Raw genomic sequence first — 115,343 nt, forward strand, 5'->3', positions numbered from 1 at the left:
CAAATTAACGGCACCACAGGCTATGAAGAAGCCGGTGCTCAAGGCTTATTAGCGGGGCTTAACGCCGCTAAAAAAGCAACCGGCGAAGAACTTTGGTACCCGCGCCGCGACGAAGCCTACATTGGCGTTTTGGTCGACGATCTCATTACCATGGGCACCAAAGAACCGTACCGTATGTTCACCAGCCGCGCCGAATACCGACTGCTATTGCGTGAAGATAACGCCGATGCGCGACTCACGGCCAAAGGTCGTGAACTTGGCTTGGTCGACGATGCTCGCTGGCAAGCGTTCAGTGAAAAACAGGAAAGTATCGCACAAGAGCAACAGCGCTTAAGCACGACCTACATTCAGCCAAATTCAGCGCAAGCAAAGAGCCTAGAAGCGAAATTGCCACAAGTGCTCAGCCGTGAATTCAGCCTTAAAGATTTACTAAAGCGGCCAGAATTAAATTACAGCGACATCGTCGCAGCATTGCCAACCGAACATGACATTGCAGAAGATGTGCAAGAGCAGGTCGAGATCTCGGTTAAATACGACGGCTATATTCAGCGCCAGCAACAAGAGATTGAAAGCTTGCGGCGACATGAAAACATGGCTTTGCCAGCAACGCTCGATATAGACGCCATTGGCGGATTATCGAATGAGGTAAAACAAAAGCTGAAAGAAGTGCAGCCAGAAACCTTAGCGCAAGCGTCTCGAATTTCTGGCGTCACACCGGCGGCCGTTTCGATGTTGATGATCCACATTAAAAAGCACAATGCGGCCAAGGTGTCTGCTTAATGAACGAGTTTGAAAAGCGCTTACGCTGGGGCGTTGACCAGCTCGGTTTAACATTAAATGATGACGTCATTGAACGATTACTGAGCTATCACGGCTTATTAGTCAAATGGAACAAGGCCTACAACCTAACCTCTGTACGCGATGCGATGCAGATGGTCGATCGCCACCTGATCGACAGCCTCAGTATTTTGCCGTTCTTAAGTCACGAACGGCTAATCGATGTTGGTACCGGCCCCGGCCTTCCGGGCATGGTCGCTGCGCTGGTTCGAGAAGAGCAAAGCATTGCGCTACTCGATAGCAACGGTAAAAAGTGTCGTTTTCTAAATCAAGTTAAGATGTCGCTAAAGGTCGACAACTGCCAAGTGGTGCACCACCGACTAGAAAGCTGGCAGCCAGATGAGCAATATCAGCAGATCACATCTAGAGCCTTTGCAACACTTTCTGATATGGTAGCATTCTCTCGCCATCTGTTAGCCAAAGACGGGCGCTTTATCGCCATGAAAGGGCTTTATCCCCATGATGAAATAGCGCAACTGCCCTCAGACATTGAGGTTGTTAAGGTGTCTCCTCTAGCGGTACCAGGAACAGATGGCGAACGGCATTTAGTAGAGTTGGGTATTAAGTCTTAATGAGGGAAGTCCGCTTGAGCCAGATTTTTGCAATTACCAATCAAAAAGGTGGGGTCGGTAAAACCACCACAGCGATCAACCTACCATCATCACTTGTGGCGATGAAGCGCAAGGTGTTGGTTGTCGATCTTGACCCACAGGGCAACGCCACCATGGGCAGCGGCGTCGATAAGAACGACCTAATGTTATCGGCCTACGATGTACTCACCGGTAAATGCAATTGCCAAGAGGCGATTGTTAAAACTGAACAGGCCGGTTTCGACTTATTGCCAGCTAACGGCGACTTAACCGCAGCCGAAGTTGAGCTGCTAAATATGCCTTCCAAAGAGCACCGGCTACAAAAGGCGCTCAGCGAAGTCAGCAGCCAATACGACTATATTTTTATCGACTGCCCGCCATCATTAAACATGTTGACGGTAAACGCCTTAACGGCAGCTCAGTCGACCTTTATTCCTATGCAGTGTGAATACTATGCACTCGAAGGTCTTGCAGCATTGCTAGAAACCATTGCGCAAATTCAGCAAGTGGTGAACCCACAACTGCAAATTGGCGGTATTCTGCGCACCATGTATGACCCGCGTAACACGCTGACCAATGACGTTTCAGATCAGTTAAAAGCGCACTTTGGTGACAAACTTTACGCGGCTGTCATTCCACGGAATGTCCGCCTAGCTGAAGCACCAAGTTACGGCGTGCCTGTACTGCATTACGACAAGACCTCGCGTGGCACTGTTGCCTACTTAGCATTAGCGGGCGAATTTATTCGCCGAAACGAAGGCGATAAGGCTGACGTATCCATTGCTAAAGAACACCAAAACACCGCTTCAACGGCTGGTTAATTTTTCAACATAGGTTAAAAACTGTATGTCGCCCAAGAAAAAAGGCTTAGGACGTAACTTCGGCTCACTGATCACCACTCAAGCCGAAGTTCAGCAACTGTCTGAACAACCTGTCGAGCAAATCAAAGACAGTACATTGCGTGAGCTGCCGGTTGAATGGCTACAACGCGGTGTGTTTCAACCTAGACGCGACATGTCCGAAGACGCTTTACGCGAACTGGCCGACTCCATTAAAGCACAGGGCGTCATGCAGCCCGTTGTGGTACGCCCACTAGGGCCGCAATCTTTTGAATTGATTGCCGGTGAACGGCGCTGGCGCGCAACACAACTAGCTGGCTTAGATACCATTCCAGCGGTGATCCGCGACGTACCCGATGAAGACGCCATCGCTATGGCGTTGATCGAAAACATTCAGCGTGAAAACCTTAACCCAGTGGAAGAAGCCATTGCGTTACAGCGCTTACAACAAGAATTTGAACTGACGCAAGCCGAAGTCGCCGATGCGGTTGGTAAATCACGCACCTCTGTCACTAACCTGTTACGCCTTATTGGTTTAGAAGCTGAAGTCAAAACGATGCTTGAGCATGGTGACCTAGAGATGGGACACGCAAAAGCCTTACTTGGGTTAAAAGGCCAACAGCAAATCGATGCCGCTCGACAGGTCGTTGCGAAAGCGATGAACGTTCGTCAAGCCGAAGCGCTGGTACGTTCAATCACAACACCCGCAAAAATCGATGTCGAAAAAAACGACAACAATAGTGACGTCAACGTACAAAAGCTTGAACAGATGCTTTCTGAACGATTCGGTGCCGTCGTACAAATTAAGCACGGTGCAAACGGAAAGGGCTCACTGACCATCAAATACACCAGTCTTGATGAGCTCGATGGCATTCTAACGCACGTCAAATAATATTGTTTCCTGACTCACATCATTCAAATGTCTAAGCTATGCTGCTAGGGCCATTATTGCTACCAGCCAAGTAACGCCATATACTGTGGCCCTGTAATTTGATGCAGCTCTAATGTGGCTCACATTCTTGGCATCTATAAAAAAAATAAACGCTAAATGTGACAAGAGACAATATAAATACACATTTAGCTTGGTTAAAAAGCCATAGGACACTAGCATTGGCGCGCATTAACAGTCGTTGCGTTAAGAACCTTGCTAGGGCCTGGCAAATCGCTCGGAGACAACCTTGTCTTATTTTAAGCCCTACTCTGCAAAACTATTGAAACGACCTGTCGCCTATGGCGTTTTGGTGGTTCAATTACTCGCAACCCTAACTACGACTTTGGTCGCATTAATGGTGGAAGTCATCATTGGCTTAGCAGTGTTGTCTGGAGGGTTAATTAGTGTTTCAGCCCAAGCGTTTTTTAACTATAGTGCCCTTCGGCACTTTGGTGACCCAAATGCCCTTAAAGTATTCGCAGCCACCGTTAAAGCGATGGTCGGACGGTGGTCTATTATTATTGGCTTTAGCCTTACCGCAGTCATAATTTATGAAGAATTACACGCAGGAGCGCTCTACGGAAGCCTATTCTTAGTTCACCTACTCGGTGCTCTTGCGTTACCGTTATTGGTTAAAAACCCAGCAAAAAAAATTGGATTATTAAAGGGGTAGAAGTTTTATGGCAAGTAGTGAAGGCGGATATCACAGCTCAGCTGAATACATCCAGCATCATTTAACGAATCTAACATACGGCCAAATTAAAGAAGGCTCGACCTTATGTGACGGTTCGGTAGCGCACCATACTCATTGGGGTTTTGCCCACTGTGCTGATGAAGCCGCAGCGATGGGTTTTAACGCCATCCATGTTGACAGCATGCTATGGTCGATCGGCTTAGGCGCGTTATTTTTGTTGGTGTTTTGGCGTATTGGTCGAAAAGCCACCACCGGTGTACCTTCGGGCATGCAAAACCTAGTCGAAACACTTGTTGAGTTTGTCGACACCAACGTTAAAGAAACCTTCCACGGTCGCAACCCTTTAATCGCGCCGCTGGCACTGACCGTTTTCTGCTGGGTCTTACTGTCCAACATCATGGATATTCTACCCATCGATCTAATCCCTTATTTGTTGCAATTGGCCGGCGTGCATTTCCAAAAAATCGTACCGTCAACCGATCCAAACATTACTCTGGGCACTGCAGTATTTGTCTTCATCCTAATGCTTTATTACTCCATTAAAGTAAAAGGCATTGGTGGCTTCATTAAAGAGTTAAGCTTTACACCCTTTAACCATTGGTTATTTATTCCATTCAACCTGTTCATGGAAGTCGTTGGGCTACTGGCTAAACCATTTTCATTGGGCCTTCGTTTATTCGGCAACCTTTACGCGGCAGAGATTATCTTTATCTTAATTGCGTTGATGTTTGGCGGTGGCGTTGTGTTTGCGTTGATGGGTGGTGTGCTGCAATTAAGTTGGGCCATATTCCATATTCTGGTTATCCCACTGCAAGCATTTATCTTTATGATTTTGACCATCGTTTATCTCAGTCAAGCTCATGAAGATCACTAGTTCAGCTAGTCATTGTTTATAACGTTGCTTATTGCAAGCAACTTGAAAGAATCGTTCAGGTAACTGAACAACAGGGTATAAACCCAATTTTTAATTAAAACTTAGTCAATCTTAAACTTAGGAGTTACACATGGAATATATCTTTCTCGCCGCTGGCTTAATGATGGGTCTTGGTGCAATTGGTGCAGCTATTGGTGTTGGCATTCTCGGTAGCAAACTACTTGAATCGACCGCACGTCAGCCTGAGTTAGGCCCCATGCTACAAACCAAATTCTTTATTGTTGCTGGTTTGATTGATGCTGTGCCAATTATCGGTGTTGGTATCGCAATGTACCTAATCTTTGTTGTTGGTGCTGGTGCATAAATCACCCATTAGGTGACAAAAATCCACTAACCAACTAACGAGGTGAAGGCGTGAATTTTAACGCAACATTTATCGGACAAATTATTGTCTTCGCTATCTTCGTTTGGCTATGCGCAAAATTTGTATGGCCACCAATTATTGCCGCGATGAACGAGCGGCAAACGAAGATTGCAGAAGGTCTCGACGCTTCTGATCGCGCCGCCAAAAATCTAGAAGTCGCTCAAAATGAAGCTGCCTCTAAATTACGCGAAGCCAAAGCAGAAGCCGCTGAGATCATCGAGCAAGCTAATCGTCGTGCATCCGCAATCGTCGATCAAGCAAAAGCCGACGCAGAAGCAGAAGCTCAACGCATTGTTGATGCTGCCGCATCTGATGTGGACAAAGAGCGCAACCTTGCACGCGAAGAACTACGCAGCAAGGTCGCCACTTTAACACTCGCCGGTGCCGAGAAAATTCTGCAAGCAGAAGTCGATGCCACTAAGCACAACGAGCTGTTGGATAAACTCGCAGCGGAACTTTAAGGAGGCGACACATGGCAGAATTAACAACGCTAGCTCGCCCCTATGCTAAGGCAGCGTTTTCTGCAGCTATCGACGAAGGTGCTATTACGCCTTGGTCAACGGCGCTAAAAACGCTTAAAGCAATTACGCAAGCCGAAGCGGTCGCGCAACTTATTGCCAACCCTTCGGTAAACGCACTGGATAAAGCAAAAGCTATTACTGAGTTTGCTGGAGATCAATGCATCGATGGCGCTGCTAATTTATTAGTAGTGTTAGCTGAAAACGATCGATTGTCATTACTTCCAGAAATTAGCGCTCAGTTTGAATTGCTCCGATCAGAGCATGAAAAAACAGCTGATGTACTTGTAACCAGCGCATTCGAACTCAGCGACGCTCAGCAACAAACGCTGAAACAGAAATTGACCACTAAGTTACAGCGCGATATTTCCATTTCAGTAAAAGTAGATGAGGCACTCATTGGTGGTGTCATCATTAAAACTGGCGATCTAGTGATCGATGGCTCCGTTCGCGGAAAGTTGTCGAAGCTCGCTGAAGCAATAAATTCCTAATGAGGGAAAACGCATGCAGCACCTGAATCCTTCAGAAATCAGTGACATTATTAAAGAGCGTATCGCTAAATTAGATACCTCTTCTAAAGCACAAAATGAAGGCACTATCGTTGGTGTATCCGACGGTATTGTACGTATTCATGGTCTTGCCGACGTCATGTACGGTGAGATGATTGAATTCGAAGGCAGCGTCTTTGGTATGGCGCTTAACCTTGAGCAAGACTCTGTAGGCGCCGTAGTTCTAGGCGAATACCGTGACTTAGCTGAAGGCCAATCTTGTAAATGTACTGGCCGAATTCTTGAAGTACCGATCGGTCCAGAACTACTAGGCCGAGTTGTCGATGCTTTGGGTAATCCGATCGACGGTAAAGGCGACATCAACGCTAAGCTAACAGACCCAATCGAAAAGGTTGCGCCGGGCGTAATTGCTCGTCAGTCGGTCGACCAGCCAGTTCAAACGGGTTATAAAGCCGTTGACTCGATGGTTCCAATTGGTCGTGGCCAGCGTGAGCTGATCATTGGCGACCGCCAAACCGGTAAAACGGCACTGGCTGTTGATGCCATTTTGGCGCAGAAAGCTGCAGGCATTAAATGTGTCTATGTAGCTGTTGGCCAAAAACGTTCAACCATTGCTAACGTCGTACGTAAGCTAGAAGAACACGGCGCTATGGAATACACCACCGTGGTTGTCGCTTCGGCTTCTGAGCCGGCCTCAATGCAATTCATTGCACCTTATGCAGGCTGCTCAATGGGTGAATACTTCCGTGATCGCGGCGAAGATGCGTTAATCATTTATGATGACTTATCTAAGCAAGCCGTAGCTTACCGTCAGATTTCACTGTTGCTTCGTCGCCCACCAGGCCGTGAAGCCTACCCTGGCGATGTATTCTATTTGCACTCCCGTTTGCTTGAACGTTCTTCGCGCGTCAATGCCGAGTACGTTGAAGAATTCACTAAGGGTGAAGTTAAAGGTAAAACCGGTTCATTGACCGCATTACCAATTATTGAAACCCAAGGTGGTGACGTTTCTGCATTCGTACCAACCAACGTGATTTCTATTACCGACGGTCAGATCTTCTTAGAATCAGACCTGTTCAACTCAGGTATTCGTCCTGCAATGAACGCCGGTATTTCGGTTTCTCGTGTTGGTGGTTCGGCACAAACGAAAATCATGAAAAAGCTATCTGGCGGTATTCGTACAGCCTTGGCTCAGTATCGTGAATTAGCAGCCTTCTCTCAGTTTGCATCAGACCTTGATGACGCAACCAAAGCACAGCTTGATCATGGTGCGCGTGTAACTGAGTTAATGAAACAGAATCAATATTCACCTCTCGGCGTTGCCGAAATGGCGGTATCGGTTTTTGCTGCAAACGAAGGTTATTTAGACCAACTTGAAGTGTCTCAGGTACTGCCTTTCGAAGCAGCTGCCCACAGCTACATGAAGTCTGAACATGGCGACCTAATGACTCGTATTAACGAGACAGGCGTATGGGATGATGAAATCGCTGGCACCTTCAAGAGCGCACTGGATGCATTTAGTGCGACTCAAAGCTGGTAATAAATACACCGGCCGCGTAAGCGGCCAGTAACTGAGGCTAGTGCTATGGCAGTCGGAAAAGAGATTCGTACTCAAATAGGTAGCATTAACAACACGCGAAAAATTACTTCGGCAATGCAACTCGTTGCTGCCAGTAAAATGCGTAAAGCTCAGGAACGGATGCAACTAAGCAAACCGTACGCTCAAAAAATTCGAGCGGTTATCGGCCACTTAGCCAATGCAAACACTGAGATTAAGCATCCTTATCTTGAGGAGCGTGAAGTTAAAAAAGTCGGCTATATCGTTGTATCGACAGACCGAGGTTTGTGCGGCGGTTTAAATGCCAACCTATTTAAGACTATCGCGAAAGATGCTGCAGAGCTTGAGAAAAAAGGTATTACCACTCAGGTCTGCGCAATTGGAACCAAAGGCACCGGTTTTTTCAAAGGCCGTGGCTTTGACGTTGTTGCATCGATTGATCACCTAGGCGAAAACCCATCGGTGGCAGAGTTAGTAGGCGGTGTAAAAGTCATGATCGATAACTTCGAATCTGGAGAAATCGATCGGCTATTCATTGTTTACAATGACTTCATCAACACGATGATACAAAAGCCTGTAATGGAACAGTTGTTGCCGCTAAAAAGCTCCGATGACGAAGCGACTCAAAGAACCTATGCATGGGACTATTTATATGAGCCCGATGCAGAATCCATATTAAATGGTTTGTTGACCCGTTATATCGAATCACAGGTCTATCAGGGCGTCGTCGAAAACGGAGCTTGCGAGCAAGCCTCACGCATGATTGCGATGAAGGCTGCAACAGATAACGCAGGTGAAATGATCGAAAACTTAAAGCTTGAGTATAACAAGGCGCGTCAAGCGGCGATTACTCAGGAAATTTCGGAAATTGTTGGCGGCGCTGCGGCGGTGCAATAACGGTTTGAAGAGGATACAAACATGAGTAGCGGACGTATTACGCAAATCATTGGTGCCGTTGTCGACGTGGAATTCCCACGTGACAGCGTACCAAAAGTATACGATGCCTTAATTATTGAAGAGGCAAACGTCACATTAGAAGTTCAACAACAGTTGGGCGACGGTGTGGTACGAACCATTGCGATGGGCCAGACAGAAGGTCTTAAGCGTGGTTTAAGTGTGAACAATACTGGCGAAGGTATTTCTGTACCTGTAGGTACCGGCACCTTAGGCCGAATCATGGACGTACTGGGTAACCCGGTTGACGAGCGAGGAGATATCCTTGCAGATGAAAAATCAGTCATTCACCGTGAAGCGCCTTCATACGCAGAGCAATCGCAATCACAAGACATCTTAGAAACAGGTATCAAGGTAATCGACCTTGTTTGCCCGTTCGCTAAAGGTGGTAAAGTTGGTCTGTTTGGTGGTGCCGGTGTTGGTAAAACCGTAAACATGCTTGAGTTGATTAACAACATTGCAACCGAGCACTCAGGTCTATCTGTATTTGCCGGTGTGGGTGAGCGTACTCGTGAAGGTAACGACTTCTATCACGAGATGTCTGATGCGGGCGTTATTAAACTTGACGACTTACCGCAATCTAAAGTTGCGATGGTTTACGGTCAGATGAACGAGCCACCAGGTAACCGTTTACGCGTTGCGTTGACAGGTTTGACCATGGCTGAAAAATTCCGTGATGAAGGCCGTGACGTTCTATTCTTTGTCGATAACATCTACCGTTACACATTGGCCGGTACTGAAGTTTCTGCATTGCTAGGCCGTATGCCGTCTGCTGTAGGTTATCAGCCAACGTTGGCTGAAGAGATGGGCGTACTGCAAGAACGTATTACCTCAACGAAAGAGGGTTCTATTACCTCTGTACAGGCGGTTTACGTACCTGCGGATGACTTAACTGACCCATCGCCAGCAACAACCTTCGCTCACTTGGATGCAACCGTTGTATTGTCTCGTGACATCGCTGCATTAGGTATTTACCCTGCGGTAGATCCACTAGATTCAACCTCTCGCCAGCTAGACCCATTGGTCATTGGTAATGAGCACTATGATGTTGCTCGTGGCGTACAGGGTGTCCTACAAGGCTATAAAGAGCTTAAAGACATTATTGCAATTCTGGGTATGGATGAGCTATCTGATGAAGATAAACTCACTGTAAACCGCGCTCGTAAGATTGAGAAGTTCTTGTCTCAACCTTTCCACGTTGCAGAAGTCTTTACCGGCTCACCGGGTAAATACGTTTCTTTGAAAGACACGATCCGTAGCTTTAAAGGAATTCTCGATGGTGAGTACGATCATATCGCCGAGCAAGACTTCTATATGAAAGGCTCCATTGAAGAAGTTGTCGAAGCTCATAACGCACGTAGCTAACGCAACGAGGAGATAGAACTATGGCAATGACAGTCAGATGCGATATTGTCAGCGCAGAAGAGAAAGTCTTCTCAGGACTGGTTGAGCTTATGGTTTGTACTGGTGAAATGGGTGAGCTAGGCATTCGGCCTGGCCACGCGCCTCTGCTCACTCGTCTGAGCCCAGGCCCGTTACACCTGGTTAAGCAGCACGGCAAAAAAGAGTTCATCTATGTTGAAGGTGGTTATTTAGAAGTTCAACCAAACCTAATTACTGTTTTGGCTGACACCGCTCTTCGCGCTAATGACCTTGATGAAGCCGCTGCGAGCCAAGCCAAAGAAATTGCAGAGAAGCAAGTTGCACAGAGCCTAGCCGATAAAGAATACGCAGAAGTTGCGATTCAATTATCCAAAGCACTGGGTAAGCTCAGAACTATTCGCCAAGCAAAGAACAACGGCTAATACTGAGACTATTCAACCTGTTGATCCAGATGCAGTATCAAAACAGAAGCGACCTTGGGTCGCTTTTTTTTGGCCTGCTTATTTCGATTTTTTTGTTTAAATGCCTCTGACTGCGCGATAGCGCAAACAACTGATTTTTTTTGATTAGAAATGATCGAATTTAATCACTCGACTGATTGATTTGTGGGAAATTTATCTTCTCAGGTTATTTTTGTTTACTATAGCGCTACTAACATCCACTCAGTTAACCAATGATCCAACCTTTAGCGAGTCTCGACGTTAACAGCAGTAGCCCACGGAGTAATAATGGAAATTACGAAAACGCTTGGTGAATTCATCATCGAAAAACAGGCTGAATACCCAGACGCCACTGGCGAATTGACCGCTATTTTTGCGGCCATTCGACTTGCCTCTAAAGTCGTTCACCGAGATATCAACAAAGCAGGCCTAGCAGATATTAATGGCGCCGTTGGTACCGAAAACATTCAGGGCGAGCAACAACAAAAGCTCGACGTCTATGCTAATGAAAAATTTAAATCCTCATTATCTGCGCGTGGTGTTGTTTGTGGCCTAGCTTCAGAAGAAGAAGACAGTTACGTTCGCTTCGATGACCGCCTTAACGTCAATGGCAAATACATTGTACTGATTGACCCGGTCGACGGCTCCAGCAATATCGATGTCAACGTTTCTGTCGGCACTGTATTTTCAGTTTATAAGCGTGTGTCACCGGTTGGCTCTCCAGTCACCGATGAAGACTTTTTACAAAAAGGTCGCCATCAGGTTGCTGCCGGTTATGTTATCTACGGTTCATCAACCATGCTGGTTTACAGTACAGGTAATGGCGTGCACGGCTTCACTTACGATCCGAGCTTAGGCATTTTTTGCTTATCGCATCCAAATATGCGCTTCCCTGATGATGGCAATATTTACTCGGTTAATGAAGGCAACTACATTCATTTCCCAACGGGCGTGAAAAAATACATCAAGTATTGCCAAGAAGAATGCCCAGACACCAATCGCCCTTATACCAGTCGTTACATTGGCTCTTTGGTTTCAGATATTCATCGAAATATTTTAAAGGGTGGTATTTTTCTTTACCCGTCGTCTTCGCATTACCCAGAAGGTAAGCTGCGTTTATTGTACGAAGGTAATCCGATGGCGTTTCTGGCTGAACAGGCTGGCGGCCGAGCAATCTCTGATGCTGGCCAAGCCATTTTAGATTTGGAGCCTAAAGAACTGCACCAGCGCACGCCTTTCTTCGCTGGCTCTAAAAATATGATCGACAAGTTAGAAGATTTCTTAGCGGCACACCGAGAAGAAAACAGCTAAATCAGATACTCGATCCAAAAAAAGAGCGCTACAGCGCTCTTTTTTTTACCCTTTTTTAATACCAGCCCAGCTATTGTTAGATTAAGACCAGTCGTTATCGTCTTCTTCGAGCTTCTTCTGATCCTGACGATAAATCTCTTCTAAGTCACGTCGCGCTCGATGCGATAACTGAATTAATGAATCCTCATCGCCAGCAAAGTCCGACTGAGCGGCTAACATCTTTTCATCATAATGCTTAAATTTTTGTACTGCCTTCCACGCATTATGCTTAGTCATGCCTAAAAAGTTTAATGCAGTACCGCCTAACTCCAACGCACTGCTGAAGGTTTCCCGACTAATGCCATTAGCTCCGGCTTTGTATAAATCTATGGCATGCTGGCGGTTACGTGCTCGAGCCAGAATTATCGTTTTTGGCCAATTCTTGTGAATCTGTTCGGTTAAATAGGTAACAGTTCGCGGATCATCTAGCGTCAGAATCACCGCCTTGGCGTTGGCAATACCAGCAGACTCTAATAAATCCAAACGGGTCACATCGCCAAAAAACACCTTAAAGCCAAACTTACGCACTAGCTCGATTTGGTTTGGGTCTGCATCAATCAATGTTGTTTTATGGCCTAAGCCGTGCAGCATTCGACCAATCACTTGACCATAACGGCCATAGCCACAAATTAAAATGTTGCCATCTTCCGAGTCGATAGGATCGCTGTCGTTACTAACAGCCATACTACGGCGAGCAATAATCCATTCAACCAAATTACATAACAGTGGTGTGCAGACCATCGAGATCACCACCGAAAGCACCAATAAGGACTGCGCTTCTTCACTGATAATTTGCGAGGCATAGGCTAGATTAAAAATAACAAATGCAAATTCGCCACCTTGCGCCAACACAGCAGTAAATCGCATTCGATCAATCTGATTGAGCGATAACTTCCAAGCCAAGCTATACAACACCGCTGCTTTCACACCTATTAACGTCACCGCCAAAGCGATGATCGGTAAGTACTGTAACGCCAATAGCTGGAAATCAATCGACATACCCACGGCGATAAAAAACAACCCCATGAGCAAACCCTTAAAAGGCTCAATGTCGATCTCAAGTTCATGGCGATATTCAGAATCTGCCAATAGGACGCCGGCTAAAAAAGTCCCTAACGCCATCGATAAACCCACATAGTTCATCAGCTGTGCAATACCAATCACTAGGGCTAATGAAAAGGCGGTAAACATTTCACGCATATGTAACGATGCGATTCGCTTTAACACAGGCGTTAACACGTAGTGACCGCCAAAAATAATCAATGCAATAGCCGCAACCGCTTTTACAACCTGTAACCAGGCTTCACTGCCTGAAGCGCTATAGCCAGTTGTCACCAGCAACGGCAACAGAGCAATCATCGGAATGACTGCTATATCTTGAAACAGCAGCACCGCAAAACCATTCTGACCGGCAGAAGTGTGCATAAGGTTACGTTCTTCAAGCGTTTGCAACGCAATCGCAGTGGAAGATAGCGCCAAGCCGCCAGCAGCAACTAGACAAAGTCGCCAATCTAAATTTAACGCCATACCAATGGCTGCCAATAGCAGCGCGGTTAATAAAACTTGAGAGCCACCCAAGCCAAAGATCTGCCGACGCATGCCCCACAACCGGCTCGGATTAAGCTCCAAACCAATTAGGAATAACAGCAACACCACGCCAAATTCAGAGAAGTGTAAGATCGAGTCACTGTCTTCAATAAAGCCTAAAACAAAGGGACCAATGGCAATTCCGCCAATCAAATAACCCAGTACTGAGCCTAATCCTGCCCGTTTTGCGATGGGTACAAAAACAATCGCTGCGCCCAAAAAAACTAAGGCATCGGCTAAATAATTATGATCCGTTGTCATCACATATCCCTACTTATCTGTTGTAGCTAAGGGCTCACCAATGAGTTGCGCTATCGTGTTAACGACTTTTTTGTTAAATGCTTCTAGCTCTTCTGCGCTGGCCTGTTTGGCATTAAAGTTCACCAGCGGCGGCTGCCATTCACAGCGACAAAGCTTGCAGGTCGATTGCAGTGGCCGAAAATATTCTTCGATATCATAGGGGTTCGCCGAACCACCAAGATAAGTATTGATGTTGCCACCGGTAGAAATAATATGCTGCCATCGCTTACCTGCGAGTGCATTGGCCGATTTGCCGTAGGCATAACCAAATTCTAAAACAATTTCGAACCATTGCTTAAGTAAGGCTGGGATGCTGTACCAATAAAAGGGGTGTTGAAAAAACACCGCATCGGCCCAGTCCAAACACTCACGCTCAACAGGGCCATTAATGCTGAAGTTTGGGTAGGTATCGTATAGGTCAACGATTTTTAAATTCGGGTGATTCGGTAAAGCATCAAGAATCGACTTATTCGCAAAGGAACGATTTAAGTCGGGATGAACGATGTAATAAAGTACATTCATAACAGTAACCTATAACTTGTAACGATCAATATCCAAACAGCAAGCGGCTCCGGCTGAAATGAAGTCGATAGCAAAACCAGATTCCATCAATCAGCGATTAGCTCTTGCCACCTCCCTAGTTAAGCACTGAACCCTTTGGAATAAAATACTATTTGCAATGACGCTGAAGTATTTTCTGGTATAGCTATGCTGTATTTTCTGGAACGGCTAAGGAAGTCGGCCATTTAGTGCTAGAATAGCGGCACAAACCATAGGCTGACCTTGGGGTCTCGCCACAAACTATTTAACTCGCTAATCGCCGAAAATGACCCATAACATAAGCCCCAGTATCGTTGTTGAAAACGAGCTATTTTGGCTGATCAACAAACCCATTAATTGGACCGTTCAGCGCGATGACGACGCGCCTTCAGTATTGCAGTGGTTGCATCAGAAAACCGCCATAAAACCCTTGCCGGTACATCGTCTAGATAAACCAACCTCGGGCCTATTGCTGGTTGCCAAAACCGATGCGGCAAACCGAGAGCTGAGCCAAGCGTTTGCAGACAGGCGCGTTAGTAAAACCTATTTGGCAGTTTCAGATAAAAAACCGAAAAAAAAGCAGGGTTGGATAAAAGGCGATATGGCACCCAGTCGTCGAGGCCAGTGGAAGCTGCTGCGCTCGTTAGACAACCCCGCCATGACGCAATTTTACAGCTACTCACTTGACGCACCCTATCGTGGTTTTGTGTTAACGCCGAAAACCGGAAAAACCCATCAGCTGCGAGTAGCGCTAAAATCGCTCGGCGCGCCAATCTTGGGCGATGATCGCTATGCCGGCACACAGGCCTCGCGGCTTTTTTTGCATGCTTGGCAATTAGAATTTGAATGCTTTGGCCAACACTTTCATTTCCAACAAGACCCGATTAACAACGCACAGGATCAATGGCCCTTTGCGCTGCCAAATATGGTATAACCTTCGGCAGATACAACGATTACGCCTTTTATAGAAGGCACTTTTATTAGAGGCACTTTTCATGCTTTGGCTTTCAACTCATTTTATTCCCTTAGCAATCGGCCTATTGGTTGCGATCCCGCCCAGCGCAGCCTTGAGCTTTTTCTTTATTCGCCGCTATGAGCAAAATGCGCAGGCATTGGCGCAGCAGCTCGAACTGAACCAACAACGGCTAAGTTACGAAACAGAAAAGTCATCCGGCTACCTTTCGGAACTGAATCAGTTAAAGCAAGATCAACAGCAGTTAGCCAACCAGTTGTCACAAGAAAAATCCGACAAGGCTGCGTTAACAGCCCAGCTGCAACAATTACCAGTCGTGACGCAGCAATTAAAAGATAAAGAACAGGGTTACTTAGAGTTACAAGAGCGCTATCAGCAGCAAGAAACTCGTATGGCAGAGCTAGAAACCCAAATGAAAGCTCAAACCGAGTACCATGCCGAACAGGTGAAATTACTCAACGAAAATAAAGAGCAGCTAAAACAAGAGTTCTCTCATTTGGCCAACGAGATTTTTGAACAATCGAATAAAAAGTTTCAGCAGCAGTCGTCACAATCGATGTCTGCTTTACTTGATCCGTTCCAAAAAAATATTGATCAATTCCGCCAACGCGTCGACGCCATTCACAGTAAAGAAATGGAAGGTCGAGGCCAGTTAGTCGCTCAGCTAAACATGCTTAAAGACATGAACAACCAGCTGAATCAGCAAGCCACCGACTTAACCAAAGCGCTCAAGGGCGACAAAAAATTACAGGGCAATTGGGGCGAGCTACAAATTGAACGCATCCTTGAATCCTCTGGTCTGCAAAAGGGTCGCGAATACGAACGCGAAGCTAACTTTAAAGACGATGACGGAAAGAATCTGCGTCCCGACTTTATTATTCGCTTGCCGGAAGGTAAGCATATTGTCATCGACAGCAAAGTCAGCCTTGTTGCCTATCAAGAATCATTAGCTACCGACGATGACGTACTGCGACAAAAGTTTTTACTCGATCACGTTGCCGCAACACGCAACCACATTCGCTCACTCAGCGACAAAAATTACCCTAACTTGAATGGCATGAATGCGCCTGACTTTGTATTGATGTTCATGCCGATAGAAAGCGCCTTTATTGCCGCATTCGAAACCGATCAACAGCTGTTTAACGAAGCCTTTGAGCGCCACATTGTTGTAGTCACGCCAACCACTCTATTAGCAACACTGAAAACAGTGGCCAACCTTTGGGTTTTAGAACGACAAAATGAAAACGCCAAAGAACTGTTTAAATTGGCGGGTAAAATCTACGATAAGCTGGCTGTTTTTGGCCAACGAATGGATAAGCTCGGCAGCCAGTTAAAAACTGCCGACAACACCTGGCAAGATGCGATGGGCAGCTTACGCGATGGCCGCGGCTCAATGGCCAGTTATGTGCAACGGCTGCAAACCTTAGGTGCAGCCACCAGCAAACAATTACCGGCCTCTATGAGCGCAGAAAGCCTCGATCTTGACGACCCAGAAACCGAAGACAACATCGAAGACAGCAACAAAGAGTAGGCGGCCTATATTCCCATAGCGCTGAGGCTGTCTAATAACTGGCGAGTAATGGCTGCGCTCTTAGGGTGTTCCAGTTCAATCTCTTCAACCAGTAATTCCAGCAGCTCGCGCAAGCTTGGCTCTTTTGGGTCTGGCTGATCAAGAGTATGAACATGGAACGCCAATTGATCGAGTAACGCCTGTTGTTGTGGACTGGTTTCAGCTTCCGGCAAATGGTCTCGTAAGTGCTGAAATAGACTTTTTATTTTTTCTTTTGGCATCTGCGCCACCCCTTTTTTAATATCGATTTTTTTATTTTGATTCAGGTTTTTACATTGTTTCATTATAGTCCTAGTTGTTTTGGCGACGACGACTATTTTCAACGCTTTACCTAATTCAATGTTTTACCTAACTTAGTGTGTGACCCGATACTTTATGCAATATACCGATCAACAACAGGCGATCATCCAACACCCGGGTGGTCATGCTCGAATTATTGCGGTCGCAGGCTCAGGCAAAACCCAAACATTAACGGGCTACTTACAACGGCGGCTCATTGAGGGTGCCGACGCCCGACGAATTCTAGTACTGATGTACAACAAATCTGCCCAGCTCGATTTTGAACGACGACTCAAAACACAGCTGGCTGGCAATATCGCCATTCCAGAAATTCGCACCTTTCATTCACTCGGCTTCCGTCTCTGCCAAAGCCTTGTTCAACGCGGCCAAATGAACCCGTTCAACAAAGATATTTTGCAAGACAGCGACGTCGAACCGATTGTTTGGCGACTGCTCCGGCAACTGGCCGACAGCGACATTGCCGACGATATATTAACCCGCAAAAAGAAATGGCTAGAGCCAGCAATGGCTTACTTTGAACTTGTTAAAAGCACACTCGACAGCCCTGAGCATGTGTTTGAAACCACCGGCTTGCCAGCCAGTTGCAAACTTTTCATTCAAGCCTTTTATGAATTTGAAGACTGGCGCAGCCAACAGCAAAAAATGACCTTTGCCGATCTGCTTTACGAACCTGCACTGCGCTTTAAAAACGAGCCTGCCATTGCGGCACAATTTGCTGGCCACATGCAGCAATACATTGTCGATGAATACCAAGATATTAATCCGGTGCAATCCTTTTTACTGCAAACACTGCATGGCGGTGTTGGCGACATTATGGCGGTTGGCGATCCGGATCAAACCATTTACGAATTTCGCGGTTCACAACCGACGCTGCTCACCGAACAATTCAGTCAGCAGTATCCAGCAGTGACCGATTATCACCTAAGCCATACTTTCCGTTTCGGCGACTCACTGAGTTTGTTGGCCAATCAAGTCATTGCTGGTAACTATCAGAATAGCCAACAACGCGCGCCCTGTATTTCGCATGCAACGGCCTCAAATACCGAGGTACAACGCCTTGCCTGTGAAGACAGTGCAAAAGCTGCACTCGAAGCCATTCAGCGCTGGCAACAACGACCGCTCAAGCAGATTGCAGTCATCAATCGGCTCTGGGCTAACAGCGCTCGTTTAGAATTGCTATTGCTGTCTCATAACATTGCTTACCGTATGGACAATCAGCAGACCGTACTTGAGCGCTATGAGCTGCGGCCCTTTAGAGTTCTGCTGCAACTGGCAGCAGGACAAGCCGAACATTGGAATAACAAGCAACGCAAACAGGCTTGGCAAGCACTGCTATCACAACCCTATTTAAAGATTAAAAAAACCATCGTCGACGAGCTGATCAACCAGCTTGCGCATCATCACCAGCATTGGGGCCAGGCATTGCGCAATGCCACGCCGAACCGATTGTCGAAATATCAATCCGAGCAATTGTTTGAACGGGCTCGCTGGATCGAAAAGGCCGAACGCGGCCAAGGTGAGGCGAGTGCCGTTTTGTACGGCTGGCTTCAGGCGACTGACTATCTGAATGCCATTCGTGACAATGCCTTTTCTAGTGCTCAGGTTGATGATCAGGTCGCCACGGTAAGGGCCTTTGTCGACTTTGTGCGCCAATCGCGCTGGGCCTTGGCTCAAGGTGCCGACGCGTTGAGAGAACTCAGCGAACGTAAAACCGATGCCCACACCGATGCGGTATTGATCACGTCGATTCATAAATCAAAAGGTCGCCAATGGCCTTGCGTCATCATTCCTGAATTGAATAATCAGTTTTACCCTTATCAGCCAGAAGGCGAATTGATGATCAGCACCAGCCTAGCCAGTGAACGGCGCTTGCTCTATGTCGCGCTGACTCGGGCACAACAGCAGCTGTTGTTGCTAACTGCCAGCCAACAAAGTTCGGCCCAACCATCACTACTGATGCCAGACGCCTACGTTGATGGCTTAGCCGACTTTGCTCAGCAGTGCTTAAAGCCAACCAGCAAGATTGAACTGCCCGGCCAAATGCAGCGAGCCTGCGTAGAGCAATACGCCAAAAGCAAAGGGCTAACAGAGCTGCATTGGCGCAATGATGAGCAAACATCGCAACCCGGTACTGGGGAGTTTAAGCTAAATCAGGTGGTCAGCCACCCAACTCTCGGTGTCGGCCAAATTATTGCCGAAAGCGACACCCGACTCAGCATTCAGTTTTTACAGCAGGGAGAACGGGAATTCGACAAGGCCATTGTCTTGCCACTGCTGCAGCGCATCAACCCAAGCTAAACCTCACTTAGTCGCAAGCCTATTAGGCTTAACAGAAGCCTGCTAAACATTGCGCTTGCTCAATTTAAATGAGAACGTTGCGAAAATGGCTACAGTCTGTTTTTTAGCCTGTGTTATTATCCGCGCCGCCAAGTCACATCCGTAGAGCTCCCAAATGACCCAAACTTCATTAGAAAAAAACAAAATTCGAATTCTTCTTTTAGAAGGTGTTCACCAAAGCGCGCTGGATACATTGCAAAAAGCCGGTTACACCAATATCGATTACGTCAAAGGCTCACTACCTGAGTCCGAATTACTCGAAAGAATTGCTGAGGCCCACTTCGTTGGTATTCGTTCACGTACCCAGCTAACCGAGAAAGTCTTCGCGGCTGCCGAAAAACTGGTTGCCGTTGGCTGTTTCTGCATTGGTACCAATCAGGTCGACTTACAGGCGGCTGCCGTGCGCGGCATCCCAGTCTTTAACGCGCCTTATTCCAACACTCGCTCGGTTGCCGAATTGGTCATCGCCGAAGCCATCTTGCTATTACGCGGTATTCCAGAAAAGAACGCTGCTAGCCACCGCGGCGAATGGATTAAATCAGCCAACAACAGCTATGAAATCCGCGGCAAAAAGCTCGGTATCGTTGGTTACGGCAGCATTGGTACCCAGTTAGGCATTCTGGCTGAAAGCCTCGGCATGGAAGTTTTATTTTACGATACGGTCACCAAACTGCCGATTGGTAATGCCCGACAAATGGCCACATTGGATGACCTGTTAGCATCCGCTGATGTAGTTTCGCTGCACGTACCTGAAACAGAATCCACGCAATGGATGATGGGCGAAGCACAATTTAACAAAATGAAGCAGGGCAGTGTTTTTATTAATGCTGCTCGTGGCACCGTCGTAGTGATCGAGGATTTAGCCGAAGCACTGCGTAGCAAAAAGATACTGGGCGCGGCGATTGATGTCTTTCCAGTTGAGCCACGTACAAACGACGACGAATTTGTTTCGCCGTTACGTGAGTTCGACAACGTACTGTTAACGCCTCATATTGGCGGCTCAACTCAAGAAGCTCAGTACAACATTGGTATCGAAGTAGCCGAAAAACTGGCGGCCTATTCAGACATCGGCACCACCCTGTCTGCGGTTAACTTCCCAGAAGTGGCACTACCAGCACACCCAAATGCGCACCGTATTTTGCACATTCACGAAAATATTCCCGGCGTACTCTCTGAAATTAACCAGGTGTTTTCTGATAACCACATCAACATCATTGGTCAGTTCCTACAGACAACCGCAGATATCGGTTATGTGGTTGTCGATGTCGCCGAAGATGCTTCAGAAAAAGCACTTGAGGCAGTACTCGAAGTGAAAGGAACGCTGCGCGCTCGCATCCTGTTTTAACAAAACAGACGTACCAAGGGTTTCTACCCAATCTAAAAAAGCCTGAGGCAAACGCCTCGGGCTTTTTTATTGCCCGAGCAATTAAATTTTCTGCGCCGTCGAAAACCTCAGTTGCTATCAACCGACGTTGATATAAGATAAAGCGAATAAGCATTATCGAAATAGCGGCAAACTCTGTTATTGGCCATCGCCAGCTTTGTCATAAAGCTGTCGCTACAATCCAGTATGATGACCAACGACATCGTTCAAATAATTTATGGTGAGCCTTATGACCAGTGAGTCAATCGACACAGCAATTGAAGAAATCGGCCCAGAGCATTTTTTAAATCGAGAACTGTCACTGCTCGAATTCCATCAACGGGTAATGTTGCAAGCAGAAGACTCGTCTATCCCATTGCTAGAACGGCTGCGATTTTTGTGTATCTCCAGTACCAACCTAGATGAATTTTTCGAGGTTCGAGTTGGCGGCCTTAAAGAGTTGCACGAAGCCGGTTCTGCGATTGCTGGACCAGACGGCCACTTGCCGGGTTCACAACTGACCACCATTGCAGAACGCGCCCATTGGTTAGTCGACAAACAATACGCCATCCTGAATGATTTAATTTTGCCAAAGCTGGCAGAAGAAAACATAGAGATTGTGAAACGAGAATTTTGGACCAAAGACGAAATTCACTGGATGAAAGACTACTTTCATCAAGAGGTGTTGCCACTGCTCAGTCCTGTCGGTCTGGATTCGGCGCACCCGTTCCCGCGTATTTTGAACAAGTCGCTTAACTTCTTTGTTCTGCTGGCAGGCAAAGATGCCTTTGGCCGCAACAGCGGACAAGCCATTGTTCAATGCCCACGCTCCTTACCTAACCTTGTGCGCCTTGAACTGCCGGACCATGACAACCCGAACCGTTTTGTCTTTATGTCATCGATCATCCACTACTTTATGGATGAAATTTTTTACGGCATGACCGTTAAAGGCAGTTACCAATTCAGAGTGACGCGAAACTCAGATCTTTTCGTTGATGAAGAAGAGACGGACGATCTTCGTCGCGCGATCGAAGGCGAACTTATTTATCGTCAATACGGCGATGAAGTACGCCTCGAAGTTGCCGAAAACAGCCCAGAAGAAATGGTTAATTTCTTAATGGGTAAATTCGAAATCAGCGAACCGGATGTTTATAGCGTTAACGGTCCAGTGAACCTGAATCGACTTGTCGATTTAATCGACTTGGTCAACCGCCCTGACTTAACCTTTCCTCCATTTGAGCCGAGCATGCCTCGAGCATTAAGGCGCAAAAAAAATAGCTTTGATGCCATCGCTCGCAGCGACATCCTACTGCATCATCCGTTTGACTCTTTCACTCCGGTAGTCGAGCTGATTCGCCAAGCCGCGAAAGATCCGAACGTCGTCACGATTAAGCAAACACTATATAGAACCGGTGTGAAATCAGTCATTGTCGACGCCTTAGTCTCTGCCGCCAAAGCCGGGAAAGAAGTCACTGTCGTGATTGAATTGCTGGCGCGGTTCGACGAAGAAGCCAACGTCGCGCTGGCCATGCGTTTACAGGAATACGGCATTCATGTGGTGTACGGTGTTTTCGGCTATAAGACGCACGCTAAAATGCTCATGATTGCGCGTAAAGAAGGCGATAAGTTACGCCACTATGTGCATTTAGGCACCGGCAACTACCACCCGAAAACCGCCAATATTTATACCGACTACGGCTTAATGACCTGTAATAAACAGATTGGTGATGACATCAATCGAATTTTTTTACAGCTCACCAGCTTAGGTCGAGTGTCGAAACTGGATAAAGTACTGCAGGCTCCTTTTACATTGCATAAAGCCATGATGCGATTTATCGACCGTGAAATCGAAAACGCCAAAGAGGGAAAACCGGCCAGTATTATTGCCAAGATGAATTCGCTGTCTGAAGAGGCGTTGGTCAGAAAGCTTTACGAGGCCAGCCAAGCGGGGGTTCAAATCGATCTGATCGTGCGTGGTATTTGCCAGGTCCGACCCGGCATTCCAGATGTTTCAGACAACATCCGAGTTCGCTCGATTGTCGGTCGATTTTTGGAACATACTCGAATCTTTCGTTTTGAAAATAACGGTGATGCCGAGTTCGTTGCTGCCAGCGCCGACTGGATGACTCGAAACATGTTCCATCGTGTAGAAACGGGTTTCCCAATCTTAAATAAAAAAATTAAAGATAAAATCAATCAGGATTTACAGCTCTACTTGGCCGACAATACTCAGGCTTGGCAGCTGAATAGCGACGGCAGCTATACTCGAATTAAACCAAAAGAAGGCGAGGATGCGATATCAGCGCAACAAACGCTAATGCAACAAGACGGGCTGTAAAAGCTCAATGAGCTCTCATCGTTAACACGAAAAATCCGCAACGCTAAAACCAAAAAGGAGCGACATCGCTCCTTTTTTTATTGCTAAATACTGAGCCCAAAATCAGCGTCAATCAGCCAATTCTGGGCGCACCAAATGCAAACTAATCGGGCTCTTCTTGAGGTATTTTACTTCAGCTTCCAGATCAGAAATTGCCAGCGTTTGCTCTTGCCACCACGCCTCGGCGGCGCAAAATTGAATGGTCTGAGCATTAAAACTCAACGACCAACTGATGTCCTGAATATCATTGCGAGCACGCGTCAAAATAACCGCCAAACGTAATATCAATAACACCAATAAAAACTGCTCTGAATAATCAGCCTGCAAACTTTCTATGTCATCCCAATCGAGCTTTTTGCGATGGTAATGCACCAGCTTAGCAAGCACTCGCTGCTCATCGTGACCAAAGCCCGGCAAGTGACAGTTTTCAACAATGTAACCACTGTGCTTATGGTAGCTGTCATGATTAATGTCTAATCCAACTTCGTGCAGCATGCAGGCCCAAGTCAAATTTTTAGACCAACTTTCATCGCTTGAATTGGCTGGCTCAACCTGACGCCATAATTCAAGCGCGACCTTTTCGGTGCGTTGCGCATGGATAGCATCGGCATGAAATCGCAACGCCAAATCCGTTACCGAACGCTCTTTCATATCGGCGATACTGTCATGGCCTAATAAATCAAACAGCAAGCCTTCACGCAATGCCCAAGGCGAGGCCTCAAGAGTTTCGATGTTCAGAGCGTTCATGGTGGCGCTTAATACAACCAGGCCACCGATAAAAATAGGCAACCTGTCGTCACTAACACCGGCGATATTGAGTTGTTCAATACCACCGGCTTCGATACATAAATCCAATAGTTGCGCGACGCCTGCACGAGTAATGGCTGGATGGCCATTTAATTGTTCTAACGCACTGGAAATAGACTTTATCGAACCAGAACAACCAATGGCACGCTGCCAAGCAGTTGAACGAAAGCGGGTTTGAAAGGGCTCTAATTTATGTCGGCAATAAAGCAGGGCATTGGCAATACGCGAGCGATCAATTTTATTGTCATCAAAAAATCGCCGAGTAACAGAAACGCAACCCATGCCAAGCGACTCAAGCGATACTGGCGTGTAGTCTTCACCAATAATAATTTCCGTGCTGCCACCGCCGATATCAATCACCAAACGCTTTTGCTGGTCATCTTCTAAGCCAAAGGCGACACCGTGATAAACCAGCCGTGCTTCTTCTACTCCAGAAATGACATGGATTTTATAGCCCAGTGCCTGTTCTGCTTTGTGTAAAAAGGGTTGGGAATTCTTGGCTTGGCGCAAGGTACGAGTACCAACAGCACGCACTCGGCTAGCTGGCATGTTCTGTAGTCGCTGCTGAAAGCGCTGTAGACAGTCGAGTGCTCTTTTTTGAGAGAGTTCATCCAGCTCGCCCTGATCGTCTAGACCGTAACCTAGCCGAACCGTCTCTTTCATCCGATCAATAATCGTCAGTTGACCATTGGACACCTTCGCGATAATCATATGGAAGGAATTGGAACCCAAGTCAATGGCGGCGATTTCTTCAGTACGATTTCGCCAAAAGTTAGATAGTTTAAGCATACTGCGACTCTACCGAGGTTAGACTGGCTAGTTTAGCGCGAGAGTCGTACTAAGAAAAAGGATATCGACGTGGCAATCTACGAATTTAATGGTCAACAGCCTCTTTTTGCCGAGCGAGTCTTGGTCACAAGAGAAAGCTGTATTATTGGTGACGTCAATATTGGTGCCGACAGCTCGGTTTGGCCGGGCGCCGTGATTCGCGGCGATATGCACAGCATCCGTATTGGCGAGCGCACCTCGGTGCAAGATGGCAGTGTCTTGCACATCACTCACGCATCAGACTACAACCCTGAAGGCTTTGCTCTGACCATTGGTGATGATGTCACTATTGGCCATAAAGCCTGCTTGCACGGTTGCAGCATAGGCAACCAGGTATTGGTCGGCATTGGCACCATTGTTTTAGATGGAGCTGTCGTTGAAGACCAAGTTATCATCGCCGCCGGCGCACTGGTGCCACCCGGTAAACGGCTAGAGTCTGGCTTTATGTATAAAGGCAGCCCCGCTACAAAAGCGCGACCGCTGAGCGATAAAGAAAAGCAATTTTTTAAGTACTCTGCGGCCAATTACGTTAAGCTGAAAGATCAGTTCTTACAGCAAGGGTTAGGTGAAAACTAAGCTCAGGTACAGCCAAGGCGAACTTATACCGCATTATCGCCTCTTACTCAGAGACCGCAGACACAAAGCAGTCATATAAACTCAGTATGCTGATCGGCCGGATGCTTTAATTAGGCATTCGCCTGCTCATTTAGCGAGAATTAGAGGTTTGCAATGCGATTAGCTGTACTATTTTTATCTTTCCTTCTGGCTGCCCTCTCTATGGCAGAAACAGAAATTAAAATTTCTACCCTGTATCCACCGGGCTCTGACGCTGTGCGATCTCTAACGGAACTGTCTAATAGCCTAAAAGAAAAAACCGCTGGCGAAGTCGTACTTAAGGTTTATCCAGGTGGCGTCATGGGTGATGATAAAACCGTGATGCGCAAAATTCGTGTTGGTCAATTACAGGGTGCATTAGTCAGCTCTGGTACGCTCGACCTGCTTGACGCCGATCTCAACGGCCTAAGCAAACCCTTCTCCTACGACAACCTAGAACAGGTCTATCAACAACGCCTCAGTTACGACTCTGTGGTCAGCGATAAACTCAAATCATTGAAGTGGTACGGGTTTGGCCCACTAGATGGTGGCTTTTCCTATCTGATGTCAAAAAATCAGATCAATAATATGGAAGATATTCGTCAGTCCAAACTCTGGCTGCCTAACTCCGATCAAATTCAACAAATCAGCAGTGAACTCGATATCGACTATTTAGTGATGAACATTGGTGATGTATTAACAGGCTTGGACACTGGTGCCATCGATACACTGATATCGCCTCCATCGGCGGCTCTGGCGCTAAACTGGCATAGCCGCTTCCAATACTTAAACGATACGCCGGTGCTGTACACTTGGGGCATCTTAATTGTTCCCGAACGTGCGCTTGCGCGTTTAGATGTTACCACTCGAAACATTGTTACCAGCGAATTAGAGCAATGGTCAAAAAACCTTGATGCCCGCTCACGAGTTGCCAACCAACAGGCACTCAAAGCCATTCAGCAACTTTTGTCGCCAATCAACTTTGATCAAAACGACCTAGACCGCATTCGACTTAGCCAAACAGAGTAATCTCTAACAATACGGCTAAAAGGGTTAGCAAAAAGTGGTGAAATAGCCTCGACTGATGAAAAGCCGAGGCGAGTTGATGGTAAAAATCTTCATCTTTTTTGCACATAACGATTCGTTAAGCACAAAAAAAGGGCACGCTGAGGTGCCCTTTTTTATGAAATTAAATGTTATTGGTAAACTTCTAGCTCTAAGTCTTGGTACTCGTCCCTTAACCTTTGTTGCTCTAAGTGATCTTCAATAGCACGGCGCGCGGCCAGTTTTCGATGATTTTCTTGCCTTTTGCTCTGACTACCATCGCTTGGCTTATGCAGGCCTCCTTCTTCAATGTTCGACAGTTCAAGTTTATATAGGTTAGTAGACATATCATTAGCTCCTTTGAGGCGACCGTTTATTATTATTTAGGTTTCAGCTCGCTTATCAGTTAGGTTGAAAAAGTCCCGATAAAAAATTCTATGCTCAACGCGTTTCAGTTTCGTGAAACAGGCGATCAACATTTTTTGTAGAACAGATGGCAACCCAATTATTACCATGACCCAATAAATCAAAGGCAATAAGAATGCCTACTTTGGCTCTAGACTCCTTTTTAATGCACTGAGCTGTTAAGCTGTGACAAGGTTCTCAACTTAGAATCTCGAATTAGAGACAGCACCTGTGGCGACGGCAGCGCGTCGCTCACCACCAACCCTTGAACATAATGGCAACCAAGATGCTTGAGGTATTTCAGCTGCGCTTCACTCTCAACGCCCTCTGCAACAACCTTTAACCCTAGGCTGTCGGCCATCGCCATAATGGCTTCAATAACCGGACTCATTTGCCCTTCTTTGGTGTCAGCAATGAAATGCTGATCAATCTTTAACGCGTCTATCGGTAAGCGTTTTAAATAAGCCAGCGATGAATAACCAATACCAAAATCATCAATTGCGACACCAACGCCTAATGATGACAATCGGTCTAAATAATCAACCGAATAGTCAACATCTAACATTAATAGGCTTTCAGAAAACTCTAATTCTAAATAGTGTGCCGTTAATGAGTATTTCTCGATGGTGTTTTTCAACATCGAATAAAGCTCGGCCGGTAAAGACTGGTGATAGGATAAATTAATTGAAACGGTCGTCTGACCAATACCGCTGTCTCGCCAAGCGGCCATATCACGACAGGCGTGATCAATGACCTGCTCACAAATATTCATCACCAAACCTAAGTCTTCAGCCACCGGCAAAAAGTCTGGCGGATCGATAACACCATGCTCTGGATGAATCCAGCGCACACACACTTCGACCGAATCAATTTCATCGGAAATTAAATTAAGTTTGGGTTTGTAATCCAGCGAAAACTGGTTGTTGATCACGGCGTAACGTAAGTCACTTTCCAGCTGCTGCCGGTCCATTGAATGTGCTAACGAGGTTTCATTGAAATATTGTACGCCATTGCCACCCAATTGCTTCGCGGCCTTCATTGCCGAGCAAGCTTCATTCAACAACTGAAACAAATTGCTTTGCCGCACAATGGTAGCGCCTAAGCTGGCGTTTAGAACAACACTACCTTCAACAGACATGATCGGGCGAGCCACTTCTTGAACTAACCGACTAAGGGTTTTATCAAGCAGTTGCGCATCCTCTTCGTATTCCAGCACTAGGGCAAATTCATACTCCGATATTCTTGCAACTTGACGCACCGGGTCAGAAAAATTACTCAACCTAACGGCCAGATCCTTTATCAGTTGATCACACTCTGAGTCACTGATACGTGATTTTATTGCCTCAAAGTCATCTAAATTAAGCACCGCAACTGCGTATCGATTTCGCGCGAGCGGGCGATGCTCTTGAAATTGCTTTAACACCTGTTGGAAATAACTGCGATTAAACAGTCCGGTTAATTCATCACATGTATGTAAATCGCTAACCGCATTGACTGTCTTTTGTTGACTAAAGGCGTCATGGCAAAAACCTAGATAGTTGGCAATGCTGTTATCTTCTCGACGAATCGCCGTTAACGTCATACTCATCGGCAAACGTTGACGCGAGCGAGTAACAATAATATTGCCGTTCCAGCGATCGTTATTAACGACACCGCGACTAATTTGATGCGCTTGCTCTGTATGGATAATCTGGAATAACGGCTGACCGATCAGCTCGCCTTTCTGGCATAAAAAGGTATTACAGAAGGCGCGGTTACAGGTTAAAAATCGCTGCTGATCATCAAGAATAAAAATACCTTCCGAACTGTTATGGAATACGCTTGATGCCAGTCGAAGCTCTTCTTGCTGCTGCATATCATGAGTGACGTCGCGTCGTGTACCGATCATTCTCATGGCTCGACCAAGCTGATCTCGCTCGGTCACCTGACCGGTATCCTCCAGCCAACGCACGCCACCGGCGTTAGGTAAATCGATGCGGTAACGCACCTGATAGTAGCTGCTGTGATTACGTAAGTGCCGATATAGCGCCTTACGAATCACCTGTCTGTCTTCTTCATAAATTGCGTCGATTAGCGCAAATTCATCCGTCGAATCGCCGTGGCCAAAAAACTGTTCAGCATCAGAATGAAAGACACGCTTGTTCTTAATATCCCAATCCCAGAAACCAATGCTCGACGCTTTAATGGCCAAGCTTAGCTGAGCTTCACTGAGCATTAAGGCACGATTAATTTCTTTGCGCAGGTCGATCTCGTTGCTTAAGCGCCGATTAACCGAATCTAATTGCAGGGTGTGTTTTTTAATTTTGGCTTTCAACTCATCTTGGTTTTGCGCCTGCAAACTAATAAGCCGCTCAGTTTCTAATTGGTTGCGCATCGATGATAACGACAGCTGATAACCTCGATAAGCCATAATTGCAAACAGGCTCACCAACGGTAAATAGACTGAATACAGCAACGGGTCTTGCTGCCAATACAAAAAGGGCACAGGTAATAAGATCGTCGGTAAAATACTAACGATTAACAATCGCCCATGAGACACCAACAAGATGGCGGACAACGCACAGTGCGCCAGCGCCAAGGTCATATTAAAGCCACCCAAGCGAGCGGTCATGGCCCATAAAATGCCATTTAGGGCAACGGTAAAGATATGCCAGCGAACCGGATTCCACAGTGGATTTCGCGCCATTAGAGCTTTACAGCGCTGAGTGAGCACCAGACCGATTAGGCCAACCAAGCTTAAATAACAGGCACTGATAATGCTGTTTTGATGACCAAAGACGGCATCGGTGCCCAATAAATTGAGTAAGCCTAATAAACTTGAGATCGACCAATAGAAGGTTGCATTCTTAAGAAAAACCCTATTACGACGATGACGCAAGGTCTCTGCATTTAGATACATAATTTATTTAAATAGGTAGTTTTTATACATAGTCTTCTAAGCTCTCTGTTCTTAGACTCATAGTTCTTAGAAACACAGCTCTTAGAAACGTAGCTCTTAGACGCATAGTCTTTTAAATACATAGCTATTATTGAAACTTCTACCGCCGGAGGTAACGAACAAGTATAGGCGGGCTTGTAACAGAATTCCGGTTAAATTTATCAGCGTTTCATTATCTGCAGTGTTTAATGAGTTACTCTTGCACATCTGATACACTTCGACTGTTGTTATATACAGTGATTGATGCACACGAACTTTATTATTGGCGAACTTATGAACAGTCTTCAACTCGATCTTTTAAATCCTCAGCAAAAAGCCGCTGTCACTTGCGAAAACCAACACCTGCTTGTGCTCGCAGGCGCAGGTTCAGGCAAAACGCGAGTACTAACCCATCGCATTGGCTGGCTGGTTGCGGCAGGTTTAGCCTCGCCCTATAGCGTATTGGCGGTAACCTTTACCAATAAGGCCGCCCGCGAGATGAAAGGCCGAATTGAAGAGCTGCTCGAAACCCCGTCACACGGACTCTGGATTGGTACCTTCCACGGCTTAGCGCATCGACTGTTAAAAGCCCACTGGCAACAGGCCAATTTGCCACAAAACTTCCAAGTTATGGACAGTGACGACCAGCTTCGACTGATTAAGCGCATCATTGCCGAAATGAACATCGCCGATGATCGCATTCAACCAAAACAAGTACAGTGGTTTATCGGTGCCCAAAAAGATGAAGGCCGACGAGCCGCCTATGTTGTTGCCGGCGGTGATTGGTACCAAGAAACCCTTAAAGCTATTTACAGCCGCTATGAAGAACTTTGCCAACAGGGCGGCCTTGTCGACTTTGGTGAGCTGCTACTGCGTGCGCACGAACTGTGGTTAAACAATCCAGAATTACTCGCGCACTATAAAAGCCGCTTCACTCATGTCCTGGTGGACGAATTTCAGGATATTAACGATATCCAATACGCCTGGTTGCGAGTACTGACCGGCACCGAATTAAGCCTGACTATTGTCGGCGATGATGACCAATCTATTTACGGCTGGCGCGGTGCCAAGGTAGAAAACATTCAGGGTTTTGAGCTCGACTTCCCAAACGCAGAAACTATTCGCTTGGAACAAAACTACCGCTCTAGCGCTAATATTTTGAACGCGGCCAATGCCGTCATTGCCAACAACAACGGCCGCCTTGGTAAAGACCTCTGGACCGACGATGCCGATGGTGAGCCAATCCGACTTTACGCCGGTTTTAATGAGCAAGACGAAGCTCGTTATATTGCCGATGAAATGAAACGACTCATCGAAGCAGGCACCTCACCGACGGAAATAGCCTTGCTGTATCGCTCCAACGCACAATCACGTGTTTTAGAAGAAGCGCTAATTCATATGCAAGTGCCGTATCGTATCTACGGCGGCGTTCGCTTTTATGAGCGCATGGAAATTCGTAACGCTGTCGCCTACCTGCGATTAATTTTAAATCGCCAAGACGATGCCTCGATGGAACGTATTATGAACGTGCCACCGCGCGGTATCGGCAACAAAACATTCGAAGCCTTACGCATTATGGCGCGCGATCAAGGCTGCTCGTTATGGCAAGCCGCAAACCTAGCATTAGAAAACAACGCCCTAGCCAAACGTGCAGCCAATGCTTTGCAAGCCTTTGTCGATTTAATTAACAGCATGGACAGCGAAGTACTCGGCTACGACGACCTCGGTGAGATGATCAATTACGTTAATCAGCATTCCGGCATGATCGAGCACCACGAAAAAGAAAAAGGCGAAAAAGGCCGCACTCGAGTTGAAAACCTCAATGAGCTAATCACTGCTGCGCAAAGCTTCACCAGCGAACTGGACTACGACAATAATGCCGAATTGCTGGCACTGTTTATTAGCGAAGCCTCGTTAGATGCCGGTGATGCGCAAGCCGATGAATTTGAACCGAGCGTGAATTTAATGACGCTGCACAGCGCTAAAGGTCTGGAATTCGAACAGGTATTTTTAGCCGGTATGGAAGAAAATTTATTCCCTCATAAGATGTCGATTTCCGACATTGGCGGCATCCAAGAAGAACGTCGCCTAGCCTATGTTGGCATTACCCGCGCACGTAAAGCTCTGACCTTGACCTACGCAGAAAGCCGACGCCTGTACGGTAACGAAACCTTTAACAGCCTATCGCGTTTTGTTAAAGAGATTCCGGATGGCCTGATTAACGAAGTGCGGCTGCGTTCCACGGTGTCGCGACCGGCAAACTTCGGACTGCAACAACAAATGGCCGTAGACGACGCTGGTTTATCGATTGGTCAACGAGTGGAGCACGCCATGTTTGGTGAAGGCACCATCGTCAATGCCGAAGGCGGCGGCGCACAAACTCGTATCCATATTGCTTTTGATGACGGAAATGTTCGAGTACTGATGTTGCAATACGCCAACTTACAGCCTCTTTGAGTCGGCCTGTTGCATGAGTGATCTTATTCAGTCCTTTAGTGTCGCTTCTGGCAAAGCGCCAACAACGCTCATTTTAGGCTCAATCCCCGGCGTTGCCTCACTTGAGGCAAGCCAATATTACGCTCATCCACGTAATGCTTTCTGGCCTATCGTCTGCGCGTACTATGGCATTGATATAAACCAAGATTACAACGTACGGCTTGAACAGCTGAACCAAAACGGCGTTGCGCTGTGGGATGTATTAAAAAATGCCGAGCGCAAAGGTAGCCTAGATAGCGCGATAAAAAAGCACTCCATCATCGCCAACCCAATCGATCAGTGGCTAGCCACACAAGAGCGCGTTAAAAAGATTTTACTCAACGGTGGTACGGCGAAAAAAGAGTTTATGCGGCACTTTGCTAGCTATATAAAGAACCGAGACATTGATGTCATTGCCTGCCCATCGACAAGCCCAGCTTACGCGGCAATGCGTTTTGAAGAAAAGCAGCAGCGCTGGCACGCTGCGCTTTCAAAGTGCTAACCACAATCTAATCTAACCACAACCAACCTAGCCACTGCCAAATCTAGTTACAACCAAATACCAAATAAGGCGCTAGAGTCGCGCGCTAATTAGCTCCGTTAAGCCCAACGCCTCAACGATAAACTCAACCGACAGCGCCGCTAGAATCATCCCCATGATGCGCGTAAGTAATGAAGCGCCACCCATACCGATGACTCGAATTATTTTTTCAGAGAACAACAGCATTATTAGCGTGAAGCCTAACACTGCCAACATTGAGCCTGTGGTAATGAACTGTTCATGAATAGAATAGGTATGGTTATCGGTAATTAAAATTACCGCTAAGATCGCACCAGGAGAGGCCGTCGCCGGTATCGCTAGCGGAAAAATCGCAATGTCGTGCCTCGGCTCTTGCGCACCTTCTTCAGAAGTGCCGTGCGAGAAGATCATCTGCAAGCCGAATAAAAATAGGATGAGACCACCGGCAATCTGGAACGAAAACAGGCTGATACCCATAGCACCTAATAACACCTGACCAATGACAATCGCACCGGTAAGAATAAGCGCAGCGTAAAGAATAGTTTTATAGGCGGTTTTTATCCGCTCCTTTGCAGAATGTTTAGCCGTCAGGCCTGCAAATAAAGCCATCGTCCCTATCGGGTCAACAGTCGCCCAAATAATTAAAAAATCATGTAACGCTTTATCTAAAATCAATGCTTAACTTCCAAAGGTTTATGTTGCTTCTAATTCGAATACGTCTAGCTCGACGTTTTCAGCCAGGCGGCATATTGTTCATTATGATCTTTAACATCCATGTAAATCCAAACCATTCGATCAACAAACCAAGCCTTGGTCACCATTAACCACGCCGTGGTAAAAATCGCCCAATCGAACCGCAGATCAATCAGAGCGTAACCCCAAACCGGAACGGCCACCAGCTGTAATATCAACAGAATACGACAAACGAGTAAATGGTGTTTTGGTATAAGGCTTTCTTTGGCTCGGTTCAAATAAACGCGCTCGCCAAAGGTTGCCATGGATGCCCAGTTGTCTGTTGTTTTAGGCGCTGAAAAAAGTCTTGGATTTAACCAAGTCCACAACAGAACCAGCGCCACAAACAACCAAGCCACGCTGCCTAACCAAGTTCGCGCATAGATGGCGAGTGTCAGTAATGGCAAAACAGTAAAACGCGAATACACACTGATCGGATTGGCATGTCGCATCCAGCTATCGGGATTCATCGCCATCGATTTTTCTGTCAGCTTCAATAAATCCATTATCAGGCTCCAGCGCACTCGCTTTTACTTTGGCAAATGCACATCTAATTGCGGATACGGAATAACAATACCCTGTTCGTCAAATTTTAATTTAACTCGCTCCTGCATGTCCCAATAAAACGGCCAGTAGTCTTCCGTTTTTACCCATGGACGCACCAGCAAATTAACAGAACTATCCGCCAGCTCACCCACCGCGATCACTGGTTCAGGCTCAGCTAAAACACGTTCATCCGCATCGATCAATTGTTGTAATAGCTGTTTGGCTTTTAGCAAATCACTGTCGTAACTGATGCCAAACACCATATCGACTCGGCGCGTTTTGCGCGCCGAAAAGTTGGTAATGACATCACCATAAATAGCACCATTAGGAACAACGACTTCTTTATTGTCGATCGTACGCATGGTGGTTGAAAACATGGTAATTTTTTCAACCACGCCCATCACGCCTCCGGCCTCAACAAAGTCACCAGATTTAAAATGACGAAACAGAATCAACAACACACCAGAAGCAAAGTTTTGCAGCGAGTCCTTTAGCGCCAAGCCGACTGCGATACCGGCAGCACCAATAACGGCGACCATCGACGTAGTATCAACACCCAACTGAGATAAGGCCGCAACAACAAAGAACAACAGCAGCGCGGCGTAAATAATCCCAGAAACAAAATCGATTAGAATCTCTTCAACCTTTGCGCGCTGCATTATTTTTTTAGTCGCCTTTGCTACCAGCCGCGCAACAAACTGGCCGAGCACCAAAATAACGAGCGAGAATACAAACGACAGTGTATTTTGTTGTAACCACTCAACCGCCGTATCGGCGATTCCTTGAAAGATATCTTGCATCAATATGTCCTCATCCTTATATCCTGTAATTTTCGATACCGTAACAGACTAATTAGCCGCTATTTAAAATAGCACGGTGAGCACATTACGCATCGTTATCTTGATTTTCGTTTTGGCTAAAATAAGCTCGCGCCACCGGTCGATATAAAAAGAATATGACCACAACAAAAAACAGCAAGCTTGGCAAAATCATCTGTTTATCGGCCGTGGTCAGCAGACTGACCGCCATAGAAAACGACACCTAGCCAACCAACACAGTGCGACCAATCGCCTTGCCCTGCAACATCCATACGGCGCTAGTAACGGTCACCAATAGACCGACAGCAAGTAACAAAACCTGCAATACAACCGGCACAGGGCTCAATTGCATAAATTCAATGACTTTAGGGTTTCGTAAATTTAAACCCGTTGAAATTCCTGACATGGCACTGGTGATCAACAAAAACCAACAGATGATAGTGATGGATATTGGTCGTTTAGGCATAAAAACTCCCTTGTTTTTAATGGTATGTCATCAAACATGACCATACGGTATTTATTATTTTCTATAAACCATGTTAAAACAGCAGAGTCAGCGGTGCGAGTACTTTAGATTGCCTTCAGCTCAGATTTATAAGCCTTTATGAACCCTTAGCTCAAAGAACCCAGCACGCAATTGACAGTTTAACTTTTCACAGCACAACTCTATCATGGCGACAGCCAACTACTGTAATCACTCTGATCGTTTATTATGCCGAGGTCACATCATGTCAACATTTAATGAATCCAACGAGCAAATCAGCAAAGCTACCGAAGACTATGTTTTACAACAAACCATGCTGCGTATTAAAGACCCTAAGGTGTCGTTAGATTTTTACCAGAACGTACTCGGCATGAAGTTGCTCGGACAATACGATTTCCCTGCTATGGAGTTCACGCTGTACTTTTTAGGTTATGAAGCTGAAGCTCCAGAAGCTGACGGCCCAGAAAAAACGCAATGGGTGTTTCGTCGCCCAGGACTCATTGAGCTGACTCATAATTGGGGTACCGAGAACGACGAAAGCTTTGCTGGCTACCACGACGGTAACTCTGACCCTCGCGGTTTTGGCCATATCGGCATTAGCGTTCCCGATGTTTATGCTGCCAGTGAACGATTCGAAAAATACGGCGTCGAGTTTGTCAAAAAACCCGACGACGGTTCAATGAAAGGCTTGGCTTTTATTAAAGACCCTGATGGTTACTGGATCGAAATATTTTCTGCCAAAGGCATTACCGATATCATCCATTCACAGAGCTAATATCCGGCTCACTCAATGAGCTGATGTTGAATAAAGTGATCAAGCGCTTTGAGTGAGCAGAGTCGATAAAGTTTTTTATCGTTTGACTTCTCTACCAGCTGCTGCCAAAAGGCGTCGTTCCAAAAAGCAGGGCAACGCCTTAAGGTTTTATAACTTTGCAGCGTTCCTTTTAAAACAGAACTGCCTTCTGGCCAACCTTCGGGTTTCTGCCAAAGTGCTTTGAGCAAACGTTTAGTCACCAACCAATAGCTTTGCCAATAGGGCAGGTCGATATAGATTAACGTGTCTGCTGCATGAATCCGTTCATTAAACGCCGACAAAGGCCCCAAGCCATCGATAATCCAGCTCGGCTTCATTAACAAACCTTGATGCGCCGCATCAAATTCTGGCCGAGCTAAAGGCTCGCCGTTTGACTGATACTGCAGCATATCGAGTGCGTAATGTTCAATACTAAGGGCGGCCGCTAATCGTTTTGCTACGGTCGACTTACCGCTACCGGGCTTACCAAATATAGCTATCTTTTTCATCGTTTCTCCTAGTGAGTAAAAACCCAAGAGGCAGAAAAACAAAACCCACCTCGAGGGTGGGTTATACTGCAAACAGACGCGCCCACCATTGCTAAGCAATGGTAATAATTTTGGCGCGGAACTGGATAAATTTATTTTTCATAGTCTGATAATCTGACAGTTAGCCGTCGCTGTCAACTCCCCGTATTTGATTAATCTGTAACAGAAATATCTAAGCTATCTGACCAAGAAGGTGAATTTTTTATATCGATATATACTGAAATGCTCCAGCCGATTTCATTGTACTCTGCTGTAAAGCTACTCATTGCATCTCTAGGAATAGTCAAACTAAAACGGTAACTAAAGTAGTCTTGCTTATCGGGAATAGCCAGCTTGTTACTATAGGCTAATTGCTTTTCAATCAATTCTATAGCCGTATCATAATGTCTAGTTGGCCCTGCATAACCCCCGCCTATAAAGCTTGTCGTTTCTTGTTTTTTAAGTTCAACTATCACTTGCTTTATTTTAATTTTTTTATTTGGTTTTATTTCTATATTAAGATTGACTTGCTCACCTACTGAATAAACACTTTTTGCTAAGCTAACTTTAATGTTGCTAAGTTTGTAAGTCGAAATTTTTCTATTGATCGTAGATACCGCAACAGACAACGCAATAAGACTAAAAATCACGCCTACTATTTCAGTAATAATAAGGCCTGACGACAACCCCAGCCATGCTATAACCCCCAGCATTGCAAAGATCGTCCAGTTGCCTTTTCCTTCAAGGTTGTAACGTTCCTTATCTGAAGAATTCACTTCAACTTCTGTTTTATTATTTTTTGCCAGAGAATAGATATCACTATTATTTGGGTTGTTTTTTAGAATGTAGTAAATTTCTTTCCAATACTTGTTGCCGTCAGCATCAATAGTGAACGCAGTCAAAGTCCAATTAATTTTTAGTATTTCGCCATCGTAACTCAACGGCGGTTGATCGACCGGAAGTTCAAAATCAAACTTATATTCGCCTCTATACAATCGGCCCATATAGATCGGAACTACCCCATGCCGGTCATAATCACGATCTACCTGACCCTTACCCTTTGCAGTCCACATTTTTGCTAGATAGACATTGCTGCACTGAACATCTGAGTTAATTTTAATGTACACACTACCTTTTAAGGTGTCATCTAAACGATACTCCCTTTTAGGATTACTTAGCGTTATGGTAATTTCTGGTGATTGCATCGTTTTAACCCACTCTCTGGTAGCTGTCGTTTAGCGAATACTCGCGACTCATTTCTAGTTTTACAGGTATCTGGCAAGCGAGTTTATCGTTATGACCTATGGCTTGCTATCGTAAAAACATAGCTTGAGAGTAATTGTGAATAAAACTGTGTCATTTGCTATTGTTAACCATGAAAAACGATCACCAGACTATTCACTATCGCTAGACAATTAACAGAGTCGATTGCTATGAAGTTCCAACACAGCTACAAAACCTTAGGCGCGGATTTTTACCAGTCGGCTAAGCCCGTCCAGCCCAGCAAGCCTGAATTATTGCTATGGAATGAGCGACTCGCAGAAGAATTGCAAATAGGCGAATTAACTGCCCAACCAGCGCTTGCCGCTGGTTACTTTTCTGGTGCTGAAATTCCTGCCAGCGCAGAGCCGATTGCATTGGCTTATGCCGGACACCAATTTGGTTATTTTAACCCTCAATTAGGCGATGGCCGAGCGCATCTATTAGGCGAATTAGAACACCGCAGTGGTCAACGATTAGATATACAACTTAAAGGCTCTGGGCCGACATTGTTTTCTCGCCGTGGTGATGGCCGCTGTGCACTAAAACCTGCCTTGCGGGAATTTATAATGAGCGAAGCGATGCATGCTCTAGCGGTACCAACCACTCGCTGTCTAAGTGTGGTCGCCACCGGTGAACCGGTGTTTCGCGACATGCCACAGGCGGGTGCCGTGGTGACGCGTGTCGCTGCCAGTCACATTCGAGTTGGCACGTTTGAATATTTTGCCGCCAAACAGGATAAAGCCTCGCTAGAAAAATTACTCGACTACGCCATTAGTCGTCATTACCCAAGCATCGATATTAACCATTGCAATAAAGCAGCGCTGTTTTTACAGGCGGTGATCGACAAACAAATTCATCTGGTGTGTGAATGGCTGCGCGTTGGCTTTATTCATGGCGTAATGAACACCGATAACTGTGCAATTTCTGGCGAGACAATTGATTATGGCCCCTGTGCCATGCTCGGTCGCTACCAGCCAAATACGGTTTACAGCTCCATTGATAAACAGGGTCGCTATGCCTTTAGCAACCAACCGGCGATCATTCACTGGAACATGGCTCGACTGGCCGAAGCGTTGATGGTGTTAGAGACAGGAGACGACTTCCAAACCATTATCGATCAATTCCAGCAGCGCTTTCAGCAGCGCTATCTGGCAACCTATCGTAAAAAACTCGGCTTAGTTGAGCACACTGCGCAAGATGCTGAATTGATTACCAAATTACTTACGCTAATGCAGCAACACCAATTAGATTACACTCAAAGCTTTATACTATTAGAGCAAGCACTGTCAGGCTCAGCACCGAGTAACGAAATCGCACCATTAAATAATTGGGTCGTAGAATGGAAAGACCGTATTGGCTTTGATCCTGAACGAAAAAAAGCAGCCTCTGAGCTTATGCAACAGACCAATCCACTGATAATCCCGCGCAATCATCATGTTGAAGCGGTGCTGGAGGCGTGCGAACAGGCACAGAGTGGCGAACCGGCGAAAGAGTTTTTAGCTGCGATTAGATCACCATATCAGCCAACCATCACAACACAGAAGTTTCAATCGACTGATCCAGACTACGATCAAAACTATCAGACCTTTTGTGGCACCTAATCATCAAACCAGACCCGCGATATTCTCTTTAATCAAACTTTCGTTACACTCTTCTTTTAAAATATAAGCGTGGACAAAATCATAAGACATGGAGGTTTCTTTTTCGTCCGGGCGAGAGGAGGAGGTTATCATTAGAATGACGCTGGCTTGCAAGTCTTTTTCTTTTCGTATGTCAGAAAAATCTTTTAGGAATTCTAACCCGTCTACCCTTGGCATATTAATATCCAAAAAAATAAGCAACGGCGGATAATCTTCGGGAAACAATAATTTTTGTTGTTCATAGCTTTCAAAAAATTCGAGCGCTTCTTTACCATCGGATTTCTCAAAGACATTAAAATCGAAACCCGCTGACTCTATTTGGCGCTTCAAAATATAACGGTCGACTTCATTATCATCCACAATCAATATAGAGATTTTTTTCATCTTAGGATCCTTTATATTTTGGTATCATGACGTTAAATTCCGTGCCTTGATCACTGCTTATAAAAGAAATAGTTCCCTTCATCATATCGACATGCTTTTTAACAATAGCCAAGCCTAGACCGGAGCCCTGACTAACTTGAGGATGAAAGCGCCGGAATTTTTTAAATAAGAGATGTTGATATTCCTTTGGGATTCCCAGCCCGTTATCTTTCACTGAAATCACCGTACTCTTTCCGCTGTCGGCTATCTCAACACTGACCATCGGCGTCGTTTTATTGTTATCTTTATATTTAATAGCGTTAGCGATTAGGTTTTCTAAAATTTGTTGTAGCCGAATGTATTCACCATAAAAGGTTCCGTCTGCTGGAAACGAAAAGCCAAACTGTACTGATGACGCCTCTATTTGTATCGCCAATTTATTTTGAATAGCAGAAGCTATATCGCTGAAGTCGACATGCATGGCATCGACTTCAGACACATCCGCTTTCGCCAATGTCATCATATCTTCCACTAGCTGAATTAACTGTGTTGTCTGGCTGTCTATTTTTGTCAGATTTACTTGAGCTTCTTGATAATCACCCTGCGCCATATCCATTTCTATAAGCTTAATCAGCTGGCGCGTTGTGGTTAGCGGAGATTTAAGATCATGCGACGCACGATAAGAAAATTGCTCTAGTTCTTCATTCGCTTGTTTCAGTGATGCAGTTCGGCTATCGACTATTTTTTTCAGTAGCGAATTACTTTCTTCGTTCATCGCATCTTGCTCGATGCGCTCAACGGCAACTTTAAGCAACAAACCTAACTCGCCTGAGGTTCTCTGGATGAGATTCTGTACCGTGTCGCCTTTATCGGTTTGACCATCGGCTGACAAAATATTGATAACGCCACGAATAGAGCCTGAAATATTGCGTGAGAGATAACTGATAAACAGAATGTTGCACAGTGAAATAATCACAATCATCGGCAGCATCACTGTGATGATAAAATTAACTGTCTTAGTTATCGGCTTTTCAAAGCGGGTAGAGTTTTCAGTAAATTCATCTACTGCTCGTCTTAGCTGCATGAGCATATCCTGATAGCTCAACTCTTGGTTTTCAAACTGATCCAGAGCCGCTAAAACAACATTGGCATCCGCAACATCCTTTTTACAAATATCTAATGCATAGGACGTATTGATTAAGCTCATAATCAGCTTATCGACGGCATTAACTTGCAAAAGGCATTCGGCAGGCTGACGTTGAACGTCTTTTATCAAGGCACGCAAGTAATCAACATCGACCGCTTCTGTTTCCATCAACTGGCTTACGGCGTTGCTATACTCAACATTATATTTTAAATGTAACGAATTAAGCTGATGAAAGGTGGCGCCTTTGGATAATTGCAAAGCCGCCCATATGGTAATGCTGACTTCAAATACCGTCAGGCTAACAATCACCATCAACTTTCGTGATATGTTCATGTTGCGTGCTCTTTATACAAGATCACAACTAACAATAGACGGTATCTAAGCGCTTTCCATTTATTTTTATTGTTGCCTATTCAGGCATTTAACTTCTGGAATAGGCATCACCTGAGGATCCATTCAAATCTATTTAGGCAAACTAAGCGCCTATAAACGAACAGCTACCAAGGATGCTCGTCACCTTGCCAAGTGAAGAATCGCCCCGTGTCATTCAAGCTAAGTTTTTGCGCCAATGCTAATAGGCCTGTGGCACTTTCTTGCGCTGTAATATCTGCATTTTCACCGCCCATATCGGTTTTAACCCAACCCGGATGCACCACACAAGCAACAACTCCCTTTGCTTTGAGTTCATTAGCAAGCACGGTAACAACCTTATTTACTGCCGCTTTTGAGCTGCGATACGCATACATACCAACACTGTCACGCTGCATAGAACCCATCTGGCTAGAGATGGTGATAATACGAGGATTTTCTGACTGCTCAATCTGGCTCAGCAAGGCACGCGTGACCATTAACGGAGCAATACTATTAATAGCAAAGGCATCCAGCCAAGCACTCGCCTCAATGCCTTCTAGAGATTGGTCATCGGCACCGATGGTGCCAGCGTTATTGATTAAAATATCGATCGTTTGACCCGCTAATTGCGCCGATAACGCCTTAATCGCTGACTGATCGGTGACTTCTAATTCTTTTAACACCAGCTGCTGATTCGTTGCTAGTTCGCTAAGTGCATCGCTCGGCTGATTCCGATAGGTTGCTATAACCTGATAACCCTGCTGTAAAAACTGGCGGGTTAATTCCAGACCAATACCTCTAGAGGCACCTGTAATTAATACGGTTTCCATGCTGCACTCCTTTTCTATAACTGAATTAAAAACGAATTGTTAGCAGCTTAAGTATGCATACAGGAAATGACAATCGAAAGGCTAAGCCAAATTAAAAAAGCCCGTTAATGAACATCATCATTAACGGGCAACGCAGGGATTAGAACATTTAAACTAGCTGGATAGTTTTTTCGCTTGGTTTGCAATGATCGAGAAGTCGAAGACTTTTTTGCTCGGCAACATCAATAGCAACAATGACACAGCAACCGGCGCAAAGCTGGCTAACATAAAGGATTCATATAAAAACTCGGCAGGCTGGCCCGGTTTTGGGAAAAAGTAAAAACCACAGACCAATCCGACAACGATACTCACTATGGCCTGATAACTTTTATAGCGACGATTATAAAAACCAAAAAATACCGGGAAGGCCGCAGCGCAACAAAGTAAATCGGCTAACAGGAATAGGTACAGAATACTTAACCCTTTAGAGGCAACAAACAATGCAATCGCCGACAAAGCAATAACCAACCAACGCGACAGCACGATCAAACGGGATTGCTCGATGTTCGGCAACAAACGTTTAATATCAATAATAAACAAGCTATGAAAACTGCTCACCGAAGAGTCCGCACTGCTCATAATCAACGCCAGGCCAAAGAAGACCAAGCCAACCAATAACGCATAGGGTGCGCCATCAAGCAGCACACTGAACAGTGCCGTTGCACCGGTTCCCGGCAGCGACAAACCAACAAAAGCCAAACCAAATAAACCCAAAGCGACAATAATCGGGAAACCAATTAGACCGCTGAGTAAAAAGCCGCTAGCTAACGCTTTGCTGTCTTTAGCTGCAAACACTCGTTGCCATGTGCCTTGATAAAACAAGCCTGTTAATGCCACCGCTAAAAAGAAGGTAATACCCGCTTTGATACCAGAGCTTTCGAATGGATTAATTAGATGCGCAGCCTTTTGCTGCAAACCTTCGACAACCGGTGCCGCACCGCCAGTCGCATACCAACCTAACACTAAAACAAGTACGATAAACGGCAGGATAATCAACATCTGTAATCGGTCGGTGAAGATCGACACTTTAAGCCCGCCATACAGGGTGTAAAGCAGGGTTGCAACGATCACGATACTGGCTGTCAGCCATAATGGCACTGGCGCAATTAGCGCAACAATTTGAGCAATACCAGTTAAGCCCGCAGCTAAACCGATAAACAAATAAAACAACATAATCGCCAAGACAAACAGGTAAACGCCACGGCCATAACGCGCATAAACAAATTCGGTCAGCGTATGGCCATTAGGCATCAACTGACGAATACGCTTACCCAATGGAATCATCACAAGGCCCGGCACTAATACGCCTAAGGCATAACCAATAACACCACTGATGCCTCCCCAAGTTGCCAGCTCAGCAGGGCCAAATAAAACCCAGGTGCCAAGCGTTGTCGCCAATAATGTGAGCAGCGTTGCGCTACCAGTTTGGCTGTTTCGCGCAATAATAAAATCTTCTAGGTTAGATGGTTGGCGGCGCGCAAATAACAGGCCTGCGAGCGCAAAAAATACTGAAAAAAGACTAAGCCAAATAATGGCACTAAGGTTGGTAAGCATTGGGTTTCCTATTTAATAAAATCAGTTAGTAGCTAATCGATTGCTAATTAAAATTTAATCACGGTTACGAGCGACCTGCTCGCAAACCCATGGACCAAAACTGAGCTTCCAGTTCTGTTGCGGTCGTAAAACGTTGCTGCATCTGTTGCCATCTTGGACTTTGCTCAGGCGCATCACCGACACGACGGGCAATGGCAAGATCTAACAGATGGCCGATATCAACGCAGGCCTGTTGATATTGCTCACCGCTGTAAATATCGATCCAATCTTTATAGGGGTTGCCTGCCACCGCGTAAGGCTTAAGGCGCAAGCCGATTTCACCATAGCCAAAGGCACAGGGCGCCAACGCCAGCACCAAATCTAAAAAGTCGCCTTGCAAGCCAGAGTCGAGCACATAACGGGTGTAGGCGATGGTTTCGAGTTCTTCTTTAGCGTCGTAAATTTCTGCTTCGCTGATACCTTGAGCGGCGCAGGTTTTAACGTGAATCGAAAGTTCATGGTTAATCAACGAGTCGACCGTGGCGGCACAGAGGCGCATCTCTTCTGGGCATTCAGCTTTAACCACACCCAACGCCCAAGCGCGTGAGTAATGCATCAGATAAACGTAATCTTGAATCATGTACTGTAAGAATGATTTTTCTGGCAAGCTGCCGTCGGCTAAACCTGCGACAAAGTCGTGCTCAATATACTGTTGCCATTGCTCACTACAGCCAGCACGTAACAGGGAAAAATGTTTACCGTAATTCGGAATCGTATCTGTCATATGTATCGCCATTAAAAACGTTAAAGGGATTTTTTATTCGTAACTTAGAGATAAATAAAAATTATAAATTTTGGCGCTGAGGACGACAGCGTTCGAGCCACTCATTAACACGCTGCTCGGGGTTTTCATTGAGCGTAATATCAGTCACGGCAGAAACAATATCTGCGCCTGCGTCAAATGCGCCTTGAGCGCGATCGACCGACATGCCGCCAATGGCAACCAATGGAATATCGCCAATTTTTTCACGCCACTCGGTGAGCTTTTCTAAACCCTGTTGATGCCATTTCATTTTTTTTAAAATGGTTGGATAAACCGGGCCCAAGGCAATGTAGTCAGGTTGCAACGCCAACGCTCGGTCTAATTCGGCTTCATCGTGTGTACTGATGCCGAGTTTAATGCCGGCCTTTTTTATTGCGGCAAGATCGGCGCTGTCGAGATCTTCTTGGCCTAAGTGCAGCCACTGACAACCCAGCTCGATGGCGAGCTGCCAATAGTCGTTAATCACCAAATCACATTGATGTTCCTGACAAATTTTTTCAGCCTGAATAATCTGTTCACGCACAACCGACATCGGCTGATCTTTAATTCGCAACTGAACCAATTCAATACCGAGCGGCACTAAACGTTGCAGCCATTCGCTGTTATCAAAAATAGGGTAGAACGCAGCCAATTTTTTCATTTCGATTACCGCCAAATTTCGTGAAAATGATGAACAGGGCCGTGACCTTTACCGACCGTTAATTGATCGGCCTTGGCAATAGCGGTATGCAAATAACGATGAGCGCGCTCAACAGCCTCCGGCAGCGTAACGCCTTTGGCTAACCAAGCAGCAATGCTCGAAGAGTAGGTACAGCCAGTACCGTGCGTGTTTTTTGTGGCAATGCGAGGCGCCTGAAAAAGCTTTGCAGCAAACTCATGACCGAGTAGAAGATCACGGCAAATATCTGCGTCACCATGACCGCCTTTTAGCAACACCGCATCTGCGCCAAGCGCTAACAATGATTGCGCATGCTGTTGCATTTGTTGCTCAGAAATAGCCTGCTGTGCTGGCAAGTTCAACAATACATTGGCTTCAGGAAAGTTGGGGGTAATAAGATTGGCTCGTGGAATGAGCAGGCTTTTCAAGGCGTCGATGGCCTCGTCTTGCAGCAAGGCATCACCAGACTTTGCAATCATCACCGGGTCCAATACCAGATAACCCTGATAATCTTTTAACGCCTCGAATACTGCGGCAACCAGCTCACTAGAAAACAGCATGCCGATCTTAATGGCTTGCACATTGAGATCATCCAGCACGGCTTTAATTTGTGCGCTGACAATATCAATCGGCACCGGATGAACCGCTGTCACCGCCTGAGTATTTTGCGCAGTAATGGCAGTAATAACACTTGCGCCATAGGCACCGTTAGCAGAAAAGGCTTTCAGATCGGCTTGAATTCCGGCACCACCACCGCTGTCAGAACCGGCAATAGTGAGCGCTATGGGCGTTGAATTATTAGGAGAAGAATTTGTCATCTACATCACCAAGTTTTACTAAGCGACATAGGAAAAGAGTGCACGAGAGGATGCATTATTGCTGCATAAAATCGTATCCGTTCCCTACGCCGATACTAATCGGATCAGGTTCACCGGGTTGATGCGAGCATCTCTCAGCCTAACTAATTTTAACGCTAGCTCATTTAAAACTATATTGTTTAAAGGCTAGCTGTTTTAAATTAATTTAGGCACCCCGACGGACTGCTTTGAAAACAGCATAAAAAACTTAATCTGTCTTTACAAGCGATCTTTTTATAATTTTTTTTGTTCTAGCCTTCGTTATCGCGCAATGCCGAGTGCAACTGCTTAACTAAACTGGGCGGCAAATGCGTGATTGTCAGCGTTTCATTATCTGGATCAAACTGAATGGTTTTACCCAAGTTTTCATTACTGAAACTGATAGAAACTTCTTTAGTTTTACCGGTATAACGCTGGAATTTTTTAAGCGCACTTCGGTTAGGAATAAACTCTTTTTTAAGCTCTGGCTGCTCGGTTTCAATAAAGTCTGTTAGGCTTTGCTCTGTCTGACTCGGCACTTGATCTTTGATCACTTCGGCCATTTCATCGGCAACAACAAGCTCACCCAATTTGTCTTGTTCGGCGCAGTATTCCAGTGCTTTTTTTCGATAATTTCCGCCGGCTTCTTGCGGTAAAGACTGGCTATAGGCTTTGACGATTTCTAAAAATCGCTCGGTATCTTCGGCGGTATTTACTGTATCGACAAAGTCGATAAAATTGACCAAACTGCTTTGCAGCGCTCGGTCGCCAAAGCCAAAACTGATGGTTAAGTATTTTTGCTCTTGCTGAGCAAAGGCGGCTAAATCTATACAGCCACCAAAGCCTAATTTAGCAAAATCAATAACGCTACTGGCTTCTATGTCTATCGATTTATTGAGCTTAATGCCGTGCTTGTGTTTAAGCTGGAAAAACCAAAGCAATCTATCCTGTTCGGTCTCTTCTTCGGCAAAAAACCAATAGCCTTCGGTTTCTTGCTCGTCCTGTTCAATCGCCATTCTTAGCTGTTTTAACCACTGAACGGTCAATTCGGCAAAGCTCAAATCTTGCGATGACCACTGCTCAAGCAGGGTTTTTACCGTGCCATTGGCGTTATCGAACTGGCCATACTGTTTGCTCGCACGGTTAAAAAAAGCACTCTTAATTTGTGCCAGCAGCGTATTGAGCGAATCATCAAGCGGGTATAAATCTGGACGGAGAGTCAGTGTTGACTCAGAAGCGCAGACCAATTGGTGCGCAATTGCGTGTTTAATAGACATAACGACCTAAACAAAAATAACCAGCCGCTATTCTAGCGAATCCTGATGCAATCTGTCAGCGTTACCAGCTTGCGTCAGCCTGTAATCGTGACGGCTAACGCAAGCTGTGTGCTCACTCTTTAAGTATTAAGCTAAACGAGGCTACTGATGAGCAGGCTTAACCATTAACCGCCAGCCAATAACTCGGTATTACCACCAGAGGCGGTGGTATCGATACAAACATGGCGTTCATAAGCAACATGGGCAATATCTGGCTGGCCAATAATCAACGGTCGCAGTGCGCCTTGCATTGCTGCCAAGGCTTTTTCCAGTTGCTGTGCTTGTGTCGCGTCGCCCCACCAAATCACGGCAGAAAAACCTGCAAGTTTTTGCAACTGTTCACTGTAGATTAAACCCGCACAGACCACCGCCTTACCACCGCATTGACGAACCTGCTGCGCCTGTTGCTCTGCCAACTCCACACTTGGTCCAAGACATAGCACCGCAGGCTTGGCAACAAAACTTAGACAGTTTGATTCCCCCGTCGGCCCCGGTAATGTCATTGGTGTGATAAAGGTTTCGGCAGTTGCCTGATCTATTTTTTGCTGCAATTCTGCCAACGCTTCTGTACTTTGCGCTGTCTTTTTAGGTAATTCAGTTGCCGCTGTTTCTGCAACCGCATTACGATAAAAACGCTTGAGGTAATTTGGTCCACCCGCTTTAGGGCCGGTACCAGACAAGCCATGACCACCAAAAGGCTGGCTTCCGACAATCGCGCCAATCTGATTGCGATTAACATAGATATTGCCAGCCTCAATGTGTTCACTTAACCACTGCACTCGATTATCGATACGCGTTTGCACGCCAAAGGTTAAGCCATAACCAGTCGCGTTGATGTCATCGACAACCTGCGCTAACTGGTGATTTTTAAAGCTAGCAATATGCAAGACAGGGCCAAAAATTTCTTTTTCTATGTCGCTAATAGAGTCCACTCGAATCACCGCTGGGCCAATAAAGGTTCCCTGATCCGAGCTTGGCATCAACTTAAGCAAACGCCCTTGTTGCTCTGCTTTGTCAACAGCGCTTTCTATGTTAGCCAGTGCTTCTGCATCGATAACTGGGCCAATATCGGTACTCAACTGCCACGGGTCACCCAGTGTTAACTCCGCCATGGCTCCGAACAACATTTCGGTAAACTCATCGAGAATATCTGCTTGTACATACAGGCAACGTAATGCCGAACAGCGCTGACCCGCCGATTGAAAGGCGCTTTCAATCACGGCGCTGACAGCCTGTTCTAACAGAGCAGTACTGTCAACGATCATCGCATTTAAGCCACCGGTTTCAGCAATTAATGGCGCGCCAGGTGATAGATTTTCGGCCATATTACGACGAATACTTTGAGCCGTTTCGGTCGAGCCAGTAAAGGTTACACCCTGTACTTTTGGCTGCGCCGTTAGCATGGCACCAACGTCACCGCCGCCAATTAATAGCTGCATACTCGCCACAGGCACGCCAGCTTCATGCATTAGTTGCACCGCGCGATAAGCAATTAGCGGGGCTTGCTCAGCAGGCTTTGCTAGCACCGCATTACCGGCCGCCAATGCCGCAGAAATTTGCCCGGTAAAAATAGCCAACGGAAAATTCCACGGTGAAATACAAACAAAATGACCAACCGCTTCGGCCTGAATAGCATTGGCTGCGTAATAACGTAAAAAATCGACCGCTTCACGTACTTCTGCTACGGCATCGGGCAGGGTTTTACCGGCTTCACGGCACAGCAAAGCAAACAACTCACCAAAGTTTTGCTCATAAAGATCCGCCACTCTGTTAAGAATTTTTGCTCGCTCAGTAACCTCAGCCGACCAGGGTTGTGCGCTATTCACGGCGACCTCAACATCGGCTTGATTAGCAAAAACAGCTTGCCCCAAAACATCATCAGCATTGGCTGGGTTGGTTAACTTAACGACCGCCGTGCTAGTGGTTTTTTTATCGGCTAACAGAGGTTCCGCTTGCCACTGGGCTTGATGGAACGGCGACCGGGCCTCTTCTATCGCCTCTAACGTCGGCAGATGCGTTAAATCCCAACCCTTGGAGTTAGGTCGTTGTGGTGAAAACAACTCACTACCTACCGCCAAATTATTAAACTGGCTATCGCCGATCAGTCGAGTAAAAGGATCGGCGGCAACCACTTCTGGCTTTACATTTTCATCGGCCATTTGGTTTACGAATGAACTGTTAGCGCCATTTTCTAATAATCGACGCACTAAATAAGCCAGTAAATCTTTATGAGCTCCGACCGGCGCATAAATCCGGCAATGCACCTCTTCTTGTGCTTTGACGACATTAAACAGCTGTTCGCCCATGCCATGTAAACGCTGAAATTCATAAGCGTTATTGTCTTCAGCTAAATGCAAAATCGTGGCAACGGTATGGGCATTGTGCGTTGCAAACTGAGGGTAAAATCGATCGGTCATGCTCAGCAAGCGTTTGGCATTGGCTATATAGGAAACGTCACTGGCGGCTTTAGATGTAAACACAGGAAAGTCAGTCATGCCTTTTACTTGCGCCAGCTTAACTTCGGCATCCCAATAGGCTCCCTTCACCAAACGTACAGATATGTGTCGATCTAACTGAGTCACCAGTTGGTAAAGGGTATCGATTACAACTCCAGCACGCTGACTATAGGTTTGCACCACCACACCAAAGCCATCCCAATCGGCCAGTTCAGGATTGGCTAACACCTGCTCGAACACCTCTAATGACAGAAATAATCGATCTGCTTCTTCAGCGTCTACCGTGAGCCCAATACCTGCTTCTTTAGCCAGTAACGCTAACGAGGTTAATCGAGGCACCAGTTCGTTTAACACTCTTGTTCGTTGAGCGACTTCGTAACGGGGGAATAATGCCGATAACTTTAGCGATATTGCTGGATTCTCTCGAGTTGATGCAGCCGTACATTCTGAGCTAACAGCACGAATGGCTTCAACGTAAGCTTGCAAGTGGCGCTGTGCATCCGTTTCAGTTTTCGCCGCTTCGCCTAGCATGTCGTAAGAATAGCTGTAGCCCTTTTTCTCCAGCTTGCTGGCTCGTTTAATGGCCGACTCAATGGTTTGCCCCAGCACAAATTGACGACCCATTTCTTTCATCGCCAAGTTAACCGCAGAACGAATAACCGGCTCGCCTAAGCGCTTTATCGCATGGCGAATATGGCCTACAACACCCGGTTGGTAATCATTTAAAACCTTAGCTGTTAGTAATAAGCCCCACGTTGAGGCATTCACCAATGAAGACGATGACTGACCTAAATGACTGGACCAATTGCTAGGCACAATTTTATCTTCAATGAGTGCATCCATAGTTTTAGCATCTGGCACTCGCAACAGCGCTTCGGCTAAACACATCAGAGCAACGCCCTCATCAGTCGATAGCCCGTATTCTGCTAAAAAAACATCCATTAAAGCGGGTGATTTTTGCTGACGAATTTCTTCAACTAGCGCAGCACCGCGAGCACTAATTGCCTGTCGAGCCTGTTCAGACAAGCCAACTAACGTTATTAATTCATCAAGGCTTTTCTGTTCATTTGCATATGTCGAGCTATCCAATGGATAAAACAAACTGGTTGAGTTCATTGCCATATTCCTTCCGCTAAGTGGTACACAGTTTAGGGGAATTGAGATAGTCTATTTCACTACATAAATAACAAATACGATCCATATGAACCAAAAACCAGACAAAACAAACTCTAATGAGCCATCAAATCTTGATTTTCATGACGAAAAGATTCTAAAGGTACTGTCGAGTGATGGCCGCATTAGTATTAGCGAATTAGCGCGGCGCATTAATCTTTCTAAAACGCCGACGCAAGCACGAGTAAAGCGGTTAGAAGCCGAAGGCTTTATATTGGGTTATCGCGCCATGCTAAACCCCATTCGTATGGGGCTCGACCACGTTGCCTTTGTCGAAGTCACTCTAAACGATACTCGCGAGGCCGCGCTGACCAAGTTTAATAACGAAGCCGCTAAAATCGGTGAAATAGAACAGTGCCACATGATTGCTGGCAACTTCGATTATCTGCTCAAGGTACGCACCCAAAGCATGCGTGCTTATCGGCAAGTGCTCGGCGAAAAAATATCGGCATTGCCATACGTTGCCAACACCAAAACCTTTGTCGCCATGCAATCAGTCAAAGAGGTTTAGAGCTGTCTTTATTGGTGAATGGTGAATGGTGAATGGTGAATGGTGAATGGTGAATGGTGAATGGTGAATGGTGAATGGTGAATGGTGAATGGTGAATGGTGAATGGTGAATAAAGAGTATTGAATAGAATGTGTTTAATAGAAAAATATTCACCTTGAAAAGAGCATTAGCCTGCATCGCTCAGAGTATCTTTAGCGCTCTTAAAGGCTCGGCTTACATGCACCAAGCTGGTGAGTTTTATTAGTGGTTTAATCAATAGCTGCGCGCTACCAAGAATAAATAGCCAGGTACCGTTTTCAACAAGAGTGCTGGATAAAAACATCACACTGCCAACCAGAAACCAAATGGCTATCAAAAGATCATTGAAAGCATTAAAGGCTTCGTAACGGCGCTGAATAACAATGTGTCGCTGGCCTAAGTCGAGAACCAGATCGTTAGAGTTAGTCTTCATACTCGCTATTCCGCTTAAGTAAATGCACAGGGAAACAAATATCAGATAGCCGGTCAATGGCCGAGCTAATTAGTTCGCACGATCAGCATAAAAATCAGTCGCTGACATCCGGCAAAGCCTTGGCGTACAGCACGCCAAGTAACGCGATCACGGCAAATAACAACACCAGGCTTGCCATACTGATCCAGTGAGTTAACAGGCCGAACAAGCTCATCAGCAACAGCATAAAGCCAATGACTGTATTACTAACCGCTACATAACTGGTGCGTTTATCGCCTTCGGCAATATCAACCAAATAGGTTTTGCGACCAACACGTACACCGTCGTGTGCAATGCAGACCAAAAAATACAGTACCGCCAACAGCCAAGGAAAAAGCGTCGACGTCGATAACCAATGATCGCATAAAAATAAAACAACGCCGATCATGGCACTGAAGCAAGCGCCAATAATCATCACCGAACGGCTTGATCGATCTGACATTCGGCCCCAGATTGGTCCAGAAATAAAAGACGCCAAACCACTGGCAAACATAAAGGTCGCCAAGATAGAAAGTGAGCCCTGTGTGTTTTGTTGCGCCAGAATAAGATAGTAGGGCGCACTTAACGCGGTTGATAAAAACAGCGTCCTCGTAATCACAAAACGGCGAAAGGCGGCATCGGTTTTTAACAACGACAACTGCTTAAAGGCTTCAAGTAAGCCGCTGCGACCACCATCGACTTCGCCGCCGTACTCTTTAATTCGAGCATAAATAAGCGCCGCCACAAGCCAAACAGCACCTGCTATAAAAAGGCTCACAGCATAAAATGCAGCACCTGCTTGCCAGTTTAAGTAGCTTGATAATGCCAACAGCAAAGCCAAACCAATGGTGACAAAACCGGCAGCCGTAGAAGACCAGCCGTTAGCTTGACCGCGCTGATTTTTAGGGACCGTTTTACCTAAAACATCTTTTGAAGCAACCGAGTTTAGGCCACGCGATAAGCTGAATAACGTCAGTACGATAATCAACAACCAACCGGCGGTAGCGCCAGTAAAGTTCATCGCAATAAAGCCAATCGCCATAACGCAAATAGCTTGCAACACAGCGCCAACCACCCAAACCCATTTGCGTACCGGAAAGCGACGAATATAGTGTGCAATGCTGAGCTGCGGCACCAAGGAACCGGCTTCACGAATCGGCACCAGCCAACCGACTAAAAACAACGGCGCACCGACGCTGTTCATCAACCAAGGCAATGTCACCTTTGGGTTAATTAACGCATCACCGACCTTAGTTAAAAACTGTGCGTAAATGATGCGCATAAAATTACCCGGCACTACCTTGCAGGCAGCATCGGGAATCGCCTTGCAGGCCCTCGCATCTTCATCGTTAATGAGTTTTTCGTAAATGCTGTAATGAGGGTCTGACTGCATAACTGTTTAATTTTCTCTGGATTAGAAGCGATTAATAAAACAATTGGCTTTTAAGCTTTGGCTTGCTTCCAAGCGACTTTACTCAAACCATAGATGGCGTGATCGACAACACGGCCATTAAGATTCTCGGCTCGGCTAATAATACCTTCTAGTGTAAAGCCTAAGCGCTCGGCAACATTGCGGCTGGGTTGGTTTTTTTCGGCTGCAGAGATTTGCACTTTTTCCATCTCGTACTTGGTAAATGCCAGCTCAATTAGTTTAGCAACACAGCGAGTCACAATACCCTTACCTTGGTAGGCAGCGCTCAGCCAATAGCCGATTTCCACACGTTTTAATTGCTGGTCAATTTTATTAAAACTGATATTTCCAACCACCTGATCCTGAAAAATCATCGCGCAAACTAATGACTTACCGTCGGCATAGTCATGCAATGAACTTTGAATAAAGCGCTCAAAAAATTGTTCATCGTGCGCGTGCGGCGGCCAGGCTAACCACTCACTTAAATAGGCTCGCTCTGTGGCTGCAATTTGAAAATATCGGGCAGCCATGCTTTTCTCAACAAGCGAAAGTTTTAGCTGCGGGTCTATGTCTAGTGTGAACATTACGATCCTCTTGAACAGTTGATCCTTACATAGCTGGTCTAGTGGACGAGCTAATCCACTAACTCAATATCTAAAGACTCCAGTAACGCTAAGGCTTCAAATCGAGTAAATTTAGCGTTTGTTAATTTATTTTCCATAAGGTCGATCGAAAAATTACTCGACTCAGTAAAATCAACGGCTTCTAAGTCGGTATGCATAAATAAGCTATTAGTAAAATCACAATAATTCATTGATGCGTTTTTTAGCTTAGCCTCTCTAAAGTCGACCTCATGCAGTTTGCATTCTTCAAGCTTTAACTCATGCAACGTTAAACCAAAAAAAGAAGAGTCATTCATAATGCAACGATTAAAACTTAACTCTGCATCCACCTGAAAAGATGGCCAAGAAGCACGAGTCCAATCAACGCCCACCAGTTTGCAATCTGTAAACGTTAGATCGTAAAAACGTGAATTTTTAACTTTCATCAAACTGAGATTGCATTGATTAAAGGTGCAGCTTAAAAATTTGCAGCGATCAAAAATAGCGTCAGAGAAATCACAGTTATTAAATTCACAGCTTTCGAACTCAGTCCCTATAAGCTCTATAGCCTGTAACGTCTCATGACTAAAGGTAGTATCAAAATACTGTTCAGAACTATCGAAAACATTCATTAATATCAGCCTATTATTTTAGAACAACTATTCAGCCACGAACGATTGCTCGGCTTTTTCAAAACAATTTTGAATGGCTTTTTTCGATGGAATAGCGCCTGCTGGTGCATGCACTTGCATTTTTTCACAATCAATAATGACCGGAACCGAGCTACTGGCTTTTAGAATTTTTTTCATCTTTAGGCTTTTTAATACCGCTATATCATCAGCGCTTGGTGATGCATCGAATATGAAATACATATAGTGAATAGCCGCTTTAGTACCAGATAAGGCAGATTTTTTTAACGGTATGAGCTTTTCAAAATAGGCAGCGCTGTTATCTTTCGCTTGCGCCACCGTAATTTTATTCATGTCGAAAACGGATACCGATAAGAACGTATTGACGTATTTTTTTACCGCAACAAACGCCAATCCTGATTGCTCTGGCTCGTCCTCTTGGTTTAATACTAACGGGTCGATCTCTGCAAAACCTTGACTATTAACGACGATATCTTTGAGCCGTTCGCGTACTGTTGGCAAAGCACTAAAATAAGAAATTTGCTTTTTACGCTTCATCGCCGCGCTATAAATTAAAAAACCAATCACGGCAATAAATAACAACTTACCACCAAGGCGATTCCAAAAACTAAGGTACGGCTTTTCTGGCAATGTTTCTCCGGCGGCATAAACGATGAGTTTTATATCCTCATTAGGAATGTCTATATAGCTGCCTTCGTCTTGCAACATACCAACCAGCCTGCCGTCATAATTAAAAACCGGCACAAACAAAATCGATACCGATTTATAGAGATAGCCGATATCGACGTAATCACCATTTGCGGCTTGGAAGCGCTCGTCATCGGGAAGTTCGAGTACCTTAACGATGTCTTCACCGCCATACGAAAATAATATGGCATGCGCATAACTTGGACTCATGGCAAGCATAAACAACAAAGCTAAAATAGATTTTTTCATGGTTGACCTTTTATTAATAAAGCAGCATGAATCTCTTATCAGGCAAATAGATAAAGGCCTCAAGGTATAGGTTTTTTAAGGCTAGCGATCATGGCTAATCGTTAAATTTTTTAAAAAGATTAGGTTGCAGCCAATATACAGCAAGCGATTCGCTTAATCGACACTCTGAATATTGGCTAACAAACGGATGGCGCGTTAAAACAAACAGCAGCTGGGCGCTGCTTATTCGAGGCTCTAACGGTTTAGCGGTATGCAGGGAGCTTCTAGACACTGATTCACTTCGATCGTGATATGAGAGAGCCGATCAAACTCGGCCAGCAACGCCTGATAATGCTCAATAGGTTGCGGGTAGTGCGTCACTAACGAAAGGATTGCCGCGTGATGATCAGAACTTATTTTCCAGACATGCAAATCAACCACTCGGTTATCGGCATCCTGTTCTATTTTGGCTTTCACCGCCTGCAAGTATTTAGGTTCGATACTGGCATCGAGCAAAATAGGCGCCGTCTGCTTGAGCAAACCATACGACCAGCGGGTAATAATAATAGCCCCGACGACACCCATAACAGGGTCTAGCCAATTCCAAGCAAAATACTTTGCCGCCAATAACGCGACGATTGCCAGCAGCGAAGTCATGGCATCGGCCAATACATGCATATAGGCAGCTTGTAAATTGTGGTCACGAGAATGAGATGGCTGCGCTCGGTGTTCGTGGTGTTCGTGGTGTTCGTGGTGTTCGTGGTGTTCGTGGTGTTCGTGGTGTTCGTGGTGATGATGATGGTGGTGATCATCTTTCAGCAAGAACACACTGATCACATTAATCGCTAAGCCAATGCAGGCGACTAAAATAGCTTCGTTAAAGTGGATCACCTGTGGCGCAAACATTCGGTGCATCGATTCGATCATCATCACCAACGCCACAACCGCGAGCGCGATAGCGCTAGCAAAACCACCCAAAACATTAACCTTACCTGTTCCGAGTGCAAAAGCAGGGCTATTGGCATGCTTACGAGCGTAGTGATAAGCAAACAACGTAATCATAAACGCCGCGACATGGGTGCTCATGTGCCAACCATCGGCCAATAACGCCATCGAGCCAAACAGGCTACCGGCGACAATCTCTGCAATCATAGTGACAGCCGTGAACACCAACACATACCAGGTTCGGCGTTCGCCCTGATTATTCTTTAGGCTAAAGTCGTGATTGTGTTGCCAATTGTCCAAGCTATGTACATGCATAAAAAACCTTACTGCGTTATTTGAGAGTAATGTAAATGATAGTCACTACTATGTAGCAAACCGCTCTACGAATACTTTGATCTAACTCAGCCAAGGTTATTTTATACCGACCTAGCTAAGGCGCGTTACGTTGTGATGGATCACGGGTAAAGGCTTTTAGCTGTTGATGAGGGTCGACCTGCGCTTTAAATTGACGTGCAGCCTCGGCCCACCAAACAAGTTGATTAAAGCTGCGAGAAAAGTAGTCGAACCAGGCTTTAGCATCTTCACCTTCTTGCCATTGCCCATTTTCGTTCAGCACCTGCTGGGCACTCGGCACATGCGTCATGGCAGAAACCGGTAAGCATCCTAGCTCCGATAAAAAAGTACGCATGCCCAGCGCGGCTCTCATACCACCCCATTGTCCGGCAGAATAAGTAACGATAGCGCTGGGTTTATAGGAAAACAGCGAGCTACCAAAATGGTTGAGTAGATTCGACAGTGCCGGGCTCATTGAATGGTTGTATTCTGGACTGATCATGACGTAGCCGTCTGCCGATTCAATTGTCTGCGCCAATTCTGCCAACGGTGTTGGTGCTTGCGATTTTGCATACGCAAAGTGCGGCTTAAAAATTGGTTCCATTGGGTAGTCGAGCGCATCGACGACAACAATTTCATGCTCACTGAAACGCTCAGCAAAACAATTTAAACAGGCTTTAAGCACTCGCGTACCTAAACGAGCAGGTTTAGGCGGTGTGCTATCGCGTACGGTACCTAAAAATACAACCAGTTTCATGATGACTCCTTTTCGCCAAAATAGATTTGTAACAACTTTTTAAAAACTGACCGCGGTTTGCTTAATGACCGATCGCCTTCGAAAAAACATTCATAACGACGACACCACTGATAATCAACGCAATGCCCAACAGTGCTGCCCAATCAAGTTTTTGGCCAAAGATCATGGCGCCCATGAGCGTGATAAGCACCACACCCAAACCTGACCAAATGGCATAAGCAACGCCAATAGGAATGGTTTTAAGCACTAACGATAAAAAATAAAAGGTGATGGCATAACCGACTATCACGAGCATGCTCGGCAGTGGTTTAGAGAATTGTTCCGATGCTTTTAAGGCACCCGTGGCGATAACCTCTGCAACAATAGCAATGGCCAAATAAAGATACCCCATCTGAACTCCTTAACGATTTCAACAACGGTCGGCTCATGCTAGCAAGCTTTTAGGCAGCACTAAATAGCCATGCTATTGGCTAAAGCTAAGACTATCTCTTTTGCCTGTATGACAATCGCCAAACAGTTCCATTTCGATAGTCTCACTGCCCGCAGACTGCTGAAAATAAAGCGTTAAACCAGAGACCTTATCTTCTCTAGCCGAGGCAGGATCGTGGAATAACCAAACCTCTTGCCAGCGTGTCTGAAAGTGATTAACGATGCGTGCTTCAATAAACTCTTGTTCACCATAACCACATAGTTGATTGATCACAAGGAAGGCAACCTCATGTTGATACTCCTCGCTCATGGCTGTTTCACCCGGCTTTCCCGCCCAGTCTTGAACGTAAACAACCGACTGACTATTTGATTGAGAATGATCAACCACTAAGCGCAGCGGCGATTTTTTTTCGGCTTGCACTTTATTCCAAGAACGTTGCATAGATTCACTGGAGGTTGTGGCACAGCCAATGAGAAACATCAAACTGATGAATGCGCCACTGTACTGTAACCACCTTTTGGTCTTCACGTTTTACTCCTAAAAATTTTGCGCACGTTTATTGTTCTGCGCAAATCTATTGGGTTCAGTAGAGATATTGTGCGCATAGCTTGTTTTACAAGCTGAAGTTAAAGATTAGCTAAGCTAAAACTGAAAACATTCGGTAAACCTGCAAAGGAGGTTAGAGGTTAGAGGTTAGAGGTTAGAGGTTAGAGGTTAGAGGTTAGAGAAATTTTAGTTTAGTAATAAAAGCAACGAGCTTATTCGTCGTTACTTTTTAGGGTAAACCATTTTAAAACGCTCAAGCACTAATAGCATTTCTGGTGTCGGTTCTATATTAAGTTTCTGGCACTCTTGAGCAAAAAAATCCCAATGCGATTCTCGCCAATGGCTCAAGGTTTTATCGCCTTCACCTTCTTGCTCGGCAAATTCCGCCGTAACATCCTGATAACAACAATGGCTAACCTGTGTCGTTTCGATAATACACACCGGTTCACCACTGTAGTTAGTCACCACCTGTAAATGGCCGACTCTCGGCATCTGTTCACCTTCATGGCTGTACCAATAATCCAAACTACAGGTGGCGGTTTTTTCTCCGCGCAAAACTAATTCTGCGCAGAGATCCGCATTGTATTTATCGGCACAAAAATAATCGCTGCTAAAAGACGAATAACGCTGAGCTTGCTCTGCACTTAAACTCGATAAGTATTGCTGCAAAAATTCTTGACTTGTTTTATTCATAAATCGATTAGCCCAATTAATTTAATCAGCCTGTAAAATTTGTTCCATCACCCAACTGGTATGCAATGCCGTTTGTCCGGTAGAGGGATGAACCGGCTCGCCACTGCTGAGTTGCTGGCGCATATTTTCAACATGATAGCGCTGGATGTTTTCTGGGTTTTCTATGTTGAACGACTGTGTCTGATCGCCAGTATAAATATAGATCGGTTGCTCTTCGAATATTGAAAATCGAATCTCACCGAGACTGCCTAGCACGACCACTTCATCTTTGTGTTTAAAAGCACCAAAGTTCCAATAGCCTGTACCAGTAATACCATTTTTGTGATGCCAACAGGCACTGACAGCATCAAACGCGCTGTACAAAGCCTGCTGATTAACGCCAACGCCTGAAACTTTTTCATAGTTACCAAACAGGTATGCAAACAAATCCAAACCATGACTGGCGAGATCATCAAAATAGCCGCCCAGAGCAACCTGCTTATCGGTTCGCCAGTTGTATTCCTTAGACTCATCGAGTGCGCTGGTCGGGCTATGGAATTGCCAACTGACGTGACGTACGCTGCCAATGTCACCGTTATCAATGCACTGCTTAACCTGCTGAAAGCGCGGTAATGATCTGCGGTAATAGGCTACAAATAGCGGTAACTTGGCTGCCTCAAAGGCTGCAACAATTGCTTCGCTATCACTTAAGCTGGGCGCTAATGGCTTTTCAATGCAAGCAATTTTATTCGCTTTAGCCACCTTAAGCGCGTATTCCATATGGCTGTCTGGCGGCGTAGCGATATAGACCGCATCGACCTCATCATCATCGATTAACGCCTGTGCGTCGGTATAGTATTTTTTAATGCCATGGCGTTGAGCGTAATCCTGTACCAGCTCTGCATTTCGACGCATCACGGCAACCACTTCGAAGCCATCGGTTTTTTGATAAGCTGGGCCGCTCTTTACTTCGGTAACCGCGCCACAGCCAATAATGCCCCAACGAATATTTTTGTTTTTATTCATATCAGCTCCAAACTCAAGGGGATTGATGTTCAAGCCGTTGGCCTTTTGATGACCGATACAAACGAGATCGGTCGTAATAAACCGCCGACTGGTTAAGTCGGGTTAGTGTAATGCACCTGCACTTTTTCGCCTATCCCCCAAGCGTGCTTTACTTTGTATTCAGAACCGTCGAGTACATGCATGACATTAAGCTCAGAATCAGAGCTCCAATAAAGATTAATGGCGTATTCTTCTGGAGAGCCCGGCGCTATAAAGATGTTTCCGGCGGAATTTTTTAACGAATGATGCGAACGCACCACAGATATTTGGGTATTTAAGCCGGTCGTTGCGCCACAGTCGCGCTGAAACACAACCGCCTTGTATTGGCTGTCAGGCGAAACAGCAACGGCATAAACCTGGTTAGAACAGAGCCCGCTGGTTAGACGGAACAGCAAAACCAGCAATAACACAGGCACGACAATAATCGCCAAACCGACAGAATAAAGCACTAGGGTTAATTTTTTCATCTGTACAACAAACTCAGTCAAAAATCAAATAGTACACTGTTCAATATTAAAATTAAGCTATCACTAACAGATATTTTTACTTACCAGCTATGACTCCAAACACAGACAAAGCAGCCTAATTAGGAACGATCTCTCGGGTGATTAACGCCATCGTAAGTGGGTATCTGTGCAATTTTTAAAGGGTTAATGCCATCCAGACAGGCAACGTTAAAACCATATTGATGCGGGTTGGAGCGCCGTTGATGATGGGTATAAATGCCGCATTCACTGCAAAAATAATGTTTCGCTTCCATCGTATTAAACTGATACAGCTTTAGTTTATCTTGGCCTTTTATAATTTTTATACCGGCCAATTCAACCGAAGCGGCAATGGCGCCTCGACGACGACATAAAGAGCAATCGCAACGGCGTACATCGACCAACCCTTCGGGTAAATCGAGTAACATCTCTACCGCGCCACAATGGCAAACCAAGCGATGCTGCGGGTTAATTTTTACACCATCAACCGAACTTAGATTTATCGGCATAACGCCTCCTATTTAAACGAACAGGATTTTAGTTGCCACACTCAGGCAGTAAAGCTGAACCAAACGTAAAGGCCGTAACCAGCCAACAGAGCAAGTCCTTCCCATCGCATTAAACGACGGCCGGTATACAAGAACATTAATAACAGCAGCGCTGTCGCTAACAGAATCCATTGATCAAACAGCAACACTCGAGCTGGAATAGGCAATGGCTGTAGCAGCGCAGACACACCCAAAATACCCAGCAGGTTAACAATATTACTGCCTAAAATATTACCTACTGCAACATCGGCGTGACGGCGAATCGCAGCGATCACCGATATCGATAACTCAGGCAGCGAAGTGCCAACCGCCACCAACGTCAGGCCAATTACCGCATCAGGTACCGAAAAATGACGAGCGAGACCGGTCACCCCAATAAGGAACAACTGCGAACCAAATACCAGCATCAAAAGCCCAAAACCGACGGCTAAAGTCATGACAATGATTGACTTCGGCTTCGATGTCAGCGCTTGCGCTTCGGCCTCGTGTACCACACCTGAAGGCGCAGCTTGGTAGCGCTCCGTCCAATAAGCCCAAACTAAATACAGCAACAACAGCGAAACCAAGATAAGGCCATCGAATCGAGAAACGCTGTGGTTAGCAGCCAACAGTAAAAACAACAGACTGGCGGCAACAACGGTGATTGCATCGCGCTTAAGAGCCAACGGTCGCACCGCAAGCGGCGTAATAACTGCGCACAACCCCAAGATAAGCAACACATTTCCAATGTTACTGCCCACCACATTGCCAATGGCGATATCAGGCTGACCATCTAATGCGGCATTAACAGAGACCACCAATTCTGGTGCGGAAGTACCAAAGCCTACAATAACTAGACCACTCAACAGCGGCGAAACACCCAAGCGCTCAGCCGCCGCAAGCGAACCACGAATCAAGGCTTCGCCACCGAAGGTCAGCAGCGCAATGCCAATTAGGAAAAACAGTCCATCAACGATCATATAGCTCATTACCCTTAGCAGCTCAGGTGCCAGTAACAATACAGAATTAACGGCTGTAGTTTTTTACATAAACCCGATAACTCATTCCAATAAGTAAGCAAACAAAAGCAGGTACAAACAACGACTCAAAACCATAAGCGGTATACATCAACGCGCCAGCGGTACCGCCTAAAATAAAACCGACGATAATAAATAGAAACAGCTTAGCTTTACGTCTATCGAGCGCCTGACCGCGAACGGCGGAACCCAACATCAGGCCTAAGTCGGTAAACAATCCTGTCACGTGAGTGGTTCGAATAATGGCACCGCTGTAAGTTGTCGCCATAGCATTTTGCAAACCACAGGCCGCCGAGGCAAAAAAATGGCCATAAAACGAGCCACTCAATAATAACCACGATGATAAAAATAACAGCAGCGCCTCGATAAAAAGCGTCGTATCGTAATGCTTACCCAGCCTCAGGGTTGAGCCATGCAACAAAAACCCTGCCAGCGAAGCGCCCGCCAAGAAAGCTAACATAACTCCGAGCAAATGAAATATTTTTTGCCATGACAAACCTAGCAACTGAGCACCCAATAAAGTTGCCGTGCCAGAAAGGTGAGAAACCGACTGATGCTCAAAGCCGAGCAGTCCGATTGCATTAACACAACCGGCAATTAACGCTAGCGCAAAAGCGCCCAATTCCACCCATTTAGGTAATTGTGAAATCAATGACTCGCACTCCTATACAACGATCGCCATCGTTTAATGGCTCGTTATTGTAGTTTTTTTTATTTGGATGTTTATAGGGCGAAGTCAAATAATCCAGTGAGGATTAAAACCTTAGTAACAAATTAGATTTTACGAGTTAGTAAAAGACACCACTATAAAAGCGGCTTTCACTTGAAGCATCCATCCATCGTGTTTTTATTAAGATAGATGGACGGATGGATGCTATAGCAGGTTAATTTAAGTTCATTAAGTTAATTAATTAAAATTGATACGCTGCCGTAAAGTGGCCATTGGTGTAGCTTTCATCACTGTTACTACCCATGCTTAAACCCATAGAAATAGTTAAGTCGGTCCATGCCTGCATGCTGTAACCCACTCCTGCAAACGGAGTCGTGCTTGTGCCATTTTCTGCACTGTAAGTCAGATTGTTACCACTTAAATTAACACTGATGTCGTCATCGCTAGAATTTAAAGCGCTAACACCTAACGTTAAAGAGAGGTTACTGTTTTCAAATAGTTGATAAACCGTTGCCAGTTGCAGCGTTGTTGTTAACGTTTGTAGATTACGACTATCCACCGTTAAATTTGCTGACGAACCTGTTTCGGTGTAATCACTTAACTGAGCAATGGTGACATCAAGGCTGGCAGAGGGTTGGATCGCCAAAGCATCTGTCACGTCAAAAGACGTGCTGACAGTGACAGAAGGGCTGATATAAAAACTGCCAAAGTCTGACGTTGCCGTCTCTGAACCATTGTTGATGTAACGTTCGTTTTCATTATTAGCAATACCGACTAACAGTGAAGAAGATAGGTTAATCACTTCAAGATTTTTTGTGTAATAACCACCGCCATAAAAACTGCTTGTGGTGTTTTCAAACGACCCTGAACTTTCGGTTAAGGTGTTTACCATGCCAACTAACGTACCAAAGCGATTGCCGTTGGTGTCTTTTTCAAAACCTATAACCAGACCAACATGAGCGGAGTCGTATGCCGATGCTGTGTCGGTTTTTTCATGCGACAAACTGCCACCAAAGAACTGAGACCAAGCTACCGGTTTGCGCTCTTGAATCAACATGCTTGGCGATAGCGTCAGCGCAGCAACTTGCACAGGCGCAAGCGGTTTTGCATCCGCCATCATACGTTGGCGAGTAATGCTGTGAACAGAGGCGGTAGAAGACGCAAGAGTTGTAGAACGAGAAGCTTCGTTGGCGCTGTCGAGTGTGATAATGCTCTCGTCAGCAATAAGTGCAAGACCGCCTATCACATTAATATTTTCGATTGTTTGTGTTGATGCCGCGAGTGTTTGGTTTGAACCATTAGAGTAAATATTAAGCGTGTCATTATCCGTTGTGCCGCCTAAATCAATTCCACCAACAATGACAGAACCTGCTAATAAGTTAACCGTAGTGTCGGTTGTATCAGACCCCAAAATGGCATAACCACCTTCGCCTGTTGATGAAATCGTCCCGCTGTTTGTAATCGTGGTGTTAGATTGATAATCGCTTAAATAAATGCCGTGAGCGTCTTTACCTTCAACGAGTATGTTGCCCGTATTAGATATGATCGTACCATCACCCTCTGATACATAAATACCGCTAGATTGTTCACCCAATGTGGAAAGTGTTCCAGTGTTAGTGATATTAATATTTTGGTCAGAAACATAAATCGCATGAGACGCAGAAGTAAAAGTACTTGAACCTGCTTCTGTTGAGATCGTGCCAGTGTTGGTAATGTCAGCAGAGTAACCATTGACATAAAGACCTTCGGCAGAAGTACTTGAAGTTGTAATGGTTCCTGTATTGGTAAAATCTATGTAGCCACCTGAGAGCCATAATCCATCAGAGTTTCTGTCGTTGGTGGAGATAGAGCCATTGTTAATAATGGTACTGTTGTCACCTGTCACTGCCATTGCATTAGCGCCAAGGTCGGTTGTGAAAATAGAACCGTTGTTGGTTATTGTGGTGTTTGCACCAGTAGATACAAAGGCGAGAGAATTGTAGTAAATAGAGGAAATAGAGCCGTTATTAGTAATAGTGGCATTGTCTCCATCGGAATAAAGACCGTAGGCACTTCCACCAGAAGTCGAGATGTCGCCCGCATTGCTGATATTTGCATTTTCACCTATTGAATAAATACCATAAGCGTCTGCACCTGCCGTTTCTATGGTTCCGCTGTTGGTGATTGTATTGTTATCTCCATCTGCGTTTATACCGTAAGCATCTGCACCATTTGTAGTAATGGTTCCATCGTTAGTGATGACGTTATTACTGCCGTCTGTTGTAATAGCATGAGATAAGCCGCCATTACCTCCTGCACCAAAAGTTGTGATAGTGCCGCTATTGGTTATTTGATTCGAACCACCCGCAACACTTATTCCTTGTTCGCCTTCGTCGTTGGAGATCAGAATACTGCCACTATTAAGTATTGTGTTATTTTCACCTTCTACATAGACACCTACAGAAAACTGCTGGACCATGTCGATACTGCCTGAGTTAATTATAGTATTTTCATCACCAGTGACGTTAAAACTAGCAAAGTAAACGGATAATGCGCCATCATTTGTTAGCGTATTGTTATTACCCGTCGTCTCGATACCGGTATGGTATGACGTGATTGAGCCATAGTTAGTAACGGTGTTTTCATCACCAGTTGTTCTAATCGCCCTACCTTGAAGGCTAGTTGTTCGTATCGAACCGTCTTCCGCCACAGTAATCGAATCATCACCGTCAATGGTATTGCCACCGTTTTCTGTGGTTTCTGCTGTATCAATTGTAAAATCATCAGCGAATGCTGTTAATGAGAGGGCACTACTGGTACCGAGCAATAATGCCAGTGTTGATTTTTTAAACATGGGGGGGGGTTCCTAACTTCGAATCTTATCGCTAAAACGATCATCATTGAGTTTTGCAAACGAGGATCAGCCAAAAGGGTGGTACTCATAAAATATGCACATTATACATTTTATTCGATGAAAGTAGACAGGTCTGTATTATGCTTGTTCCGCAAGATTTTGATTATTTTTTATTTATGTGAACTGGGTAGTGCAGCGCAATTAGGAAGCCGTCTTCATTATGAAAACCACAAGGCCAAATGACCGCTCAATTGGAACGCCTAGATAGCAGGTGAACAAGGGAAGGGACAACCGAAGTGGATGAAAGGTAAGAACCTATTGTGTTTAGTAAACGCAGAACGGCATCAAGCTAAGCCTTATCGACGCTTACCGTGGCATTCACTAATTGAGACAAGACAGCTAGATTTGTTGGCTCAGCAAAAACCTGCTTAAACAATAAAAAGGTGGCAGCATCGTTTTCTTGCAACCATGAAAAGCTTTGCTTTGAACCCAGGTACCAGCGGCCTCGTAATTCAAAATAGATACTTAGCAGCTCGCAAGGCAACCAAGATCTTCTGTAGTTCGACTCTACTGAATTACCCGCAGCTCGCTGCAACATATTGTTTGCCCACTGAATAAGGTGTTCACGAGCATCGTCAGCCATTGGCTCAGGGCCTTGGTCAAAATAAGAAGTCACCTTAGCTAAAAAATCTTGCCCGCGCCCAGTCTTGTCGTAATACAGCTCGCCACCGACAAAGCGTAGGAATTCATTTTTATTTGGAACTGCCTGATCTAAAGAATATAGCCAGCAGTCCAACTTTTTACCTTCGAACAATCGAACATCTTTATCGACTAGCGGAGCGTTACAGAAACAGGCAACATCAATATCACTCTGTTCGCTGTAGTCTCCGCGTACAGTCGAACCATATAAAATAATAAATTCGGGCTGATATTTTTTTGCTAACTGAGCTACAGCTTTTAGTGCGATATCTTTCAGATCAATACCTCGTTTCTATGACAGCACACTTAAATTTCTCTTACAAACATCATAATCAAGATACGTTAAGGTATGGATTAATCATTGATAATTGCATTTCCAATGCTCTCCAAAATTCTTTCTTCTTCATTGGAATTTGGCCACGGGCCTGATGAAAGCCAATCAGGAATAGGTTTCGACTGCGACTTCAACGCTACTAACAAATACACCCTTGCCCACGAGTCAGCAGGGTCAATATTCAACATATCCTCCGCTACTCGTTCAGCAGAGTTAAAATCCTTATTTGCAATATGCACACGTACTGCCTCTGAAAGGTCTCCATAAATACAGGCCATATCAAATTGATCCGTAGGGCAATCTGCATAGCTAAACGAGGAATAAAAAACGATGGCAATAATGATTAACTTATTCATAATAAAAACTAACACTCTTATTAAATAACAACCCCGATTGGCTTTTCCATATTCATCAAATAATCGCCATAATGTAAAACGGCTATTCGTTTTTGTGTTTAATCTACTACAGCTAAACATGTTCGATAATTATCAATACGCTCAATCTAAACCACTATTTCATTTTCCAGCTCAACTAGCTTGTCAAGGATACTGATAAATTTTTCACCAAAGGGGGTAATAACATACTCTACTCTTGGTGGAACTTCGTTATATTCAATTCGCTTAATAATGCCAAACTCTATATTTTTACGTAGGCACTCATTCAGTACTTTTGTCGTTAACCCTTCAACACTTCGTACCATTTCACCAGGCCTGTTGATTTTTTCAGCCAACAATTGATACACCGTTAATGACCACTTACAGCGAAAAACAGCTTCGACAATGCGCTTGCTGCGTTCTGGTGCAGAATTTCTTGAAAATAATTTTTCCTTATAAATCATAAAGATATACCTGTTAGTACCTAGGTTACTAAATAGTACGTACTGTTCGAAATTAAATTGTATTTGTAATCTGGCTCTGCACTTTACATATGACTATTAGGATATTCAAATGAAAAACACAGAGCAATTTATTGCACTTATTATTGGTGGAACAAGTGGCATGGGGCTAGAAAGCGCAAAGCTTTTACTGGGCCGCGGCATCAAAACGGTTATTGTAGGCCGTAATGCTGACAAGCTGAATCAAGCTCAAACCTTACTGGCTGAGTATGGTGAAATAAGCACAATACAGGCTGACCTATACAATGCCGACGATGTTGAGCGTATTGTTCAATTTGCCAATGATAATAACATTCACATTAAATACCTACTTAATTCTGCAGGCTACTTTAAACCGAAGCCATTTATTGAACATGACAATAATGACTACGATATTTATCATGAACTTAACCGCGCAATATTCTTTATATCGCAGGCTGTAGCTAAAAACATGATTGCACACAACAGTGGCTCTATTGTTAACATTGGTTCTATGTGGGCCAAACAAGCCATTAAAGCAACGCCATCTTCTGCTTACTCTATGGCAAAAGCAGGCTTGCATGCACTTACACAACATTTAGCAATGGAATTAGCCGACAGCAACATTCGTGTCAATGCGATTTCACCAGCCTTAGTTAAATCAACTATTTTTGAATCCTTTATTGACCCTAGCGTTATGGATGAAACTCTAGCGACCTTTAACAGTTTCCACCCAATTGGGCGCATTGGCCAACCTGAAGACGTAGCTAAAATAGCCAGTCTTTTATTGAGTGATGATACAAGTTGGGTAACAGGTGCAATATGGGATGTTGATGGCGGCGTAATTGCGGGCAGAAACTAATATAGTGATAGGAAGGGCTTAGGAAACTAAAGGGTTACCCTTCCGACTTCAAAGTCACCCACTTTAACAGTTGAAAAACTGACTTAAAAATTGCTACTGAATAACCATTAGCGATGATTTATAAGAAACGAAAATCTTAAAGTGGGTGGCCTAATAATTACTTTTAATCTGCCAACATGTTGGTAATTGCTTGTAGGTCTAAATAGCGTGTATAGCCAGTTAAGCCATTAATGACATTACGATCGTTCATCAGCTCTTGCATGGCTACTTCACCAACCGAGCCAAAAGCAGTTTCCAGTGAATTAGGGTTTTGCTTTTGAGCAATCTTAAACTCGTCAACACAATCCTCTAGTAATAATCGACTAAGTAAATCACCTACAAATTGATCACTTTCGAGTTTATCGCTGTCAGTTATTTTTGAATAGGGTTTAATTTCAGGATGCTCTGCCATACCAAAATAGATCCACTTCGCTAAAAGCTTTCTTTCCTCGCCGTTTAGAGAATCTAGGAGGCAAGTAGAAAAATCTGCACTATGTGCGTACGTTGTTGAGACTGAAAACACTACAAACATGAGCGTCAAAAATTTATTTTTCATAATATTAATCCTTAATTTATTTACCAAAATTATCGCAGAGTTAACGAAGCGAACTAAGATACCTACCTTAGCACTTACAGTTTCAGTTAATAGCCTTTCATATAAAACCATACACTCCATAATGAAGTTCATTCCTTGCTGAATGAGTCAGGCTATTTCTTTAGATTGGGCGGCCTAGTAACGCCTAAATCAGGTGCGCCGTAGGCGTCACCTGGATTTTTTTGTTAGGCGATTTTAATACCGTCTGTATGAGCTTGCACCCAGATGATTTATTAATAAATCAAGTTTTTCTTCCAGCCTTACATAGAAAGGATCATTGTCATTTTCTTGTATACTCTGAACATTTTGGTTGAGTCTATGTATTTCTTTCCATACTTCATTAATCGTTTCATTTGCTTCAGAAGCATCGGAAGAGGATTGCTCTGCTGAGTGAAAAATATCTTCTAGGTAAATAAATACATCTTTGTTAAGTGTTTGCAACCTGGAAAGCAGCTTGTCTAACTCGCCTTTAACAGTACTATCAATAGATTCAACATTTTTTTCTAATTCTGTTACTGCATTCTTGAATTGAGATAGAAATTTATCACCCTCCTTGTTCATGAAAATAGCTAATAATTCATCGGGGTGAAGAGCTCTTACCCTACCATCTTCTCTAATTTTATACTCACCAGACTTTGTACAGTACGGTTTGTTTTTTCCAGAGGGGATTTCGACTCGAAAAAATGGTTTATTGTTTGTGTTCTCAACAAAAATATTTAAATTTATAGGTGGAATACAATCAGATGCCATATTTTGAATTTGGAGTCTGTCATTGTCTGACGTAGAGCAGCCTTTAATAACTCCTCTCTCTAATCCATCGCTAGTCTTCTCTTCATCAACGCCAACTAAAATTGTTCCACCTGTATTTGAGTTTGCAAACGAAACTAAAACACTAGGCTTGACACCACCTGCATTCCTCTTGAATTCAACGTCTAACCCTTCAGGTTTCTCTAAAACTTCTTTTGCTTTCTTTGATACCGTTTTAAATTCGCGTGACATTGATTGTTACTCTGATTTGCGCCTAACAGTTTAATTTACCGCATGAGCGGCTTTTTATGGTGCAGTATATAAAGGTTTGTTAAATCGACTGAATCCGCAGAATAGCCCTAATATGCTACCTCTTAGGATAGCTTGTCAATTTGCCAATAAGAAAAAGCTGCGCGTGCGCTATATAAAGAAATATAGCCGCTGCACTAGGCCAATAAACACAAAGGCTTGGCGCTGTATTTAGATGCCTTCCTAAATTAGCAGCTTGCGGCTACTCTCTTTTATTGCCGCTTACGCCTGAATATTCGGCTTTCGCTTTGTTTTACCGCGCAACTTTCCCGCTATTCAACAGTCTATGTGCTTTAACTCGCTAGCGAATTTACCGTGGGTGGTTGATCACAGTAAAACCATCACCATTAACGGTGGACTGATAAATTTAGAAAGTAAGGAAACTCATATGAGTAAGATGACGATCGATATCGTTTCGGATGTAATGTGCCCTTGGTGCATTATTGGTTATAAGAACCTTGAAGCGGCGTTAGAAAAACTGCCAAACATTGAAACCGAGCTGCAATGGCAGCCGTTTGAATTGAACCCAAACATGCCGCCCGAAGGCCAGCAGTTGCTTGAGCATGTGATGGAAAAATACGGTTCTACGCCAGAGCAAAGCCAGCAGTCGCGTCAGATGTTAAAACAACGCGGTAAAGAGTGTGGTTTTGAATTTAACACTACCGACGATTCGCGCATTATTAATTCGTTTGATTGCCACCGGCTGTTAGCTTGGGCAAAAGAGCAGGGCCAGCAAACCGAATTAAAATTGGCGCTGTTTAAAGCACACTTTACCGACGGTAAAAAGCTAAACGATGATGAACAGCTATTAGATGTTGCCGCTTCTATTGGTTTAGATCGCGACCGCGCTGCCGAAATTTTAAAAGGCGACGAGTACAAAGAGTTGGTTAAGCAGGAAGAGTCGGCGATGCATCAGTTAGGTATTAACAGTGTGCCGACTTTTATTATTAATCAAAAATACGCCATTAGTGGTGGCCAACCAGTGGATGTGTTTTATCAGTCGTTGCAGCAAATTGCTAACGAAGCCGAACAGGCCTAAGTTTTATTTGCACAGCTTGACTTGCTGACTTGCTGACTTGCTGACTTGCTGACTTGCTGATTCAATAAGATACCGCTGCGGCTGCCACTGTGCAGCCGCATTTTTTTGTTCGCTATCATTGTGCGCAAAAACGAAAAAATTCCATTGCCACCTGATCACCACCGCCAGTGGTGTGTAACTCATTTATCTGTTGCACGTCGCCTTGCGCTAATGGCTGAATTGCCTTTGGCCAAAATTTTTGTGCTGCCAAATTATTTGGCAATACTCGCACTAACCAGTCACCGGGATGTTTTTTTACCGTCTGCGCGAAAGCTTTTTTACCGACGCCTTGGCCGATGTATTTGCGTAATACAAAAAACTGCCCCATGTCCCATTGGCTATTTTTGTAAGGCGAAACACGTACCAAACTAAAACCTGCCAACTGGCCGTTAACATAAATAAGGTAAGGGAAGTGCTGCGGTTTTTGCCAGTATTCACGTACATCTTGCAGCGCCGTTGGTACAACATAGGTGCCTTGCTCACACGGCTGCCAACCCATAAATTGCGACATGTCGTAAACGTAATATTGGAATAGGTTTTCCACCAGCGTGCTGTTTTTTGCTAACACTAGAGTTAGGTTCATCGATTCAAGCCAACCAAGCCGACACGAGCGGAACCAGAATTGGACAAAGCAGTGAGCTTAAAATAGCACTAAGAACCAGCGCAAAGGCACTGTAAGCACCTTGCTGAGCGCCTTCTTCTACTATGCGCGCGGTGCCCAATGCATGGCAGGCCGTGCCCATGGCGATACCTTGCGCTTTAGGGTGATGCACGCGCATGGCACGCAACCACGGCACACCGACAACAGAACCCACTAGGCCCGTCACCATAACAGCAATGGCGGCAATTGAAGGCTGGCCGCCAATTTGGTCGGCGATAAGTACGGCGATTGGCGTAGTAACAGACTTAGGTGAAAGCGAGGCGGCAATTTGTGCGCTGGCACCCACCAGCAATGCCAGTGCCGTTGTTGAAACCACGGCGATGACGACCGAGACAAACACCAACGAAAGTATTTGTGGCAATTCTTTTTTAATACTGTGTAACTGCTGGTAGAGCGGCACACCCAACGCCACTACTGCGGGTTTTAGCAAAAAGGTGAGCACGCTGGCGTATTGGTTGTAGTGCGAGTAATCGATCTGCGCAAACAATAACAATAGGACTAACGCCGTTAACGAAACCAATACTGGGTTTAACAACGGCGTTGGAAATTTTTTATACAGCTGCTGCGCCAATAAAAATAAACCGATGGTGAGCGGCAAGTAGATTAGGTTAATCATTCGCGCGGCCCTCATTATTGAGGTTGGCTTTCATTTGAGCGTTTCCATTCGCGCTGGCTGTATCTAATTCGGGGGCAGCCTCGTTTGGGTGACGACGAAACCACCATTGCGATGCCCAACCACACAACGCCAATAACACCAGTGTGGCAAACACACAGGTGGCAATAATCGCCAACAGGGCGCTGTGCAACACACTCAGGTGATCCACTAGGCCAACGCCCACCGGAATAAACAGTAAAGACATCCAGCGATTAAAAAACAAACTACTGCGTTGCACCCAATGCAGTGGCAACCACTTAAATTGCAACAGTGCGGTCAGCAGCAACATTCCAAGAATAGAACCGGGTAGCGCATGACCAAGCAGGCTACTTAACCATTCACCTAGCCAAACCAAAGCAAACAGCACCGCCAAACCGGTAAGCCACTCAAAGAGTACTTGGCGAATAGTTGCCCAATTGGCATTTTTTAAATCAATAGGTTTCGACATATGCTTTGCGGCCGCTTAGTGCGCGAGATAAGATAAAGCGCAATCTTATTACAACTAGGTGAGCTATGAAAATCTGTCTTTTTAGCGCTAAGCGCTACGACCGTGAAAGTTTCGACAAACGCAACAGCCAACGCAGCGATGCTACGCCTGAAATTCAGCTGGAATTTTTTGAGACTGGGCTCAATCCAAAAACCGCCAGCCTTGCTCAAGGCTTCGATGCCGTCTGCGCATTTGTTAATGACGATCTTGGTCGCGAAACACTCACCGAACTGAACAGTGCTGGCATTAAATTGGTGCTCATGCGTTGCGCTGGTTTTAACAATGTTGATTTACAGGCCGCAGCCGAACTGGGCATTGGTGTGTATCGCGTACCAGCCTATTCGCCAGAAGCGGTTGCCGAACATGCTATCGCATTATTGATGACGCTGAACCGCCGCGTCCACAAAGCTTACCAACGTACACGCGATGCAAACTTTTCGCTTGAAGGCTTAACCGGCATTAATATTTTTGGCAAAACCGCCGGGGTTATCGGCACCGGTAAAATCGGTTTGGCAGCACTGCGTATTTTAAAAGGCTTTGGTTGTAAGTTGTTGGCATTCGACCCTTACCCAAGCCAAGCGGCCATTGAACTGGGCGTTGAATACGTCAGCCTAGAAGAGCTGTTACAAGCCTCAAATATTATTAGCCTGCATTGCCCGCTGACCGAAGAAAACACTTACATGATCAACCGCTCTGCCTTTAGCCAAATGCAAAAGGGCACCTTTTTGATCAACACCAGTCGCGGTAAGTTGGTCGACAGCTCCGCCTGTATCGATGCATTAAAAGACGGCACCTTAGGTGGTTTGGCGCTGGATGTTTACGATCATGAAAAAGAATTATTCTTTGAAGACTTATCGTCTGAAGTGATTAAAGATGATGTGTTCAGACGCTTATCGGCCTGCCACAATGTGATCTTTACTGGTCACCAAGCCTTTTTAACCGAAGAGGCGCTGCATAACATTGCTGACACAACCTTGAGCAATGCCAGCAACTTTATCAACGGCGTTGAATCCGATAACCGAGTCACACCTGCCGTTGTCGATAACAGCTAACGAATGCCTAAGGCATATTTTAGCACCTGCCGCTTGAGCGCTGTTGAGCGTTCGGCGGTTTTCAATACTGCGTTTCTGGCCCACTTAAGTGGCGCAAGCTGATTACTAAAACCAAAATAGAACGCATCCATCGCGCTCTGCATTAACTGGTTATCTAACCGACGCTTACGCTGATAAACCGCCAAGGCTTGCTCACTGTTCCAATTGGCTTTCGCCAACACTTGCAGTAAAGCCTGCACATCTTTAAAGCCTAAGTTCACACCCTGACCGGCAAGCGGGTTAATGGTATGTGCCGCATCGCCCACCAGCACACAACGCTCGGCAAAATACTGTTTAGCATGGCGACGGGTGAGCGCGAAACTGGCTTTGCTTAATACCTGAATGCCACCGAGTTCATCTGGAAACGCTTGCACAACCGCTTGCGTAAGCTGCTCGTTAGAAAGCGCTTTAAGCTGGCGAATTTTACTGGCGCTGTCGTACCAAACGAGTGAGGCTTGTGAACCTGGCAACGGCAATAACGAACGTGGCCCTGTTGGCGTAAACCATTGCCAAGTGATGTCCTGCTGTGCGGCTTCGGTGGCGACGTTGATCAGCATGCAGTGCTGATCGTAATCCCAACTGTTGAGCCCAATACCAGCCAGTTTACGCACCACGGAATGAGCACCGTCTGCGGCCACCACTAGGCTTGCTTCAATTTGCTCGCCGTTGTTCAGCTGCAAGCGGTTTTTATCGTTTAAAAATTCGATCCGTTCAATCTTCGCTGGGCAAAACAAGCTGAGTGATTTTTGCTCGGCAAAACCCTGCCAGAGCGCTAACTGGATAAGCCGGTTTTCGACAATAAAACCCAGCTCTTCAACACCAATATCCTGTGCGCTAAAACGAATTCGGCTGTCGGCCTTTTCCCATGTTTCTAAACGGCGAAAGGGCGCAGTGCGCATTTGTTGCAACCGTTGCCACGCGCCAAGGCTGTTTAACAGTTCAACTGACGTATAAGAAATGGCCGAAACGCGTGCGTCGAACGGCTGCTCGGCGCTGTAAGCTTGCGGCTCAACGGCTTCAATCAAGGCAACGCTTTTACCCTGTTGTGCCAAACCTGTTGCAACCGCTGCGCCGACCATGCCACCGCCGACGACGGCAATATCAAACTGTTGTGGCATTTTCACTCCTAGAATTTATAGCGCTGCTACCATAACGCTTGCGGGTTCGCTGGGCAAAAAAAAGCTCCAGCAAATGCCAGAGCCTTTTTTAGATTATCTGCCTTGAGCGGTGAATATTCAACTCACCGCAGCGCGGTAAAAGCCAGAGCTATTACTGCAAAATATAACGGTAGATGTCTTTGCTGCCATCATCGTTGAAGATGATGCACTCAAAACCCTGATCGCTATAAGAGCTCACAATACAGCTATAGCTTGCAAGATCAGACTCGCCATAGTCTTCGTCGATTGACCAATCTTCATCACAAGACGAACGGACAAGACCTTGAGTTTCGTTAAAGCTTAAACGCATACCGTCGAAGCTCCACTCGTAGTCATAACGATTGTATGAACATTGGTCCGTTGACTCTTGGTAGTAATCGTAAAAACCATCGGTTTCTGTTAATTCTTCATTACCGAACAGCGACCATTCACAGTCGTAGTCTTGGGTATGAACTTTATACAGGCCAACTGGGTTAAACGGCTGTGCTGCTGTGTCGCTGTTGCTGGTTAGCGTCATGCTGTAAGTCGATTCATAACCGTCTTTAGTGAAACGATCTTTATAATAGATATCGCCACTTAGGTTATCGTTCGAAGCAGACATCAGGTAAGCGTCTGCACAGCTGCTGCTGTCGGCAATAAGTTCTAAACCTAGGCTGCTTTGCGCTAGCTTAGCGACCTTAGCGTAATCGGCATACAGCGCTACAATACCTTCGCTGTTGGTAGACTTAGATGACTCGGTAGCAAAGGCGTCCGCGGCTTTTTCGCCAGTAAACACACCAATGTAATCGCCGTTTACTGAAGCTTTTAGATCAATCGGCAATGGCAGAGGCAATTCAAGATCAATCGTTTTACCGTCTTCTAATTCATAAAGGCTTGGAATCGGTAACAACAGTTTCGCTGCTGACAACATAGCATCAGCATCTTTCACTGCTAGAGAGACAAGCGCATCAACGTTGATATCGAAAGTATCTTCATCAAACTCTAAGTCGTAAAGCACGGCACCAATACCCTGAATACCGTCGAACGTTGGTACGCTCAGCATTTGGTTTAAACCTGCATCTTGGAAAGGGTTTTCCATATCCTGCAACAATTCACAGTCGTAGTAAGCTGCTGGGTCAAAGCTGGTTGCAACGCGCAGAGCTTCGGTCAGTGCTTTGCCATCAAAGCCAACGCTAAATGCAGCAATAGCATCATCGTTGTCGCTAGCATTTTTAACGAATGAAGGAATATGACCATTCAATGCCGTTAAGCTTGAAATAAGCTCAGCTTTTTCTAGTTCTAAAACGAATTTAAGGTCAACATCGTAGCTGTTTTCTGAGGTTTCAACGCTGGTTGCGCCAAAAACGAGTCGTGGCACGCTCGATACAATCTGCTCAATCTCGGCAAGACACTGCCCAGGTAAAAGCACTTTCAGATCATTGATCGAATTACCATTCTCAGCAAGCAAGGTTTCAATGTCTTGGCCTACTGTAGAGGATTCGTTATTAAAAACGATATTGCCGATTTCAACGAGGTTAATGTAACCCGAGGTTTGTTCAAAATCGTATTGCTTGTTTAGATCGGTTAGGGTTTTTTCTGAAGCTAAAGACTTGCTCGGTGCAGTCATACCAAGAACTTCTGCTTTACGCTCATCAGAAAGATTGTCCTGAATAACAGCAAAGGTCGCTAAGTCATCATTAACAACGAAAGCTAACTTAAGCTCGGCATCAATCTCATAAGAGTAAGTGAGAGACCATAGCATCACCTCTTGCCCTGCAACGGTTTCAACTTCTGGTTCTGAATCTAATGTGCTGTCAATTTCTACAACAGCAGCTTTCAATAACTCACCGCCATCGGTTACTGCTATTTGGAATACAGGGTACAGACCATCAAAGTACACAGCCGATGCCATGTCATCTGCTAGGCCATAGGCAACCTTAACAACTTCGGTACCTTCTGCGGTTATATCAGCAAAGTTAATAATTAGAGGGCGTAGTGCTTCTAACGTCTCGATATCAATAATGCCTAGGCTGTTATAAGTCGCAAGTGCCATCTCAAGCTGGGATAAGGTTGAAGGGTCATAAAAGCTAACAGCATCTTCAGAGCTGCTTTCAACATAAAAAATAGTATCGGCTGGAGCTTGCTGACGGATTTTGCCAAGCGAGCCGGCATCTTCTTCTCCACATGATGATAAGAACACCGCACTGGCGAGTACTGCTGGCAATGACCAATTACGTAACTTCTGCATGTAAGGTTGCATGTATTTTCCTTGTTAGTAGCGCCAGTGGTTGCACGCCAATGAGTGAGTTAAAACCTTTTAGGTTTTACAGCGCGATTTTATACTATATATGCCAAATAAATAGTGCGATGGGCCTAACAGTTTTGGGCTTTAGGGAGCCAAATAATCAACTAAAACCACATGAGCTATAAGCAAAGTATAAGTTGTCATTACGAAAGCAGCTTCAATACGACAATGCCTAAAAGGGCGGCACTGACACCAGCAATTTCAGTTGCTCGGAATTCATCCTTTAACACCACGCGGCTGTAAACCAACAATACCAAAACATTCATCGCCGCAACGGCTGACACCAAGCCCGTAGGGCCGTGCTGGAAAGCCAACAGGATCAGCACCATACCGACAACATTTGATAAACCAACAGCCATGCCAACACGATAGGTTTTAGCAATAGACCAACGCAGTTCTTGCGTATCATTAACGCTGTCTTTTGTTCGCCACCAGCTGATAAAAAACAATAAACTGGCAAAACCAAACATCAAAACAATGGAGGCAAAAATATCCGCGCCAAACAGAGTTGACTGCTTGCTGCTAAGGTCTGTCATCGCAAAGCTAAGCGAGGCCAATAACGCCCAATGCGCACCTTTTAAATTTTTAAAACTCAACTCATTGGAATAACGAATTAAGTTAATGCCAAAAAATAAAATAACAAAGCCGATCAGTTGCACCGGGCTGAGCGTTTCGCCCCAACCTAAATAGGCCAACAACATCACCAACGGCGAGGCCAAGCCCGAAAGCACACCAACGACCGACGCCTTGCCAACCGCAAAGCCTTTATATAACGCAGCATTCGCAGCAAATGAGAACAAGCCCATGCTTAGCCCTGCAATCGATGCAGGCCAAGAATGAAAGCGATGCCCCAATACCAACATGCCAATGATCGCGACAATAAAGCCAGTGCTGTAAACGCCACACAGCATAAGGCTGCGATTAACATTTTTTTGCGACACCCACTGATATAGAACCGCACGCAAGCCAAAAAACAAGGCAGCCAACAACGCATAACTTAGCCACATAAGGTTACTTCTCCCCTCTTAACGAGGTACTGCAAATATTAAAATCTATCGACGCCGTGCATAAATAACGAACTGCACTCTATAGATAACGCGAGCGAATGTGTTCTAGGAAATGGCGCGAGTTGAGCGTTTCACCAGTGGCTTGCGTCAGCAATTCATCGTAACTGAGTAGGCGGCCTTGCTGCCAAACCTTGCTCGATAGCCAAGCAAACACTTCGCTGAAATCCAACTGAGCAATTTGCTGCGCCGCGTTTGGAATATCCTTATGCATGGCCGAGGCAAGCTGAGCGGCGGTCATTGCACCCAGTGTGTAAGACGGGAAATAGCCAATCGCACCACTTGGCCAGTGTACATCTTGCATGGGGCCATTTTTAAAGTCGCCTTCGGTATTGATACCTAAATAGTTTTGCATGGCTTCGTTCCAACGCTCTGGAATATCGCTGACTTTGGCCTTGCCTAAAATGATGTCGCGTTCTAATTCGTAACGCAGAATGACATGCATTGGGTAGGTGACTTCATCGGCAGTAACCCGAATTAAACCCGGCTGTACGCGGTTCATCAGTTTTAAAATATTATCTTTTGAAAAAGCTGCTTCGCTGCCAAGATTTTTTTCGAGCATCGGCACCAACGCCTGAATAAAGGCTTCGCTGTGACCAATTTGCAGTTCATAAAATAAACTTTGGCTTTCATGCACGCTCATACCCATAGCATGACCGACCGGCTTATAGCGCCAAGCTTTAGGCAGGTTCGCTTCATAGGTGGCATGGCCCAGCTCGTGAATCACGGCCATTAAGCCATCGACCACATTATTGTCATCGTAACGGGAAGTAATTCGGCTGTCGTCCGGAACACCACCGCTAAACGGATGCGCGGCTTCATCCAAACGGCCAGCCTCAAAATCAAAACCCATGGCCGCTAAAATATCGTGCGCCAAGGCTTTCTGTTGTGCTTTATCTATCGGTTGCGATTGTGCAATCGGTTCGCCAGCCGCCTGTTGTTTTTGCAGCACCTGTTGCAACAGGGTTGGCAGCTCTGCTTTTAATTCACTAAAAACTGGGTCGATATGACGGCTGCGTGTGCCGGGATCAAAAATATCCAATAGAGCATCGTATTCGGTGGCGTAATCGTTTTGCTCGGCCAAGGCTTGGTAGAGTTTTTCTGCTTTGCTGCGAGTAATATCGAACACCTTTTGCAAGGCAGGTTCAAAGTCTTTCCAGTTGTTCTCGGCACGTAAGGTTCGCCACGCATGCTCACACTCATTCAGAGTCATGGCTTCGGCTTCTACTAACTCGGTCGGCAATACACTGGCGCGCTGCCATTGGGTTTTCATTTCCCGAAAGTTGGCCTGCTGCCAAGGCTGCCATTGGTGATAGCTCTGTTCAGCCCGCTCAAACTCACCAGCCAAATGAGGCGCTTGCAGTATTTCGGCTTGAATCACGGCGATTTCTGCTAATGCTCGGCCACGAGCCTCGTTACCCTTTGCTGGCATCATCACCTGTTGGTCCCAACCTAACATGGCGTTGGCGTGATCCAACTGGGCTAACCGATAAAAGGTTTTTTCTAACGAATCGTAACTCATGCTGCCGCTCCTATTTGTGATCGCCGATAAAAGTGCGAGTATATCCACTCCTGTATAACAAAACGAACCCAAGTCAACTAAACCACCATGAAGCTAAACCACCTTTCTGTACAACTCGGCACTCAAACCATTCTCAACGATTTGAACTGGAGCATTGAGGCTGGCCAGTCTTGGGCACTATTAGGCACTAACGCCAGTGGCAAAAGCACCTTAGCTAAGCTGATTTGCGGTGAACTCGATGCCAGCAAAGGTGAGCTAACAGAACGACCGCATCGTGCTATTTCAGTGTCGCTAGAAAACCAGCAAGCCATTTACGAGCAAGAGCTTTATCGCGATGACAGCGACTTTATGGATCGCATCGACCACGGCAGCAGCGTTCGGCAATTAATGGAAGAGATCGCACCCTGGAGTGCAGAACACGACCGCCTAGTCGCACAATTAAGGTTAGAAACATTGCTAACGCGCGGCTACCGTTTGCTCTCCAGTGGTGAAGCGCGCAAAGTGATGATTGCGCGGGCGCTCTTACAACAGCCAGAATTATTAATTTTAGATGAACCCTTTGAAGGCTTAGATGCCAACAGCCGCGAAGAATTACAGCAGCGCATTAAATCGCTAATCCAGCAAGGCTATTGGCTTATTTTAATGGTTAATCAGCTAGCGGATTTAGGCGAAGGTTTTTCTAAACTGGCGATACTGGATAAAGGCAGGTTGGTGTACAGCGGTGATTTTCCAGAACAGCTTGAGCAACAGTGGCAAACACTAACCCAACTCAACAAACAACCTTGGCAGCTACCTGAGCGGCAATCAAAATTTCAACTCGCGGACTGGCCGAATGACAAACCATTAGTCGATCTAAAACAGGGCTTTGTGCAATACGATGATCGCTTTCAGTTTCGCGACCTAGATTGGCAACTGTTGCCCGGCCAACACACTCAAATAGCTGGCCCTAACGGCTGCGGAAAATCGACACTGATCGGCTTAATCACCGGAGACCATCCGCAGTGCTACCGTAATGACTTAACACTCTTTGGTTACCAACGCGGGCAAGGCGAAAGCATTTGGCAAATTAAAAAGCATTTAGGTTATGTCTCGGGCAGTTTGCATCGCGACTATCGCGTTTCTGGCAATGCACTTACCGCTGTGGTGTCTGGCTTAACCGATTCCATCGGCCTATACCAAGCGGTTGCCGAACAGGAAAAAGCCTTAGCTATGCATTGGTTAGACGGCGTTGGTTTAAAACATAAAGCACAGGTGGCTTTTCGTCAGCTTTCGATGGGCGAGCAACGCCTAGTGCTGATTGCCCGAGCGTTGATAAAGCAACCGCCGTTGCTTATTTTAGATGAGCCAACTCAAGGCTTAGATGACTTTAATCGCTACTGGGTGTTACAGGTGATTGAGCGCATTATTCAACAGGGGCCAACAACGCTTTTATTTGTGTCGCACCGCCAAGATGAAAGCCTAAGTGTGATTCATCATCGGCTGAATTTTTTACCGCAGCACTTGCCGCAACATTCACCGCAACAACAGCAAGACGCGCTATATCATATTGCGCATGACTCAGGACAATAAAGCACACCGCTAAGCAAAAAAATGTTCTAACAGACTATTTAAAAACATCATACAATCGCCATCAAGCTGACATCGAACGTGGCTATTCTTACTGCCACCTATTAACCCTTCTTAAGGTTCCGCCATGAGCACGCAACCCATTGTTGAAACCCTTGATCCGAGTCAAAGCACAGTCATTGCCAACAGTATTACGCAAACAGACAGCGTTGCGAGTATCTCACCTATCGACAAGCCAAAACGATCAGAACTGGCGAACAATAAACTTTTCTCAAACGCTCTGTTCGATACCATGAGCACCGACTGGCGCACGATTGTTCATCATCTAAACTAAGCGGGCTTTGGCCTAACCTCTAACCGTTGCTCATTCGCATTTTTGCCGAGCACTAACGCTTACTTTTATTGGCTAAAATTACTGCCGCCGATACCGATAAAGACACTCTGGCTGCACCCAGTAGCCAAGCCTTCACCATTCGCCAACGACCGGTGCACTAAATTTATGGCTAATTTATTGACCCAAGTTAGTCTTTTGCTGCTTTTCGATTTACAAAATACCGTTCGGACCCTAATCTGCATTTGTATTATCGTAATACAAACAACAACTAATAAAAAAACAGCTTATAAAATTAGCTAACACAAAAAATGCCTGATCTATCAGGCGAAAAATAAAAACCAAAAATAATTCTAAAAAGGTTCCGACAATGAAAAAATTTATCCTGCCTATGCTGGCGGCTGGTCTTATGGTGGCTGGTGCGCAAGCAAAAACTCTAACCCTTGGTCACGCTATGTCACTAGAAAACGCAGCCCATAAAGGCATGGTTGTGTTTGCTGAAAAAGTAAAAGAAAAATCTGGTGGTGACCTTAAAATTAAAATCTTCCCTAATGCTCAATTAGGTTCTGAACGCGACCAAGCCGAACAGGTTGTGACTGGCGCTTTGGATATGGCAAAAATTAATGGCTCGTTAGCTGAGTCTTTTGAACCCACCTTTAAAACCATTTCCATTCCATTTTTATTTAACAGCACCGAACACATGCGCACCTTTATGCGCAGCGAAGCGGCGGATGAATTATTAAAGTCCAGTGCTGGTAAAGGCTTTATTGGTTTAACTTTTTACGATTCTGGTTCACGTAGTTTTTACAGCAGTAAGCCGATACGCACACCAGACGATTTAGCCGGTATGAAAATTCGCGTACCTGAATCACCCACTATGATGCAGATGATTAATTTGTTAGGTGCTAAAGCGACTCCGGTACCCTTTACCGAAGTCTATACCGCTTTACAACAGGGTGTCATTGAAGCCGCAGAAAACAACGTTTCTAGCTTAGTAGAAATGCGTCACACCGAAGTAGCGAAATACTACTCGGTAGACCAGCACACCATGAGCCCAGACTTAATTATCATTTCTGAAGCAACATGGAATCGCCTAACGCCTGCTGAGCAAAAAATTATCAAAGAAGCGGCACGCGAGTCGATGGAAGAAGAGATTAAACTTTGGGATCAGATCGAAACCGCTAACATCAAAAAAGCAAAAGAGTTGGGTGTTACCTTTGTCGAACTGGATAAATCTAAATTCCGCGAAAAAGTAAAACCTATGATGGATGAAGCCATGGCCGACGCTAAGCTTGCTTACTTCATCAATAAAATTAACGCTCTATGATCGATCTTTGATCACGCTGTGCACTGCTCGAAATGGCCGCTCTAGCCAAGCGAGCAGCGCACCGTTATTCCTGAGCAGTATGGGGACTTCCATATGAAAAACACTCTTAAACTCATCAGAAACACACTCGATAAAACGCTGCTCAGCCTCTGCGGCTTTGCATTAATACTCATGGTTGTCACCGTCACTTGGCAGGTGTTCAGCCGTTATATTTTAAACGACCCTAGCTCGTTCACCGATGAACTGTCGCGTTACACCATGATCTGGTTAGGACTGTTAGGTGCGGCCTATTTATTTGGTCAGCAAAAACACCTCGCCATAACGCTGTTGCCATCAAAACTTTCACCTAAGGCGAACTACCTGCTGCAAGTATTTATTCAATTGCTGGTTCTTGTTTTTGTGTTACTCGCAATGCTTAAAGGCGGCAGCGCATTAGTTGGCAGAACCCTGCAACAGTTTTCACCAGCGCTTCAAATTCCCATGGCGTATGTCTATATGATTCTGCCAATCTCGGCGGTCATTATCAGCCTATACATTCTGTTAAACCTCGTTGACGGCCACGCCAATAAAGACTAAGGCATCGGCAAACGATATAGGATTTTGTTATGGATATTTCAGTTGGATTTTGGCTTTTATGCCTATTTTTATTTATGACCGCTATCAGCGTGCCTATCGCCATTGCGATTGCCATGTCGTCGTTGGTTATTATGTTCACCATTTTACCTTTCGACGTTGCCATGATGACGGCAGCCCAAAAACTGGTAACAGGTGTCGACAGTTTTAGTTTACTTGCCATTCCATTTTTTATTTTTGCCGGCAATATTATGAACCGAGGTGGCATTGCCGCTCGGTTAATTAACTTTGCAAAATTAATAGTCGGCCGACTCCCAGGCTCATTGGCTCAGGTTAATATTTTATCGAACATGATGTTTGGTGCGGTATCTGGTTCGGCTGTTGCTGCAGCTGCCGCCGTAGGTAAAACACTTGCGCCGGAATATGAAAAAGAAGGCTACGATAAATCCTTTACTACTGCGGTTAACGCGGCCTCTTGTCCTGCCGGCTTGTTAATTCCACCGAGCAATTCATTAATTGTTTTTTCGGTTGTCAGTGGCGGAACATCGGTTGCTGCGCTGTTTATCGCCGGTTACGTACCGGGCTTATTAATGGGTTTAAGCTGCATGATCTTGGCGCATTTTATTGCCAAGAAAAAAGGCTATGGTACTCAACACGGTCATAAGGTGACGCTAAAGCAAGCCCTTAAAATTACCTGGCAAGCAATACCTAGCTTGGGTTTAATTTTTGTTGTCATCGGCGGCATCATTGGTGGTGTTTTTACGGCGACCGAAGGTGCCTGTATTGCGGTGTTATATGCGTTAATTTTATCGCTGATTTACCGCTCTATTAAACGTGCAGACTTTAAAACGATCTTAATAGAAACAACAGAGATCACCGGCATTATGCTGTTCTTAATTGGCGCGTCGACCATTATGTCTTGGGCCATGGCCTTTACCGGTTTGCCAACCATGATCAGCGATTGGATGCTGTCTATCTCTGACAATCCAGTCATCATTCTTATTATGATGAATGTCATTCTACTGATCGTCGGTATGTTTATGGATTTAACGCCAGCACTGTTGATCTTCACGCCGATCTTTATGCCGATTGCCACCGAATTGGGTATGCACGAAATTCACTTTGCGATTATGGTGATCTTCAACCTCTGTATTGGTATTGCCACACCGCCGGTTGGAACAGCATTGTTTGTAGGTTGCAGTGTCAGCGGGGCAAAGATCGAAAATGTCATCCGTTCAATCCTGCCGTTCTGCGCAGTCTTGATGATTACCCTGTTGCTGATTACCTTTATTCCAGAAATCAGCTTGGCATTGCCACGTCTGTTTGGTCTTATCCACTAATGTTAAACAGCCAGCTGTAAACCTTTCAAAGCCGCGCTCAACGCGGCTTTTTATTTTGCGTAAACCCAACACACAAATATCCTAACCTCTAGCGTCAGCGTTACTCCTGCTTAATCGTTACTTGCCTGTACTAAAACGGTTATGCAATCAAACGGATACCCAAAGCACTCTTAAAAATGACCGAAAAGCTGACATAAGCGCGTTGCTCTGTATGGGTTGTGTCAAAGCTTGCGGTAATTTTCGTGCAGCAGGAACTTTCGCACTAAGCGCCAGTCCATTATTAGGCAAAGGTTCTAAAGCAAACCTTAAGCAGCAAACGTTTTTTCATTTGGTCCTTCTTGTGCCTAGCTTAGGCTAGGCACAAGTTTTTTAACCACAATGAACATACGGATCACACCAAAAACACTCCTACTGCTATAAAACCTTCGGGCATAAAAAAGCCGGGAGACCCGGCAAAAACACACATGAAAGACTTGCTAAACGACTAACGCTAAACTGGATTAGTCGACTTAACGTGACCGCGCTTTTAAAAACCGCTGCCACTCTAAGCCAGACTTTTTAATGGTTCGCTGCTGTGTTTGATAATCGACATGGACAATGCCAAAGCGCTGAGAATAGCCAAACGCCCACTCAAAGTTATCCATTAAACTCCAAGCAAAATAACCCTGCACATCAACGCCTGCTTCAATGGCATCGTTTAACGCCAATAGATGATCGGCATAATATTGGCTGCGCATATCGTCTGTTATTTTTCCATCGACAATCGGCGTGTTATCGGCCGCACCATTTTCAGTAATCAAGACAGCAGGGAAATTCGGGTAACGCTTTTTATAGTTCACCAGCGTTTCGGTTAATGCCTTTGGATAAATCGCCCAACCAATATCGGTTTTTGGTAATTCCGATTCGCCAAAATCATAGTCGGCACCATCGCTACCGGCTTTGATCAATGTGCTGGAATAGTAATTAATGCCGATGTAATCCATTTCGGTATTAATGATGGCTAAATCACCTGGTAGCATCATTGGACGCCAATCAGGGTGCTTCTGCCAAATGGATTCTGGGTATTGAGCATTGAGCAGAGCGTCTAAAAAAAAGTAATTATTTTCTTCATTGCAATAATGGGCCGCAGCAACATCGGCGGCAGAATCACTATTGGCATAAGCCAACATAAAGTTTAAAACGATGCCATGCTTTGCCTTCGGCGCAGCCTTGCGCATTTTAGGCAACGCCAAGCCGTGCGCCAACATCATGTGATGCGCAGCCTGAAAGCCTAAGCGGTCTTCAGCCAAACCGGGCGCATGTTCACCACGACGATAACCTAAAAAGGCAGCACACCAAGGCTCGTTAAAGGTGGTGTAACAGGCAACCTTATCGCCAAAACGCTGAGTTATTTTTTCAGCATAATCGACAAATCGATAGGCCGTTTCACGGTTTATCCAACCGCCTTTATCTTCTAAATATTGCGGTAAATCCCAATGGTATAAAGTTAAGTAAGGTTTGATACCGCGTTCAATAAGGCCATCGATTAAACGCTGATAAAAAGCAAAGCCCAACTCGTTCCATTCGCCTTCGGCAGGCTCAATTCTTGGCCACGCCACCGAAAAGCGATAGGCATCGAAGCCGAGCTCTTTGATTAGATCTAAGTCTTGCTCAAGCCGATGGTAATGATCGCAAGCTTCTGTGCCATCATCACCATTCAATACTTTACCGGGCAAGCTACAAAACCGATCCCAGATACTTTCACAGCGGCCATCTTCTGTTGTTGCGCCTTCAATTTGAAACGCCGCCGTTGCTACACCAAAGGTAAATTCTGGCTGCAGCATTTTGCTGTTTTTGGGTAATTCGAAAGTCATAATTACAACCCTATATCGCTTGTCAGATTAGCCAGCGGTTACTTCACAGCACCACTGGTTAAACCGGAGATCATCTGTTTACTGGCGGCCATATAAATACCAATCAATGGCAAGATCGAAATAGTCGTACCCAGCATCACGGCTCCCCAAGGTGTATTTGGTACACCCTGAACGCCTCGAAGCATTGTGGTGATCACCATTTTATCGGGGCTATTTAAAACCACGAGAGGTTGTAAAAAGTTATTCCACAAGAACACAAACTGAACGATCGCCAATGTTGCCAGGCCCGGTCTGAGCAGCGGTAAGACAATTTGCCAATAGGTGCGCCATTCGCTCGCGCCATCTAATTTTGCCGCTTCTAAAATATCTTTCGGCACCGATGCCACCACATATTGGCGAATCAAAAAGATACCAAAAGGGTTAATGGTAAAGGGCAGCCAAACAGCAAGGTGAGTATTGGCAAGACCAAGCGATGAGATCACCATGTAATAAGGGATCAGCGTTAAAATGGGTGGAATCATCATAGAGCCAACCATGACACCAAAAATAACGTTGCGGCCTTTAAATTTATAAATCGCTAAGGCATAACCCGCCATGCTGCAAAAAACTAATGAAATACTGGTACCGATAATGGAAACCGAAAAGCTGTTCCACATGCCGGTCCAAAAGTTCATTAGCTCCAATAGGTTGGCGTAGTTTTGGCCGAGCTTATCGCCTAAGGCAAAACTAATACCGCGCGCAAACATGGTGGAGCGGTCGTGTGTTGCCAATATCGCCGACCAAATAAATGGAAAGATGGTGACAAAGGCAAACAAAACTAAAAATACATAAACAATGCCTTTACCGATTTTACGGTAGAGGTTAACGATGAAAGTGGCTTGTTCGTTGGTCATCTTATTCGCCTCCTAAACCTTTGCGGCCAAATAGGTAGAAATAAATTGCTGTGAAAATACCGATCACCACAAACAGAATCCATGAAATCGCGGCTGCGCTGCCCATATCGAGCCACTGCCATGCAACCTGGTACAGATAGTTAGAAATGGTTTTACCGTTAGTCTGTGCAAACTGACCACCAACGGTTAACACGTAAGGTTCATCGAATAGGTTCATGTTACCGATAATGGTGAGTGTGACGCCGAAGAAAATAAACGGCTGTAATAACGGCAACGATACGTGGCGGAAGCGCTGCCAATTATTGGCACCATCAATTTTTGCAGCCTCGTATAGATCATTAGAAATGGTGGCTAAACCTGCGGTGTAAATAACGGTATTGAAACCTACGTACTTCCACCAAACCACAAACGAAACCGAGTATCGAATCAGGCTGTTTTCTTGCACCCAACCTAACGGCAAGGCTTCTTTAATGCCCGATAATAACCACGCCGTTAATGGTGCATCGGCCAAGTAAATCAACACGGCGTTGAAAATACCTGAGTCTTTTGAGTACATGACATAGAAGATCATCGACACCGCAACGGTGGAGGTAATGTAAGGCAAGAAATAAGCGGTGGTTAGCCAATGACGCGCACGAGAACCGAGCATCACCAAAAAGTAAGCTAACGGTAAGGCAAATAAATGCTGCGGCACACCCGATAACACCGCCATCACCAGCGTGTTCCAAAGTGTTTGCCAGAGTGTTGGGTCGGTTAAACCAAGCACGTAGTTTTCGAGACCGACGAACTCCATGGAACTTAAACCTTCTACCGGATTCCATAAATGGAAGGATAGATAGATCATAAAGAACACAGGAAACACCCCAAACACGCCATAAATAATAAAGTAGGGCGTTAAAAAGCCATAGGGTGTGAAATTGTTCAGTAGCTTACGACGCTTCGCGAGGGCTTTTTCTTGCTCAGACATCTCGACTTTCTGGGTGGTCATGGTTTCACTGTTCATAACAGCTCTCTTTACTTCGGCAGTTGTCGCATAAAGGCGCGCCTTGGTGCGACCAATGAATTTTTGTTGTTGTTTTAAGCCATCACTTTTTGGGCAATGGTTTTTAGCAAACTATCTTTCAGTAATAAGCTATCTTTTCGACAATAAATTATCTTTTCAGTAATAAATTATTGTTTGGATAATAAGGCCGCCGATGCGGCCTTTTTTGGTTCAGCAAATTGCTTAACGAACGCGACGACGCAATTGGTTCTCGACGTCTTTTAGTGCTTTGTTGATATCTTCGCCATCGTCTAAGACTTTTTCTAACGCTTGGTTAATTAAGTCTTCCGCGATTAGGTCGCCTTTCATCGGCGTTACCGGAGTCACGTTTTCTACGATATCTGCGAATAGCATGCGCGCTTTCTGACCGCGTAAAAACTCGATTGGCTCTTCGAATGACGCATCGTTATAAGTGCCAGTGTGCGCAGGGAAGGCGGCGATATTTTTGAAGCCAGCTAATTGAATAGGCTGAGAAATCATATAGTTAATGAGATCCCAAGACGCTTCTGGGTTTTTCGCTTGTTTTGGAATCGCCAAGTAAGAACCGCCCCAAGAACCGTAGGTACCATCGGGTAAATTACTCACGCCCCACAAGCCTGAAGTTTCAGGTGCGATCCAGTTTTTCAAGTGACCCAACAGCCAAGCGCCAGACATCTGTGTAGCAAACTTGCCGTCGCGGAAACCGCTATACCAGTCTTCTGTCCATTCACTAATCTGACCATCCAAGCCTTCATCACGAACTGTTTTTGCAATTTCGAAAGCTCGTACAAAACGCTCTGAAGTGACTAAGGATTTACCATCTTTATCGAAGTACAAACCTTCGTCGTCAGCAACATTAAATCGGTAGTAAGCATTTGCCAACGCACTGGCGTTACCGATCAATAGGATGTCTTTTTCTTTTAGCTTGCGGCCATAGTCGATATAAGTATCCCAATCGGTCATGACTTTATTGATGTCGAATCCCATGTCTTCCATGTAATCACGACGGTAATACATCACGCCCGGACCTAGGTCGACCGGAACAGCATACTGTTTGCCATCGTTACCCTTACCTGCTGCAACGGCATAACTGGCGTAATCGTCTGCAATGTCTTTGTAGTATTTAGTCAGGTCAACAAAGCCGCCAGCGTTAACAAACGAGCCAACAAAACCAACATCAATTAGGACAACATCACCAGCACCGGTGCCAGTGGCTAAATTGGTTTTTAGTTTGTTGTGGTGGTCACCATGATTGTTTTTAAGCATGGTGATGTTGTGCTGAGGTAAGCCTGATTTGATCGCGTTAATCTGCGTGTCGTAATCAGGAAAGCCGTCGATGCGGATATCGGCAGCAAAGAGAGTAGTCGCAACTAAACTAAGCGCAGTAATACCTGCCTTCAGTTTGATCTTCATAGTGTGTCTCCAATATTTTTGTTTTTATGGCTTTTTTATTCATTTTTCACACTGACGGTTACTTTCAAAACGACACTGTAACCGCTTACAAAAGAGTAGGTTTCAAGCCCCTGAGTGTCAACCGTTTTTGCACTCTTTTAGCCAAAAGTCATGGATCGTTTAAGCCAAATCAACAGAATTTTTCAGCGTTATTTTTTGCGTTGATTTTCGTATCACTAACTGTGGTTCAAAACGCAGATTACAGCCTTCCGGTTGATCGCCATCAGCCAACTTCAATGCCATTTTTGCAGCCAGTTGACCAAATTCGGCTGCAGGAATTGCAACAGTTGTCAGCGCGGGGGAAACGTATCTGGCCATAACGATATCGTCGTAACCAACAATGCTCACCTCGGCGGGCAAATTGACGCCCCGACTCTTTAATTCGTTAATGGCGCCAAACGCCATATGGTCGTTATGTACAAACAAAGCACTGTAGTCTGCACCGCGTCGCTTTAATCGTTCGATCGGAGCGATACCACCGTCTTCTTGGAAATCGGATTCAACAACCAGGTTTTCATCGTATGTTAAACCGGCTTCGTTGAGTGCGCGTCGGTAACCGGCCAGGCGGTCACGCGTGTCAGACTTATACAAAGGCCCTGTTATGGTGGCGATTTTTTTATGGCCTAAATCGAGCAAATGCTTTACCGCCAAATAGCCACCCAATTCGTTATCGACCGAAATGCTAACTTCGCTTAGCTCTGGCACCAAACGGTTCACCAGAATAATCGGCACGCCGCAGTTGTCGGCTAAATCGATAATTTCTTGGTCGGACATGACATCCAAATGCAAAATTAATGCATCCACTCGGCGCTGCAATAAAAAGTCGATAGCATCCTTTTCACTGGCCGCGGTTTCTTGGCCACTGGTAATAATTAGATGCTTGCCCGCCAAGCGCACTTCACGCTCGGCTTGCTCCATTAACTGACCAAAAAAAGGCCCCGACAAACAACCAATCACCATACCGACAGTTCCGGATTTATTCGTCGCTAACGAGCGAGCAAAAGAGTTCGGCTGATAACCCAACTCTTGCATAGCCGCCAATACCTGCTCGCGCGTTTTATCGGAGACCCACTTGTTACCGTTGATCACCCGACTGACGGTTGCGACCGATACATTAGCCAACTTTGATACTTCTCGAATGGTTGCCATCTTGTCTTTCTTTTGCCTTTTCTTTGTTGTCTTAACCCAGCATGACGATCACTTTATGTAAGCTGCCAGCCTCGAACATCGGCAGAACATTACCTGCTATACGTTCACCGTCAACCGTGATCCAACCAATACTAGAGCTGTGTTGTTCTGGGTTTTTAATGGTGATGTCATAAGTGACATCGCGGAACACTCGTTTTACCGAATACTCCGTCCAATCGCGCGGAATGCAAGGCGCAATCTGCAAGCCGTTGTAATGCGGTTTAATGCCTAAAATATATTGAGTAATGGCAACGTAATTCCAAGCTGCCGTGCCAGTTAGCCAAGAATTTTTTGCTTGGCCGGGTGTTGCAGCCTCTTTACCGGCGATCATTTGTGCATAGACGTATGGCTCGGTTTTATGCAGTTTTACTTTATCGTCTTGGTAAGCCGGAGCAATTTTTGTGTAGTACTCGAATGCTCGATCGCCATTACCGGCAACCGTTTCGCCAATCATAATCCAAGGATTGTTGTGGCAAAAAATGCCGCCATTTTCTTTATAGCCTTGCGGGTAGGTTGAGATCTCACCGTACTCAATTTTATATTCGGTAAAGGCTGGATAATTCAACACGATGCCATAGTCACAGGCCAAATATTTGTTCACCGAATCGAGCGACTGTTGCAGTTTGCCATCGTCTTTACCGATGCCTGCCATGGTGCAAAAACCTTGTGACTCAATAAAGATTTTTGACTCATCGGCCTCGTGCGTGCCAACCTTTTTACCAAAGGCATCATAAGCGCGCAAAAACCATTCGCCATCCCAAGCATGGGCTTTAATGGCTTGCACCATCTGTTCTACATGGCCTTCGGCGCGTTCGGCTTCTGCGGTTTTTCCTAACTGACGGCACAACTCAATATAATCATTACCAAACAACACAAATTGACCGGCAATCATCACCGATTCGGCGCGGCCACCTTCTTTGTTTTCGGTGGTTTGGAAACTTTCGTTTGGCTCCATGGAAAAACAATTTAAATTTAAGCAGTCGTTCCAATCGGCTCGGCCAATCAGCGGCAAACCATGCTCGCCTAAATTATGAGTAATAAAGTTAAACGAGCGTGTTAAATGTTCAAACAAACTGGTGGCTTTGCTTTCGTCGTTATCGTACGGCACCTGTTCTTCTAAAATAGAAAAATCACCGGTTTCTTTTATATAAACTGTTACCGATTGCACCAACCACATTGGGTCGTCATTAAAGTTTCCGCCAACTGCGGCATTACCGCGTTTAGTTAATGGCTGGTATTGGTGATAAGCAGAGCCATCTTCAAACTGAGTCGAGGCGATGTCGATAATACGCTCACGAGCGCGCTCCGGCACCAGATGCACAAAGCCAATTAAATCTTGGTTCGAGTCGCGGAAGCCCATACCACGGCCAATGCCGGATTCAAAATAAGACGCCGAGCGTGACATATTAAAGGTAACCATGTTTTGATACTGGTTCCAAATATTAACGCCACGGTTAAGCCGTTCGTCATCAGAGATCACCACAAACTTACTTAACAAATCGTCCCAATAATCGGTCAACTGTTTAAAGGACTTTTCAACTTTGGCTACCGAATCAAAACGCTCAATAGCCGCTAATGCTTTGGTTTTGTTAATGACGCCTGGCGCTTGCCACTTTTGCTCTTGTGGCATCTCGACATAGCCTAATGTGAAAATAAAATCACGCGATTCACCCGGTGCCAACTCAACTTCAATATAGTGTGAGCCGATAGGCGACCAGCCGTGTGCAATCGAATTATTGGGCTGACCTTTGGCGACAACCTCTGGGCTATCAAAGCCATTGTAATCACCTAAAAAGCTGTCTCGGCAGGTATCGAAACCCTGAATAGATTCGTTGACGGAATAAAACGCAAAATGATTACGACGCTCACGGTATTCGGTTTTGTGATAAATCACCGAGCCTTCAACTTCGACTTGGCCGGTTGAAAAATTACGCTGAAAATTGGTCATGTCGTCTTCAGCGTTCCACAAGCACCATTCAGCGAAAGAAAACAGTTTCAATTTTTTAGTGGTTAGGCTGCTGTTGGTCAGCGTCATATGTTGAACTTCTAAATCTTCGCCTTGCGGTACAAAGAACAACACCGAACTGGTAACGCCATCTTTCATGCCGCTAATACGGCTATAGCCCATACCATGACGACATTCATAATGATCGAGCTCAGTTTTTAACGGCTTCCAGGCTGGCGACCAAACTGTATCACCATCGACAATATAAAAATAACGCCCGCCAGTATCGACCGGAACATTGTTGTAGCGATAACGTGTGAGTCGGCGGAACTTAGCATCTTTATAAAAACTATAACCACCGGCGGTATTAGAAATGAGCGAAAAAAACGCCGTATCACCTAAGTAGTTAATCCACGGGTAGGGCGTTTTCGGTGTCGTTATAACGTACTCTTTGGCGACATCATCAAAATAGCCGTATTCTTGTTCTTGTTGGTTCGACATAGCTTGAGCCTCGTAATCAGCTTTTTCCATCTACATCCCTGCTATTAGCAAGCAGATAGCAGGAGCCGTTTGTTGTGCGCAGTTATAAATAAACACCGTCACTCAATTTTCAGAATGGCTAATTGGTTATTGACGATGTTTTTGTGCGGATAGGTTTCCCCAATGGTCTGCTGAGCTTAACGCCAGCCTTTTATTATTAAATTTAGGACCATACCAGTGCAGTGTAATCGCATTTCAGACAAATTGTAAACGGTTACAGGTTGTTTTTTTATCGATCTGAATCGAGCTTTGATATAACGCAGATTTTTCGGGCCTGCTGGTAACTATGCAGCCTACAAAACAAACATACCTAGCTATGTTTTGCTGAAATGCTAAATCGGTGGATACGACGGCGAGTAGATACCTGAAAACACGTGCTTTTCGCGGAGCTTAAATCGCTCATCCAATATTGTTGCATGCTGTATACGATCAATCCTAAACACTCGAGATGACTCTCGCAGATGATCCCAGCCAATGATGTACCAGATCGGTAAGTTTAATAGTAAGTATTGAGCTTCTATCACTCGTTGCGACCGCTCTCCAGCCTCTGAGACATATTCAATTTTTAAAAGCTTTTGCTGCAGAAAGCTAGTAGCGACTGGCTCTGAAATAGCCTGCTCAGGGGCTCGATAAAATGACGTAATATACTGCTTGGCTATATCGCCCACCATAATACGTTGACGAATATCACTGACGGCCGCTCTTTGATTTTCTGGGAATACCTGAAAAAGCTTCTGTTTGATCGCTTTCAAATTACTTGTCAACAATGGCGACTTTAACGACTCGACAATAGCTAAAGAAAGGATCAATTCTAACACTTCATTGTGGTTTAGATTGATCCTACCGACGCCCCAGCGCCCATCCAAGCGAATACCACCACCAACTCCACGACTCGATTCAATGGGGTAACCCGCATCACGCAGTTGTGCTAATTCACGCATCAATGTTCGCTGGCTAATACCCAGCTCTTCACGTAAATCTGACGTTTGCCAATAGTATTCGGACTGAAGCAATCCTATTAGGCGATCGCGTCGATCCGAGCGTTTTTCAAAGCTACTATTTGTCATCGATTAAATGTGCCATAAAAAGGCATATTTAATCATAGAATCCTACTCAGTCAACACAGCTGACATATTTAAAACCAATGAAAGCAGCCTATTCGTTAAGTTATAAATAAGGATTCAAAACTATGTTCAAGCCAGAAGACTTTCCAGAAGCTAAATTCATTTCAGTCAACAATGTCACCCTAGAAGTTTTTGAAGCAGGTGAAGAAAACATCGGTAATCCTATTCTGCTTTGTCACGGCTGGCCGGAACTTGCGTTTTCATGGCGCTATCAAATTCCGGCTCTTGTCGCAGCAGGCTACCATGTCATCGCTCCCAACCAGCGAGGCTATGGCAAATCATCCCAGCCAAATGAAATCACTCACTATGACATTAAACATTTAACCGATGATCTGACTGCACTACTTGATCACTATGGGTACCGTAGTGCCACCTTTATTGGCCATGACTGGGGGGCTTTTGTTGTTTGGGGGATGGCTTTATTACAGCCTAACCGAGTCGATAAAGTAATTAACCTAGCCCTGCCTTATCAAGAACGAGGCGACGTCCCTTGGATAGAACTTATGGAGCAGTTTTTAGGAAGCGACTATTACTTTGTACATTTTAACCGCCAGCCTGGCGTCGCCGATAAAATTCTCGAGCAGAACACTCAGCAGTTTTTAGGCAATCTATTCCGTAAAAATGTACCGTTAATGCCACCTGAGCCACGCATGGAAATGATCCATTTAGCTAAAACAACCGACGCTCTTGGCGAACCTTTAATGAGCGATGATGAACTGGCAGTTTTTGTATCGGCCTTTGAAGAATCTGGATTTAGTGCCAGCATTAACTGGTATAGAAATCTCGACCGAAATTGGCATTTATTAGCAGATGCACAACCAATCATCGACCAGCCAGCATTAATGATTTATGGAGCGCGCGATGTGATTCCACCGTTTGCAGACATTGCCAAATTTGTACCTAACGTAGAGGTATTAACCTTAGATGCTGGCCATTCAATCCAGCAAGAAAAACCACAAGAAACAAACAAAGCTATTTTAGAATGGCTCAGTAAATAACCGAGCCAAAATATAGGGAAGCAGCAACTGTGCTTCCCTGTAGACTCCAAAGAAAGCTTAAAGCACTGGCTGCCAAGCTTCTTTTGGCAGTAGGTGCAAACCAATCTCGGCTTCGCTGCCTGCTCTAAGAATATGGCCGACACCTGCGGTCATCAACGCCAGAGACACATCGAAAGCATTAATAGAGTCGCCATAACCGGCAGTAAGGTTAAACATGGCACCGTTAGAAAGCAGGTAGAAGCAGCGATTTTTACTGTTTTTATATTCAAACACTTCTGGCATAAGTTCGGTGGCACTGCTTTTATCGAGCTGGCTGGTATTAATTTCATCGCTGACATGGCCAACATTCAGCACAAAGGCACCGTCTTTCAGATTGGCTAAATGCTCAGGCTTAATCACATTAGCAACGCCTGTGGCGGTAACAACGATATCGGCATTCGGCAACGCTTCATCGAGCGATACGGTGTGCCAGCCATCGTAACTGGCCATAATGCGGCGCGAAGGATCGATTTCGGCAATACTGACGCTGCCGCCAAACGCTCGGGCAGAAGCCGCAACGCCTTGACCCACCAGCCCAGCACCAACGACAACAACGTTTTTTTCGTGCAACGATAAATGAGTACGTTCCATAAACGCCTGCCAAGTGGTTAAACCGACCATGTGGCGATTATGCAGGCCTTCTTTGGCGGCCAAATCATCCCAGTTAAAAATAGGGTATTGCAGATCAATTTTTTGTAGTCGGCTAACGCCAGAACCGGTGCCTTCTAAGCCTGCAATCACTGGCGCATCAGAGCCCGATAGGTGAAAGAGTGAATTAATATCAGCACCGAATTCACAAATGTAATTAGGTTGCCAATCCAACGCCTTCTGGAAAGAGGCTTGCCACTCTTCTTCTGGCATATCTTTCCAAGCATGCGCCTCAGCACCTAGGCTGACTAAGTACTGCACCACCTCATCACGTACCGTGGTTGGGTTACAGGTAGTTAAAAACAGCTCACCGCCGCGCTCTAAAAAACCCTTATAAAACGGCACCATCTTAATATCTAAGTGGGTACAGATAGCCAAACGCTTACCTTGGCAATCGGGCAAAGCCGAAACCGCTGCATTGGTACGAACCATGTGGCGCTCAAGCCAGTGAATGTGCTGTTGGAAACTCATAAGACAACCTCTATTAAAAATCGCCGCTGAGTTTGCCACTTTTTTATCGCTACTGCGATATTTGGTATTGAACAGCTATGATTTGCTCGCTGTAACGTTCTTTAAATTCCTTTATGAATAACGCAACGCTGATTAACGTTTTATAACACCCGTACTTAACGATAAAGGCTCAGCCAAAAAACTAAGCACTTAATTTATTAAACGGTTAAGCGACCAACAACTATAGATAAAAATGGCTAGATGATAGGCTGTGTTGCAAAACCACTTATCCAAATGAGGTATTAAGGCAGTATGCAACAGCAGAAAATTCAACTGACAAAAGAAGGCCTTGCTCATCACAGCCGTTATTTCGCTATTCAGACAAATAATGAGGCGTGGAAGCTGGCCGATACAGCCAAGACAGATGCCGAGAAAGAAGCGTTGATGGCTCATGCCTTTGCGTCGTTGTTCCATTGGCAGAAGTCGGGCCATGCTAACAACATCAATATGGCTTACTGATGGTTGCGCACGCTTGGGCTGTTCAGGGCAAAAAACGCAACTTTAAGAAGTACGTTGATCTGGCGACCGCTATTGCAGAACAGCTGGATGCCAAACAACAGCAGGCGTTTCAGGCGACGCTAGAAAAGATTGACCCACCAGCCTAATCCGCCACCCTTTACAGCTTGCACTAAAAGCATCAATAAGGCCGAATTTACGGCCTTTTTTTGTGCAAATAGCACCACTTTGGCGTTTAACCGCAAAAGAACTGCAAAAGTTTTGGTAATAAGTGAACAGAACGATATATTGCTAGTCACTATTATTAACAACGATCTATTACTAACGACTGCTTATTTTGAATGACGACCCATTTTTTATGACGGTCTAACATCTTGAATGATCCGGTTAAAAGAGTGACACCATGATACGAAAACTACTTATCTGCGCTTTACTAGTACCCGTTCTTGCTCATGCAGAAGTGACCATTATTGAAGCGCAATCTATCGCCTTACGTGGCGAGCCTAAATACGCCGATGACTTTACACATTTTGATTACGTCAACCCAGATGCACCCAAGGGTGGGACTTATCGAAGTGAGGCAAATGGCACATGGGATTCTTTTAATCGCTATGGTCAGCGCGGCGATCCAGTCGTGTTATCTGGCTCCTACTACGACACTCTGATGACTAGCTCTGCTGATGAACTGGATGTTTATTACCCGCTGATCGCCGAAAAAATTCGCTACGCCGACGACTATTCATTTATTACATTCTTTATTAACCCGGCAGCGCGCTTCAGTGACGATAAAGCCATCACCGCTCAAGATGTTAAGTTCACCTTTGAAAAATTACTCAGCCAAGGTGTTCCTTTTATCAAAACCTACTACGCGTTTGTTAAAGAAGTGACGATAGAAAACGATCACCAAGTAACCTTTCATCTACAGGATGCTGATCGTGAACGGATGATAGCACTTGCTGGTTTGGCGATTTTCCCTGAGCATTTTTGGAAAGACCACGACCTTTCTGAGCCACTAAAAGAAGTGCCAGTGGTCAGCGGTCCGCTATTGATTAAAGACTTTAAGTTTGGCCAGTCAATCACCTATGTGCGTAATAAAAACTACTGGGCAAAAGATTTACCCAGCCAAAAGGGGCGCACTAATTTCGATGAATACCATTACGATTACTATCGCGATAGAACCATCGCCTTTGAAGCCTTTAAAGCGGGTAACATTGATATCTGGATAGAAAATATTTCTAAGCAATGGGCAACCGGCTATGACATTCCTGCAGTCAAAGAAGGCCGCATGATTAAAGAGGAAATACCTCATAGCGTACCGCAAGGCATGCAAGCCTTTATTTTTAACACTCAACGCGCGCCCTTTAATGACCCTAAAGTCCGTGAAGCCATGAATTACGCGCTCGACTTTGAATGGATGAATAAAAATCTGTTTTATGGTGCTTACAAGCGCGCCAACAGTTATTTCCAAAATACGGCCTACATGGCACGCGAGCTACCAAGTGCCGAAGAACTGAAAATTTTAGAGCCGATAAAAAATCAAATAAACCCTCGCGTCTTTACCGAAGTTTATAACCCGCCAGTCAACGATGGCAGTGGCAATATTCGAGGCTCATTACGCCAAGCGCTTGCACTATTAAAACAGGCTGGCTGGGAAATACAGAATAAAAAACTCACCAACGTTGAAACCGGCGAGCTGTTTGAATTTGAACTGATGACATACAGCCCAACAACCGAACGCGTTGCTATTCCGTTACAGGAAAACTTAGCTAAACTCGGCATCACTATGAACATCCGCCAAGTGGATACATCTCAGTTTGTTAATCGCTGGCACGATCACGACTTCGACATGGTCGCCAGTGGCTTTTCTGCCATGGCTTACCCATCTTCTGCGTTAATGAATCGCTGGCGTTCAGACTTAGTCGATTCGACTTACAATCAGGCAAATGTTACTGACGACGCCATTGATTATCTGGTTAACGGCATTTTAGATAATCTTTCAGATGACGAAGCTTTATTGCATTGGGGCAGAGCGTTGGATCGCGTTTTACTGTGGAACCACTACATTATTCCGCAGTGGTATTCGAGCAGCTACCGTGTTGCTTACGTAAATAAATTCAGCCGTCCTGAGATTCGACCGACTTATGATCTAGGCACCGACACTTGGTGGATCGATGCAGAAAAAGAAGCGGCACTAACTCAGTAATTTTGCAAAGCTAGGAGAGTTTTTTGGGCGCCTATATTGTTCGCCGATTATTGCTGATGGTCCCCACACTGTGGGCGATCATCACCATCAATTTTTTTATTGTACAGCTGGCACCCGGCGGCCCAGTTGATCAAGCCTTGGCAACGGCTCAAGGCATTGAAGGCTCCATGCTTGACCGAGTCACCAACGATAATCAATTTGAAGTTGCAGAAACCAACACAGATCGCCAATCAGACTACCGTGGCGCACAGGGCCTCGACCCTGAAATCATCGCAGAAATCGAAAAGCGCTATGGTTTCGATAAACCGATTTACGTACGCTACTTTAAAATGCTGGGCGACTACCTAAGGTTTGATTTTGGCGACTCGCTGTTTAAATCCGGCTCGGTTATAGGGCTGATCATTGAGCGCATGCCGGTTTCAATTTCGTTAGGCTTATGGAGCACACTGATTATTTATTTTGTCTCCATTCCGCTGGGGATCAAAAAAGCCATTCGGCATAATTCTCAATTCGATATTTCATCCACCAGCATTTTAATTTTACTCAGTGCCATTCCCGGATTTTTATTCGCTGTGCTGTTAGTGATTTTATTTGCTGGCGGCAATTATTTTGATTGGTTCCCGATTCGTGGTTTGGTGTCGCAAAACTGGCAAGAGCTTTCTTGGTTTGGAAAAATTATCGACTACTTCTGGCATATGACGCTGCCGATTATCGCCACGGTGGTTGGCGGTTTTACAGTGCTAACCATGCTGACTAAAAACTCCTTTCTCGATGAAATCGCCAAGCAGTATGTCATTACCGCTCGCGCCAAAGGCAATACCGAAAATCGCATTCTGTATAAGCATGTCTTTCGTAATGCCATGCTGATTATTATTGCTGGCTTTCCTGCCACCTTTATCAGTCTATTTTTTACCGGCTCGGTACTGATTGAAGTTATTTTTTCACTCGAAGGTTTAGGCTTATTAGGTTTTGAGGCGATGGGCCAGCGCGATTACCCCATTATGTTCGGCACGCTCTATATGTTTACCTTACTCGGCTTATTGTTAGGCCTGCTGGGCGATCTAATGTACACCGTGGTCGACCCACGCATCGATTTTGAGGCGCGCTAATATGCAGTTAAGCCCTATTGCACAAAAACGCCTGCACCTATTTAAACAGAACAAACGCGCGGTGATTTCCTTATGGTTATTCGGCTTTCTGTTTATTGTGTCGTTGTTTTCGGAGCTGATCGCTAACGACAAACCCATTTTGGTACGTTACGACGGCCAGTTTTATACACCCTTTTTAGTCGCCTACAGCGAAACCCAATTTGGCGGTGACTTTGAAACCGAAGCCGACTACAAAGACCCTTATGTTATTGAGCTAATCGAAGCAAAAGGCTGGATAGTTTGGCCGCTGATCCCATTCCACTACAGCACCATAAATTACGATTTGCCAACGCCTGCGCCTTCGCCACCGGATGCGGTGAACTGGCTTGGCACCGACGATAATGGCCGCGACGTACTGGCGCGCATTCTCTATGGTTTTCGCATTTCTTGTTTGTTCGGTTTTATCCTCACCATTATTTCAACCCTGATTGGCGTCACCGCTGGCGCTGTGCAGGGTTTTTATGGCGGTAAAATCGATTTGTATTTTCAGCGCTTTATTGAAGTGTGGGGCAGCATGCCGACGCTGTTTATTCTAATTATTTTAGCGTCGGTGATTCAGCCCAGTTTTTGGATGCTAATGGGTATTTTATTGCTGTTTAGTTGGATGAGTTTTGTTGGCGTGGTGCGCGCCGAGTTTTTACGTACCCGAAATTTTGAATACGTCATGGCCGCTAAAACACTCGGCATGAGCAACAATCGTATTATGTTCCGCCATGTTTTACCCAATGCGTTAGTAGCAACGCTGACCATGATGCCATTTGTACTCAGCGGCTCAGTCACAACCTTAACCTCGCTGGATTTTCTCGGCTTTGGCTTACCGCCGGGCTCGCCTTCGCTCGGTGAATTACTCGCTCAAGGTAAAGCCAATATTCAAGCACCGTGGCTGGGGCTTTCTGCATTTGTCGTCTTGGGCTTATTGATGGCGTTGCTGGTATTTATTGGCGAAGGTGTGCGCGACGCGTTCGACCCTCGGCATTCCAATTGAGGTTATTTGCATGTCATTAGTCGAATATAAAAACCTATCGATTGGTCTGGTTGACAACCAGCAAGATTGGATTGTCAAAGAGTTAAATCTAACCATTGAGGCAGGCGAGTTTGTCGGCTTTGTCGGCGAAAGCGGCTCGGGTAAGTCAATCAGCGCGCTATCGATTTTGCAGCTATTGCCAAGCCAACTAACTTACCACCCTGATTCCATCTTGCGGCTAAACGGCACCGATGTTCTAACGGCCGATGAAAAAACCTTACGCCAGTTACGCGGCAATGTTGTTGGCTGTATTTTCCAAGAGCCGATGACTTCTCTCAACCCGCTACAAACCATCGAAAAGCAAATGGCCGAAGTGCTCTATTTGCACAAGGGCTGGCTGCTCAATCAACAACAAACGACAGACTCCATTCTGCAATGGTTGAACCGCGTTGAGTTGAGAAATCCAGAACAAAAACTCAAGGCTTACCCACATCAGCTTTCTGGTGGCGAACGGCAACGAGTGATGATCGCCATGGCGCTGCTAAATGAACCAGAGCTATTGATTGCTGACGAGCCAACTACGGCGCTCGATGTCACCGTGCAGGCGCAAATTTTACAGCTGATTAAAAAACTGCAGGCCGAACTCAACATGGCCGTGCTGTTTATTAGTCACGATTTAGGCGTGGTTAAACAGATTGCAGATCGCGTTGTGGTGATGCAACAGGGCAGACTGGTTGAGCAAAACAACACCGACGCTTTATTTTCTCAGCCTCAGCACCCCTATACCAAAAAACTGCTGGCGGCAGAACCCAGTGGCACACCTACCGAAAACAACAGCGATCATCTATTGCTGAATACCGAAAAAACCAGCGTTTGGTTCCCAGTTAAAAAGGGCGTTTTAAAACGAATTAGTCATCACATTAAAGCCGTGACCGAAGCTTCGATTAGCGTTAAGCAGGGGCAAACACTCGGTATTGTCGGCGAAAGCGGCTCGGGTAAATCGACCCTCGCTAAGGCCATTCTTGGCTTAGAACAGTTTCAGGGTGACATCCAATTTAGCGGCCAATCTCTAGTTGGGCTCAAGCACAAACAATGGCAGCCGTTACGCAAAAAAATTCAGGTGGTCTTCCAAGACCCGTATGGCTCATTGAGCCCGAGAATGTCAGTACAGCAAATTATTGCTGAGGGTTTAGAAATTAATAACATCGGTGACGCCGCCAGCCAAGAGCAAGCCGTTATTGAGATAATGACCAAGGTCGGCTTAGACCCCGCTACTCGCGATCGCTACCCTAATGAATTTTCTGGCGGCCAACGTCAGCGTATCGCCATTGCGCGAGCGATGATATTACAGCCCGAACTGGTTATTTTAGATGAACCCACTTCGTCATTAGACCGAACCGTGCAAGTGCAAATCATCGAGCTTTTAAAGCAGCTACAACGTGAAAACAACGTCAGCTATATTTTTATTTCTCACGACTTAAAGGTGGTAAAAGCCATCGCCCATGATGTCATTGTGATGAAGCAGGGTAAAATCGTTGAGCAAGGCAATCACATCTTCAAACAGCCTGAAAATGAATACACTCAAAAATTAGTTGCGACGGCCTTTTCGTATTAGGCCGTCGTTGTTCTACTCATAACTCTTTCTGATTCTTATAACAACAAAGCTCACAGACTTTGATTTTAATAAAATGTCAGCACATCAAAACGCATAACTAACAGAAGCAATGACTCGGCTGCTATTAAAAAGAATCACGATGGAATGTTGAGTGAATTTGATAATCTTTCTTTGGACCAACAACTGAAAAACTCAATACAAAGTTATTTTCAGAGTTAAATTGAAACCTAGCATCGTAATGATCTTTAATGCATAGATGATGAGAAGTGAGCGTGCTTTCTTTATTAAAACTGAAGCTTAGAAAGAGTTTGCCGTTATCTGGGCCGTCGCTAAAAAAAATATCAAAGCCGTTCTTTTGGATTCGATACTGGTAACTACGAAAGGCGTTAGCTTTGTCGCTGTTTGGCAATATCATGGCTTCGTTGAAATCAAGAACATCAGGATCATCTTGATTAACTCGAAAACGAGCATCGCCTGATATTTCACCAAAGCCGGTAATGCTTCGCTTTACTTTCCAGCTACCTAAAAAGTAATCACCGACTTGATCCGCTTGGATAAAATACATAACTAACTACAGCTGCGTTACTCGATAATTGGCGGCTTTAAACTGATCTAACAGTCCATTCTTACCACCTAAATGCAGAGTACCGACAGCGACACAATGAGTTTGGCTAGCAGACTCTTGGCTTAAAGTTGCAAACCATTTGTCATTACGCTGAGTTAATATTCGTTGTTCAATTTCAGGGTAAGTATCGAGCTTAGCAATCTTATACAGCCTATCTGGGTTGCCGATCTCCCAGTAGCGGTAAAGCTGTTCAATGTACTGGTCGATCTGATCTATATCTTGAGTCGCGAAACTAATGTATTTATTAATGTCTAAATTCGCAGCATCATCAAGCATCGACAATTGCCATACGCTGGTTTCAAACGCATGCACTGGGATACCCTTTTGCACGGCCTTATTTTGCAAATAGGAATCGAGCCCTAGATCGGCTTGTAAACCCTGTTGCTGCATGACCGCAACACTCAAAATATTAGCGACCATCCAAGGCTTTACCTGTTCGAATGGCTGCAACGAACTACCCGCATATTCTGCTAGTTGCTGTAACCTAGAATAATTGGCCGCCGAAACTTCCCTGCTTAGGGTTTTATTTTGTGGCAATAGCATCAGCTGCTGCATCGCAGTGACAACTGATGGATCGGAAGTTTCTGTGGTATCGACTTCAAGCCACAAATCATCACACTGATTAAAAGCATGATCATAAACTTCTGGCAACGGGTAAGAGCTTGGCTTCATCATATGAACAGTGCCAAAAATATAAAATGTCTGCTTACCCTCAACCTGCCAAATCGAAACTGCCTGGCTGATACTGGAAACAATAAGCAGTAGCAAACTTATAAAAATACGCATCGTCATTGCCTTCTGGTTATTCTTTAAGAGTTTTTAATTGTTCTTGTTAACTCGTGTTTTATATTAATTTCTGTTTGATGTTAACAGGCGCTGCCATTGGCAGCACCGCTATCAGTTATCGCATTACTCGTCGGCTTGATTATTAAGTCGCTCGGCTTCTAATTCCGCTTCGGCTTTTGCCTTCGCTTCAGCTTCTGCCTGCACCTGTAACTTTGCCTGATGCTGTTCTATTGCGGCGTCAACAAACGGCTTTAAACGCTCGGCAAAAGCATCGTTTATCATAGCGATGCGCCAACGCCTAGCGAGTACATCTTCAGCTGTTTGAGCACCTTCGTAAGTCAGAATATAGCTCAACTCAGCGTCGATATAGGGCGCGCCCTCAATTAAACGTTCGCTTGTACCACACTCTAAAACCAACGGCACACGGTCACCGTAGTTTTGCCATAAATGCTGTTTTATGTCGTCTGGCAACTTCGCCATGGCATTACTGGCATCTTTTAAATCGCCACGCGCACCGGCTAGAGTGATGTAATCGATGCCGCTCATCTTTGCATCCAGACCATAGTCATTGATTAAACGATCAAGACCATCTTCAGCCATTCGTCGCCAGCGAATCCAATCGCCACCAGCAATAGTGATAAGCCCTTCGTCGTTAATGACAACATAATTGCGTTGTACTGCTTCAGGATCAACAGCTAGCGGATCTTCAATGACTGGCCGCAAACCAACCCAAGCCGCCGCAACATCATCGGCAGTTAAAGGCTCAGCCAAGTGACGGTTCGCTGCCTTTAACAAGCGGTCGACATCATGTTTAGAAACGCTTGGTGTTTGGGCTGAAGTGGCATCAGAGTGAACACCGGTAATCAGTGTCTGGCCAAGCCATGGCAGCATAAAGTTAACGCTGCCATCTTCTTTGTTGGTTAGTAAAACACCACGGCCATCCGGCAGTAGGTTTTCTTTAAGCACGATGTGAGTGTCTAGCTGATAACTGAGAATAGGCTTGGCTTGCGGGTCAGCTAACTTACGTAACTCGTCAGTCCAAGCGCCTGCACAATTAAGCACCGACTTGGCCATAATCTCCATGGACTTACCAGTTTGAGTATCGGTGCAGCTAACGCCAATGATCTGTTGTGCTTCTCGTATTAGGCCGTCGACCTGGCAATAGTTCAGTGCCGATCCGCCCATTTCTATACCAGTACGAACCATCGCCAAACCATAGCGAGCATCGTTAAACACGCCATCAACGTAAGTCACGCCAGAAAATACACTCTTCATGTTTAGGCTAGGGCAGAGCGCTTTTAATGTTTTGCGACCGACTAGCTTTGACGCACCTAGGCTTTGTTTTTGCTTTTTGGCTATCGCTTCATAACGACGTAGGCGACGTCGATGGGATGTTATGCGAGTTAAACCTTTAATTGGTCTGACAATAGAAACGGCTTCTGTTAAATGCGGAGCCATAGCAAGCAATGATTTACGCTCGGCCAATGCTTGACGAATAAGACGAGTTTTATAGCGATCACGCTTCTTTAAAGTTTGTTGGTAATACTGCATGCCGCCTTCGAGCATTTTGCTCGAGTGGCTAGAACTGCCCGCGGTAAAGTCTTGCTTATCAACAATCGCAACCTTCAGGCCACGACTGAGTGCATCCAAAAATACACCAGTGCCAATAGCACCACCACCAATAATAAGCACATCAAAATATTGGCCGGTGAGTTGAGCAATTTGTTCTTTACGCTGCCAAGGGTCGTTAGGCAAAAGGGCTGACATCTATGTTACGCCTCCAAAATAATGGCCCGCATTCGCGACTTGGCCATCGGTATTAATTAGGCGCATAGAATACAAAAAAGCGGGCTAAATAGCCCGCTTTAGATAGGTTTTTAAAACGCTTTAATAATTAAGCGTTAGCAGAATCGTCGACTTTGTCGTCAACAGCTTTAACCAGTAACAGACCAACGCCCATTACGATAAAGCCACAAAGAACGAACACTAAACGACCCCAAAGTGGGTTAGGTAGTGCAAACATTGTCATCACGAAGATACCTGCGATGGCAATCAAAGTACCTAGCATACGACGCTGTTTGTTATCCAAGTTCTTCTGCTCAGCAGACTCGCTTACAAGCGGAGTTGCTAAGTTGGTGAAGAAAGTATCCACGTCTTTTTCACGGTGTTCAGGCAATGGCTTGTAGAACAGAGTAGTTGCCATGAAGAAACCGCCGGTGATAGTGATGTGCGCAATCAAACCAATCGCAACTTTGATATCGCTCCACTCACGACCTGTTAGAGGAATCTCAAGGTTGAATAGGTTGTTGATTGTGTCTGCATTGATCGCGAAACCAACATAGTAAGAAACCAAACCACCGACAACTAGAGTTGCCCAACCTGCCCAGTCTGGCGTCTTACGAATAAAGAAGCCTAGGAATGCTGGGATAGTCATTGGGAAGCTAATCAAGGCACCAACATACATCATGGTGTCGAATAGGCTTAGACCTTTCAACGAGTTGATGAATAGTGCAACAAGAATAATGATGATACCAAAAACCGTAGAGGTAATTTTAGAAACGGTAACCAGCTCTTTCTCAGAAGCGCCTGAACGCAATATTGGCTGATAGAAGTTCTTAACAAAAATACCTGAGTTACGGTTTAGACCTGAGTCCATAGAAGACATAGTCGCAGCGAACATAGCAGCAACTAATAAGCCGACCATGCCTGCTGGCATAAAGTGTTCTACGAAGTATAGGTAAGCGAAGTCAGCTGCTTTTTTACCCTGTTCTGGGTAAGCAAGAGCAAGATCAACACCACTACCAGCAACAACCCAGCTTGGGATAAACCAAATGAAAGGACCTAAGATCATTAGGCAGCAAGCTAATAGCGCTGCTTTACGAGCGTTTTTAGAATCTTTAGCTGCTAGGTAACGGTAAGAGTTCAACATGTTGTTGGTAATAGAGAACTGCTTAACGAAGATGAAGAATGCCCAAAGACCAAAGATACTCATGTAGTTCAGGTTATTACCTGCAATAAAGTTGTCTGCAGGGAAGTTAGCAATAATGTTACTAGCACCACCGCCTTGAACCAATGCAACAACCGCACAGGTTACTGTAACCGCCATGATAATAACCATCTGCATAAAGTCAGATGCGATAACAGCCCAAGAACCACCTGTTACAGACATTAACAAGACAACTAGGCCTGTTGCCCAAATAGTCCATTCCATGCTGAAACCGAAAATGCCTGAAGCAATAATGGCTAGACCATTCAACCAGATACCGGCAGAAATAACCGATGTTGGCATGTTACTCCAAGTGAACACCTGCTCGTTGGTTTTACCGAAACGTTGGCGGATAGCTTCGATCACAGTAATTACACGCAATTGGCGGAATTTAGGAGCGAAGTAGACGTAGTTCATGAAATAGCCAAACGCATTAGCTAAGAAGATGAACGCAACGGCGAAACCGTCGTTGTAAGCTTTACCTGCAGCACCGGTGAAGGTCCAAGCACTGAACTGCGTCATAAATGCAGTTGCACCAACCATCCACCACAGCATGTTGCCGCCGCCACGGAAATAATCACTTGTTGTTGTTGTAAACTTTCGAAACATCCAGCCGATTCCGACAAGGAATGCGAAATAGATGACAACGATCAGGGTATTTAATTCCATTGTTTTAAACCTTAATTGTTATGCGGTTGTGTTTTATAGGTTCCCGAAGGGATGCGTAATAAATCATACAATACGATGAAAGGACAAGAGCGAAATGCCCCTGAGGTGATATTAATCAACTGGGGTGGCCATGAAAATGGCTGCAAGTACCGATATATAGCAAGGATGGTGATATTGGCACAACCATAAGTGAAAAAAACTCACAGCTGTTTTTCTTAAAAATCACAGAAAAATATCGCCTTTATGCTGCAGTTTGGCACTACTTAGCCACTTTTGTCGCGCTATTGGTGCAAATTTTACAGTTTTTGACTCAATCTAGCCATCTTGCAGCGCTGTTGTCGTAAAGTTTTTACACCAGCAAGCCAATTCGCTCACGATTTGGACTACAATGCGCGGCTTGAATGACTAGGTAGTACAGATGGCACAAATCGGAAAATTCAACACCTTAGAAGTGGTCTCAATCGCAGACTTTGGCGTCTATTTAGATGGCGAGAATCTCGACACCATCCTGTTACCCAAAAGGCAGGTCCCTGCGGACACTGAAATTGGCGACTGGATTAATGTCTTTATCTATTTAGATTCTGAAGACCGCCTTATTGCCACAACCGATAAGCCACTGGTCGAAGTGGGCCAATGTGCTTTGCTAAGCGTCAAAGATGTTAATAAGTTTGGCGCGTTCTTAGACTGGGGCTTACCTAAAGATCTACTGGTGCCGTACGGCGAACAACGTAAGCCGATGGAAGTCGGTCAGCGTCATGTTGTCTACCTTTATATAGACGAATACACCCAACGCATTACAGGCAGCGCCAAGCTGAGCAATTTTTTACGTGAAGAGAGCCATAATCACCAAACCGGTGACCGTGTCGACCTGATGGTGATTAACCGCACAGACATTGGCTACAAAGTCATTATCGATGAGCTTTACCTCGGTGTTGTACACAATATGGATGTACTGCAACCCTTAAAGCCCGGCCAACGTTTAACCGGCTATGTGAAGCAGGTGCGTGATGACAATAAGCTAGACATTGCCCTACAACTGCAAGGCCAAGAAGCTCGCGACGACATCAGTGCTCGTATTTTGGCTGAGCTAGAACGCAACGGCGGGGTATTGAATTTAGGCGACAAAAGCTCTCCTGAAGAAATCTACGCTGTTTTCCAAACCAGTAAGGGCAACTTTAAAAAAGCCGTTGGTGGCTTATTAAAGCAGCAAAAAATCACTGCCGAAGCCAAACGCATCGTACAGGTCAAAGCCTAAGCTATGGCAAACAAACTGAACCCTCGCCAGCAAGAGTCTGTTGAATACATCAGCGGGCCGCTACTGGTATTGGCGGGCGCAGGCTCCGGCAAAACCTCGGTAATCACACAAAAGATCGCTTATCTGATCCAAGAATGTGGTTATAAAGCACATAATATTGCCGCCGTGACCTTTACCAATAAAGCCGCTCGCGAAATGAAGCAGCGGGTTGGTAAGCTGGTAAAGGGCAAACAGTCACACGGGCTGATTGTTTCTACCTTCCATAACCTCGGCCTGAATATTCTGCGCAAAGAATGCACCAGCGCCGGTTTAAAAAATAATTTCACCCTATTTGATGATCACGACTCTAAAGCGCTGATTAAAGACATTACCTTACGCGCGGCGCCCAACTCGGTTGATGAAATCGACTTTTTTAAAAACCTAATCAGCCTTTGGAAGAATGATTTAAAAGAACCCGACGAGCTTCGCGGCACAACCGAAGATGCTTTGCATACCCTTGCAGTTGAAGTCTATGCCGAATACAACCGGATGCTTAAAGCCTACAACGCTGTCGATTTTGATGACCTCATTCGGTTGCCAACACTTTTGTTCCAAAGCAACCCTGAGGTATTAGCGAAATGGCAACGCCGCATTCGATACCTACTGGTCGATGAATATCAGGATACCAACATCTCTCAATACTTGTTGGTGAAACTGCTGGTAAAAGAAAACCCGCGCTTTACCGTTGTTGGCGACGATGACCAATCGATCTATAGCTGGCGTGGCGCTCAGCCAGAAAACCTCGCCAAGCTACAAGAAGACTTCCCAACACTACGACTGGTGAAGCTAGAGCAAAATTACCGCTCAACAAAACTCATTTTGAACGCCGCCAATACCGTGATCGATAACAACCCACACGTATTCAAAAAAACCCTGTGGAGTGAAATGGCGCACGGCGAGCCTATTCGGATTGTTCGTAACGGTAACGAAGAAGTCGAAGCCGAACGGATTGCTAACGAAATTCTGCACCAACGACTGGTACGCAAAAGTGACTACAAAGACTTTGCTGTACTTTATCGCGGTAACCACCAAGCTCGGCTGCTAGAACTCAAATTGCAGCAAAACCGCATCCCGTACATGATCAACGGCGGCACCTCGTTTTTTGCTAAAGCAGAAATTAAAGACGTGATGAGCTATTTAAGGCTGCTTATTAACCCCGATGATGATGCCGCCTTCTTGCGGGTTATTAATACCCCAAGACGCGAAATCGGAGCGGCAACACTGGAAAAACTCAACGAATACGCCAGCATGCGGCAAGTCAGCCTAACCATTGCCAGTGGTGAGATCGGCCTGCAACAGCACCTAAGCGCTCGCGCCAGTGAGCGTTTAACTCGCTTTTGCGATTGGCTACAAAACACCATTAAAAAGCTACACACAGAAGAAAACCCTGTGCTGGTGATTCGCGAAATGATCAGCGACATCAACTACGAAGCTTGGCTTAAGCAAGACAGCACCAGCGATAAAATGGCTGAGAAGCGCCTTGCTAACGTGCATATTCTTATCGATGGCCTGCAATCAATGCTTGAGCGTGGCAACGAAGATGACGACTCTGACTTAGCAGTCGGCGATGCGATTGCCAAACTGGTGCTGCGCGATTTGATGGAACGGCAAGAAGAAGAAAACGATGAAGACGCCGTGCAGCTGATGACCTTGCACGCCTCTAAAGGATTGGAATTTCCCTATGTGTTTATGATGGGGCTGGAGGAAGATATCCTGCCGCACCGCAACTCTATAGAAAGTGGCGACATCGAAGAAGAGCGACGACTCATGTATGTCGGCATTACTCGCGCACAAAAAGCACTGACGCTAACTTATGCGTCTAAGCGCAAGCAATTTGGCGAACTGATCGATTGCACACCGAGTCGTTTTTTAGATGAACTACCCGCAGATGATGTCACCTGGATTGGTGTCGAGAACGGCGCCTCCGATAGCGGCACCGATAATTCAAACACCATCAGCAGCTTACGGGCACTATTAAACAGCTAATCGGCTTATTCTTAGTCTGCCGATTGAGTATTTTTGACTTCATGTCTTTACCACAAGGAACCTAATCTATGTCTCTTTTAGCCAGCATCTTTGTTGCTCTCGTTGCGATTGAACACGCCTACATTTTAATACTGGAGATGTTTCTCTGGACTCGAGCAAGAACGCAACGCGTTTTCGGTTTGCCGATGGAACTGGCTGAAAAAACCACAGTGTTAGCCGCCAACCAAGGCTTATATAACGGTTTCTTATCGGCAGGTTTAATCTGGAGCCTAGTGCACCCAGATGCTTTGTTTGGCGAACAGCTGCAAATGTTCTTTTTAGGCTGCGTCATTGTCGCTGCTGCTTACGGCAGCTATTCCGTTAAACGCTCAATCCTTATTGTGCAGGGCTTACCTGCATTGATTGCGTTAACTTTGGTCTGCCTCGCCTAAGCCTGACACTGGCAATTTCATACCAACTAAATACCCCTAAGCTGATGTTGCTCATACAATATGACTAGCACTTTCGGCTTTTGGGTTTTAACATCCTTGGCGGTTCACAATAACTATATTGGCCAGCAACGCTGGCCTTGTTCGACTTAAACACAAGAGAGGAACTTATGTCTGCTTCTACGCCTATGACCGCTGATCAAATCAGCCAATTATCCAACACCATTTTCAGCGCTCGCCGCGACAACACCATCTTAGATGTTTATCCAGGTCAGCCACCAGCAACACTAGAAGAAGCTTACGCAGTACAAGACCTTTCTATTAAAGCCAACCCTGATGTCATCACTGGTTGGAAGATCGGCATGGTACCTCCTGAGTTCCGTGAGCAACTAGGCGCCGAGCGCATTATGGGTCCTGCCTATAAGAGCGTTACTCACTTTGTTGGCCGTTCACACAGCGATGATGAGTGCTTACAACTGCCTGTATTTAAAGGCGGTTTTATTGCTGTAGAAGCTGAGCTTGTTATTGAAATTGCCGAAGACATTGCACCAGGTAGCGTTAATACTGCCGATGGCGTTGAGCACTTGGTCAAAGCGGTTTACGCCGGTATCGAAATTGCGAGCAGCCCAATTGTTGACCTAAACGATTACGGCCCAACGGCGATTGTCAGTGACTTTGGTAACCAGCAAGGCATGATCATCGGTGAAAAAATTGAAGACTGGCAGAGCGTTGTTCCAACAATGGAAGCGAAGACGGTTATCAACGGTGAAGTGATTAGCGCGAAACCTGCAAATAACGTTTTGAATGGCCAGATGTCAGCTTTTGCCTACGTCATTGATTGTGCTGCAAAGCGCGGCATTACATTACCAGCCGGTAGCTTTATCTTGTCTGGTGCGACAACAGGTGTACACGAAACCGTGGTTGGCGCTAAATCAACGGTCAGCTTTGGTGACATGAAACTAAACATCGAGTTAGTTGCTATCTAACGTTGCTATCTAACGTTGCTATCTAACAAAGAAGGCCTTACCGCCAATAAAAAAGCCAGCGAATGCTGGCTTTTTGCTTTCTAGAAACTCTAAACGCGAATTAGCTTAAATAGAGTGGTTTAAATAACCGGCTTAGCAGCAGCTGCAACCTGAGTCTGATTCGTCTGCATGAGAATGGCCATGATCATGTACATGACCGTGCGCTAATTCTTCTTCGCTGGCGTCGCGAATCTCAACAACACTGCCAGTAAAGCTTAGAGTTTTTCCTGCCAACGGATGATTCGGGTCAACTGTGATGTCATCACCTTCAACGCCTGTAACGATCAACTGTACTGGGCCATTTTCAGTATCCGCAGTAAAGGCCATTCCTGGTTCAACGCTTTCTACGCCTTCAAAGGCTGCACGAGGTACGACTTGAACCGCAGCGGCATTGTATTCGCCGTAGGCATCTTTTGGTTCAACGGTAACATCAAACTCTTCACCCTGTTTTTTACCCGTTAGAGCATCTTCAAGACCAGGGATGATGTTTTTAAAACCATGTAAATAGACCAACGGTGCTGCGCCTTCAGAGCTGTCAATCAGCTGGCCGTCTGCATCTTTAACGTTGTAATTCAGTGTTACTACTTTTTTGTCTGCAATCATTTTTCTTCCTAGTATTAGCGTGAATTTAGGAGCGACAAAAAGTAATAGACGCTCTTAGATAAGTTGACTCATATTCAATGAGTGGTGCTTTATTGAAAATATACAACCTCTGTTAAGGCTGTAAACGATCCAATTGCCAACCTTCGGCTGCTTGGCTGTACATCAGTCGGTCGTGCAAGCGCGAACCGCGACCTTGCCAAAACTCAACTTTAGTCGGCCTCACTCGATAACCGCCCCAAAACGACGGCAACGGAATATCACCTTGCTGGAACTTGTGCTTCATCTGCTCAAATGCCTGCTCCAACAGCTTACGCGAGCCGACCTTTTGGCTTTGCTGACTGGTCCATGCGGCGATCTGGCTTTCTCTAGGTCGCGATAAAAAATAGCGTGTCGCCTCAGCGACCGAGAGCTTTTCTGCTTCACCATAAACAATGATTTGGCGCTCTAACGGCGTCCAAGCAAAATGCAGGCTGACCTTATTGTTGCCTGCAATATCTTGCGCTTTATGGCTTTGTAAATTGGTGTAGAACACAAAACCTTGGTCATCGTAATTTTTCAACAACACAATGCGCTGGCTTGGCTGGCCATCAGCATCGACCGTTGCCAGTGACATCGCAGTTGGATCTGCTGTTAATTCTGCGGCGAGAGCCTGCTTAAACCAATCTTCAAACTGAGTCATTGGATCATCAGCCATCTGTTCTCGGCTTAAACCTGCCAAGGTATAGTCGCGACGAATATCTTCCAGT

The 115,343-nt window shown here is 45.4% G+C and carries 109 protein-coding genes, 1 pseudogene and 1 riboswitch (2 of these 111 cut by a window edge); of the genes and pseudogenes, 45 read left to right on the forward strand and 65 right to left on the reverse strand.

Annotation, left to right across the window (positions count from 1 at the left end; all coding sequences use genetic code 11):
- From mnmG to fbp, 14 genes are all read left to right on the forward strand, one after another.
- A protein-coding gene (mnmG, locus tag FME95_RS08670; protein ID WP_147713990.1) for a tRNA uridine-5-carboxymethylaminomethyl(34) synthesis enzyme MnmG crosses the window boundary here: on the forward strand, positions 1-780 show its 3' end. Its footprint begins 1,107 nt before the window's first position; only the last 780 of its 1,887 coding nucleotides appear in the window; its start codon lies off the left edge, out of view; the stop codon is at positions 778-780.
- Positions 780-1,409, forward strand: a complete 630-nt coding sequence (gene rsmG, locus FME95_RS08675; protein WP_147713991.1) for a 16S rRNA (guanine(527)-N(7))-methyltransferase RsmG — start codon at positions 780-782, stop codon at positions 1,407-1,409. Before mnmG ends, rsmG begins: the two co-directional genes overlap by 1 nt.
- Before the next feature lie 14 nt (positions 1,410-1,423).
- Positions 1,424-2,248, forward strand: coding sequence for a ParA family protein (locus FME95_RS08680; protein WP_147713992.1), 825 nt, complete (start codon positions 1,424-1,426; stop codon positions 2,246-2,248).
- A gap of 25 nt (positions 2,249-2,273) precedes the next feature.
- Positions 2,274-3,158, forward strand: a complete 885-nt coding sequence (locus FME95_RS08685; protein ID WP_147713993.1) for a ParB/RepB/Spo0J family partition protein — start codon at positions 2,274-2,276, stop codon at positions 3,156-3,158.
- Between the two features lie 286 nt (positions 3,159-3,444).
- A complete protein-coding gene (locus FME95_RS08690; protein ID WP_147713994.1) occupies positions 3,445-3,870 on the forward strand; it encodes an ATP synthase subunit I in 426 nt (141 codons plus the stop codon).
- Positions 3,871-3,877: 7 nt separating this feature from the next.
- Positions 3,878-4,765, forward strand: a complete 888-nt coding sequence (atpB, locus tag FME95_RS08695) for a F0F1 ATP synthase subunit A (RefSeq protein WP_147713995.1) — start codon at positions 3,878-3,880, stop codon at positions 4,763-4,765.
- Between the two features lie 130 nt (positions 4,766-4,895).
- Complete coding sequence (gene atpE / locus FME95_RS08700; RefSeq protein WP_147713996.1) at positions 4,896-5,129, forward strand: F0F1 ATP synthase subunit C; 234 nt, start codon at positions 4,896-4,898, stop codon at positions 5,127-5,129.
- A gap of 50 nt (positions 5,130-5,179) precedes the next feature.
- Positions 5,180-5,650, forward strand: a complete 471-nt coding sequence (locus FME95_RS08705; protein WP_147713997.1) for a F0F1 ATP synthase subunit B — start codon at positions 5,180-5,182, stop codon at positions 5,648-5,650.
- 11 nt (positions 5,651-5,661) lie between these two features.
- Positions 5,662-6,198 (forward strand): F0F1 ATP synthase subunit delta, encoded by a 537-nt coding sequence (locus tag FME95_RS08710; RefSeq protein WP_147713998.1) that lies wholly within the window; start codon positions 5,662-5,664, stop codon positions 6,196-6,198.
- A gap of 13 nt (positions 6,199-6,211) precedes the next feature.
- Entirely contained in the window at positions 6,212-7,756 is a 1,545-nt protein-coding gene (gene atpA, locus FME95_RS08715; RefSeq protein WP_147713999.1) for a F0F1 ATP synthase subunit alpha, read from the forward strand.
- A 45-nt stretch (positions 7,757-7,801) separates the two neighbouring features.
- The gene (gene atpG / locus FME95_RS08720; protein ID WP_147714000.1) at positions 7,802-8,671 is read left to right on the forward strand and encodes a F0F1 ATP synthase subunit gamma; all 870 of its coding nucleotides are present in this window, start codon (positions 7,802-7,804) and stop codon (positions 8,669-8,671) included.
- A 21-nt stretch (positions 8,672-8,692) separates the two neighbouring features.
- The gene (atpD, locus tag FME95_RS08725) at positions 8,693-10,093 is read left to right on the forward strand and encodes a F0F1 ATP synthase subunit beta (RefSeq protein WP_147714001.1); all 1,401 of its coding nucleotides are present in this window, start codon (positions 8,693-8,695) and stop codon (positions 10,091-10,093) included.
- A 20-nt stretch (positions 10,094-10,113) separates the two neighbouring features.
- Positions 10,114-10,533 (forward strand): F0F1 ATP synthase subunit epsilon, encoded by a 420-nt coding sequence (locus FME95_RS08730; protein ID WP_147714002.1) that lies wholly within the window; start codon positions 10,114-10,116, stop codon positions 10,531-10,533.
- Positions 10,534-10,839: 306 nt separating this feature from the next.
- Positions 10,840-11,862, forward strand: a complete 1,023-nt coding sequence (gene fbp, locus FME95_RS08735; protein ID WP_147714003.1) for a class 1 fructose-bisphosphatase — start codon at positions 10,840-10,842, stop codon at positions 11,860-11,862.
- Between the two features lie 81 nt (positions 11,863-11,943).
- Here fbp and FME95_RS08740 read toward each other — a convergent pair whose 3' ends face one another.
- Complete coding sequence (locus tag FME95_RS08740) at positions 11,944-13,749, reverse strand: monovalent cation:proton antiporter-2 (CPA2) family protein (protein ID WP_147714004.1); 1,806 nt, start codon at positions 13,747-13,749, stop codon at positions 11,944-11,946.
- 9 nt (positions 13,750-13,758) lie between these two features.
- Positions 13,759-14,310 carry an NAD(P)H-dependent oxidoreductase gene (locus FME95_RS08745; protein WP_147714005.1) on the reverse strand — a complete coding sequence of 184 codons (552 nt, stop codon included), beginning with the start codon at positions 14,308-14,310 and terminating at the stop codon, positions 13,759-13,761.
- Positions 14,311-14,614: 304 nt separating this feature from the next.
- Here FME95_RS08745 and FME95_RS08750 point away from each other — a divergent pair, with 304 nt between their 5' ends.
- Positions 14,615-15,262: a pseudouridine synthase gene (locus tag FME95_RS08750; protein WP_147714006.1), complete on the forward strand. Its 648-nt coding sequence runs from the start codon at positions 14,615-14,617 to the stop codon at positions 15,260-15,262.
- 61 nt (positions 15,263-15,323) lie between these two features.
- Positions 15,324-16,832, forward strand: a complete 1,509-nt coding sequence (locus FME95_RS08755) for a DNA recombination protein RmuC (RefSeq protein WP_147714007.1) — start codon at positions 15,324-15,326, stop codon at positions 16,830-16,832.
- A gap of 5 nt (positions 16,833-16,837) precedes the next feature.
- Here the strand turns inward: FME95_RS08755 and FME95_RS08760 are convergent, their stop codons facing one another.
- Complete coding sequence (locus FME95_RS08760; protein WP_147714008.1) at positions 16,838-17,155, reverse strand: DUF4404 family protein; 318 nt, start codon at positions 17,153-17,155, stop codon at positions 16,838-16,840.
- A gap of 91 nt (positions 17,156-17,246) precedes the next feature.
- Here FME95_RS08760 and FME95_RS08765 point away from each other — a divergent pair, with 91 nt between their 5' ends.
- The 3 genes from FME95_RS08765 (at position 17,247) to ppk1 (ending at position 23,209) form a co-directional block, all read left to right on the forward strand.
- A complete protein-coding gene (locus tag FME95_RS08765) occupies positions 17,247-19,469 on the forward strand; it encodes an ATP-dependent helicase (RefSeq protein ID WP_147714009.1) in 2,223 nt (740 codons plus the stop codon).
- A 154-nt stretch (positions 19,470-19,623) separates the two neighbouring features.
- Positions 19,624-20,853 carry a phosphoglycerate dehydrogenase gene (gene serA / locus FME95_RS08770; protein WP_147714010.1) on the forward strand — a complete coding sequence of 410 codons (1,230 nt, stop codon included), beginning with the start codon at positions 19,624-19,626 and terminating at the stop codon, positions 20,851-20,853.
- A 268-nt stretch (positions 20,854-21,121) separates the two neighbouring features.
- Positions 21,122-23,209, forward strand: coding sequence for a polyphosphate kinase 1 (ppk1, locus tag FME95_RS08775; protein ID WP_187265482.1), 2,088 nt, complete (start codon positions 21,122-21,124; stop codon positions 23,207-23,209).
- A 108-nt stretch (positions 23,210-23,317) separates the two neighbouring features.
- On the opposite strand, the gene ppx is transcribed toward ppk1, so the two are convergent.
- Positions 23,318-24,844, reverse strand: a complete 1,527-nt coding sequence (gene ppx, locus FME95_RS08780; protein ID WP_147714012.1) for an exopolyphosphatase — start codon at positions 24,842-24,844, stop codon at positions 23,318-23,320.
- A gap of 63 nt (positions 24,845-24,907) precedes the next feature.
- Here ppx and FME95_RS08785 point away from each other — a divergent pair, with 63 nt between their 5' ends.
- Together FME95_RS08785 and dctP are read left to right on the forward strand one after the other, a co-directional pair.
- The gene (locus FME95_RS08785; RefSeq protein ID WP_425468227.1) at positions 24,908-25,459 is read left to right on the forward strand and encodes a gamma carbonic anhydrase family protein; all 552 of its coding nucleotides are present in this window, start codon (positions 24,908-24,910) and stop codon (positions 25,457-25,459) included.
- 201 nt (positions 25,460-25,660) lie between these two features.
- Positions 25,661-26,506 carry a TRAP transporter substrate-binding protein DctP gene (dctP, locus tag FME95_RS08790; RefSeq protein WP_187265483.1) on the forward strand — a complete coding sequence of 282 codons (846 nt, stop codon included), beginning with the start codon at positions 25,661-25,663 and terminating at the stop codon, positions 26,504-26,506.
- 167 nt (positions 26,507-26,673) lie between these two features.
- Here the strand turns inward: dctP and FME95_RS08795 are convergent, their stop codons facing one another.
- Positions 26,674-26,868: a PA3496 family putative envelope integrity protein gene (locus FME95_RS08795; RefSeq protein WP_147714015.1), complete on the reverse strand. Its 195-nt coding sequence runs from the start codon at positions 26,866-26,868 to the stop codon at positions 26,674-26,676.
- A 221-nt stretch (positions 26,869-27,089) separates the two neighbouring features.
- Entirely contained in the window at positions 27,090-29,825 is a 2,736-nt protein-coding gene (locus FME95_RS08800; RefSeq protein ID WP_147714016.1) for a putative bifunctional diguanylate cyclase/phosphodiesterase, read from the reverse strand.
- Positions 29,826-30,137: 312 nt separating this feature from the next.
- Here FME95_RS08800 and uvrD point away from each other — a divergent pair, with 312 nt between their 5' ends.
- The gene (gene uvrD, locus FME95_RS08805; RefSeq protein WP_147714017.1) at positions 30,138-32,300 is read left to right on the forward strand and encodes a DNA helicase II; all 2,163 of its coding nucleotides are present in this window, start codon (positions 30,138-30,140) and stop codon (positions 32,298-32,300) included.
- A gap of 13 nt (positions 32,301-32,313) precedes the next feature.
- Complete coding sequence (locus FME95_RS08810) at positions 32,314-32,820, forward strand: DNA-deoxyinosine glycosylase (protein ID WP_147714018.1); 507 nt, start codon at positions 32,314-32,316, stop codon at positions 32,818-32,820.
- Between the two features lie 72 nt (positions 32,821-32,892).
- Here FME95_RS08810 and FME95_RS08815 read toward each other — a convergent pair whose 3' ends face one another.
- The 5 genes from FME95_RS08815 to FME95_RS08830 form a co-directional block, all read right to left on the reverse strand.
- Positions 32,893-33,513 carry a MarC family protein gene (locus tag FME95_RS08815; RefSeq protein WP_246109342.1) on the reverse strand — a complete coding sequence of 207 codons (621 nt, stop codon included), beginning with the start codon at positions 33,511-33,513 and terminating at the stop codon, positions 32,893-32,895.
- 44 nt (positions 33,514-33,557) lie between these two features.
- Complete coding sequence (locus tag FME95_RS08820; protein ID WP_147714019.1) at positions 33,558-34,076, reverse strand: DUF6653 family protein; 519 nt, start codon at positions 34,074-34,076, stop codon at positions 33,558-33,560.
- A 24-nt stretch (positions 34,077-34,100) separates the two neighbouring features.
- Positions 34,101-34,916 carry a mechanosensitive ion channel family protein gene (locus tag FME95_RS08825; protein ID WP_147714020.1) on the reverse strand — a complete coding sequence of 272 codons (816 nt, stop codon included), beginning with the start codon at positions 34,914-34,916 and terminating at the stop codon, positions 34,101-34,103.
- An 85-nt stretch (positions 34,917-35,001) separates the two neighbouring features.
- Positions 35,002-35,145, reverse strand: a complete 144-nt coding sequence (locus FME95_RS13640) for a hypothetical protein (protein ID WP_187265484.1) — start codon at positions 35,143-35,145, stop codon at positions 35,002-35,004.
- A 12-nt stretch (positions 35,146-35,157) separates the two neighbouring features.
- Positions 35,158-35,400 (reverse strand): hypothetical protein, encoded by a 243-nt coding sequence (locus FME95_RS08830; protein WP_147714021.1) that lies wholly within the window; start codon positions 35,398-35,400, stop codon positions 35,158-35,160.
- A gap of 262 nt (positions 35,401-35,662) precedes the next feature.
- Between FME95_RS08830 and gloA the strand changes: the two genes are divergently transcribed.
- On the forward strand, positions 35,663-36,193 hold the full coding sequence (gene gloA, locus FME95_RS08835) for a lactoylglutathione lyase (protein ID WP_147714022.1): 531 nt from the start codon (positions 35,663-35,665) through the stop codon (positions 36,191-36,193).
- Between the two features lie 8 nt (positions 36,194-36,201).
- On the opposite strand, the gene FME95_RS08840 is transcribed toward gloA, so the two are convergent.
- On the reverse strand, positions 36,202-36,720 hold the full coding sequence (locus tag FME95_RS08840; protein WP_147714023.1) for a P-loop NTPase family protein: 519 nt from the start codon (positions 36,718-36,720) through the stop codon (positions 36,202-36,204).
- A gap of 191 nt (positions 36,721-36,911) precedes the next feature.
- Positions 36,912-37,943, reverse strand: a complete 1,032-nt coding sequence (locus FME95_RS08845) for a hypothetical protein (protein ID WP_147714024.1) — start codon at positions 37,941-37,943, stop codon at positions 36,912-36,914.
- A 228-nt stretch (positions 37,944-38,171) separates the two neighbouring features.
- Between FME95_RS08845 and FME95_RS08850 the strand changes: the two genes are divergently transcribed.
- Positions 38,172-39,602 carry a protein adenylyltransferase SelO gene (locus tag FME95_RS08850; RefSeq protein WP_147714025.1) on the forward strand — a complete coding sequence of 477 codons (1,431 nt, stop codon included), beginning with the start codon at positions 38,172-38,174 and terminating at the stop codon, positions 39,600-39,602.
- A 3-nt stretch (positions 39,603-39,605) separates the two neighbouring features.
- Here FME95_RS08850 and FME95_RS08855 read toward each other — a convergent pair whose 3' ends face one another.
- The 9 genes from FME95_RS08855 to putA all read right to left on the reverse strand — a co-directional run bounded on the left by FME95_RS08855 (position 39,606) and on the right by putA (position 51,109).
- A complete protein-coding gene (locus tag FME95_RS08855) occupies positions 39,606-40,025 on the reverse strand; it encodes a response regulator (RefSeq protein WP_147714026.1) in 420 nt (139 codons plus the stop codon).
- Between the two features lies 1 nt (position 40,026).
- Complete coding sequence (locus FME95_RS08860; protein WP_147714027.1) at positions 40,027-41,484, reverse strand: sensor histidine kinase; 1,458 nt, start codon at positions 41,482-41,484, stop codon at positions 40,027-40,029.
- Positions 41,485-41,648: 164 nt separating this feature from the next.
- Positions 41,649-42,332, reverse strand: a complete 684-nt coding sequence (locus FME95_RS08865) for an SDR family oxidoreductase (protein ID WP_147714028.1) — start codon at positions 42,330-42,332, stop codon at positions 41,649-41,651.
- 153 nt (positions 42,333-42,485) lie between these two features.
- On the reverse strand, positions 42,486-43,925 hold the full coding sequence (locus FME95_RS08870) for a sodium:solute symporter family transporter (RefSeq protein ID WP_147714029.1): 1,440 nt from the start codon (positions 43,923-43,925) through the stop codon (positions 42,486-42,488).
- Between the two features lie 64 nt (positions 43,926-43,989).
- A complete protein-coding gene (gene tenA / locus FME95_RS08875; RefSeq protein ID WP_147714030.1) occupies positions 43,990-44,688 on the reverse strand; it encodes a thiaminase II in 699 nt (232 codons plus the stop codon).
- A 61-nt stretch (positions 44,689-44,749) separates the two neighbouring features.
- Positions 44,750-45,367, reverse strand: a complete 618-nt coding sequence (locus tag FME95_RS08880; RefSeq protein ID WP_147714031.1) for a thiamine phosphate synthase — start codon at positions 45,365-45,367, stop codon at positions 44,750-44,752.
- Between the two features lie 5 nt (positions 45,368-45,372).
- Positions 45,373-46,203: a bifunctional hydroxymethylpyrimidine kinase/phosphomethylpyrimidine kinase gene (gene thiD / locus FME95_RS08885; RefSeq protein ID WP_147714032.1), complete on the reverse strand. Its 831-nt coding sequence runs from the start codon at positions 46,201-46,203 to the stop codon at positions 45,373-45,375.
- Between the two features lie 64 nt (positions 46,204-46,267).
- A riboswitch (TPP riboswitch) is annotated at positions 46,268-46,430 on the reverse strand.
- 63 nt (positions 46,431-46,493) lie between these two features.
- The gene (locus tag FME95_RS08890; RefSeq protein ID WP_147714033.1) at positions 46,494-47,498 is read right to left on the reverse strand and encodes a nucleoid-associated protein; all 1,005 of its coding nucleotides are present in this window, start codon (positions 47,496-47,498) and stop codon (positions 46,494-46,496) included.
- Positions 47,499-47,662: 164 nt separating this feature from the next.
- A complete protein-coding gene (gene putA / locus FME95_RS08895; protein WP_147714034.1) occupies positions 47,663-51,109 on the reverse strand; it encodes a bifunctional proline dehydrogenase/L-glutamate gamma-semialdehyde dehydrogenase PutA in 3,447 nt (1,148 codons plus the stop codon).
- Positions 51,110-51,194: 85 nt separating this feature from the next.
- On the opposite strand from putA, the gene FME95_RS08900 reads away from it, so the two are divergent.
- Complete coding sequence (locus FME95_RS08900; RefSeq protein ID WP_147714035.1) at positions 51,195-51,677, forward strand: Lrp/AsnC family transcriptional regulator; 483 nt, start codon at positions 51,195-51,197, stop codon at positions 51,675-51,677.
- Positions 51,678-51,843: 166 nt separating this feature from the next.
- Here FME95_RS08900 and FME95_RS08910 read toward each other — a convergent pair whose 3' ends face one another.
- The 20 genes and pseudogenes from FME95_RS08910 to FME95_RS09000 all read right to left on the reverse strand — a co-directional run bounded on the left by FME95_RS08910 (position 51,844) and on the right by FME95_RS09000 (position 67,895).
- On the reverse strand, positions 51,844-52,128 hold the full coding sequence (locus FME95_RS08910) for a YrhK family protein (RefSeq protein WP_147714037.1): 285 nt from the start codon (positions 52,126-52,128) through the stop codon (positions 51,844-51,846).
- Positions 52,129-52,222: 94 nt separating this feature from the next.
- A complete protein-coding gene (locus tag FME95_RS08915; protein WP_147714038.1) occupies positions 52,223-53,539 on the reverse strand; it encodes an MFS transporter in 1,317 nt (438 codons plus the stop codon).
- Positions 53,540-53,589: 50 nt separating this feature from the next.
- A complete protein-coding gene (locus FME95_RS08920; protein ID WP_147714039.1) occupies positions 53,590-54,141 on the reverse strand; it encodes a GNAT family N-acetyltransferase in 552 nt (183 codons plus the stop codon).
- Between the two features lie 50 nt (positions 54,142-54,191).
- Positions 54,192-54,791 carry a pentapeptide repeat-containing protein gene (locus FME95_RS08925; protein ID WP_147714040.1) on the reverse strand — a complete coding sequence of 200 codons (600 nt, stop codon included), beginning with the start codon at positions 54,789-54,791 and terminating at the stop codon, positions 54,192-54,194.
- A gap of 27 nt (positions 54,792-54,818) precedes the next feature.
- A complete protein-coding gene (locus FME95_RS08930; RefSeq protein WP_147714041.1) occupies positions 54,819-55,745 on the reverse strand; it encodes a hypothetical protein in 927 nt (308 codons plus the stop codon).
- Positions 55,746-55,979: 234 nt separating this feature from the next.
- Entirely contained in the window at positions 55,980-56,984 is a 1,005-nt protein-coding gene (dmeF, locus tag FME95_RS08935; RefSeq protein WP_147714042.1) for a CDF family Co(II)/Ni(II) efflux transporter DmeF, read from the reverse strand.
- A 115-nt stretch (positions 56,985-57,099) separates the two neighbouring features.
- The gene (locus FME95_RS08940; protein ID WP_147714043.1) at positions 57,100-57,759 is read right to left on the reverse strand and encodes an NADPH-dependent FMN reductase; all 660 of its coding nucleotides are present in this window, start codon (positions 57,757-57,759) and stop codon (positions 57,100-57,102) included.
- Positions 57,760-57,820: 61 nt separating this feature from the next.
- A complete protein-coding gene (locus FME95_RS08945; protein ID WP_147714044.1) occupies positions 57,821-58,150 on the reverse strand; it encodes a DMT family transporter in 330 nt (109 codons plus the stop codon).
- A 72-nt stretch (positions 58,151-58,222) separates the two neighbouring features.
- Entirely contained in the window at positions 58,223-58,717 is a 495-nt protein-coding gene (locus tag FME95_RS08950) for a hypothetical protein (RefSeq protein ID WP_147714045.1), read from the reverse strand.
- Positions 58,718-58,957: 240 nt separating this feature from the next.
- Entirely contained in the window at positions 58,958-59,428 is a 471-nt protein-coding gene (locus FME95_RS08955) for an ASCH domain-containing protein (protein WP_147714046.1), read from the reverse strand.
- Positions 59,429-59,449: 21 nt separating this feature from the next.
- A complete protein-coding gene (locus tag FME95_RS08960; RefSeq protein ID WP_147714047.1) occupies positions 59,450-60,433 on the reverse strand; it encodes a Gfo/Idh/MocA family protein in 984 nt (327 codons plus the stop codon).
- A 92-nt stretch (positions 60,434-60,525) separates the two neighbouring features.
- Positions 60,526-60,939, reverse strand: coding sequence for a hypothetical protein (locus FME95_RS08965; RefSeq protein ID WP_147714048.1), 414 nt, complete (start codon positions 60,937-60,939; stop codon positions 60,526-60,528).
- Between the two features lie 119 nt (positions 60,940-61,058).
- Positions 61,059-61,466, reverse strand: coding sequence for a GFA family protein (locus tag FME95_RS08970; RefSeq protein ID WP_147714049.1), 408 nt, complete (start codon positions 61,464-61,466; stop codon positions 61,059-61,061).
- 41 nt (positions 61,467-61,507) lie between these two features.
- Entirely contained in the window at positions 61,508-62,461 is a 954-nt protein-coding gene (locus FME95_RS08975; RefSeq protein WP_147714401.1) for a calcium/sodium antiporter, read from the reverse strand.
- A 49-nt stretch (positions 62,462-62,510) separates the two neighbouring features.
- Positions 62,511-63,173, reverse strand: a complete 663-nt coding sequence (locus tag FME95_RS08980) for a YoaK family protein (protein WP_147714050.1) — start codon at positions 63,171-63,173, stop codon at positions 62,511-62,513.
- Positions 63,174-63,432: 259 nt separating this feature from the next.
- Positions 63,433-66,024, reverse strand: coding sequence for an autotransporter outer membrane beta-barrel domain-containing protein (locus tag FME95_RS08985; protein WP_147714051.1), 2,592 nt, complete (start codon positions 66,022-66,024; stop codon positions 63,433-63,435).
- A gap of 349 nt (positions 66,025-66,373) precedes the next feature.
- The gene (locus FME95_RS08990; RefSeq protein WP_246109343.1) at positions 66,374-66,838 is read right to left on the reverse strand and encodes a hypothetical protein; all 465 of its coding nucleotides are present in this window, start codon (positions 66,836-66,838) and stop codon (positions 66,374-66,376) included.
- A gap of 6 nt (positions 66,839-66,844) precedes the next feature.
- A pseudogene (locus tag FME95_RS13820) lies at positions 66,845-67,006 on the reverse strand (nucleotidyltransferase domain-containing protein); the annotation flags it as partial.
- A 71-nt stretch (positions 67,007-67,077) separates the two neighbouring features.
- Positions 67,078-67,413, reverse strand: a complete 336-nt coding sequence (locus tag FME95_RS08995) for a tunnelling fold family protein (protein ID WP_147714052.1) — start codon at positions 67,411-67,413, stop codon at positions 67,078-67,080.
- 146 nt (positions 67,414-67,559) lie between these two features.
- The gene (locus FME95_RS09000; protein WP_147714053.1) at positions 67,560-67,895 is read right to left on the reverse strand and encodes a winged helix-turn-helix transcriptional regulator; all 336 of its coding nucleotides are present in this window, start codon (positions 67,893-67,895) and stop codon (positions 67,560-67,562) included.
- A 109-nt stretch (positions 67,896-68,004) separates the two neighbouring features.
- Between FME95_RS09000 and FME95_RS09005 the strand changes: the two genes are divergently transcribed.
- Positions 68,005-68,772, forward strand: a complete 768-nt coding sequence (locus FME95_RS09005; protein WP_147714054.1) for an SDR family NAD(P)-dependent oxidoreductase — start codon at positions 68,005-68,007, stop codon at positions 68,770-68,772.
- A gap of 163 nt (positions 68,773-68,935) precedes the next feature.
- Here FME95_RS09005 and FME95_RS09010 read toward each other — a convergent pair whose 3' ends face one another.
- Positions 68,936-69,367: a hypothetical protein gene (locus tag FME95_RS09010; protein ID WP_147714055.1), complete on the reverse strand. Its 432-nt coding sequence runs from the start codon at positions 69,365-69,367 to the stop codon at positions 68,936-68,938.
- 234 nt (positions 69,368-69,601) lie between these two features.
- Positions 69,602-70,405, reverse strand: a complete 804-nt coding sequence (locus FME95_RS09015) for an AlbA family DNA-binding domain-containing protein (RefSeq protein ID WP_147714056.1) — start codon at positions 70,403-70,405, stop codon at positions 69,602-69,604.
- A 445-nt stretch (positions 70,406-70,850) separates the two neighbouring features.
- On the opposite strand from FME95_RS09015, the gene FME95_RS09020 reads away from it, so the two are divergent.
- The gene (locus FME95_RS09020) at positions 70,851-71,501 is read left to right on the forward strand and encodes a DsbA family oxidoreductase (protein WP_147714057.1); all 651 of its coding nucleotides are present in this window, start codon (positions 70,851-70,853) and stop codon (positions 71,499-71,501) included.
- A gap of 115 nt (positions 71,502-71,616) precedes the next feature.
- Here FME95_RS09020 and FME95_RS09025 read toward each other — a convergent pair whose 3' ends face one another.
- The 3 genes from FME95_RS09025 to FME95_RS09035 are packed head-to-tail and all read right to left on the reverse strand — an operon-like array spanning position 71,617 to position 73,304.
- A complete protein-coding gene (locus tag FME95_RS09025; RefSeq protein ID WP_147714058.1) occupies positions 71,617-72,123 on the reverse strand; it encodes a GNAT family N-acetyltransferase in 507 nt (168 codons plus the stop codon).
- A 4-nt stretch (positions 72,124-72,127) separates the two neighbouring features.
- Complete coding sequence (locus FME95_RS09030) at positions 72,128-72,817, reverse strand: LrgB family protein (RefSeq protein WP_187265485.1); 690 nt, start codon at positions 72,815-72,817, stop codon at positions 72,128-72,130.
- Positions 72,810-73,304 carry a CidA/LrgA family protein gene (locus FME95_RS09035; protein ID WP_147714060.1) on the reverse strand — a complete coding sequence of 165 codons (495 nt, stop codon included), beginning with the start codon at positions 73,302-73,304 and terminating at the stop codon, positions 72,810-72,812. The genes FME95_RS09030 and FME95_RS09035 overlap by 8 nt, the downstream gene beginning before the upstream one ends.
- A 65-nt stretch (positions 73,305-73,369) precedes the next feature.
- Here FME95_RS09035 and FME95_RS09040 point away from each other — a divergent pair, with 65 nt between their 5' ends.
- Entirely contained in the window at positions 73,370-74,395 is a 1,026-nt protein-coding gene (locus FME95_RS09040) for a 2-hydroxyacid dehydrogenase (RefSeq protein ID WP_147714061.1), read from the forward strand.
- On the opposite strand, the gene FME95_RS09045 is transcribed toward FME95_RS09040, so the two are convergent.
- From FME95_RS09045 to FME95_RS09060, 4 genes are all read right to left on the reverse strand, one after another.
- Positions 74,392-75,552 carry an FAD-dependent oxidoreductase gene (locus FME95_RS09045; RefSeq protein ID WP_147714062.1) on the reverse strand — a complete coding sequence of 387 codons (1,161 nt, stop codon included), beginning with the start codon at positions 75,550-75,552 and terminating at the stop codon, positions 74,392-74,394. The two genes, FME95_RS09040 and FME95_RS09045, sit on opposite strands and share 4 nt — an antisense overlap.
- Before the next feature lie 151 nt (positions 75,553-75,703).
- On the reverse strand, positions 75,704-77,830 hold the full coding sequence (locus FME95_RS09050) for a hypothetical protein (RefSeq protein WP_147714063.1): 2,127 nt from the start codon (positions 77,828-77,830) through the stop codon (positions 75,704-75,706).
- Between the two features lie 188 nt (positions 77,831-78,018).
- Positions 78,019-78,882, reverse strand: a complete 864-nt coding sequence (locus tag FME95_RS09055; protein WP_147714064.1) for a DMT family transporter — start codon at positions 78,880-78,882, stop codon at positions 78,019-78,021.
- A gap of 79 nt (positions 78,883-78,961) precedes the next feature.
- Positions 78,962-80,461 carry a carboxypeptidase M32 gene (locus FME95_RS09060; protein WP_147714065.1) on the reverse strand — a complete coding sequence of 500 codons (1,500 nt, stop codon included), beginning with the start codon at positions 80,459-80,461 and terminating at the stop codon, positions 78,962-78,964.
- Positions 80,462-80,548: 87 nt separating this feature from the next.
- Here FME95_RS09060 and modF point away from each other — a divergent pair, with 87 nt between their 5' ends.
- The 5 genes from modF (at position 80,549) to FME95_RS09085 (ending at position 85,598) form a co-directional block, all read left to right on the forward strand.
- The gene (gene modF, locus FME95_RS09065; protein WP_147714066.1) at positions 80,549-82,030 is read left to right on the forward strand and encodes a molybdate ABC transporter ATP-binding protein ModF; all 1,482 of its coding nucleotides are present in this window, start codon (positions 80,549-80,551) and stop codon (positions 82,028-82,030) included.
- Between the two features lie 124 nt (positions 82,031-82,154).
- On the forward strand, positions 82,155-82,361 hold the full coding sequence (locus FME95_RS09070; RefSeq protein WP_147714067.1) for a hypothetical protein: 207 nt from the start codon (positions 82,155-82,157) through the stop codon (positions 82,359-82,361).
- Between the two features lie 367 nt (positions 82,362-82,728).
- Positions 82,729-83,685: a TRAP transporter substrate-binding protein gene (locus FME95_RS09075; protein WP_147714068.1), complete on the forward strand. Its 957-nt coding sequence runs from the start codon at positions 82,729-82,731 to the stop codon at positions 83,683-83,685.
- A gap of 93 nt (positions 83,686-83,778) precedes the next feature.
- Positions 83,779-84,261, forward strand: coding sequence for a TRAP transporter small permease (locus FME95_RS09080; RefSeq protein WP_147714069.1), 483 nt, complete (start codon positions 83,779-83,781; stop codon positions 84,259-84,261).
- 29 nt (positions 84,262-84,290) lie between these two features.
- Positions 84,291-85,598: a TRAP transporter large permease gene (locus FME95_RS09085; protein WP_147714070.1), complete on the forward strand. Its 1,308-nt coding sequence runs from the start codon at positions 84,291-84,293 to the stop codon at positions 85,596-85,598.
- Positions 85,599-86,107: 509 nt separating this feature from the next.
- Here the strand turns inward: FME95_RS09085 and FME95_RS09090 are convergent.
- The 7 genes from FME95_RS09090 to FME95_RS09120 all read right to left on the reverse strand — a co-directional run bounded on the left by FME95_RS09090 (position 86,108) and on the right by FME95_RS09120 (position 95,557).
- Complete coding sequence (locus FME95_RS09090; protein WP_222709928.1) at positions 86,108-87,451, reverse strand: GH1 family beta-glucosidase; 1,344 nt, start codon at positions 87,449-87,451, stop codon at positions 86,108-86,110.
- Positions 87,452-87,489: 38 nt separating this feature from the next.
- Positions 87,490-88,344: a carbohydrate ABC transporter permease gene (locus FME95_RS09095; protein ID WP_147714072.1), complete on the reverse strand. Its 855-nt coding sequence runs from the start codon at positions 88,342-88,344 to the stop codon at positions 87,490-87,492.
- A gap of 1 nt (position 88,345) precedes the next feature.
- Entirely contained in the window at positions 88,346-89,347 is a 1,002-nt protein-coding gene (locus FME95_RS09100) for a carbohydrate ABC transporter permease (RefSeq protein ID WP_147714073.1), read from the reverse strand.
- Positions 89,348-89,569: 222 nt separating this feature from the next.
- Complete coding sequence (locus FME95_RS09105; RefSeq protein WP_147714074.1) at positions 89,570-90,778, reverse strand: extracellular solute-binding protein; 1,209 nt, start codon at positions 90,776-90,778, stop codon at positions 89,570-89,572.
- Between the two features lie 159 nt (positions 90,779-90,937).
- Positions 90,938-91,966 carry a LacI family DNA-binding transcriptional regulator gene (locus tag FME95_RS09110; RefSeq protein ID WP_147714075.1) on the reverse strand — a complete coding sequence of 343 codons (1,029 nt, stop codon included), beginning with the start codon at positions 91,964-91,966 and terminating at the stop codon, positions 90,938-90,940.
- 31 nt (positions 91,967-91,997) lie between these two features.
- The gene (locus tag FME95_RS09115) at positions 91,998-94,481 is read right to left on the reverse strand and encodes a glycoside hydrolase family 94 protein (protein WP_246109344.1); all 2,484 of its coding nucleotides are present in this window, start codon (positions 94,479-94,481) and stop codon (positions 91,998-92,000) included.
- Between the two features lie 341 nt (positions 94,482-94,822).
- Positions 94,823-95,557 (reverse strand): helix-turn-helix transcriptional regulator, encoded by a 735-nt coding sequence (locus FME95_RS09120; RefSeq protein ID WP_147714076.1) that lies wholly within the window; start codon positions 95,555-95,557, stop codon positions 94,823-94,825.
- 122 nt (positions 95,558-95,679) lie between these two features.
- On the opposite strand from FME95_RS09120, the gene FME95_RS09125 reads away from it, so the two are divergent.
- Positions 95,680-96,612 (forward strand): alpha/beta fold hydrolase, encoded by a 933-nt coding sequence (locus FME95_RS09125; RefSeq protein ID WP_147714077.1) that lies wholly within the window; start codon positions 95,680-95,682, stop codon positions 96,610-96,612.
- A gap of 57 nt (positions 96,613-96,669) precedes the next feature.
- Here FME95_RS09125 and FME95_RS09130 read toward each other — a convergent pair whose 3' ends face one another.
- On the reverse strand, positions 96,670-97,770 hold the full coding sequence (locus FME95_RS09130) for an adenosylhomocysteinase (protein WP_147714078.1): 1,101 nt from the start codon (positions 97,768-97,770) through the stop codon (positions 96,670-96,672).
- A 291-nt stretch (positions 97,771-98,061) separates the two neighbouring features.
- On the opposite strand from FME95_RS09130, the gene FME95_RS09135 reads away from it, so the two are divergent.
- The 6 genes from FME95_RS09135 (at position 98,062) to FME95_RS09155 (ending at position 104,195) form a co-directional block, all read left to right on the forward strand.
- On the forward strand, positions 98,062-98,268 hold the full coding sequence (locus FME95_RS09135) for a hypothetical protein (RefSeq protein WP_147714079.1): 207 nt from the start codon (positions 98,062-98,064) through the stop codon (positions 98,266-98,268).
- Positions 98,268-98,414 carry a hypothetical protein gene (locus tag FME95_RS13645; RefSeq protein ID WP_187265486.1) on the forward strand — a complete coding sequence of 49 codons (147 nt, stop codon included), beginning with the start codon at positions 98,268-98,270 and terminating at the stop codon, positions 98,412-98,414. Before FME95_RS09135 ends, FME95_RS13645 begins: the two co-directional genes overlap by 1 nt.
- Positions 98,415-98,668: 254 nt before the next feature.
- Positions 98,669-100,468 (forward strand): extracellular solute-binding protein, encoded by a 1,800-nt coding sequence (locus FME95_RS09140; RefSeq protein ID WP_147714080.1) that lies wholly within the window; start codon positions 98,669-98,671, stop codon positions 100,466-100,468.
- Between the two features lie 23 nt (positions 100,469-100,491).
- The gene (locus FME95_RS09145) at positions 100,492-101,577 is read left to right on the forward strand and encodes a microcin C ABC transporter permease YejB (RefSeq protein ID WP_147714081.1); all 1,086 of its coding nucleotides are present in this window, start codon (positions 100,492-100,494) and stop codon (positions 101,575-101,577) included.
- A 1-nt stretch (position 101,578) separates the two neighbouring features.
- Positions 101,579-102,601 (forward strand): ABC transporter permease, encoded by a 1,023-nt coding sequence (locus FME95_RS09150; protein WP_147714082.1) that lies wholly within the window; start codon positions 101,579-101,581, stop codon positions 102,599-102,601.
- Positions 102,602-102,611: 10 nt separating this feature from the next.
- Complete coding sequence (locus tag FME95_RS09155; protein WP_147714083.1) at positions 102,612-104,195, forward strand: ABC transporter ATP-binding protein; 1,584 nt, start codon at positions 102,612-102,614, stop codon at positions 104,193-104,195.
- A 124-nt stretch (positions 104,196-104,319) separates the two neighbouring features.
- Here the strand turns inward: FME95_RS09155 and FME95_RS09160 are convergent, their stop codons facing one another.
- The 4 genes from FME95_RS09160 to FME95_RS09175 all read right to left on the reverse strand — a co-directional run bounded on the left by FME95_RS09160 (position 104,320) and on the right by FME95_RS09175 (position 109,261).
- Entirely contained in the window at positions 104,320-104,760 is a 441-nt protein-coding gene (locus tag FME95_RS09160) for a DUF6314 family protein (protein WP_147714084.1), read from the reverse strand.
- A 6-nt stretch (positions 104,761-104,766) separates the two neighbouring features.
- A complete protein-coding gene (locus FME95_RS09165; protein WP_187265487.1) occupies positions 104,767-105,606 on the reverse strand; it encodes a TraB/GumN family protein in 840 nt (279 codons plus the stop codon).
- 123 nt (positions 105,607-105,729) lie between these two features.
- Entirely contained in the window at positions 105,730-107,373 is a 1,644-nt protein-coding gene (locus FME95_RS09170; protein ID WP_147714086.1) for a glycerol-3-phosphate dehydrogenase/oxidase, read from the reverse strand.
- Between the two features lie 127 nt (positions 107,374-107,500).
- Positions 107,501-109,261: a sodium:solute symporter family transporter gene (locus FME95_RS09175; protein ID WP_147714087.1), complete on the reverse strand. Its 1,761-nt coding sequence runs from the start codon at positions 109,259-109,261 to the stop codon at positions 107,501-107,503.
- Between the two features lie 418 nt (positions 109,262-109,679).
- Between FME95_RS09175 and FME95_RS09180 the strand changes: the two genes are divergently transcribed.
- From FME95_RS09180 to FME95_RS09195, 4 genes are all read left to right on the forward strand, one after another.
- Entirely contained in the window at positions 109,680-110,516 is an 837-nt protein-coding gene (locus FME95_RS09180; protein ID WP_147714088.1) for a CvfB family protein, read from the forward strand.
- 3 nt (positions 110,517-110,519) lie between these two features.
- Positions 110,520-112,541, forward strand: coding sequence for a DNA helicase Rep (gene rep, locus FME95_RS09185; protein ID WP_147714089.1), 2,022 nt, complete (start codon positions 110,520-110,522; stop codon positions 112,539-112,541).
- A gap of 68 nt (positions 112,542-112,609) precedes the next feature.
- The gene (locus FME95_RS09190; RefSeq protein ID WP_147714090.1) at positions 112,610-112,972 is read left to right on the forward strand and encodes a DUF1304 domain-containing protein; all 363 of its coding nucleotides are present in this window, start codon (positions 112,610-112,612) and stop codon (positions 112,970-112,972) included.
- Positions 112,973-113,139: 167 nt separating this feature from the next.
- The gene (locus tag FME95_RS09195) at positions 113,140-113,955 is read left to right on the forward strand and encodes a 2-keto-4-pentenoate hydratase (RefSeq protein WP_147714091.1); all 816 of its coding nucleotides are present in this window, start codon (positions 113,140-113,142) and stop codon (positions 113,953-113,955) included.
- A gap of 132 nt (positions 113,956-114,087) precedes the next feature.
- Here FME95_RS09195 and FME95_RS09200 read toward each other — a convergent pair whose 3' ends face one another.
- Together FME95_RS09200 and pdxH are read right to left on the reverse strand one after the other, a co-directional pair.
- Positions 114,088-114,597 (reverse strand): FKBP-type peptidyl-prolyl cis-trans isomerase, encoded by a 510-nt coding sequence (locus tag FME95_RS09200; RefSeq protein WP_147714092.1) that lies wholly within the window; start codon positions 114,595-114,597, stop codon positions 114,088-114,090.
- A 112-nt stretch (positions 114,598-114,709) separates the two neighbouring features.
- Positions 114,710-115,343, reverse strand: partial view of a pyridoxamine 5'-phosphate oxidase gene (gene pdxH, locus FME95_RS09205; RefSeq protein WP_147714093.1) — the 3' portion only. It continues 5 nt past the right edge of the window; the window shows 634 of its 639 coding nt (coding positions 6-639); the start codon falls outside the window, past its right edge; the stop codon is at positions 114,710-114,712.

The sequence above is a fragment of the Reinekea thalattae genome (genome assembly GCF_008041945.1).
Lineage (GTDB): Bacteria > Pseudomonadota > Gammaproteobacteria > Pseudomonadales > Natronospirillaceae > Reinekea > Reinekea thalattae.

Bases quoted from the DNA above. Each gene is read 5' to 3' on its own strand.
- FME95_RS09140 (WP_147714080.1), top strand. From the start codon at position 98,669: ATGATACGAAAACTACTTATCTGCGCTTTACTAGTACCCGTTCTTGCT.
- FME95_RS08930 (WP_147714041.1), bottom strand. From the start codon at position 55,745: ATGAAAAAATCTATTTTAGCTTTGTTGTTTATGCTTGCCATGAGTCCA.
- fbp (WP_147714003.1), top strand. From the start codon at position 10,840: ATGGAAATTACGAAAACGCTTGGTGAATTCATCATCGAAAAACAGGCT.
- FME95_RS09160 (WP_147714084.1), bottom strand. From the start codon at position 104,760: ATGTATTTTATCCAAGCGGATCAAGTCGGTGATTACTTTTTAGGTAGC.
- atpB (WP_147713995.1), top strand. From the start codon at position 3,878: ATGGCAAGTAGTGAAGGCGGATATCACAGCTCAGCTGAATACATCCAG.
- dmeF (WP_147714042.1), bottom strand. From the start codon at position 56,984: ATGCATGTACATAGCTTGGACAATTGGCAACACAATCACGACTTTAGC.
- FME95_RS08765 (WP_147714009.1), top strand. From the start codon at position 17,247: ATGCAATATACCGATCAACAACAGGCGATCATCCAACACCCGGGTGGT.
- FME95_RS08800 (WP_147714016.1), bottom strand. From the start codon at position 29,825: ATGTATCTAAATGCAGAGACCTTGCGTCATCGTCGTAATAGGGTTTTT.
- FME95_RS08710 (WP_147713998.1), top strand. From the start codon at position 5,662: ATGGCAGAATTAACAACGCTAGCTCGCCCCTATGCTAAGGCAGCGTTT.
- FME95_RS08985 (WP_147714051.1), bottom strand. From the start codon at position 66,024: ATGTTTAAAAAATCAACACTGGCATTATTGCTCGGTACCAGTAGTGCC.
- FME95_RS09165 (WP_187265487.1), bottom strand. From the start codon at position 105,606: ATGCGTATTTTTATAAGTTTGCTACTGCTTATTGTTTCCAGTATCAGC.
- uvrD (WP_147714017.1), top strand. From the start codon at position 30,138: ATGAACAGTCTTCAACTCGATCTTTTAAATCCTCAGCAAAAAGCCGCT.
- ppx (WP_147714012.1), bottom strand. From the start codon at position 24,844: ATGCTTAAACTATCTAACTTTTGGCGAAATCGTACTGAAGAAATCGCC.
- FME95_RS08870 (WP_147714029.1), bottom strand. From the start codon at position 43,925: ATGCTTACCAACCTTAGTGCCATTATTTGGCTTAGTCTTTTTTCAGTA.
- FME95_RS08860 (WP_147714027.1), bottom strand. From the start codon at position 41,484: ATGAACATATCACGAAAGTTGATGGTGATTGTTAGCCTGACGGTATTT.
- rsmG (WP_147713991.1), top strand. From the start codon at position 780: ATGAACGAGTTTGAAAAGCGCTTACGCTGGGGCGTTGACCAGCTCGGT.
- FME95_RS09075 (WP_147714068.1), top strand. From the start codon at position 82,729: ATGAAAAAATTTATCCTGCCTATGCTGGCGGCTGGTCTTATGGTGGCT.
- FME95_RS09155 (WP_147714083.1), top strand. From the start codon at position 102,612: ATGTCATTAGTCGAATATAAAAACCTATCGATTGGTCTGGTTGACAAC.
- FME95_RS13640 (WP_187265484.1), bottom strand. From the start codon at position 35,145: ATGGCGGTCAGTCTGCTGACCACGGCCGATAAACAGATGATTTTGCCA.
- FME95_RS09100 (WP_147714073.1), bottom strand. From the start codon at position 89,347: ATGAACAGTGAAACCATGACCACCCAGAAAGTCGAGATGTCTGAGCAA.
- FME95_RS08970 (WP_147714049.1), bottom strand. From the start codon at position 61,466: ATGCCGATAAATCTAAGTTCGGTTGATGGTGTAAAAATTAACCCGCAG.
- FME95_RS08890 (WP_147714033.1), bottom strand. From the start codon at position 47,498: ATGTCTATTAAACACGCAATTGCGCACCAATTGGTCTGCGCTTCTGAG.
- FME95_RS09080 (WP_147714069.1), top strand. From the start codon at position 83,779: ATGAAAAACACTCTTAAACTCATCAGAAACACACTCGATAAAACGCTG.
- FME95_RS09110 (WP_147714075.1), bottom strand. From the start codon at position 91,966: ATGGCAACCATTCGAGAAGTATCAAAGTTGGCTAATGTATCGGTCGCA.
- FME95_RS08915 (WP_147714038.1), bottom strand. From the start codon at position 53,539: ATGCAGTCAGACCCTCATTACAGCATTTACGAAAAACTCATTAACGAT.
- FME95_RS08745 (WP_147714005.1), bottom strand. From the start codon at position 14,310: ATGAATGTACTTTATTACATCGTTCATCCCGACTTAAATCGTTCCTTT.
- FME95_RS08810 (WP_147714018.1), top strand. From the start codon at position 32,314: ATGAGTGATCTTATTCAGTCCTTTAGTGTCGCTTCTGGCAAAGCGCCA.
- FME95_RS09090 (WP_222709928.1), bottom strand. From the start codon at position 87,451: ATGACTTTCGAATTACCCAAAAACAGCAAAATGCTGCAGCCAGAATTT.
- FME95_RS08740 (WP_147714004.1), bottom strand. From the start codon at position 13,749: ATGACAACGGATCATAATTATTTAGCCGATGCCTTAGTTTTTTTGGGC.
- FME95_RS08730 (WP_147714002.1), top strand. From the start codon at position 10,114: ATGGCAATGACAGTCAGATGCGATATTGTCAGCGCAGAAGAGAAAGTC.
- FME95_RS09030 (WP_187265485.1), bottom strand. From the start codon at position 72,817: ATGATTAACCTAATCTACTTGCCGCTCACCATCGGTTTATTTTTATTG.
- FME95_RS08995 (WP_147714052.1), bottom strand. From the start codon at position 67,413: ATGAATAAGTTAATCATTATTGCCATCGTTTTTTATTCCTCGTTTAGC.
- FME95_RS09195 (WP_147714091.1), top strand. From the start codon at position 113,140: ATGTCTGCTTCTACGCCTATGACCGCTGATCAAATCAGCCAATTATCC.
- FME95_RS08825 (WP_147714020.1), bottom strand. From the start codon at position 34,916: ATGCAAGATATCTTTCAAGGAATCGCCGATACGGCGGTTGAGTGGTTA.
- FME95_RS09120 (WP_147714076.1), bottom strand. From the start codon at position 95,557: ATGACAAATAGTAGCTTTGAAAAACGCTCGGATCGACGCGATCGCCTA.
- FME95_RS09005 (WP_147714054.1), top strand. From the start codon at position 68,005: ATGAAAAACACAGAGCAATTTATTGCACTTATTATTGGTGGAACAAGT.
- FME95_RS08920 (WP_147714039.1), bottom strand. From the start codon at position 54,141: ATGTTCACACTAGACATAGACCCGCAGCTAAAACTTTCGCTTGTTGAG.
- FME95_RS08880 (WP_147714031.1), bottom strand. From the start codon at position 45,367: ATGAAAAAATTGGCTGCGTTCTACCCTATTTTTGATAACAGCGAATGG.
- FME95_RS09190 (WP_147714090.1), top strand. From the start codon at position 112,610: ATGTCTCTTTTAGCCAGCATCTTTGTTGCTCTCGTTGCGATTGAACAC.
- putA (WP_147714034.1), bottom strand. From the start codon at position 51,109: ATGAACTCAACCAGTTTGTTTTATCCATTGGATAGCTCGACATATGCA.
- FME95_RS09040 (WP_147714061.1), top strand. From the start codon at position 73,370: ATGAAAATCTGTCTTTTTAGCGCTAAGCGCTACGACCGTGAAAGTTTC.
- FME95_RS08840 (WP_147714023.1), bottom strand. From the start codon at position 36,720: ATGAAAAAGATAGCTATATTTGGTAAGCCCGGTAGCGGTAAGTCGACC.
- FME95_RS09035 (WP_147714060.1), bottom strand. From the start codon at position 73,304: ATGTCGAAACCTATTGATTTAAAAAATGCCAATTGGGCAACTATTCGC.
- FME95_RS09135 (WP_147714079.1), top strand. From the start codon at position 98,062: ATGCAACAGCAGAAAATTCAACTGACAAAAGAAGGCCTTGCTCATCAC.
- FME95_RS09085 (WP_147714070.1), top strand. From the start codon at position 84,291: ATGGATATTTCAGTTGGATTTTGGCTTTTATGCCTATTTTTATTTATG.
- FME95_RS09000 (WP_147714053.1), bottom strand. From the start codon at position 67,895: ATGATTTATAAGGAAAAATTATTTTCAAGAAATTCTGCACCAGAACGC.
- FME95_RS08900 (WP_147714035.1), top strand. From the start codon at position 51,195: ATGAACCAAAAACCAGACAAAACAAACTCTAATGAGCCATCAAATCTT.
- FME95_RS09125 (WP_147714077.1), top strand. From the start codon at position 95,680: ATGTTCAAGCCAGAAGACTTTCCAGAAGCTAAATTCATTTCAGTCAAC.
- modF (WP_147714066.1), top strand. From the start codon at position 80,549: ATGAAGCTAAACCACCTTTCTGTACAACTCGGCACTCAAACCATTCTC.
- FME95_RS08945 (WP_147714044.1), bottom strand. From the start codon at position 58,150: ATGGGGTATCTTTATTTGGCCATTGCTATTGTTGCAGAGGTTATCGCC.
- serA (WP_147714010.1), top strand. From the start codon at position 19,624: ATGACCCAAACTTCATTAGAAAAAAACAAAATTCGAATTCTTCTTTTA.
- FME95_RS08750 (WP_147714006.1), top strand. From the start codon at position 14,615: ATGACCCATAACATAAGCCCCAGTATCGTTGTTGAAAACGAGCTATTT.
- FME95_RS09015 (WP_147714056.1), bottom strand. From the start codon at position 70,405: ATGTCACGCGAATTTAAAACGGTATCAAAGAAAGCAAAAGAAGTTTTA.
- FME95_RS09020 (WP_147714057.1), top strand. From the start codon at position 70,851: ATGAGTAAGATGACGATCGATATCGTTTCGGATGTAATGTGCCCTTGG.
- FME95_RS09025 (WP_147714058.1), bottom strand. From the start codon at position 72,123: ATGAACCTAACTCTAGTGTTAGCAAAAAACAGCACGCTGGTGGAAAAC.
- FME95_RS08965 (WP_147714048.1), bottom strand. From the start codon at position 60,939: ATGAAAAAATTAACCCTAGTGCTTTATTCTGTCGGTTTGGCGATTATT.
- FME95_RS09055 (WP_147714064.1), bottom strand. From the start codon at position 78,882: ATGTGGCTAAGTTATGCGTTGTTGGCTGCCTTGTTTTTTGGCTTGCGT.
- FME95_RS09130 (WP_147714078.1), bottom strand. From the start codon at position 97,770: ATGAGTTTCCAACAGCACATTCACTGGCTTGAGCGCCACATGGTTCGT.
- FME95_RS08925 (WP_147714040.1), bottom strand. From the start codon at position 54,791: ATGAATGTTTTCGATAGTTCTGAACAGTATTTTGATACTACCTTTAGT.
- FME95_RS13645 (WP_187265486.1), top strand. From the start codon at position 98,268: ATGGTTGCGCACGCTTGGGCTGTTCAGGGCAAAAAACGCAACTTTAAG.
- thiD (WP_147714032.1), bottom strand. From the start codon at position 46,203: ATGACAAATTCTTCTCCTAATAATTCAACGCCCATAGCGCTCACTATT.
- FME95_RS08850 (WP_147714025.1), top strand. From the start codon at position 38,172: ATGAAGTTCCAACACAGCTACAAAACCTTAGGCGCGGATTTTTACCAG.
- FME95_RS08910 (WP_147714037.1), bottom strand. From the start codon at position 52,128: ATGAAGACTAACTCTAACGATCTGGTTCTCGACTTAGGCCAGCGACAC.
- FME95_RS09045 (WP_147714062.1), bottom strand. From the start codon at position 75,552: ATGCCACAACAGTTTGATATTGCCGTCGTCGGCGGTGGCATGGTCGGC.
- ppk1 (WP_187265482.1), top strand. From the start codon at position 21,122: ATGACCAGTGAGTCAATCGACACAGCAATTGAAGAAATCGGCCCAGAG.
- FME95_RS08820 (WP_147714019.1), bottom strand. From the start codon at position 34,076: ATGGATTTATTGAAGCTGACAGAAAAATCGATGGCGATGAATCCCGAT.
- FME95_RS09070 (WP_147714067.1), top strand. From the start codon at position 82,155: ATGAGCACGCAACCCATTGTTGAAACCCTTGATCCGAGTCAAAGCACA.
- FME95_RS09200 (WP_147714092.1), bottom strand. From the start codon at position 114,597: ATGATTGCAGACAAAAAAGTAGTAACACTGAATTACAACGTTAAAGAT.
- FME95_RS09105 (WP_147714074.1), bottom strand. From the start codon at position 90,778: ATGAAGATCAAACTGAAGGCAGGTATTACTGCGCTTAGTTTAGTTGCG.
- FME95_RS08685 (WP_147713993.1), top strand. From the start codon at position 2,274: ATGTCGCCCAAGAAAAAAGGCTTAGGACGTAACTTCGGCTCACTGATC.
- FME95_RS08830 (WP_147714021.1), bottom strand. From the start codon at position 35,400: ATGCCTAAACGACCAATATCCATCACTATCATCTGTTGGTTTTTGTTG.
- FME95_RS09175 (WP_147714087.1), bottom strand. From the start codon at position 109,261: ATGGAATTAAATACCCTGATCGTTGTCATCTATTTCGCATTCCTTGTC.
- FME95_RS08845 (WP_147714024.1), bottom strand. From the start codon at position 37,943: ATGCAATCACCAGAAATTACCATAACGCTAAGTAATCCTAAAAGGGAG.
- FME95_RS08795 (WP_147714015.1), bottom strand. From the start codon at position 26,868: ATGTCTACTAACCTATATAAACTTGAACTGTCGAACATTGAAGAAGGA.
- FME95_RS09115 (WP_246109344.1), bottom strand. From the start codon at position 94,481: ATGGAAAAAGCTGATTACGAGGCTCAAGCTATGTCGAACCAACAAGAA.
- FME95_RS08855 (WP_147714026.1), bottom strand. From the start codon at position 40,025: ATGAAAAAAATCTCTATATTGATTGTGGATGATAATGAAGTCGACCGT.
- FME95_RS09060 (WP_147714065.1), bottom strand. From the start codon at position 80,461: ATGAGTTACGATTCGTTAGAAAAAACCTTTTATCGGTTAGCCCAGTTG.
- rep (WP_147714089.1), top strand. From the start codon at position 110,520: ATGGCAAACAAACTGAACCCTCGCCAGCAAGAGTCTGTTGAATACATC.
- FME95_RS08940 (WP_147714043.1), bottom strand. From the start codon at position 57,759: ATGAAACTGGTTGTATTTTTAGGTACCGTACGCGATAGCACACCGCCT.
- atpA (WP_147713999.1), top strand. From the start codon at position 6,212: ATGCAGCACCTGAATCCTTCAGAAATCAGTGACATTATTAAAGAGCGT.
- FME95_RS08955 (WP_147714046.1), bottom strand. From the start codon at position 59,428: ATGAATAAAACAAGTCAAGAATTTTTGCAGCAATACTTATCGAGTTTA.
- FME95_RS09170 (WP_147714086.1), bottom strand. From the start codon at position 107,373: ATGTCAGCCCTTTTGCCTAACGACCCTTGGCAGCGTAAAGAACAAATT.
- FME95_RS09150 (WP_147714082.1), top strand. From the start codon at position 101,579: ATGCAGTTAAGCCCTATTGCACAAAAACGCCTGCACCTATTTAAACAG.
- FME95_RS09010 (WP_147714055.1), bottom strand. From the start codon at position 69,367: ATGAAAAATAAATTTTTGACGCTCATGTTTGTAGTGTTTTCAGTCTCA.
- gloA (WP_147714022.1), top strand. From the start codon at position 35,663: ATGTCAACATTTAATGAATCCAACGAGCAAATCAGCAAAGCTACCGAA.
- FME95_RS08960 (WP_147714047.1), bottom strand. From the start codon at position 60,433: ATGAATAAAAACAAAAATATTCGTTGGGGCATTATTGGCTGTGGCGCG.
- atpD (WP_147714001.1), top strand. From the start codon at position 8,693: ATGAGTAGCGGACGTATTACGCAAATCATTGGTGCCGTTGTCGACGTG.
- tenA (WP_147714030.1), bottom strand. From the start codon at position 44,688: ATGACAGATACGATTCCGAATTACGGTAAACATTTTTCCCTGTTACGT.
- dctP (WP_187265483.1), top strand. From the start codon at position 25,661: ATGGCAGAAACAGAAATTAAAATTTCTACCCTGTATCCACCGGGCTCT.
- FME95_RS09050 (WP_147714063.1), bottom strand. From the start codon at position 77,830: ATGCAACCTTACATGCAGAAGTTACGTAATTGGTCATTGCCAGCAGTA.
- FME95_RS08865 (WP_147714028.1), bottom strand. From the start codon at position 42,332: ATGGAAACCGTATTAATTACAGGTGCCTCTAGAGGTATTGGTCTGGAA.
- FME95_RS09095 (WP_147714072.1), bottom strand. From the start codon at position 88,344: ATGACCAACGAACAAGCCACTTTCATCGTTAACCTCTACCGTAAAATC.
- atpG (WP_147714000.1), top strand. From the start codon at position 7,802: ATGGCAGTCGGAAAAGAGATTCGTACTCAAATAGGTAGCATTAACAAC.
- FME95_RS08760 (WP_147714008.1), bottom strand. From the start codon at position 17,155: ATGAAACAATGTAAAAACCTGAATCAAAATAAAAAAATCGATATTAAA.
- FME95_RS08755 (WP_147714007.1), top strand. From the start codon at position 15,324: ATGCTTTGGCTTTCAACTCATTTTATTCCCTTAGCAATCGGCCTATTG.
- atpE (WP_147713996.1), top strand. From the start codon at position 4,896: ATGGAATATATCTTTCTCGCCGCTGGCTTAATGATGGGTCTTGGTGCA.
- FME95_RS09180 (WP_147714088.1), top strand. From the start codon at position 109,680: ATGGCACAAATCGGAAAATTCAACACCTTAGAAGTGGTCTCAATCGCA.